General features: G+C 68.0%; 111 protein-coding genes and 8 pseudogenes (1 of these 119 cut by a window edge). 67 read left to right on the top strand and 52 right to left on the bottom strand.

Annotated elements, in window-relative coordinates:
- The 5 genes from ACYVF3_RS05275 to ACYVF3_RS05255 all read right to left on the bottom strand — a co-directional run.
- Positions 1-353, bottom strand: the 5' portion of a protein-coding gene (locus tag ACYVF3_RS05275) for a shikimate kinase (protein WP_461153055.1). 166 nt of this gene lie to the left of the window's left edge; 353 of the gene's 519 nt are visible here — the first part of the coding sequence; its start codon is at positions 351-353; its stop codon lies beyond the left edge, outside the window.
- Complete coding sequence (aroC, locus tag ACYVF3_RS05270; RefSeq protein ID WP_461153054.1) at positions 353-1,558, bottom strand: chorismate synthase; 1,206 nt, start codon at positions 1,556-1,558, stop codon at positions 353-355. The genes ACYVF3_RS05275 and aroC overlap by 1 nt, the downstream gene beginning before the upstream one ends.
- Positions 1,559-1,607: 49 nt before the next feature.
- Positions 1,608-2,195, bottom strand: a complete 588-nt coding sequence (locus tag ACYVF3_RS05265) for a prepilin peptidase (RefSeq protein WP_461153053.1) — start codon at positions 2,193-2,195, stop codon at positions 1,608-1,610.
- 161 nt (positions 2,196-2,356) lie between these two features.
- A complete protein-coding gene (locus ACYVF3_RS05260) occupies positions 2,357-2,812 on the bottom strand; it encodes a PTS sugar transporter subunit IIA (RefSeq protein WP_461153052.1) in 456 nt (151 codons plus the stop codon).
- Positions 2,809-3,168, bottom strand: coding sequence for a glucose PTS transporter subunit EIIB (locus tag ACYVF3_RS05255; protein WP_461153051.1), 360 nt, complete (start codon positions 3,166-3,168; stop codon positions 2,809-2,811). The genes ACYVF3_RS05260 and ACYVF3_RS05255 overlap by 4 nt, the downstream gene beginning before the upstream one ends.
- Positions 3,169-3,301: 133 nt before the next feature.
- On the opposite strand from ACYVF3_RS05255, the gene ACYVF3_RS05250 reads away from it, so the two are divergent.
- From ACYVF3_RS05250 to ACYVF3_RS05240, 3 genes are all read left to right on the top strand, one after another.
- Entirely contained in the window at positions 3,302-4,069 is a 768-nt protein-coding gene (locus ACYVF3_RS05250; protein WP_461153050.1) for a GntR family transcriptional regulator, read from the top strand.
- An 88-nt stretch (positions 4,070-4,157) separates the two neighbouring features.
- Positions 4,158-5,414, top strand: coding sequence for a PTS transporter subunit EIIC (locus ACYVF3_RS05245; RefSeq protein WP_461153049.1), 1,257 nt, complete (start codon positions 4,158-4,160; stop codon positions 5,412-5,414).
- A gap of 41 nt (positions 5,415-5,455) precedes the next feature.
- Positions 5,456-5,719: an HPr family phosphocarrier protein gene (locus ACYVF3_RS05240; protein WP_461153048.1), complete on the top strand. Its 264-nt coding sequence runs from the start codon at positions 5,456-5,458 to the stop codon at positions 5,717-5,719.
- 116 nt (positions 5,720-5,835) lie between these two features.
- Here ACYVF3_RS05240 and ACYVF3_RS05235 read toward each other — a convergent pair whose 3' ends face one another.
- The 14 genes from ACYVF3_RS05235 to aspS all read right to left on the bottom strand — a co-directional run bounded on the left by ACYVF3_RS05235 (position 5,836) and on the right by aspS (position 21,725).
- Positions 5,836-6,693: a shikimate dehydrogenase gene (locus ACYVF3_RS05235; RefSeq protein WP_461153047.1), complete on the bottom strand. Its 858-nt coding sequence runs from the start codon at positions 6,691-6,693 to the stop codon at positions 5,836-5,838.
- A complete protein-coding gene (locus ACYVF3_RS05230) occupies positions 6,680-7,882 on the bottom strand; it encodes an endolytic transglycosylase MltG (RefSeq protein WP_461153046.1) in 1,203 nt (400 codons plus the stop codon). The genes ACYVF3_RS05235 and ACYVF3_RS05230 overlap by 14 nt, the downstream gene beginning before the upstream one ends.
- Positions 7,879-8,352 (bottom strand): Holliday junction resolvase RuvX, encoded by a 474-nt coding sequence (gene ruvX, locus ACYVF3_RS05225; protein ID WP_461153045.1) that lies wholly within the window; start codon positions 8,350-8,352, stop codon positions 7,879-7,881. Before ruvX ends, ACYVF3_RS05230 begins: the two co-directional genes overlap by 4 nt.
- Positions 8,349-11,021 (bottom strand): alanine--tRNA ligase, encoded by a 2,673-nt coding sequence (gene alaS / locus ACYVF3_RS05220; RefSeq protein WP_461153044.1) that lies wholly within the window; start codon positions 11,019-11,021, stop codon positions 8,349-8,351. Before alaS ends, ruvX begins: the two co-directional genes overlap by 4 nt.
- A gap of 84 nt (positions 11,022-11,105) precedes the next feature.
- Complete coding sequence (locus tag ACYVF3_RS05215; RefSeq protein ID WP_461153043.1) at positions 11,106-11,390, bottom strand: hypothetical protein; 285 nt, start codon at positions 11,388-11,390, stop codon at positions 11,106-11,108.
- Complete coding sequence (locus tag ACYVF3_RS05210; RefSeq protein WP_461153042.1) at positions 11,387-11,794, bottom strand: DUF948 domain-containing protein; 408 nt, start codon at positions 11,792-11,794, stop codon at positions 11,387-11,389. The genes ACYVF3_RS05215 and ACYVF3_RS05210 overlap by 4 nt, the downstream gene beginning before the upstream one ends.
- A 194-nt stretch (positions 11,795-11,988) precedes the next feature.
- On the bottom strand, positions 11,989-12,981 hold the full coding sequence (locus ACYVF3_RS05205) for a 2-hydroxyacid dehydrogenase (protein WP_461153041.1): 993 nt from the start codon (positions 12,979-12,981) through the stop codon (positions 11,989-11,991).
- A 280-nt stretch (positions 12,982-13,261) separates the two neighbouring features.
- Positions 13,262-14,617 carry a replication-associated recombination protein A gene (locus ACYVF3_RS05200; protein WP_461153040.1) on the bottom strand — a complete coding sequence of 452 codons (1,356 nt, stop codon included), beginning with the start codon at positions 14,615-14,617 and terminating at the stop codon, positions 13,262-13,264.
- A 143-nt stretch (positions 14,618-14,760) separates the two neighbouring features.
- Complete coding sequence (locus tag ACYVF3_RS05195; RefSeq protein WP_461153039.1) at positions 14,761-16,299, bottom strand: SulP family inorganic anion transporter; 1,539 nt, start codon at positions 16,297-16,299, stop codon at positions 14,761-14,763.
- Between the two features lie 60 nt (positions 16,300-16,359).
- Entirely contained in the window at positions 16,360-16,956 is a 597-nt protein-coding gene (locus tag ACYVF3_RS05190) for a carbonic anhydrase (RefSeq protein WP_461153038.1), read from the bottom strand.
- Between the two features lie 50 nt (positions 16,957-17,006).
- Positions 17,007-17,387, bottom strand: coding sequence for a hypothetical protein (locus ACYVF3_RS05185; RefSeq protein WP_461153037.1), 381 nt, complete (start codon positions 17,385-17,387; stop codon positions 17,007-17,009).
- 336 nt (positions 17,388-17,723) lie between these two features.
- The gene (locus ACYVF3_RS05180; RefSeq protein WP_461153036.1) at positions 17,724-18,446 is read right to left on the bottom strand and encodes a GNAT family N-acetyltransferase; all 723 of its coding nucleotides are present in this window, start codon (positions 18,444-18,446) and stop codon (positions 17,724-17,726) included.
- Positions 18,443-19,651: a hypothetical protein gene (locus tag ACYVF3_RS05175; protein ID WP_461153090.1), complete on the bottom strand. Its 1,209-nt coding sequence runs from the start codon at positions 19,649-19,651 to the stop codon at positions 18,443-18,445. The genes ACYVF3_RS05180 and ACYVF3_RS05175 overlap by 4 nt, the downstream gene beginning before the upstream one ends.
- A gap of 256 nt (positions 19,652-19,907) precedes the next feature.
- Positions 19,908-21,725, bottom strand: coding sequence for an aspartate--tRNA ligase (aspS, locus tag ACYVF3_RS05170; protein WP_461153035.1), 1,818 nt, complete (start codon positions 21,723-21,725; stop codon positions 19,908-19,910).
- Between the two features lie 433 nt (positions 21,726-22,158).
- On the opposite strand from aspS, the gene ACYVF3_RS05165 reads away from it, so the two are divergent.
- Positions 22,159-23,253, top strand: a complete 1,095-nt coding sequence (locus ACYVF3_RS05165; protein WP_461153034.1) for a hypothetical protein — start codon at positions 22,159-22,161, stop codon at positions 23,251-23,253.
- A gap of 359 nt (positions 23,254-23,612) precedes the next feature.
- Positions 23,613-24,683: a zinc-binding dehydrogenase gene (locus ACYVF3_RS05160; protein ID WP_461153033.1), complete on the top strand. Its 1,071-nt coding sequence runs from the start codon at positions 23,613-23,615 to the stop codon at positions 24,681-24,683.
- A 1-nt stretch (position 24,684) separates the two neighbouring features.
- On the opposite strand, the gene ACYVF3_RS05155 is transcribed toward ACYVF3_RS05160, so the two are convergent.
- The gene (locus ACYVF3_RS05155) at positions 24,685-25,476 is read right to left on the bottom strand and encodes a GntR family transcriptional regulator (protein ID WP_461153032.1); all 792 of its coding nucleotides are present in this window, start codon (positions 25,474-25,476) and stop codon (positions 24,685-24,687) included.
- A 130-nt stretch (positions 25,477-25,606) separates the two neighbouring features.
- On the opposite strand from ACYVF3_RS05155, the gene ACYVF3_RS05150 reads away from it, so the two are divergent.
- The 8 genes from ACYVF3_RS05150 (at position 25,607) to ACYVF3_RS05115 (ending at position 33,414) form a co-directional block, all read left to right on the top strand.
- Positions 25,607-26,719 (top strand): TIGR03364 family FAD-dependent oxidoreductase, encoded by a 1,113-nt coding sequence (locus ACYVF3_RS05150; protein ID WP_461153089.1) that lies wholly within the window; start codon positions 25,607-25,609, stop codon positions 26,717-26,719.
- Between the two features lie 14 nt (positions 26,720-26,733).
- The gene (locus tag ACYVF3_RS05145) at positions 26,734-27,651 is read left to right on the top strand and encodes a phosphate/phosphite/phosphonate ABC transporter substrate-binding protein (protein ID WP_461153031.1); all 918 of its coding nucleotides are present in this window, start codon (positions 26,734-26,736) and stop codon (positions 27,649-27,651) included.
- Positions 27,651-28,361, top strand: coding sequence for a phosphonate ABC transporter ATP-binding protein (locus ACYVF3_RS05140; RefSeq protein ID WP_461153030.1), 711 nt, complete (start codon positions 27,651-27,653; stop codon positions 28,359-28,361). The genes ACYVF3_RS05145 and ACYVF3_RS05140 overlap by 1 nt, the downstream gene beginning before the upstream one ends.
- Complete coding sequence (gene phnE, locus ACYVF3_RS05135) at positions 28,358-29,185, top strand: phosphonate ABC transporter, permease protein PhnE (protein ID WP_461153029.1); 828 nt, start codon at positions 28,358-28,360, stop codon at positions 29,183-29,185. The genes ACYVF3_RS05140 and phnE overlap by 4 nt, the downstream gene beginning before the upstream one ends.
- Positions 29,182-29,841, top strand: coding sequence for a phosphonatase-like hydrolase (locus ACYVF3_RS05130; RefSeq protein WP_461153028.1), 660 nt, complete (start codon positions 29,182-29,184; stop codon positions 29,839-29,841). The genes phnE and ACYVF3_RS05130 overlap by 4 nt, the downstream gene beginning before the upstream one ends.
- Positions 29,842-30,075: 234 nt before the next feature.
- The gene (locus ACYVF3_RS05125; protein ID WP_461153027.1) at positions 30,076-31,392 is read left to right on the top strand and encodes a uracil-xanthine permease family protein; all 1,317 of its coding nucleotides are present in this window, start codon (positions 30,076-30,078) and stop codon (positions 31,390-31,392) included.
- Positions 31,382-32,707: an amidohydrolase family protein gene (locus ACYVF3_RS05120; RefSeq protein ID WP_461153026.1), complete on the top strand. Its 1,326-nt coding sequence runs from the start codon at positions 31,382-31,384 to the stop codon at positions 32,705-32,707. Before ACYVF3_RS05125 ends, ACYVF3_RS05120 begins: the two co-directional genes overlap by 11 nt.
- Entirely contained in the window at positions 32,704-33,414 is a 711-nt protein-coding gene (locus tag ACYVF3_RS05115) for a sulfite exporter TauE/SafE family protein (protein ID WP_461153025.1), read from the top strand. The genes ACYVF3_RS05120 and ACYVF3_RS05115 overlap by 4 nt, the downstream gene beginning before the upstream one ends.
- A gap of 214 nt (positions 33,415-33,628) precedes the next feature.
- Here the strand turns inward: ACYVF3_RS05115 and ACYVF3_RS05110 are convergent, their stop codons facing one another.
- The 3 genes from ACYVF3_RS05110 to ACYVF3_RS05100 all read right to left on the bottom strand — a co-directional run bounded on the left by ACYVF3_RS05110 (position 33,629) and on the right by ACYVF3_RS05100 (position 36,397).
- Positions 33,629-34,633: a LacI family DNA-binding transcriptional regulator gene (locus ACYVF3_RS05110; RefSeq protein WP_461153024.1), complete on the bottom strand. Its 1,005-nt coding sequence runs from the start codon at positions 34,631-34,633 to the stop codon at positions 33,629-33,631.
- A 76-nt stretch (positions 34,634-34,709) separates the two neighbouring features.
- A complete protein-coding gene (locus ACYVF3_RS05105; RefSeq protein ID WP_461153023.1) occupies positions 34,710-35,210 on the bottom strand; it encodes a hypothetical protein in 501 nt (166 codons plus the stop codon).
- Between the two features lie 350 nt (positions 35,211-35,560).
- A complete protein-coding gene (locus ACYVF3_RS05100; RefSeq protein WP_461153022.1) occupies positions 35,561-36,397 on the bottom strand; it encodes an MBL fold metallo-hydrolase in 837 nt (278 codons plus the stop codon).
- Positions 36,398-37,048: 651 nt separating this feature from the next.
- Here ACYVF3_RS05100 and ACYVF3_RS05095 point away from each other — a divergent pair.
- Complete coding sequence (locus tag ACYVF3_RS05095; protein ID WP_461153021.1) at positions 37,049-37,708, top strand: hypothetical protein; 660 nt, start codon at positions 37,049-37,051, stop codon at positions 37,706-37,708.
- Between the two features lie 100 nt (positions 37,709-37,808).
- Here the strand turns inward: ACYVF3_RS05095 and ACYVF3_RS05090 are convergent, their stop codons facing one another.
- Positions 37,809-38,738: a radical SAM protein gene (locus ACYVF3_RS05090; RefSeq protein WP_461153088.1), complete on the bottom strand. Its 930-nt coding sequence runs from the start codon at positions 38,736-38,738 to the stop codon at positions 37,809-37,811.
- On the opposite strand from ACYVF3_RS05090, the gene ACYVF3_RS05085 reads away from it, so the two are divergent.
- Positions 38,668-40,125, top strand: coding sequence for a recombinase family protein (locus ACYVF3_RS05085; RefSeq protein ID WP_363794808.1), 1,458 nt, complete (start codon positions 38,668-38,670; stop codon positions 40,123-40,125). The genes ACYVF3_RS05090 and ACYVF3_RS05085 overlap by 71 nt on opposite strands.
- 1,075 nt (positions 40,126-41,200) lie before the next feature.
- Here ACYVF3_RS05085 and ACYVF3_RS05080 read toward each other — a convergent pair.
- A pseudogene (locus ACYVF3_RS05080) lies at positions 41,201-41,320 on the bottom strand (transposase); the annotation flags it as partial.
- Positions 41,321-42,144: 824 nt separating this feature from the next.
- Between ACYVF3_RS05080 and ACYVF3_RS05075 the strand changes: the two are divergent.
- Positions 42,145-42,447, top strand: a pseudogene (locus ACYVF3_RS05075) (hypothetical protein); the annotation flags it as partial.
- 268 nt (positions 42,448-42,715) lie between these two features.
- Here the strand turns inward: ACYVF3_RS05075 and ACYVF3_RS05070 are convergent.
- The gene (locus tag ACYVF3_RS05070) at positions 42,716-43,312 is read right to left on the bottom strand and encodes a TetR/AcrR family transcriptional regulator (protein ID WP_363794806.1); all 597 of its coding nucleotides are present in this window, start codon (positions 43,310-43,312) and stop codon (positions 42,716-42,718) included.
- Between the two features lie 97 nt (positions 43,313-43,409).
- On the opposite strand from ACYVF3_RS05070, the gene ACYVF3_RS05065 reads away from it, so the two are divergent.
- From ACYVF3_RS05065 to ACYVF3_RS05055, 3 genes and pseudogenes are all read left to right on the top strand, one after another.
- Positions 43,410-44,654, top strand: a complete 1,245-nt coding sequence (locus ACYVF3_RS05065) for a cytochrome P450 (RefSeq protein ID WP_363794804.1) — start codon at positions 43,410-43,412, stop codon at positions 44,652-44,654.
- Between the two features lie 466 nt (positions 44,655-45,120).
- Positions 45,121-45,462 (top strand): annotated as a pseudogene (locus ACYVF3_RS05060) (IS110 family transposase); the annotation flags it as partial.
- Positions 45,463-45,697: 235 nt separating this feature from the next.
- Entirely contained in the window at positions 45,698-46,114 is a 417-nt protein-coding gene (locus ACYVF3_RS05055; protein WP_363794892.1) for a transposase, read from the top strand.
- A gap of 652 nt (positions 46,115-46,766) precedes the next feature.
- On the opposite strand, the gene ACYVF3_RS05050 is transcribed toward ACYVF3_RS05055, so the two are convergent.
- The 6 genes and pseudogenes from ACYVF3_RS05050 to ACYVF3_RS05025 form a co-directional block, all read right to left on the bottom strand.
- Positions 46,767-47,156, bottom strand: coding sequence for a DUF302 domain-containing protein (locus ACYVF3_RS05050; RefSeq protein ID WP_363794802.1), 390 nt, complete (start codon positions 47,154-47,156; stop codon positions 46,767-46,769).
- A 79-nt stretch (positions 47,157-47,235) separates the two neighbouring features.
- On the bottom strand, positions 47,236-47,511 hold the full coding sequence (locus tag ACYVF3_RS05045; protein WP_363794800.1) for a YeeE/YedE thiosulfate transporter family protein: 276 nt from the start codon (positions 47,509-47,511) through the stop codon (positions 47,236-47,238).
- Between the two features lie 288 nt (positions 47,512-47,799).
- Complete coding sequence (locus ACYVF3_RS05040; protein WP_363794798.1) at positions 47,800-48,612, bottom strand: cytochrome c oxidase assembly protein; 813 nt, start codon at positions 48,610-48,612, stop codon at positions 47,800-47,802.
- The gene (locus ACYVF3_RS05035; protein WP_363794890.1) at positions 48,612-49,160 is read right to left on the bottom strand and encodes a DUF2243 domain-containing protein; all 549 of its coding nucleotides are present in this window, start codon (positions 49,158-49,160) and stop codon (positions 48,612-48,614) included. The genes ACYVF3_RS05040 and ACYVF3_RS05035 overlap by 1 nt, the downstream gene beginning before the upstream one ends.
- A 630-nt stretch (positions 49,161-49,790) precedes the next feature.
- Positions 49,791-50,469: pseudogene (locus ACYVF3_RS05030) on the bottom strand (sulfite exporter TauE/SafE family protein).
- Positions 50,470-50,552: 83 nt separating this feature from the next.
- Positions 50,553-50,996, bottom strand: coding sequence for a rhodanese-like domain-containing protein (locus ACYVF3_RS05025; RefSeq protein WP_363794796.1), 444 nt, complete (start codon positions 50,994-50,996; stop codon positions 50,553-50,555).
- Between the two features lie 382 nt (positions 50,997-51,378).
- On the opposite strand from ACYVF3_RS05025, the pseudogene ACYVF3_RS05020 reads away from it, so the two are divergent.
- Positions 51,379-51,877 (top strand): annotated as a pseudogene (locus ACYVF3_RS05020) (transposase); the annotation flags it as partial.
- Positions 51,878-52,072: 195 nt separating this feature from the next.
- Here ACYVF3_RS05020 and ACYVF3_RS05015 read toward each other — a convergent pair.
- Together ACYVF3_RS05015 and ACYVF3_RS05010 are read right to left on the bottom strand one after the other, a co-directional pair.
- Entirely contained in the window at positions 52,073-53,161 is a 1,089-nt protein-coding gene (locus ACYVF3_RS05015; RefSeq protein ID WP_363794794.1) for a BtrH N-terminal domain-containing protein, read from the bottom strand.
- Positions 53,158-54,666: an MFS transporter gene (locus tag ACYVF3_RS05010; RefSeq protein ID WP_363794792.1), complete on the bottom strand. Its 1,509-nt coding sequence runs from the start codon at positions 54,664-54,666 to the stop codon at positions 53,158-53,160. The genes ACYVF3_RS05015 and ACYVF3_RS05010 overlap by 4 nt, the downstream gene beginning before the upstream one ends.
- Before the next feature lie 195 nt (positions 54,667-54,861).
- Here ACYVF3_RS05010 and ACYVF3_RS05005 point away from each other — a divergent pair, with 195 nt between their 5' ends.
- Positions 54,862-55,503 carry a TetR/AcrR family transcriptional regulator gene (locus ACYVF3_RS05005; protein WP_363794790.1) on the top strand — a complete coding sequence of 214 codons (642 nt, stop codon included), beginning with the start codon at positions 54,862-54,864 and terminating at the stop codon, positions 55,501-55,503.
- A 192-nt stretch (positions 55,504-55,695) separates the two neighbouring features.
- Here the strand turns inward: ACYVF3_RS05005 and ACYVF3_RS05000 are convergent, their stop codons facing one another.
- Positions 55,696-55,929, bottom strand: a complete 234-nt coding sequence (locus ACYVF3_RS05000; protein ID WP_363794788.1) for a hypothetical protein — start codon at positions 55,927-55,929, stop codon at positions 55,696-55,698.
- A 237-nt stretch (positions 55,930-56,166) separates the two neighbouring features.
- Between ACYVF3_RS05000 and ACYVF3_RS04995 the strand changes: the two genes are divergently transcribed.
- Both ACYVF3_RS04995 and ACYVF3_RS04990 read left to right on the top strand, forming a co-directional pair.
- The gene (locus tag ACYVF3_RS04995; protein ID WP_406692764.1) at positions 56,167-56,358 is read left to right on the top strand and encodes an IS3 family transposase; all 192 of its coding nucleotides are present in this window, start codon (positions 56,167-56,169) and stop codon (positions 56,356-56,358) included.
- 721 nt (positions 56,359-57,079) lie between these two features.
- The gene (locus ACYVF3_RS04990) at positions 57,080-58,723 is read left to right on the top strand and encodes a flavin-containing monooxygenase (RefSeq protein ID WP_363794784.1); all 1,644 of its coding nucleotides are present in this window, start codon (positions 57,080-57,082) and stop codon (positions 58,721-58,723) included.
- 151 nt (positions 58,724-58,874) lie between these two features.
- On the opposite strand, the gene ACYVF3_RS04985 is transcribed toward ACYVF3_RS04990, so the two are convergent.
- Positions 58,875-60,539 carry a sigma-54-dependent Fis family transcriptional regulator gene (locus ACYVF3_RS04985; protein ID WP_363794782.1) on the bottom strand — a complete coding sequence of 555 codons (1,665 nt, stop codon included), beginning with the start codon at positions 60,537-60,539 and terminating at the stop codon, positions 58,875-58,877.
- Between the two features lie 303 nt (positions 60,540-60,842).
- Here ACYVF3_RS04985 and ACYVF3_RS04980 point away from each other — a divergent pair, with 303 nt between their 5' ends.
- From ACYVF3_RS04980 to ACYVF3_RS04970, 3 genes are all read left to right on the top strand, one after another.
- Positions 60,843-61,904 (top strand): alpha/beta fold hydrolase, encoded by a 1,062-nt coding sequence (locus ACYVF3_RS04980; protein ID WP_363794780.1) that lies wholly within the window; start codon positions 60,843-60,845, stop codon positions 61,902-61,904.
- Between the two features lie 51 nt (positions 61,905-61,955).
- Complete coding sequence (locus ACYVF3_RS04975; protein ID WP_363794778.1) at positions 61,956-62,258, top strand: EthD family reductase; 303 nt, start codon at positions 61,956-61,958, stop codon at positions 62,256-62,258.
- A 330-nt stretch (positions 62,259-62,588) separates the two neighbouring features.
- Positions 62,589-64,196 carry a long-chain-fatty-acid--CoA ligase gene (locus ACYVF3_RS04970; RefSeq protein ID WP_363794776.1) on the top strand — a complete coding sequence of 536 codons (1,608 nt, stop codon included), beginning with the start codon at positions 62,589-62,591 and terminating at the stop codon, positions 64,194-64,196.
- Between the two features lie 155 nt (positions 64,197-64,351).
- On the opposite strand, the pseudogene ACYVF3_RS04965 reads toward ACYVF3_RS04970, so the two are convergent.
- Together ACYVF3_RS04965 and ACYVF3_RS04960 are read right to left on the bottom strand one after the other, a co-directional pair.
- Positions 64,352-65,860, bottom strand: a pseudogene (locus tag ACYVF3_RS04965) (ISL3 family transposase).
- Between the two features lie 137 nt (positions 65,861-65,997).
- Positions 65,998-66,591 (bottom strand): TetR family transcriptional regulator, encoded by a 594-nt coding sequence (locus tag ACYVF3_RS04960; protein ID WP_363794888.1) that lies wholly within the window; start codon positions 66,589-66,591, stop codon positions 65,998-66,000.
- A gap of 163 nt (positions 66,592-66,754) precedes the next feature.
- On the opposite strand from ACYVF3_RS04960, the gene ACYVF3_RS04955 reads away from it, so the two are divergent.
- The 3 genes from ACYVF3_RS04955 to fdxA all read left to right on the top strand — a co-directional run bounded on the left by ACYVF3_RS04955 (position 66,755) and on the right by fdxA (position 69,154).
- A complete protein-coding gene (locus ACYVF3_RS04955) occupies positions 66,755-67,714 on the top strand; it encodes a R2-like ligand-binding oxidase (RefSeq protein ID WP_363794774.1) in 960 nt (319 codons plus the stop codon).
- A gap of 80 nt (positions 67,715-67,794) precedes the next feature.
- Entirely contained in the window at positions 67,795-68,817 is a 1,023-nt protein-coding gene (locus ACYVF3_RS04950) for an NAD(P)/FAD-dependent oxidoreductase (protein ID WP_363794772.1), read from the top strand.
- 16 nt (positions 68,818-68,833) lie between these two features.
- On the top strand, positions 68,834-69,154 hold the full coding sequence (gene fdxA, locus ACYVF3_RS04945; protein ID WP_363794771.1) for a ferredoxin: 321 nt from the start codon (positions 68,834-68,836) through the stop codon (positions 69,152-69,154).
- Between the two features lie 73 nt (positions 69,155-69,227).
- On the opposite strand, the gene ACYVF3_RS04940 is transcribed toward fdxA, so the two are convergent.
- Positions 69,228-69,722: a transposase gene (locus ACYVF3_RS04940; protein ID WP_363794769.1), complete on the bottom strand. Its 495-nt coding sequence runs from the start codon at positions 69,720-69,722 to the stop codon at positions 69,228-69,230.
- Positions 69,723-70,272: 550 nt separating this feature from the next.
- Here ACYVF3_RS04940 and ACYVF3_RS04935 point away from each other — a divergent pair.
- Positions 70,273-70,494, top strand: a complete 222-nt coding sequence (locus ACYVF3_RS04935; RefSeq protein WP_363794767.1) for a hypothetical protein — start codon at positions 70,273-70,275, stop codon at positions 70,492-70,494.
- Here the strand turns inward: ACYVF3_RS04935 and ACYVF3_RS04930 are convergent.
- The 10 genes and pseudogenes from ACYVF3_RS04930 to ACYVF3_RS04885 all read right to left on the bottom strand — a co-directional run bounded on the left by ACYVF3_RS04930 (position 70,483) and on the right by ACYVF3_RS04885 (position 79,057).
- Entirely contained in the window at positions 70,483-70,791 is a 309-nt protein-coding gene (locus ACYVF3_RS04930; RefSeq protein ID WP_461153020.1) for a P-loop NTPase family protein, read from the bottom strand. The genes ACYVF3_RS04935 and ACYVF3_RS04930 overlap by 12 nt on opposite strands.
- Before the next feature lie 377 nt (positions 70,792-71,168).
- A complete protein-coding gene (locus ACYVF3_RS04925) occupies positions 71,169-72,392 on the bottom strand; it encodes an NAD(P)/FAD-dependent oxidoreductase (protein WP_363794765.1) in 1,224 nt (407 codons plus the stop codon).
- A gap of 3 nt (positions 72,393-72,395) precedes the next feature.
- Positions 72,396-72,587 (bottom strand): ferredoxin, encoded by a 192-nt coding sequence (locus ACYVF3_RS04920; RefSeq protein WP_075850121.1) that lies wholly within the window; start codon positions 72,585-72,587, stop codon positions 72,396-72,398.
- Between the two features lie 5 nt (positions 72,588-72,592).
- Positions 72,593-73,965 (bottom strand): annotated as a pseudogene (locus ACYVF3_RS04915) (fatty acid desaturase).
- A gap of 410 nt (positions 73,966-74,375) precedes the next feature.
- Positions 74,376-74,663 (bottom strand): recombinase family protein, encoded by a 288-nt coding sequence (locus ACYVF3_RS04910; protein WP_363794763.1) that lies wholly within the window; start codon positions 74,661-74,663, stop codon positions 74,376-74,378.
- A gap of 10 nt (positions 74,664-74,673) precedes the next feature.
- Positions 74,674-75,192, bottom strand: a complete 519-nt coding sequence (locus ACYVF3_RS04905) for a PaaI family thioesterase (RefSeq protein WP_363794761.1) — start codon at positions 75,190-75,192, stop codon at positions 74,674-74,676.
- Positions 75,193-75,249: 57 nt separating this feature from the next.
- Positions 75,250-75,885, bottom strand: coding sequence for a TetR family transcriptional regulator (locus ACYVF3_RS04900; RefSeq protein WP_461153019.1), 636 nt, complete (start codon positions 75,883-75,885; stop codon positions 75,250-75,252).
- 21 nt (positions 75,886-75,906) lie between these two features.
- Positions 75,907-76,752, bottom strand: coding sequence for a helix-turn-helix transcriptional regulator (locus ACYVF3_RS04895; protein WP_363794757.1), 846 nt, complete (start codon positions 76,750-76,752; stop codon positions 75,907-75,909).
- A gap of 87 nt (positions 76,753-76,839) precedes the next feature.
- Entirely contained in the window at positions 76,840-77,724 is an 885-nt protein-coding gene (locus tag ACYVF3_RS04890) for a phosphotransferase family protein (RefSeq protein WP_363794886.1), read from the bottom strand.
- A 16-nt stretch (positions 77,725-77,740) separates the two neighbouring features.
- A complete protein-coding gene (locus ACYVF3_RS04885) occupies positions 77,741-79,057 on the bottom strand; it encodes a helix-turn-helix domain-containing protein (protein WP_363794884.1) in 1,317 nt (438 codons plus the stop codon).
- 753 nt (positions 79,058-79,810) lie between these two features.
- Between ACYVF3_RS04885 and queC the strand changes: the two genes are divergently transcribed.
- The 26 genes from queC (at position 79,811) to ACYVF3_RS04755 (ending at position 98,731) form a co-directional block, all read left to right on the top strand.
- Positions 79,811-80,578 carry a 7-cyano-7-deazaguanine synthase QueC gene (gene queC / locus ACYVF3_RS04880; RefSeq protein WP_363794755.1) on the top strand — a complete coding sequence of 256 codons (768 nt, stop codon included), beginning with the start codon at positions 79,811-79,813 and terminating at the stop codon, positions 80,576-80,578.
- 200 nt (positions 80,579-80,778) lie between these two features.
- Positions 80,779-81,558, top strand: coding sequence for a reverse transcriptase domain-containing protein (locus ACYVF3_RS04875; protein ID WP_363794753.1), 780 nt, complete (start codon positions 80,779-80,781; stop codon positions 81,556-81,558).
- 4 nt (positions 81,559-81,562) lie between these two features.
- A complete protein-coding gene (locus tag ACYVF3_RS04870; protein WP_363794751.1) occupies positions 81,563-82,111 on the top strand; it encodes a formylglycine-generating enzyme family protein in 549 nt (182 codons plus the stop codon).
- Positions 82,112-82,194: 83 nt separating this feature from the next.
- Positions 82,195-82,563, top strand: a complete 369-nt coding sequence (locus ACYVF3_RS04865; RefSeq protein ID WP_363794749.1) for a YaaA family protein — start codon at positions 82,195-82,197, stop codon at positions 82,561-82,563.
- Positions 82,560-83,573, top strand: a complete 1,014-nt coding sequence (locus tag ACYVF3_RS04860) for a glycosyltransferase family 2 protein (protein ID WP_363794747.1) — start codon at positions 82,560-82,562, stop codon at positions 83,571-83,573. The genes ACYVF3_RS04865 and ACYVF3_RS04860 overlap by 4 nt, the downstream gene beginning before the upstream one ends.
- Positions 83,574-83,764: 191 nt before the next feature.
- The gene (locus tag ACYVF3_RS04855; RefSeq protein ID WP_363794745.1) at positions 83,765-84,550 is read left to right on the top strand and encodes a radical SAM protein; all 786 of its coding nucleotides are present in this window, start codon (positions 83,765-83,767) and stop codon (positions 84,548-84,550) included.
- Positions 84,547-85,128, top strand: a complete 582-nt coding sequence (locus ACYVF3_RS04850) for a phosphoribosyltransferase (RefSeq protein ID WP_363794743.1) — start codon at positions 84,547-84,549, stop codon at positions 85,126-85,128. The genes ACYVF3_RS04855 and ACYVF3_RS04850 overlap by 4 nt, the downstream gene beginning before the upstream one ends.
- Positions 85,121-86,245: a glycosyltransferase family 4 protein gene (locus ACYVF3_RS04845; RefSeq protein WP_461153018.1), complete on the top strand. Its 1,125-nt coding sequence runs from the start codon at positions 85,121-85,123 to the stop codon at positions 86,243-86,245. The genes ACYVF3_RS04850 and ACYVF3_RS04845 overlap by 8 nt, the downstream gene beginning before the upstream one ends.
- A complete protein-coding gene (locus ACYVF3_RS04840) occupies positions 86,245-86,424 on the top strand; it encodes a hypothetical protein (protein WP_363794739.1) in 180 nt (59 codons plus the stop codon). Before ACYVF3_RS04845 ends, ACYVF3_RS04840 begins: the two co-directional genes overlap by 1 nt.
- Entirely contained in the window at positions 86,424-86,774 is a 351-nt protein-coding gene (locus ACYVF3_RS04835) for a hypothetical protein (RefSeq protein ID WP_363794737.1), read from the top strand. The genes ACYVF3_RS04840 and ACYVF3_RS04835 overlap by 1 nt, the downstream gene beginning before the upstream one ends.
- On the top strand, positions 86,753-86,977 hold the full coding sequence (locus ACYVF3_RS04830; protein ID WP_363794736.1) for a 5'-3' exonuclease H3TH domain-containing protein: 225 nt from the start codon (positions 86,753-86,755) through the stop codon (positions 86,975-86,977). Before ACYVF3_RS04835 ends, ACYVF3_RS04830 begins: the two co-directional genes overlap by 22 nt.
- Before the next feature lie 154 nt (positions 86,978-87,131).
- Complete coding sequence (locus ACYVF3_RS04825; RefSeq protein ID WP_363794734.1) at positions 87,132-87,413, top strand: PIG-L family deacetylase; 282 nt, start codon at positions 87,132-87,134, stop codon at positions 87,411-87,413.
- 853 nt (positions 87,414-88,266) lie between these two features.
- Positions 88,267-88,431, top strand: coding sequence for a hypothetical protein (locus ACYVF3_RS04820; RefSeq protein ID WP_363794732.1), 165 nt, complete (start codon positions 88,267-88,269; stop codon positions 88,429-88,431).
- Between the two features lie 111 nt (positions 88,432-88,542).
- Positions 88,543-90,390 (top strand): ParB/RepB/Spo0J family partition protein, encoded by a 1,848-nt coding sequence (locus ACYVF3_RS04815; RefSeq protein ID WP_363794730.1) that lies wholly within the window; start codon positions 88,543-88,545, stop codon positions 90,388-90,390.
- Positions 90,391-90,622: 232 nt separating this feature from the next.
- Positions 90,623-91,042, top strand: a complete 420-nt coding sequence (locus ACYVF3_RS04810) for a hypothetical protein (protein ID WP_363794728.1) — start codon at positions 90,623-90,625, stop codon at positions 91,040-91,042.
- A gap of 155 nt (positions 91,043-91,197) precedes the next feature.
- The gene (locus tag ACYVF3_RS04805) at positions 91,198-91,788 is read left to right on the top strand and encodes a hypothetical protein (RefSeq protein WP_363794726.1); all 591 of its coding nucleotides are present in this window, start codon (positions 91,198-91,200) and stop codon (positions 91,786-91,788) included.
- A gap of 515 nt (positions 91,789-92,303) precedes the next feature.
- Positions 92,304-92,741 (top strand): hypothetical protein, encoded by a 438-nt coding sequence (locus ACYVF3_RS04800; protein WP_363794724.1) that lies wholly within the window; start codon positions 92,304-92,306, stop codon positions 92,739-92,741.
- Positions 92,742-92,821: 80 nt separating this feature from the next.
- Positions 92,822-93,733, top strand: coding sequence for a bifunctional DNA primase/polymerase (locus ACYVF3_RS04795; RefSeq protein WP_363794722.1), 912 nt, complete (start codon positions 92,822-92,824; stop codon positions 93,731-93,733).
- A 316-nt stretch (positions 93,734-94,049) separates the two neighbouring features.
- Complete coding sequence (locus ACYVF3_RS04790; RefSeq protein ID WP_363794720.1) at positions 94,050-94,496, top strand: single-stranded DNA-binding protein; 447 nt, start codon at positions 94,050-94,052, stop codon at positions 94,494-94,496.
- An 82-nt stretch (positions 94,497-94,578) separates the two neighbouring features.
- Complete coding sequence (locus ACYVF3_RS04785) at positions 94,579-94,752, top strand: hypothetical protein (RefSeq protein ID WP_363794718.1); 174 nt, start codon at positions 94,579-94,581, stop codon at positions 94,750-94,752.
- A gap of 301 nt (positions 94,753-95,053) precedes the next feature.
- On the top strand, positions 95,054-95,566 hold the full coding sequence (locus ACYVF3_RS04780) for a hypothetical protein (protein ID WP_363794716.1): 513 nt from the start codon (positions 95,054-95,056) through the stop codon (positions 95,564-95,566).
- Positions 95,563-95,856 carry a hypothetical protein gene (locus ACYVF3_RS04775; protein WP_363794714.1) on the top strand — a complete coding sequence of 98 codons (294 nt, stop codon included), beginning with the start codon at positions 95,563-95,565 and terminating at the stop codon, positions 95,854-95,856. The genes ACYVF3_RS04780 and ACYVF3_RS04775 overlap by 4 nt, the downstream gene beginning before the upstream one ends.
- Before the next feature lie 102 nt (positions 95,857-95,958).
- Entirely contained in the window at positions 95,959-96,333 is a 375-nt protein-coding gene (locus ACYVF3_RS04770; protein WP_363794712.1) for a hypothetical protein, read from the top strand.
- Positions 96,330-96,605, top strand: coding sequence for a hypothetical protein (locus ACYVF3_RS04765; RefSeq protein ID WP_363794710.1), 276 nt, complete (start codon positions 96,330-96,332; stop codon positions 96,603-96,605). Before ACYVF3_RS04770 ends, ACYVF3_RS04765 begins: the two co-directional genes overlap by 4 nt.
- Positions 96,606-97,004: 399 nt before the next feature.
- Positions 97,005-98,024 carry a DUF4192 domain-containing protein gene (locus ACYVF3_RS04760; protein ID WP_363794708.1) on the top strand — a complete coding sequence of 340 codons (1,020 nt, stop codon included), beginning with the start codon at positions 97,005-97,007 and terminating at the stop codon, positions 98,022-98,024.
- 152 nt (positions 98,025-98,176) lie between these two features.
- Complete coding sequence (locus ACYVF3_RS04755; RefSeq protein ID WP_363794706.1) at positions 98,177-98,731, top strand: hypothetical protein; 555 nt, start codon at positions 98,177-98,179, stop codon at positions 98,729-98,731.
- 370 nt (positions 98,732-99,101) lie between these two features.
- Here ACYVF3_RS04755 and ACYVF3_RS04750 read toward each other — a convergent pair whose 3' ends face one another.
- Positions 99,102-99,305: a DUF397 domain-containing protein gene (locus ACYVF3_RS04750; RefSeq protein WP_363794704.1), complete on the bottom strand. Its 204-nt coding sequence runs from the start codon at positions 99,303-99,305 to the stop codon at positions 99,102-99,104.
- A 6-nt stretch (positions 99,306-99,311) separates the two neighbouring features.
- Positions 99,312-100,145, bottom strand: a complete 834-nt coding sequence (locus tag ACYVF3_RS04745) for a helix-turn-helix domain-containing protein (RefSeq protein WP_461153017.1) — start codon at positions 100,143-100,145, stop codon at positions 99,312-99,314.
- A gap of 156 nt (positions 100,146-100,301) precedes the next feature.
- On the opposite strand from ACYVF3_RS04745, the gene ACYVF3_RS04740 reads away from it, so the two are divergent.
- From ACYVF3_RS04740 to ACYVF3_RS04715, 6 genes are all read left to right on the top strand, one after another.
- The gene (locus tag ACYVF3_RS04740; protein WP_210971765.1) at positions 100,302-100,553 is read left to right on the top strand and encodes a zinc finger protein; all 252 of its coding nucleotides are present in this window, start codon (positions 100,302-100,304) and stop codon (positions 100,551-100,553) included.
- Positions 100,550-100,750 (top strand): hypothetical protein, encoded by a 201-nt coding sequence (locus ACYVF3_RS04735; protein WP_363794700.1) that lies wholly within the window; start codon positions 100,550-100,552, stop codon positions 100,748-100,750. Before ACYVF3_RS04740 ends, ACYVF3_RS04735 begins: the two co-directional genes overlap by 4 nt.
- Positions 100,747-101,088, top strand: a complete 342-nt coding sequence (locus ACYVF3_RS04730; RefSeq protein ID WP_363794698.1) for a hypothetical protein — start codon at positions 100,747-100,749, stop codon at positions 101,086-101,088. The genes ACYVF3_RS04735 and ACYVF3_RS04730 overlap by 4 nt, the downstream gene beginning before the upstream one ends.
- 215 nt (positions 101,089-101,303) lie before the next feature.
- Positions 101,304-101,681 carry a hypothetical protein gene (locus ACYVF3_RS04725; RefSeq protein WP_363794696.1) on the top strand — a complete coding sequence of 126 codons (378 nt, stop codon included), beginning with the start codon at positions 101,304-101,306 and terminating at the stop codon, positions 101,679-101,681.
- A 69-nt stretch (positions 101,682-101,750) separates the two neighbouring features.
- Positions 101,751-102,185: a hypothetical protein gene (locus ACYVF3_RS04720; protein ID WP_363794694.1), complete on the top strand. Its 435-nt coding sequence runs from the start codon at positions 101,751-101,753 to the stop codon at positions 102,183-102,185.
- A complete protein-coding gene (locus ACYVF3_RS04715; RefSeq protein WP_363794692.1) occupies positions 102,182-102,823 on the top strand; it encodes a hypothetical protein in 642 nt (213 codons plus the stop codon). Before ACYVF3_RS04720 ends, ACYVF3_RS04715 begins: the two co-directional genes overlap by 4 nt.
- Here ACYVF3_RS04715 and ACYVF3_RS04710 read toward each other — a convergent pair.
- Positions 102,719-103,324 (bottom strand): hypothetical protein, encoded by a 606-nt coding sequence (locus tag ACYVF3_RS04710; protein WP_363794690.1) that lies wholly within the window; start codon positions 103,322-103,324, stop codon positions 102,719-102,721. The genes ACYVF3_RS04715 and ACYVF3_RS04710 overlap by 105 nt on opposite strands.
- Positions 103,325-103,883: 559 nt before the next feature.
- On the opposite strand from ACYVF3_RS04710, the pseudogene ACYVF3_RS04705 reads away from it, so the two are divergent.
- From ACYVF3_RS04705 to ACYVF3_RS04685, 5 genes and pseudogenes are all read left to right on the top strand, one after another.
- Positions 103,884-104,719 (top strand): annotated as a pseudogene (locus ACYVF3_RS04705) (transposase family protein).
- A 458-nt stretch (positions 104,720-105,177) separates the two neighbouring features.
- Positions 105,178-106,227 carry a hypothetical protein gene (locus ACYVF3_RS04700; RefSeq protein WP_363794688.1) on the top strand — a complete coding sequence of 350 codons (1,050 nt, stop codon included), beginning with the start codon at positions 105,178-105,180 and terminating at the stop codon, positions 106,225-106,227.
- 332 nt (positions 106,228-106,559) lie between these two features.
- Positions 106,560-111,653 carry a MobF family relaxase gene (gene mobF / locus ACYVF3_RS04695; protein ID WP_363794687.1) on the top strand — a complete coding sequence of 1,698 codons (5,094 nt, stop codon included), beginning with the start codon at positions 106,560-106,562 and terminating at the stop codon, positions 111,651-111,653.
- 288 nt (positions 111,654-111,941) lie between these two features.
- Positions 111,942-112,349, top strand: a complete 408-nt coding sequence (locus tag ACYVF3_RS04690; protein WP_363794685.1) for a TSCPD domain-containing protein — start codon at positions 111,942-111,944, stop codon at positions 112,347-112,349.
- Between the two features lie 624 nt (positions 112,350-112,973).
- On the top strand, positions 112,974-113,482 hold a 509-nt coding region (locus ACYVF3_RS04685; RefSeq protein WP_461153016.1), incomplete at its 3' end, for a hypothetical protein.

Raw genomic sequence — 113,482 nt, 5'->3', positions numbered from 1 at the left:
GGGCGGGCTGTGGACAGACCGGCGCGGCGGGCGCCTTCGGCGAGGCCCACCGTCAGGAAGACCACCGGGTGCCCGGCCAGCCGCTCGCGGGTCAGCTCGGAGAGCACCGCTCCGCCGCCCAGCGCGAGCACGCCGTCGTGCTCACGCAACGCGGTGTCGACGGCCTGCTCCTCCAGCTCCCGGAACGCGGGCTCGCCGTCGTTGGCGAAGATGTCGGAGATCTCGCGGCCGGTGCTCTGCACGACGTCGGCATCGGTGTCCCGGAACCGCGCGTCGAGGCGTTCGGCCAGCAGCCTGCCGATGGTGCTCTTGCCCGCTCCGGGCGGGCCGATCACGATCGCGCGCGGCGACATCACCGCACCTGCCGCTTCTCCGCGCGCTCGCGCAGCGAGGCGAGGTAGCCCTCGACGTTGCGGCGGGTCTCCGGCAGCGAGTCGCCGCCGAACTTCTCCAGCGCGGCCTCGGCCAGCACCAGCGCCACCATCGTCTCGGCGACCACGGCTGCGCGCGGCACGGCGGTGATGTCGGAGCGCTGGTGCATCGCCTGCGCGGGCTCACCGGTCACCATGTCCACAGTGGCCAGTGCGCGCGGCAGGCTGGAGATGGGCTTCTTCGCGGCGCGCACGATCAGCGGCTCGCCGTTGGTGATGCCGCCTTCCAGGCCACCGGCGCGGTTGCTGTCGCGGCGGACCCAGTTGACGCCCTGGTCGGGGTAGATCTCGTCGTGCGCGGCGCTGCCCCGGCGGTGGGCGTTGGCGAAGCCCTCGCCGATCTCCACGCCCTTGATCGCCTGGATGCTCATCAGCGCACCGGCCAGGCGCGCGTCGAGCTTGCGGTCCCAGTGCACGTGCGAGCCGATGCCCGGGGGGAGATTGTAGGCGATGACCTCGACGACGCCGCCGAGCGTGTCGCCGTCCTTCTTGGCCGCGTCGACCTCGGCCATCATCCGCTCGGTGGCGGTGTCGCCGAAGGCCCGCACCGGGTTCTCGTCGATCGCGGCGAGGTCGTCGGGGCCCGGCAGCACCTCACCCGAGGCGTCGACGCCACCGAGGCTGACGACGTGGCTGACGATCTCCACGCCGAACAGCTGGCGCAGGAACTGCCGCGCGACGGTTCCGGCGGCGACGCGGGCGGCGGTCTCACGGGCGCTCGCCCGCTCCAGGACCGGGCGGGCCTCGTCGAAGCCGTACTTCTGCATGCCGGCGATGTCGGCGTGACCGGGACGCGGGCGGGTCAGCGGCTCGTTGCGGGCCAGGTCGGCCAGCACGTCCTCGTCGACCGGGTCGGCGGCCATGACCTGTTCCCACTTGGGCCACTCGGTGTTGCCGATGCGCACCGCGATCGGGCCGCCCTGGGTGCGCCCGTGCCGGACGCCACCGATGATCTCCAGCTCGTCGGACTCGAAGTTCATCCGCGGGCTGCGCCCGAAACCGAGCTTGCGACGCTCCAGCTGGGTCGCTATCTCGGTCGAGGTGACCTCGACTCCGGCCACCATGCCTTCCAGCACCGCAACGAGGGCGGGGCCGTGCGATTCTCCAGCGGTCATCCAGCGCAACACACCTGTAGATCCTGCCACGCTCTACCCAGGAGGAACGCGCCCGGGTGGGTCAGGGCCAGGTCAGCGTCACCAGCCAGGACGGAACGATCATCGCCGGACCGTGCGCCACCGCCCCCACCCGCCGCGACAGGGTTGCGACCAGCGTGAACGCGGCCGCGGCGGCGATGATTCCGGCCACGGCCGGCACCGACACCGCTCCTCCGGCGGCACCCAGGACACCGGCGAGCTTGACGTCCCCACCGCCCATAGCCCTCGGTGCCACGAGCCTGACCAGCAGATACGTTCCGCCGAACAGCACCAGACCGGCCACCGAGCCGAGCGCGATCTCCGGCCGGTGCCACGCGGCGAGCCCCAGCAGCGCGGTCAGAACGGGGTAGGCGGGCAGCGTGAGAGCGTCGGGAATCCGGTGAACCCGCAGGTCACAGGCACTGAGGAGAACTCCGCCCCACGCCAGCAGGAGCGGCACCGCGATCCACCACCACGGCATCCCGCGCAGCCCGACCACGGCCCAGGCGACCGCGATCACGCCCTCGCACCACCCCGCGGGCACGACCGCTCCACGACGAAGCCGACCGAGCCACCTGCGCCCCGCCCAACCGGCGAGAACTCCAGCCACACCCAAGATCAACGCGCTCATCCCGGCAGCGTGCCCGGGACTCCGCCGGGCTTGGGGAGGCTCTGGGCGAAGGCCCGCGTGTCGGGAGTGCCTGGTGGGGCCCTGGGCGGTTTTGGTCCGAACCGTCCATGATCAAAGTCCCATTTGCCCGGTCAATTCGGACCAAAACCGCCCATCGGGCCTCAGGCGTCGATGCTGAAGAGGTGGTCGCCCGGGACGACCTGGGTGTCCTCGCGGAGGTCCGCCAGGGACTCGGCCTGGGCTTCCAGCGCCACCACCGGGCAGATCGAGGCGTAGCCCTGAGCCTCCACCTCCGTGGGGTTCCAGGTGACGATCTTCTGCCCCGCCTCCACCGAATCGCCCTTGGCGACGTGCAGCGTGAAGCCCTCGCCCTTGAGCTTGACCGTGTCGATGCCCAGGTGCACCAGCACCGCACCACCGGTCGAAGCGACGATGACGAACGCGTGCGGGTGCAGCGTCGCGACCTGACCCGCGACCGGAGCGACCGCGTCGGCCTCCCCGCCGGAGGGCTTGACCGCGAGACCGGGACCCACCATGGCCTGCGAGAACACCGGGTCCGGGACGTCGCTGAGCGCCGCCGTGAGACCCGCTACCGGGCTGCCGACCTCGGTGCTCACATCAGGTCCTCGATGTCGCCGGCCAGCGTGTCCGCCTCCGGCCCGACCACGACCTGCACGACCGTGCCCTGCAGCATCACGCCGTGCGCGCCGGCGGCCTTGAGACCCGCCTCGTCGATCTTCGAGCCGTCCTCGACCTCGCAGCGCAGCCGCGTGATGCACGGCTCGATCTCGACGATGTTGTCCCCGCCGCCCAGCGCGGAGAGGATCGCCTCGGCCTTGTTCTGAGCCACCACGTGCTCCCTTCGTGCTCCCGCCGCGGATCGAACACCGCAGCGCGACGATCTTGCGCCACGTGATGTCGATGCGGCAACGAAAACGGAGCCTGGTTGACACCTGATCGCATGACGGCGCATTCTTCGCAACCAACTGGTTTAGACCGGACAGTACCAACGAACGGTCACGTTTCTCATCCGAACCAGCGGCGAGTTCGAGACAGCGGATTCGCGACAGGGGCCCGAAGGCCAGGGTGGCACGGCAGGAGGAGGCATGGGCGAAGGACCAAGTTCCGTCCAGCGCGCTCGCTCCAGCGGCCTGCCCGACGGGCCGATGCCGAAACACGCGCAGCTGCGGGAAATCCTGCGCGAACTCGCCGCAGGCGAGCTCCCCCCGGGCGCCGCGGTCCCGTCGGAGCGCGAGCTGGCGCTGCGCTACGGGGTCTCCCGGCTGACGGTGCGCGAGGCGGTCGGCCAGCTGTGCGCCGAGGGCGTCCTGGAGCGGGTGCGCGGCAAGGGCACCTTCACCACGCGCCCGCGCATCGACTGGCAGGTCCACCTGGCCTCGTTCACCGAGGACATGCGCCGCCGGGGGATGCACCCTGAGACCTCGCTCCTCGACGCCCGCGAAGCGGTCCCGCCCCCGGCCACCGCGCAGGCGCTGGGACTGGCACCGCAGGAGACCGCGTTCTGGCTGTTCCGGCTGCGTAAGGCCGACGGGATGCCGATGGCCGTCGAGCGCGGCTGGTACCACCCGGAGGCCACCCCGGGGCTCCTCGACGAAGACCTCACGGCCTCGCTGTACACGCTGCTGTCGCAGCGGTACCGGCTGCCGCTGGAGTCGGGCACGCAGACGGTGCTGGCCGATGACGCCGACGCCGAGACCGCGGGCCTGCTCGGCATCCGCCCCGGCTGCTCGCTGCTGGTGTTCCGGCGGATCTCCACCGCTCGCGGACGGCCGGTGGAGGACATGACCTCCTGGTACCGCGGCGACCGATATCAGGTGACCATGCAGCTCGACCGCGATCCGGCCGAGCTGTGAGGCGAGAACCGGACAACTCGAACCAGCGCACCACCGACATCGTTTGCAATGATCACCCAACCCCGGTGAACCAAGCAGGAGGTATCCGATGAGTTCCACCGCCGCCAGGGCGAAGGGGAGCAACAGAGGGCTCGCGCAGCTGCAGCGCATCGGCCGCAGCCTGATGCTGCCGATCGCCGTGCTGCCGGCCGCGGCCCTGTTGCAGCGGCTCGGCCAGGACGACCTGCTCGGAGCGGAAGGGCTCGGCGCGTCGATGGCGTGGCTGCAGCCGGTCGCCGGGGTCATCGGCGCCGCCGGTGGCGCGCTGTTCGACTACCTCCCGCTGCTGTTCGCCATCGGTGTCGCGATCGGTTTCGCGAAGAAGGCCGACGGTTCGACGGCGCTGTCCGGTGCCGTCGGGTACCTGGTGCTGCACGGCGTGCTGACCCAGATCGCCGGCACCGAGGAGGGGACGTCGTTCAACAAGAGCCCCTACGGCGTGCTCGGCGGCATCGTCGCCGGTCTCGTGGCCGCCTGGCTGTGGCAGCGCTACCACCGCATCAAGCTGCCCGACTACCTGGGCTTCTTCGGCGGCAGGCGGTTCGTGCCGATCGTGACCGCGGTGTCGATGCTGGTCATCGGCGTGGTCATGGGTCTGCTGTTCCCGCTGTTCGACGCCGCGCTGACCGCGTTCTCCGACGCCGTGACCTCCCAGGCCGTCATCGGTGGCGGTCTCTACGGTCTGATCAACCGGTTGCTGCTGCCCTTCGGTCTGCACCACATCCCGAACAACGTCGTCTGGTTCCTCTTCGGCGACTACAACGGCGAGAAGGGCGACATCGCCCGCTTCTTCGCGGGTGACCAGACCGCGGGCACGTTCATGACCGGCTTCTTCCCGATCTTCATGTTCGCGCTGCCCGCGGCGGCGCTGGCGATCTGGCAGTCGGCCAAGCCGGAGCAGCGCAAGGTCGTCGGCGGCGTGATGATCTCGGTCGCGCTGACCTCGTTCCTGACCGGTGTGACCGAGCCGCTGGAGTTCTCGTTCATCTTCGTCGCGTGGCCGCTGCTGCTGATCCACGCGGTGCTGACCGGCACCTCGCTGGCGCTGGTCAACGCACTGGACATCCACTCCGGCTTCGGGTTCTCCGCCGGTGCGATCGACTACCTGCTCAACTTCGGCATCTCCCAGGGCTCGATCTGGCTGATCCCGATCGGCCTGGGCTACGCGGTCATCTACTACGTGGTGTTCCGGTTCGTCATCGCCAAGTGGAACCTGCGCACTCCGGGGCGCGAGGAGGACGACAGCGCCTCGGCCGTTGCGGATAATGCCGGTGGGGACGCCGCGCCGGCCTCCGAGAAGAAGTAGAGGCGGCGCGGGTCGGTTCCCGCCCCCGACGAAGGAGAGACATGTCTGAACGACGGGTCACCGTAGCGAGCAAGGTCGGGATCCACGCGCGGCCCGCGGCGCTGCTCGCCAAGACCGCCGCGGCCCAGCCCGTGGTGATCACCATCCGCAAGGAGGGCAACGAGCCCGTCGAGGCGGGGAGCATCCTCGGGCTGATGACGCTGGGCGCCTCGCACGGCGACGAGGTCATCCTGTCCGCCGAGGGCGACGGCGCGGAAGCGGCCCTCGACGAGGTAGCCAAGCTCGTGGCCACCGACATGGACTGAGACCCACGCGTAGAACGGCGCCCTCCTTCACCGGGGGGGCGCCGTTCTTCGTCTGCGGCTGCGGTGTCGAACGCGGCGGCAGGTCACCGCATTGCCGGATGCGGCTGGGAGCCAGGTCAGAAGGGTAGGGCGTGGCCGGTGGCACGGGCCAGGGCGTCTCGCATGGCTGTGCTGGGGGCCGGGCTCCCGGTGAAGTGCTCGACCTGGCCGAACGCCTGGTGCAGCAGCATGTCCAGCCCGGTCGCCAACCGGCCTCCGACCGCCTCGACCGCTTCCGCCAGCGGCGTCGGCCACGGGTGGTAGATCACGTCCAGCACGCAGGCCGACTTCGCGAGATCCGCCGCGTGCGGATCCACCGCTCCTGCGGGCAGCGTCGAGACGACCACGTCGTGGCTGGTGGCGGCGTCGGCGAGGCTGATCGCGCCGAGGCGCTCGACCCGCACGCGCAGGCCGATCCGCTCCGCCGCCTCCAGCGCCTCGGCCGCCCTGGCCGGTTCGCGCACCGCGAGCGTCGCCTCCGCCAGACCGAGGTCGGCGAACGCGGCGAGCGCCGCCACGGCGGTCCCGCCCGCACCGAGGATCAGCCCCGAACGACCGGCGGTGAACCCGCCCGCCGCGCGCAGGGCGCCGACGACACCGTCCACGTCCGTGCAGTCGGCCAACCAGCTCCCGTCCTCGCGGTGGACCAGCGTGTTCGCCGCTCCCACCGCGTCAGCCCGCTCGGTGACCTCATCGGCCACCCGCAACGCGGCCCGCTTGCCGGGCATGGTCACCGACAGCCCGGCCCACTCCGGGCCGAGACCGCCGACGAACTCGACCAGCCGCTCGGCGTCCGCCTCGACGCGCTCGTAGGTCCAGGGCAGACCCAGCGCGACGTAGGCGGCGCCGTGCAGGACCGGCGACAGCGAGTGCTCGACCGGTGAGCCGAGCACCGCCGCCCGCCGCTCCGCGGCCTGCTGATCAGAACGCGCCACGTGCCTGCGCTTCCTTGATGTAGGCGTCGTGCTGCTCCTGGTTCTCGGCGAAGCAGGAGGTGCCGTCCGGGTAGCACTTCACGAAGTAGCGCCACTCCCCCGGAGCGGGACGTTCGGCCGCCTGCAACGCCTCCTTGCTGAACGCCGAGATCGGCGTCGGCGGCAGCCCGTAGTTCATGTAGGTGTTGTACGGGCCGGGCCGCTGCCGGTCGGAGCTGTTGGTCAGCAACGTCGGCTTGTCCAGCGGGTAGTTGATCGTCGAGTCCAGCCCCAGCCTCATCGCGGGCTGGCCCAGCCGGTTCTCGATGACCCTGGCGACCCGCGGGAAGTCCTTGGCCAGGCCCTCGCTCTGCGTCAGCGAGGCGATGATCATCACCTCGTACGGCGAGTGACCGGTGCTCGCGGCGAGCTTGGGAAGGCCTGCGACCTCCAGCTGCGCCGCCGACTTGGTGACCACGTCGCGCAGCACGTTCTCCGCCGACTCACCGGGCTTGACGTCGTAGACGCCCGGCATGATCAGGCCTTCCAGCCGGCGCCGGGGCTCGGCCTTCGACGCGTCGGCGATCGCCCAGTCCGGCACGCCCATCGCCGCCAGGTCCGCCGTCTCGGCCGCCTTGTGCATCTGCTCGGAGGTGGTGCACGCCTCGTTCTTGTTCGCGCAGGTCGCCTCGGCGAGCCTGGTCAGGATTCCCGGCGTGGTGCCCCCGTTGGGCGCCGCCTGGTCCTCCAGCCGCATGCCACCGCGGATGTCGACCCGACCGACCTTCGCGTCCTCGGACAGGATGTGGCTGACCGCCGCCTTGCCCGACATCTGGTTGCGCATCAGGTAGTAGCCGGGCTGGATCGAGTTGATCTGCTTGTTCTCGGCGGCCGCGGCGGTGAACGCCTTGGTGCTGGCCACCACGTCCTTCTCGGAGAGCGCCTTGCCGATGTCGCCCACGGTGTCGCCGGAGGCGACCTCGACGACGACGCTGCCGTTGCCCTCGCCGTCGTAATCCTCGTAGGAGCCGATCCGCATGATCTGCAGCGCTCCGTAGCCCACGCCGCCACCGACCAGCACCAGGACGAACAGGCCCGCCAGCGCGGTCACCCAGCGACGCCTCTTGCGGCGGCGGAATCGTTCCGGATCGGGGCGTCGTCGGCGGTGTTCGCCGGGCTCATCGGCGAACAATCCGAGATCGTCGGTCACGGGAGTTCCTCTCGTGTTCTCTGCCCCCGGCCGTCCAAGTACGCCTGCAGGATCTCCACCGCTGCCGCTTGGTCGACGACGGCGCGCTGCTTCTTCCCCCGCACGCCGCGTTTCGACAGCTTCCGGCTGGCCGTCACAGTGGTCAACCGCTCGTCGTGGAACCGCACCGGGATCGGTGCGACCTTCTCGATCAGCGCGGCCCCGTAGGCCTGCGCGATCTCCGCAGCGGAACCGTGCCTGCCCGCCAACGTCTTGGGCAAGCCGATCACGATCTCCACCACGTCGTGCTCCGAGACGAGGTCGGCGATCTTCGCGAGATCGGTGCCGCCTTCCTCGTCCCGGCGCAACGTCTCCAGCGGGGTCGCCAGCATCGGAGCGGGATCGCTCAGAGCGACTCCGACCCGGACCGCCCCGACATCGACACCGAGCCGACGTCCCGGACCGGGATCCGCCTGCTGGTGCTCGTTCACCCGCCAGCCACCACCTGATCGACGCCGGTGCGCAGCGCGCTGATGGCGGCCGTGATGCCCGCGGGGTTCGAACCGCCGCCCTGGGCCATGTCCGGCTTGCCGCCACCGCGACCGCCGACCTCGGCGGCGAAGCTGGGAACCAGCTTGCCCGCGGCGATGCCCTGGTCGCGGGCCGCGTCGTTGACGCCGACCACGAAGCTGACCTTGCCCTCGTCGGCGGCGAACAGCGCGACGACCGACGGACGCGAACCCAGTCGGCCGCGGATCTCCCCCGCCAGCGCGCGCAGCGCGTTGCCGTCCACGCCGTCCGGGACCTGCTCGGCCACCAGCGTCACGCCGTGCACGTCGGTGCCCTTGTCGGCGAGCTCACCGGCGGAGTTGAGCACCTGGGAGATGCGCAGCTGCGCGAGCTCCTTCTCGGCGCTGCGCAGCTTGCTGACCACGCCCTGGATGCGCTCGGGCAGCTCCTCGGCGGGAACCTTGAACTGCTCGGCGAGCTGGGTGACCAGCAGGTGCTCCTTGCTGATGTGGCGCATCGCGTCCATGCCGACCAGCGCCTCGACGCGGTGCACGCCGGAACCGACCGAGGAGTCCGACACCAGCTTCACCACGCCCAGGTGGCCGATGCGCGGCACGTGCGTGCCACCGCAGAGCTCGCGGGAGTAGTCGCCCATGTCGACCACGCGGACCTGGTCGCCGTACTTCTCGCCGAACAGCGCCATCGCACCGAGCTCCATCGCCCGGTCCATGCTGGTCGTGTAGGAGTTCACCTCGACGTCGGTCTGCAGGTAGTCGTTGACCTCTTCCTCGACCCCGGCCAGCACGTCCGCCGACACCGCCGAGGGGGCGGTGAAGTCGAAGCGCATCCGGCCCGGCGAGTTCAGCGAACCGGCCTGCGCGGCGCGCTTGCCGTAGGCGCTGCGCACGGCCGCGTGCACCAGGTGGGTCGCGGAGTGCGAGCGCTCGATCGCCTGGCGGCGGCGGGCGTCGACGGAGGTCTCCAGCGTGGTGTCCACGCCCAGCTCGCCCTCCAGGACCTTCGCGCGGTGCACGAAGAGACCGGGGACGCTCCGCTGCACGTCGTAGACCTCGACCGCGACGCCCGGGCCGACCAGCTTGCCGGTGTCGGCGATCTGACCGCCGCCCTCGGCGTAGAACGGGGTGCGGTCCAGGACCAGCTCGACCTCGCTGCCCGCGGCGGCCCGGGACGCGGGCTGCCCGTCGACCAGCAGGCCCAGCACCCGGCTGTGCGACTCCAGATCCGTGTAGCCGATGAACTCGGTCGTGCCGTGCTGGTCGAGCAGAGTGCGGTAGGTCGACAGGTCGCCGTGGCCGGACTTGCGGGCCTTGGCGTCGGCCTTGGCGCGGTTGCGCTGCTCGGCCATCAGGTCCCGGAAGCCCTGCTCGTCAACCGAAAGACCTTGCTCCGACGCCATTTCCAGCGTCAGGTCGATCGGGAAGCCGTAGGTGTCGTGGAGCTGGAAGGCCTTGTCGCCCGCGAGGGTCGCGCCGCCGCTCTTGCGCAGGTCGGTGACGGCCATGTCGAAGATCTTCGACCCGGCGGTCAGCGTCGACAGGAAGGCGTCCTCCTCGTTGCGCATGACCGAGTCGATGCGGTCGAACTGGGTGACCAGCTCGGGGTAGCTCGGCGACATCGCGTCGCGCACGATCTGCGCGAACTCGCCCAGCACCGGCTCCTGCACGCCCAGCAGGCGGGTGGAGCGCACGATGCGGCGCAGCAGGCGGCGCAGCACGTAGCCGCGAGCCTCGTTGCCAGGGGTCACGCCGTCACCGATGAGCATCACGCCGGAGCGGGCGTGGTCGGCGATGACGCGGAACCGCACGTCGTCCTCTTCGGTGGCGCCGTAGCGGCGGCCGGAGAGCTCCTCGGCCTTGGCGATCACCGGCCGGACCAGGTCCGTCTCGTAGACGTTCTCCACGCCCTGCAGCAGGCAGGCCACGCGCTCGACGCCCATGCCGGTGTCGATGTTCTTGGTGGGCAGCTCACCGATCGGCGGGTGACCGTCCTTGGGCGGCAACTCGCCCCTGATGTCCTGCATGAACACCAGGTTCCAGATCTCGATGTAGCGGTCCTCGTCGACGACGGGACCGCCTTCCTTTCCGTAGGCCGGACCGCGATCGTAGTAGATCTCCGAGCAGGGCCCGCCCGGGCCCGGAACGCCCATGTCCCAGTAGTTGTCCTTGGCATCGCGGGTCTGGATCCGCTCGGCCGGGATGCCGCAGACCTTCTGCCAGAGCCCGGCGGCCTCCTCGTCCTTCTCGAAGACCGTCACCCACAGGCGGGCCGGGTCGATGCCGTAGCCGCCGTCCGCCACCGACTTGGTGAGCAGCTCCCAGGCGTTCTCCATGGCGCCTTCTTTGAAGTAATCGCCGAAGGAGAAGTTGCCCGCCATCTGGAAGAACGTGTTGTGCCGGGTGGTCTTGCCGACCTCGTCGATGTCACCGGTGCGCACGCACTTCTGGATGCTCGTCGCCCGCGGGTACGGAGCCGGCGCCTCGCCCAGGAAGTAGGGCTTGAACTGGACCATGCCCGCGTTGACGAACAGCAGCGTCGGGTCGTCGAGGATCAGCGACGCGCTGGGCACGACGGTGTGGCCGCGGCCCTTGAAGTGCTCGGTGAACCGGTGGTTGATGTCGTGGGTCTGCACTGGGAGTCCTTGGGAATTTTGGTCAGGTCACGGACACGGCTGCGGGTGTCGGCGAGCGGCCGGGCGGCGCGGGAAGCGCCGGTGTCAGCGGCCCGCCCGACGAGCTCGCCGCTCGGCGTCGTAATCGGCGGCCACCCGCCGGACCTGGTCGGTGTTCACGACCACATCCTGCAGCTGGTCTTCCCGTTCCTGCATCCCGGCCCGCACGTCGGCACCGAACGAGCCAACCGCTCCGGCGATTTCGCGCATGGCACCGCCGACCTGCTCGGCCATCCCCGTGGGGGTCGCCTTCCGAGCGGTCTCGTTGACCTTGCGGGTCAGCGCGACGCCTGCTGCGATGCCCGCGCCGAACCAGAAAAGGCGCCTCACTTGCGCACCCCTTTGTTCTTGCGGCGGTAGTGCCGTCCGGTCGGTTCCTGCTTCCGCTTGCGGCGGGCCTTCAGCGCCTTGCTCACGCCGTAGGAGAACGCCGCCGTCTTCACGAGCGGGCCACCCAGTGTAGCCGTGAACAGCGACGACAACGCCGAGACGTTGCCGCTGATGGTCTTGGCGTTGGAGGTGATGCCGTCGACTCGATCCAGCTGCGTGTTGACGTGCGTGAGCGTCGTGTTCGCGCCGGTGAAGATCGGGTCGCTGTTCTCCTGCGTCTTCTTGATCGCGGTGCTCGCCTCGTCCAAGGTCTTGCCGAGCTTGATCAGCGGCACCGCCAGCAGCAGGACCAGCAGCACGAACGCTCCGGCGACGATCAGCGCGGCGATCTGCGTGGGCGTCACGTGCCCTCCCGTTTGTCCACGTCATGTCCTTGTCGAACCGGCGACCTGCGCCGGTTCGTTGATCGTGCGCCAGGTTACCGGTGTATCCGCCAGCTACAAGCACCCGGGCCGTCGGGTCGAACCCCTGGTCCGCGCCGCTTCGGCACCCGCCTCACCGGGCCACGACTGGAGGTATCGATGCGGTGACCGGTTGATCACGCGGTGACGGGGGTGAGCGGCGGCTGCCCGGTCAGCACGGCGGCCACGTTGCGCGCGGCCAGCTCGACCATCGCGGTCCGGGTCTCGGTCGTGGCCGATCCCAGGTGCGGGGCGATCGCGACGTTGTCCAGCTCCAGCAAACCGGACTCCACCTCGGGCTCGTTCTCGAAGACGTCCAGCGCGGCCCCGGCGATGCGGCCTTCCTTCAGGGCCTCGGCCAGCGCCTTCTCGTCGATGACCGGGCCGCGGCTGGTGTTGACCACGATCGCGGTGGGCTTCATCAGCGCCAGAGCGGCACCGTCGATGAGGTGGTGGGTGTGCTCGTTGAGCGGGCAGTGCAGGGAGAGGACGTCGGCGGTGCGCAGCAGCTCGTCCTGCGAGAGGTGGCGCGCGTCGAGCTCGGCCTCGACCTCCTGCGCCGCGCGACGACGTCCGGAGTAGGCGATGTGCATGCCGAAGGCGCGGGCCCGGCGGGCCACCGCCCGGCCGATGCCGCCGAGCCCGATGATGCCCAGCGTCTTGCCCTGCAGACCGGTGCCGAGCATGAAGCCGAGGTGGAAGTTCCACGGCGTGCGCGAGCGCAGCAGCCGCTCGCCCTCCCCCAGCCGGCGGGTGACCGACAGCAGCAGCCCGAAGGCGAGGTCCGCGGTGGCGTCGGTGAGCACGCCGGGCGTGTTGGTGACCGCCACGCCGCGCTCGGTGACCGAGGGGACGTCGATGTTGTCGTACCCGACGGCGACGTTGGCCACGACCTTCAGCTGCGCACCGGCGGCGTCGACGAGCCCGGCGTCGACCCGGTCGTGCAGCATCGTCACGACTCCGTCGGCGCCCCGGACCTCGGAGCGGAGTTCGTCGGGGGTCAGCGGGCGGTCCTGGTCGCAGACGCGCACTTCGGCGACGTCGCGGAGCACGGCCAGCGCTGCCTCCGGCACCGTCCTGGTGACCACGACCTCGCCCACATCGACCTCCACGCTCGTTCCGTCCGGCACGCCCGCCACGCTACCGGGCCGGGCACCGCCCGGTTTTGGCCCGGAATGAACCGGCATGACGAACATGATCGTGGCCAGATCCAGGACCAGGAGAGATTCCGGACGGCGCTGCGGGTGCCGGGTACCACGGAGGCGCTGGGGCGCTGGGGCGCCGAGCGACTGGGGGCAGTTTTGGCCCGAACCGCCCCATGATCATATCCGTTTTGCCCGGTCAGTTCGGACCAAAACTGCCCGTCGGCCCACGTCCCCACTGCCCGCCAGGCCTCGTGCTTGGTGGATGTCAGTCCTCGTCGCGGATGATGTTGCGGAGTTTGGGGACTCGGTCGTGGAGGGCGCGTTCGGCACCGCGCGGGGTGGGCTCGTAGTAGTCGCGTCCCAGCAGCGACTCCGGGGCGTACTGCTGGGCGAGGACGCCCTCCGGCTTGTCGTGCGGATAGCGGTAGCCCTTGGCGTTGCCGAGCTTCTCCGCTCCCGAGTAATGCCCGTCGCGCAGGTGCGGCGGGACCGGCCCGCCCTTGCCCGCGCGGACGTCGCCCATCGCCGCGTTGATCGCCGCTATCACCGCGTTGGACTTCGGCGCCGTGGCGAGGTGGATGGTGGCCTGCGCCAACGCCAACCGCCCTTCCGGCATGCCGATGAACTGCACGGCCTGAGCGGCGGCGACGGCCGTCTGCAGCGCGGTCGGATCGGCCATGCCGATGTCCTCGCTGGCGTGCACGACCAGTCGTCGCGCGATGAACCTCGGGTCCTCCCCCGCCTCGACCATCCGCGCCAGGTAGTGCAGCGCGGCGTCGACGTCGGAGCCCCGGATCGACTTGATGAACGCGCTGGTGATGTCGTAGTGCTGGTCGCCGCCGCGGTCGTAGAGCACGGCCGCGCGATCCACCGTGGATTCGACGGTGGCCAGGTCGATCTCCGCGGCACCGTTGGACACCGCCGACTCCGCGGCCGCCTCCAAAGCCGTCAGCGCCCGCCGCGCGTCGCCCTCGGCGAGCGCCACCAGGTGCTCCTCGGCGTCCGCGGCGAGCCCGACGGAGTCACCCAGCCCCCGCTCCTCGGTGACCGCGCGGCGCAGCAGCGAACGGATGTCGTCGTCGTCGAGGCTGCGCAGCTGCAGCACCAGCGACCGCGACAGCAGCGGCGCGACGACGGAGAAGTACGGGTTCTCGGTGGTGGCGGCCACCAGCAGCACGGTCCGGTCCTCGACCGCGCCCAGCAGCGCGTCCTGCTGGGTCTTGGAGAAGCGGTGGACCTCGTCGATGAACAGCACGGTCGCCTCGCCGGAACGCCCGAGGCGGCGGCGCGCCTCCTCGATGACGGCGCGGACCTCCTTCACCCCCGACGACAGCGCCGACAGCGCGGCGAATCGGCGGCCGGTCGCCTTCGAGACGAGGTTGGCCAGCGTCGTCTTGCCCGTGCCCGGCGGGCCGTAGAGCAGCACGGATGCGGGCGCGGCCCCTTCGACGAGCCGCCGCAGCGGAGCCCCCGCGACGAGGAGATGCTGCTGCCCGACGACCTCCTCCAGGGACCGGGGCCGCATCCGCACCGCCAGCGGCGCGTTCTCGGCCAGCTTCTCCCCGGCCTTCTGCTCGGTCTCAGCCCCGAACAACCCCTCGTCGAACAACCCCTCGCTCACGCCCCGAACGCTACCCGTCACCCCCGACTCCACCACCAGCCGCTCCGCACCGGAGCCCGCGCACGGGAACTGCGGTCCCCGCATGCGCGAAGACCGCAGTTCCCGGTGCCTCGACGACCGTCGTCGCCCGTGCTCGACGCTGGTCAGCCGACCTTCGCCGGCATGGCGACCTCGACGCTGCCGTTGTTGCGCCGGTGCTCGGCGACCCAGTTCTCCACGGCCTGGTGGCAGGCGCGGTCCAGGTGCCGGACCGTGCTCAGGTCCAGGTGCACGTGCTTGTGCTGCGGCAGGTTCTCCAGGTGGTCGAGCAGCCGCGGCAGCCGGAGGAAGGTGGCGTTCCCGCCGAGCTCCACGTGCACGTGATCATCGGCGTGCTTGGCGTTCACCGACAACCGGGACACCTCGACGGCGGTCTTGATCACCGCGACGGCCAGACCCGTCACCGTGCCGATGAGCAGGTCGGTGGCCACGATGGTCACCGCCGTCAGCACCAGCACGAAGCCCTCGGACCGGTGCTCGCGCACCAGCTTCGCGACGGCCTTGAGCTCCAGGAGCTTCCACCCGGCCTGGATCAGCAGCGCGGCCAGCACGGCGGTCGGGATGAACGCCAGCAGGCCGGGCAGCAGCACCACGAACAGCAGCAGCCAGAAACCGTGTAGGACGCGCGACAGCTTCGTCTTGGCACCCGCCTGCACGTTGGCGGAGCTGCGCACGATCACCGCGGTCATCGGCAGCGCGCCGAAGGCACCGCAGACCGCGTTGCCCGCGCCCTGCGCGACGAGTTCCTTGTTGTACTGCGTCTTCGGGCCGTCGTGCATGCGGTCGACGGCGGCGGCGCTGAACAGGCTTTCCGCCGAGGCGATCAGCGCGAACGTGAGGATCGAGCCGAGCACGGCCGCGTTGAACGCACCGAAGTCGGTCAGCGCCGGCGGGTTCAGCGAATCCAGCAGCGAGCCGACCTCGATCTTCTGCACCGGCAGGGCCAGCAGCGCGGCGAGGGCGCTGGTGAGCACCACGGCGATCAGCGGACCCGGCACCAGGTTCAGCGGTGCGGGGGCGAACTTCTTCCAGCCGGTCATGACCAGCAGCGCCGCCACGCCGAGCCCGAGGCCGGCGAGGCCCTGCGGCGTGGTCACCATCGCGGTGGCCAGCTCCCCCAGACCGCCGAACTTCTCCCCGGTGGTGTCGGGCTGGGCGAGCCCGCCGACGGGGTAGATCTGGCCGAGGATCAGCACCAGGCCGATGCCGGCGAGCATGCCCTGCACGACCGAGGGCGAGATGGCGCGGAACCAGGTGCCCAGCCGGCTCACGCCGAGAAGGATCTGCACGACTCCGGCGCCGAGCACGATGACGCCGAGCATGCCGAGCCCGTGCTGGCTGACGGCCGAGGCCACCAGCACGGTCAGTCCGGCGGCGGGTCCGGAGACCTGAAGGCTGCTGCCGGGCAGCAGTCCGACGACCAGGCCACCGACGATGCCGGTGACGATGCCCAGTTCGATCGGGACGCCGGATGCCGCGGCCACGCCCACGCACAGCGGGACGGCGACCAGGAACACGACCAGCGAGGCCGCGAAGTCAGCGCCGAGGTGCGGCGGGCGAGGCAATCGCCCGGTTCGTCGTTGGGGCTTGTCTTCCAGTTGCGTGGTCACGATGCCCTCCAGGGCGAAAGCGGTGCGAGGCATCGGCCCCGGGCACCCTGCGCGGCGGGTGCCCGGCGGCGATGCCGTGAACGCGGGATTTCCTTACAGCGGGAGGAAGTCCTGCTCCTCCGCGGACTGCGGCGCGACGTAGACGAGTCCGGTGTCGATCTCGTAGAACCAGCCGTGCAGGCGCAGCCGCCCGGATTCGATCCGGTCCCGGATGAACGGGTATTCGCGCAGCGTGTCCAGCTGCGCGCGCAGGTGCCGCTTGCTCTCGGTGCGGACGGCGGTGTCCTCGGGCTCGGTGGCGACCTGGGCGTCGGTGCCCAGCCAGGTGCACAGCGCGGGCAGCTCGTCGAGCCCGCGGCCGGCGATGGTCAACGCGGTGACCGCACCGCAGTGCGAATGACCGCACACGATGATGTCGGGGATCCCCAGCTGCAGAACCGCGTACTCGATCGTGCCCATCTCACTGGAACCGGAATCCGGCGCGTATTTCGGCACGACGTTTCCGGCAGTTCGCAGTTCGAACAAGGTACCCGACTCCGCACCGGTGATATGGGACGGGGTCACGCGGGAATCTGAACATCCGATGAACAATGCGGAAGGGGACTGGCCTTGTGCCAGCTGCTTGCGCTGGTCAGCGGAAAGCAGGTCGGAGTGACGACGTGCGTGACGCACGAAGTTGTCGAAGCTCATTGTGAATCTCCGGGTCGAATCGGCTCGGAAGAAGTGGGTTTCCGACCCGATCAGTGCCGCATGACCTGCAGCGCCGCCGGAGAATGTCTCATCCTGCTGCGGTCGTCATTCGTCTCCGTCTCAACGTTCGGGACGTACCCGCTGCGGACGAGGACTTCGAAATCCGCCGCGACCCAGCGCGCTTCGCTGCGGAGCAGGTCGCGGTCGTGCTCGTGCCGCAGCTGGGTGCGCCGGTGCGTCGTCAGGCCCGGCAGGCGCTCGCGGAGCTTCTCGCCGTCGCGCTGCTCCTTCGTGTCCGGCTTGTGCTCGCTGGTCGCGGGGCAGCTGACCTGGTTGGCCAGCGCCGCGTCAGTCGGCCCCAGCGCGGCGAGCACGACCGCGAAGAGCAGGAAGAGTCCCGCTCTCGTGATCTGCCATGCTCTGCCGCGCAACGAACGCCTCCCGAAAAAGAGCTGCGGATCCCTTCCGGCGACGCCGACGGCTGCGGGATGAAGGAGCGGAAATGCTCCCGCCCACAATATCGGAAGACCCGGCTTCGCACGCAAGTCATGAGCGGTACGAACCAACCGCGAAACAAATGAAGATTCCTTAATGCGAAGAAGCGCTCGGGCGAGATTCACCCGGTCGCCGGGTGGACGCCACACTCGTGACCGCATTCCGCGACATCCGCGATCACGGTGCGCACTGGAAATGTGATCCGACTAACCGCATCGAGCGATGGGCGGACACCCTCCATTAACCCGAGAAACCTGAAAGAAACATGAGAACTAGCGAACGCGATAATGATATGCGTGCGCGTTGATGAATCCGAGCGTGGCATAACGACTCCGCGCGACCGCGTTGTCGGACTCGACTTGCAGGAAGACGTGCTCCGCGGACGACCACCCGGCTCCCGCGCGCATCAGCGCGGCGGCCACGCCCCGTCGCCGCCAGCGGTCGTCGGTGCGCATCCCGTAGACGCCGCACCAGCCGTCGGCGACGGCGAACATGCCCACCCCGACCGGCGTCCCGCCGCGCACCGCGGTGGCGAAGGCGACCGGCGCGGGCACCCGGTCCAGGCTCGGCTCCGGCGTGCCGCCGACGGCGGCAACCGCGCCCAGCCAGCGCGGTTTGGGCGAGTCGTCCAGCAGGACCTCGAAGTCCTGCGCCGGGCACGCTTGCAGCAGCGCGTCCCGCGAGGTCCGCATGACCGCGGTGGGCGCCTCAGCCCGGTAGCCGCGCGCGGCCAGCAGCTCGTCCAGCACCGAGCGCTCGTCGAGCGGGCTGACCTGCACGATCACCGGGCTGGAGCGCTCCGCGTAGAAGCGCTCGACGGTCTCGATCGCCGATTCCGGATCGTCCGGCGGACCGATCGGCAGCGCCGAGTTCGAACGGCGGCGCCGGAGCAGGTCGCAGTGCCGCAGCAACCACCCGTCGCGCCGCAGCGCCGTGGTGGTCGGCCAGGTCGCCACCGCGGCGCGTTCGATGTCGAGCGTGGCGGGATGGCTCATTCGGTGCGGAACGCGGGGTAGGGCTGCAGGTGCAGCGCGCCCGCCCCGAAGCGCTCCACCAGCGCGTCGATCATCGCGTCCGCGAACTCCGCCACGTCGGTCAGCTGCGCGTCCTGCGCGTCGGAGCGCAGGTGCCGCCAGCGGTCCACCAGCGCGGTGCTGCGGCGCGGCGAGGGCTGATGCAGGTCGATCGGCCGGTCGTTCTCACCGGTGCGCGGCAGGAACCACCACGTCGACACCCACACCCACAGCAGCTGGGCGTTGAACAGCCTGGGCAGCAGCACCTCGTCGGAGTCCAGCTCCGGCCACACCTCGGCGATCTCCGAGCGCCAGGTCGCGAGCATGTTCTGCGCCAGGTTCTCGGGTAAGGCGTAGGAGCACCACGAGGACGGGAACGGGTACTGCAGGTAGGCGGCGTCCATCGCGACGTCGCGCACGCAGCCCCACTCGAAGTCCAGGAACCGGACCCCGCTGGACCCGGTGACCAGGCTGTTCTCCGGGCAGATGTCGGACGGGCTGAACGCCTGGTAGCGGCTCGATCCCAGCTGTTCGGAGGCGGCGGTGAGCCGCTCGACCAGCTCCGGCGGTGTGTCCACGCCGAGGATCTGGCTGAGCAGCTCGGGCAGCTCGCCGACCGAGGTGACGATGTCGTCGGAGACCGGGTCGGTCCACGACTTGGCGCCGAGCCTGCGCATCAGCGCGTCGAAGTCGGCGGCGCAGCCGGCGGTGGTGCTGTGCAGCCTGCCCAGCGCGCGCGCCCACGCGAGCAGCGCCCGCTCGGCGGCGCGCGGGTCCTCGCCGAACAGCACGTCGGCGAGCGTGGAACCGCGGCCGAGGTCTTCGAGCACCAGCAGGCGCTCGTTGACGTCGTGCGCGATGAGCTCCGGGCTGACCCGCGCTTCCGGTGGCAGCGCGGTGGTCAGCTGGCAACTTGCCGCCTCGTGCGCGAACGGGTCCGAGCGCGCCTCGGGCGGGCACTCTCCGTAGTGCTTGACGACCACGGTCCGCGGCAGTTCGAACGGCGATTCGGCGATCCGCACCCGCAGCACGACCGAGCGGTCACTGCCGCCCAGGTCCTCCGCGTCGGCAAGCCGCACCGGAGCTCCGGTCCTCTTGCCCAGCACCGCTTCTGCGGTGGCCACCGTGTCGGTCGCCTCGGTGCTGGCCGGGACCCGGACCTCCGGGGGGCCGGTGGTGATCTCCACGCTCATCGTCTCCAGACACTACCCCCAGAACCTGCATCACCAGGGCCATGACCGGTCAAGTGACACCCGACCGGCCAGCCGTCGTGCGCTCTGCGTGTTCACCCTGGAACTCCAGCGCACACGACCCCCGTAGACGTTGACGGAACGGACCTCCGGCGACGTTGCACGGGTGCCGGACGAACTCCGCGAACCCCCGCGGACGAACGAGCCCGGCCGAGCGCGCGGCTCGGCCGGGCAGCGCTCGGCGGCAGCGACGTCAGCTCTGCGGCTCGGACTTGTCCGCCTCGGTCTTGGACGCCTCGGCCTTGGACGGCTTCAGCTTCGCGTCGATGCCGGCCTCCTTGCGCTGGGCGTCGGTGATCGGCGCCGGCGCGGCGGTCAGCGGGTCGAACCCGCCGCCGCTCTTCGGGAAGGCGATGACGTCGCGCAGCGACTCGGCACCGGCCAGCAGCATGCAGATCCGGTCCCAGCCGAAGGCGATGCCGCCGTGCGGCGGAGCGCCGTACTTGAAGGCCTCCAGCAGGAAGCCGAACTTCTCCTGCGCCTGGTCCTCGGTGATCCCCAGCAGCTCGAACACCCGCTCCTGCAGGTCCGGCCGGTGGATACGGATGGATCCGCCGCCGATCTCGTTGCCGTTGCAGACGATGTCGTAGGCCCAGGCCAGCGCGTTCTCCGGGTCCTTCTCGAAGGTGTCGATCCAGTCGGCGTTGGGCGAGGTGAACGGGTGGTGCACCGCGGTCCACTTGCCGCTGCCGACGGCGACGTCGCCGGACTCCATGTCCTCGACGGGCTCGAACATCGGGGCGTCGACGACCCACACGAACGACCACGCGTCGTGGTCGATGAGGCCGCAGCGCTCACCGATCTCCAGGCGGGCCGCGCCGAGCAGCGCGCGAGCCGACGCGCGGCCGCCCGCGCCGAAGAAGACGCAGTCGCCCGGGTTCGCGCCGACGGCCTTGGCCAGGCCCTCGCGCTCGGTGTCCGAGAGGTTCTTGGCGACCGGGCCGGACAGCTCACCGTCCTGGCCGACGAGCACGTAGGCCAGTCCCTTGGCGCCGCGCTGCTTGGCCCAGTCCTGCCAGGCGTCGAGCTGGCGGCGCGGCTGGTCGGCGCCACCGGGCATGACCACGGCACCCACGTAGGGCGCCTGGAACACGCGGAACGGCGTGTTCGCGAAGTACTCGGTCATCTCGGTGAGTTCGAGGCCGAAGCGCAGGTCGGGCTTGTCGGTGCCGTAGCGGGCCATCGCCTCGGCGTAGGTGATCCGCGGGATCGGGCGCGGGATCTCGTGGTCGACCAGCTTCCACAGGCCGGCCAGGATCTCCTCGCCGAGCTCGATGACGTCGTCCTGCTCGACGAAGCTCATCTCGACGTCGAGCTGGGTGAACTCCGGCTGCCGGTCGGCGCGGAAGTCCTCGTCCCGGTAGCAGCGGGCGATCTGGAAGTAGCGCTCCATGCCGCCGACCATCAGCAGCTGCTTGAACAGCTGCGGCGACTGCGGCAGCGCGTACCAGCTACCGGGCTGCAGGCGGGCGGGGATCAGGAAGTCGCGGGCGCCTTCCGGGGTGGAGCGCGTCATCGTCGGCGTCTCGATCTCGACGAAGTCGCGGCCGTGCAGCGTCTCGCGCGCGACGCGGTTGACGTCGCTGCGCATCCGCATGATCCGCGCGGGCTCGGTGCGGCGCAGGTCCAGGTAGCGGTGCTTGAGGCGGATCTCCTCGCCGACCTCGAGGTGCTCGTCGAGCGGGAACGGAAGCGGCGCCGCCTCGCTGAGCACCTCCAGGTCGGTGACGGTGACCTCGATGGAACCGGTGGGGATCTCCGGGTTTTCGTTGCCCTCGGGGCGAACGACGACCTCACCGGTGATCTTGATGCAGAACTCGGCGCGCAGCCGGTGCGCGCGCTCCGCCATCTCGCCCTCGCGGAAGACCACCTGGGAGACGCCCGAAGCGTCGCGCAGATCGATGAAGATGACCCCGCCGTGATCGCGACGGCGCGCCACCCACCCGGCGAGGGTGACGGTCTGCCCGGCATGACCGGCGCGGAGCGATCCGGCCTCGTGCGTGCGCATCACGGGTACTGATCTCCTTCTTCCGCTACTCGAGCGTTCGACATCGTTGGTCGGTTCCCACGCGCGTGAGCAGGCGGGACGCGAGCTTCCAGGCTAGCCAACCTGCCCCGACCGATCGCGAGCAGGGCAGCGGCCGCCCCGGGGCGCGCGAGCCGGGCGGATCGGAGGCTCGGCCGCACCTCATCAGGCTGCCAGGGCGGGGCAAGCCATTTTCGCTGATGGAGATCGACAATTCCCGGTTTTCTCCGACTCGGCGCCAGCCGAGTGAACAATGTGGGACGTTGCATACGTGTGGAAGAGAGGAACAACAAAACACAGGCATCGCCCGAGGTGGGCTACTCCTAAAGTGGGAGCCGCCTACCGGAACTCGGTCGTTGCGCAACAGTGACCCACTGATTAGCGTAAGTTCGGAATTCGCCGGACACGAGGAGTAACGATGACCGGCCCGAAAACCGAGGCCCGCCCGACCGCCCGACCAGCCGTTCGCGGCATGCAGCAGGGCGCCCCGCAGGCCCACCCGACCCAGCAGCCACCTCCCCAGGCCACGAAGCCGCAACCGACGCAGCAGGCCAACACGATCTCGGCCGAGCTGGCGGAACTGCTCCGAACGGGTCCGTTCGAAGCCGCTCTGCGCACCGCGATCCGATCAAGCCGCCTGAGCCTGGAGCGCATCCAGCACCGCCTGCGCGCCCGGGGCACGCCGGTCAGCATCACGGCGCTGAGCTACTGGCAGTCCGGGCGACGTCGTCCCGAGCGCCCCGATTCGCTGCTGGCGCTGGCCCAGTTGGAGCAGGTGCTGGGCGTTCCGGAGAGCTCCCTGTCCGCGCTGCTCGGCCCGCCGCGCCCGCGCGGCCGCACCCGCCAGGCGTCGACCGAGGCGCCGCCGCTGAGCGCGCTGTGGTCGGAGCACGAGTCGGCCGCCGAACTGCTCACCAAGATCGACACCAACCACGACAGCAAGCTCACCCGCCTGTCGCACCACGACGTGGTGCACATCGACCAGCGCGGTGACCTGCGAAAGATCCGCACCCGCAAGCTCGTTCGCGCCGAAGCCAACAACGCGGACCGCTGGGTGATCATGTTCGACGGCGCGTCCTCGGTGGCCACGCCGCCGATCATCCGCCCGATCCGCTCGTGCCGGCTGGGCCAGGTGCTCACCGACCACGCCCGCGATCTGGTGGTCGCCGAGCTGCTGTTCGACCACGCGCTGGCACGCGGCGAAACGCTGCTGCTGGAGTACGAGATCATCGACCCGCCGACCGGGCCGAACGAGGTGGACCACAGCTTCTGCCGGCTCTTCCGGCTGCCGGTGCGGCAGTACGTGGTGGAGATGCAGTTCGATCCGGCGCACCCGCCCGCGGGCTGCGAGAGCTACGTCGGCGACTCGGCGATGCAGGAGGCCGAGCAGCCCAAGTCGCTCCAGGTGGATCGATTCGGGCGCGCGCACGCGGTCGCGCTGGACTTCGGCATGGGAGTCTTCGGCGTTCGCTGGGAGCCCGAGGTGCAGGTCGAACCGGAGATCGCGGAGTAACCCTGTTCAGCGACCTGCCATCACCCACCCCTCTGCACGCACCGTAACGAAACTCGAATAATTCAAGAAAAGACGAAACCCCAGTTCGCACTCGTCTTCACATTCGGGAAACAATGGCCGAACGCGTGCGCGAACACCAAGCAATTCCGGATTGCAACCGCTCGAACCGAAAGCGCCGGCGGTTTCCGGAAATCGCCAAGAGGCCGAGCCGCAGCACCTCCGACGGAGGTCAGCGCAGGCTCGGCCTCGCTGCGTTCCAGACCCCTCGCCAGGCGAGACGCCGACGGGACATGACCTGTCGGTGAACACTCCCCGACTTGTCTATACAGGCGGTCGGCGGAGTGGGCAGGGTGGAGGTCATGAGCTCCGCGACCCGCCTCCTCGAATCCGCCCGATCGGCCAGGTGGGAGGGCGTCGGTGAGCCGTTCCGCGTCATCGAGACGTCCTTGCCCGGGGCCCTGGGCGACGGCGAGGTGCTCGTCGAGATCGAGCTGGCGACGGTGTGCGGCAGCGACCTGCACACCGTCACCGGCGACCGGCCCGGCCCGGCTCCCGGCGTGCTCGGGCACGAGCAGGTCGGTCGGGTCGTGGCCGTCGGCCCCGATGCGCCCCGATGCCTCGACTCCACTCCGGTGACGCCGGGGCTGCGCGTGGTCTGGTCGGTGGCCGCGTCCTGCCTGCGCTGCGCGCGGTGCCTGGCGGGGATGCCGCAGAAGTGCCTGCACCTGCGCAAGTACGGGCACGAGGCCTGGGACGAGGACAGCCCGCTGCGCGGTGGTTTCGCCACGCACTGCCTGCTGCTGCCGGGGACCGCGATCGCCGCGATCGACGAGTCGGTGCCCGCCGAGGTCGCGGCGCCGGTGTCCTGCGCGACGGCGACGGTCGCGGCCGTGGTGGACGCCGCGGGACCCATCGCGCCGGGAACCCGGGCGCTGGTCAACGGCGCCGGGATGCTCGGGCTGACGGCGGTGGCGATGCTCTCCGCCTCCGGTGCCCGGGTGGTGGCGGTCGATCCGCACCCCGAGCGCCGAGCGCAAGCCCTGCGGTTCGGGGCCGCCGAAGCGCAGCCGGTCGGCGCACCGATCGGTGACTGCGACGTCGCGCTGGAGCTCTCCGGTGCCCCCGAAGCCGTGCAGTCCTGCCTCGACTCGCTGTCGGTGGGCGGCGTCGCCGTGCTCGCCGGCTCGGTGTCGCCGGGCCCAGCCGTCCGCCTCGATCCGGAGAGCCTGGTGCGCGGGCTGCACCGGATCGTCGGCGTGCACAACTACCACCCGCGCGACCTGCAGGCGGCGGTCGACTTCATCACCGAGCACCACCGCACCCGCCCGTTCGCCGAGCTGGTCACCGGTCACCACCGGCTGGACGAGCTCGATGCGGCCTTCGCCGCCGCGCGACGAGGCGAAGCCCCCCGGCAGGCGGTCGCCCCCTGAATCAGGACCTGGCGACCTCGGCCGCGGCGGACGGCGTGAACTCGCCCGCCCAGGCGGGTCCGGAGCGGGTCACGTCAGCCCTCCGGCTGCGGGTGTTGGTCACCGTCACCGAGGCGACGTCCGGCCGGTAGCGGTCCTCGGAGCACTCCAGCGGGGTCCCCGCGGAATCCGTGGTGACCCGGCGCTCCCGGAGCAGCGGCGCGCCTTCGCCGACCTCCAGCAGGCGCGCGTCGGTCGGATCGGCGGCCACCGCGTCGAAGGTGTGCCGCGCGGCGTTGAGGTCGACCCCGCGCTCGGTGAGGTAGGCGTAGATCGACCCGGCGTCGAGATCGGCGTCGAGCAGCGGGCGACCGATCTGCTCGCGGTAGGTCATCCGCTCCAGCATCGCGGGCCTGCCGTCGAGCAACCGCAGCCGCAGCAGCTGGACCGCCAGGGCGCCGGGTTCGAGCTGCAGCGCGGCGGCGATCGCCGGTTCGGGCCTGCGCAGCGCGATCTCCTGCAGCTGCTGCCCGGGGACGTGCCCGGTGATCTCGGCGCGCCGGGTGAACGACAGGAACGATTCGAACGGCTGGCTCGGCACGGCGTCGAGGACCACCGGCCGCTTGCCCTTGCCGCCGCCGATCAGCCCCTCGTCGCGCAGCGCGGCCAAGGCCTGGCGGATGGGTCCGCGCGAGACCGAGAACTCCTGGCAAAGCTGGGATTCCGAGGGCAGGGACTCGCCCACCGCGATGTCCCCCGACCGGATGCGCTGCCGCAGTTCTCCCGCCAGTGCGCGGTGCAGTGGAGTCGTCACGAACTGGACTATACAAGCTCAGGCCGCGCGGAGATGGACGACCGGAAATGCCTGGTTGAACAGCGGATTACTTGTACATACAAGTCATTGACCTGCTCCGACGTCCGCTGACACCGTGAGCGCCGTGAGCATGTCGAGCAGTTCTCCCGACCTGGTGGTCGTCGGTGCCGGGATCGTCGGTCTCGCGCACGCCGTGGACGCCGTCGAACGCGGCATGTCGGTCACGGTCGTCGAACGCGACGAGCGCGCCGTCGGAGCCTCCGTCCGCAACTTCGGGCACGCCTGCATCACCGCCCAGGAGGGCGAGGCCCTGCGCTTCGCCGAGCGGGCCCGGACGACCTGGCTGCGGCTCGGCCGTGAGGCGGGTTTCGAGGTCTCCGAGTGCGGCACGGTGGTGGTCGCCCGGTCGGCCGAGGAGTCCGCCGCGCTGGACGAGCTCGCCGCCAGCCGAGGGCCGGACCAGGTCCGGTTGCTCACCGCCACCGAAACCGCTTCCGCCGGACCGGTTTCGGCCGACGGACTGGAAGGCGGCGCGCTGCTCGCCCGCGACCTGCGCGTCGACCAGCGTCGCGCCGCCGCGGCGATCGCCGACTGGCTCGCCGCGCAGCCCGGGGTCCGGTTCCTGTGGTCCACCCCGGTGCTCGGCGTCGAAGACGGCCTCGTGCGCACCGGCAGGGGCCCGGTGCGCGGTGATCGCGTCGTGGTGTGCGCCGGTCACGACCTCGACCGGATCTTCCCGGAGGCCGCGAAATCCGCAGGGATGCGCCGGTGCGTCCTGCAGATGCTGCAGGTGCGGGCACCCGGCCTGCGCCTGGACCCGGCGCTGCTGACCGGCACCTCGATGCTGCGCTACCCGGCGCTGGCCGGGACCGGGGGTGCCCGAGCGCTGCGCGACCGGTTGAGCCTCCAGCGCCCGGAACTGCTGGAGGCGTCGGTCAACCACATGCTCACCCAGCTGCCGGACGGCGACCTCGTCGTCGGCGACACCCACGCCTACGCCCGCACACCCGAACCGTGGTCGTCGGAGGAGTTCGACCGGCTCCTGCTCGCCGAGACCCGCGCGCTGCTCGGCCGCGACGACCTCGCCGTGGTGCGCCGCTGGCAGGGCGTCTACGCCTCGGCCGAGGGCGAATTCCTCCGCGCCCGCCTCTCCCCCGGCGTCACCGCCGTCGCCGTGACCTCCGGAATCGGTATGACCACCGCTTTCGGGCTCGCTCCCTCCGTCATCGACTCCCTCCTCTAGAACCTGGAGCCCTGATGTCCCTGCGCCGCTCGTTGCCCCGTCAGATCGCGCTCGCCCTCGTGACCGGCACGGTCCTGGCACTGACCGCCTGCGGTGGCGGCGACACCGCCGCCGAGTCGCCGACCTGCCCGGACGGCAAGATCCGCTTCGGCGTCGAACCCTTCGAGGACCCCGCCAGGCTCACCCCCGCGGCCCAGAAGCTCGGGGGCGCCCTGTCGAAGTCGCTGCGCTGCCCGGTGGAAGTCCAGGTGACCCAGCAGTACTCGGCCGAGGTCCTGGCCATGCAGAACGGCAAGCTCGACATCGCGATCTTCGGCCCGCTGGGCTACGTGTTCGCCAGCCAGCGCGCCGAAGCCGAAGCGGTGGCGTCCTTCGCCGACGCCAACGGCACGCTGTCCACCTACACCGCGGGGATCTGGGTTCCCGCGCACTCCGACATCACCTCGGTCGAGCAGCTGCGCGACCGGTCCCTCGCGCTGGGCGCCACCGGTTCCACTTCGGGAGACGCCTTGCCGCGCAAGGCGTTGGCCGATGCGCGGATCCCGGAGAAGGACGTGAAGATCGACTACGCCGGTGGTCACCCCGAGGCGCTGCTGGCGCTGACCAACGGGGCCGTGGACGCCGCCGAGATCAACTCGCAGCAGCTGGCCAGCGCCACCGCGACCGGCACCTTCGATCCCGCGGCGCACCGCCGGATCTGGAGCTCGCCGCCGATCCCGAACGACCCGATCACCGTGCGCGGCGACATGGACCCGGCGTTCAAGCAGGCCGTGCGGGACGCGCTGCTGAACCTGGACCCGGCCACCGTCGGCGAGATCGGTGCGCTGCTGGACGTCTCCCCGCCCGGGCCGCTGGTGCCCGTCGACCGCTCCACCTACCAACCGCTGTTCGACCTGGCCGCGGCCCTCCACCTCACCGAAGGCGACGCCTGATGCTCTCCGCCACCGGACTGACCGTCCACTACGGATCCCGCGAGGTCCTGCACCAGGTCGACGTGACCGTCGCATCGGGCGAGCTGCTGGCCGTGCTCGGTGCCAACGGGTCCGGCAAGTCCACGATGCTGCGCGCGGCGGCCGGGCTCGTCGCCTCCGACGGCACCGTCACCGTCGACGGGCGACGCCGGGGACCGCTGGACATCGCCTTGGTGTTCCAGCGGATTCACCTCGTGGGCAGGCGCACCGCGCTGGACAACGTCTGCGCCGGCGCGCTGGGCAGGCTCCCGCTGCACCGCTCGCTGGCACCCGGCCTGTTCCCGCGCGCGGTGCGCGAGGAGGCGATGGCCTGCCTGGACCGGGTCGGGCTCGCCGATCGCGCGCACGACCGCGCCGCGGGCCTGTCCGGCGGGCAGCAGCAGCGCGTCGCCATCGCCCGCGCGCTGTGCCAGCGAGCACCGGTGGTGCTGGCCGACGAACCGGTGTCCGCGCTGGACCCGGCCGCCGCCGAGCAGGTGCTGGAACTGCTGGCCGAACTCGCCCACACCGAGCGGTTGGCCGTGCTCGCCGTCCTGCACCAGCCGGACCTCGCCCGCTGCTACGCCGACCGCGTCGTCGGATTGCGCGACGGCTCGGTCGTCCTCGACGGCGATCCCGCCCAGCCCGTCGATTCCCTGTACCCGCACGCCCTGCTGGAGACCTCCTCGTGACCACCGCCGTGCAAGGACCCGCACGTCGAGCCGTGCCGCCGAAACCACCGCGCACCCGGCTCCGGATCGTCGGCTGGATCGTCGCGGCGCTGGTGCTCGCCGCCCACGTGATGGCCTGGAACGCCACCGAGATCTCGGTGTCCGCGCTCGTCGAGGGCGCCACCGGCATGGGCGAGTTCCTGTCGGAGGCCATCCCGCCCGAGCTGGGTTCCGACGTCCTAGCCGAGAGCGCGTCGGCCGCCGTGGTCACCCTCTGGATCGGTCTGCTGGGCACCACGCTGTCCATCCCCGGTTCGCTGGTGCTGGCGCTGCTGGCGACGCGCGGGACCGCACCCGGCTGGATCTACCAGGCGGCCCGGGGACTGCTGTCGTTCCTGCGCGCGGTGCCGGACGTGGTGTTCGCGCTGATCTTCGTCACGGCCGTCGGGCTCGGCCCGTTCCCCGGCGTGCTGGCGCTGGTGTTCCACAACGTCGGCGTCATGGGCAAGTTGTGGGCGGAGACGCTGGAGGAGGCCGATCCCGGTCCTGCGCAGGCGCTCCGCTCGGCCGGTGCGGGTCGCGTCCAGGTCGCCCTGCACGCGCTGCTGCCGGTGGTGACACCGCAGATGGTCGGGTTGCTGCTGTACCGGTTCGACGTCAACGTGCGGTCCTCGCTGGTGCTGGGACTGGTCGGCGCGGGTGGCATCGGCTTCCTGATCAACCAGGCGATCCAGCTGTTCCAGTTCGACGAGATGCTCACCCACATCCTGGTGGTGCTGGTGCTGATCGTCGTGGTGGACCAGCTCTCCGCCCTCATCCGCCGTCTTCTCGGGAGCACATCGTGATCGCGCTGGTCGCACTGGACATCGCAGGTACCACCATCGACGAGGGAGGTGCGGTCTACCGGGTGCTCGCCGAGGTCGTCGCCGAGCACGGCACTCCTGCCCCGGACGCCGACGTGCGCCGCTGGATGGGGGCGGACAAGCGAGCGGCTCTGGCCGCCCTCACCGGTGACCCCGACGCGGTGGAGCAGCTGCACGACCGCTTCGTGACCCGCCTGAGCGAGTCCTACGCCGGCACCCCACCGAAGCCGTTCCCGGGAGTGCCGGAAACCCTTGCGGCTCTGCGAGAATCGGGCATCCGAGTCGCGCTGACCACCGGGTTCGACCGGCGCATCACCGGCATCATCCTGTCCGAAGTGGACTGGAAGCTCGGCGAGCAGCTGGACGCGGTGGTCTGCGCGAGCGAGGTCCGCGCCGGTCGCCCGGCCCCGGACATGATCCACCGCGCGATGGAGCTGACCGGAATCGCCGACCCCGCCCAGGTCCTCACCGCAGGTGACACGGTCCTCGACGTCCAGGCGGGCCACGCCGCCGGCGCGGGCCACGTGATCGGCGTCCTCACCGGAGGCCAGACCCGGGCCGAACTGGAGCAGCACACCCCCACCCGGATCCTGCCCGGAGCAGCGGACCTCCGCGAACTCCTGGACAACGCGCACTAGAGCATCTCTCGACGCTGAAACCACCGCAGACGTCGTGATGACACGTCCGCACGCGGAGCGAGATCTGCGGGGTTGACACGGATCGGGGTGGGCTGAATACTTCCGGCCAAATCGATTTGGCCCTGGTGATTCGGCGAGACGCGCACGCGTCGGCAGGGCGTCATCCGGCACCCCGCGGGGCCGGCAGCACCGCCCCATCCCGTTCGCCCGACCTCCCGGGAACGGAGGATCGAAGTGCCCAGACATCCGGTCGACGAATTCCGCCCGCTGTCCCGTCTCGTCCCCTTCGGTCTGCAGCACGTGCTGGTCATGGCCGCCGCACCGATCTCCAGCGTCTTCCTGGTCGCCAAGACCCTCGATCTGTCTCCCGACCTCACCCTCCGATTGCTCTCGGCGACGTTCGTGCTGGCCGGGATCGGCACGCTGCTGCAATCGTTCGGCCCGTGGCGCATCGGCGCGCGGCTGCCTTTCGTGATGCTGCCCGGCGGCGCCCCGGTGATCCTGTTCCTGGCGATCGCACAGGAGCACGGCGTCCGGACCGCCGTCGGCGCTGTGATCCTCACCGGCGCCTTCTACTTCCTGGCGCTGCCGCTGTTCAGCCGCCTGCTGCGGTTCTTCCCCGGCATCGTGATCGGGACGATGATCGTCCTGGTCGGCGTCACGCTGATCAAGTCCGGGGCCGAGCTCATCACCGGAAAGCCCAGCAGCCCCGGTTTCGGCGATCCCCGGCACCTGCTGATCGGGTTGGCGACCATCGCCTTCACGGTGCTGCTGCACCGGTTCCTGCGCGGCATGGCGCGGCAGCTCGCCGTCGTGCTCGGCCTCGTCGCGGGCACCGCGCTGGCCGCCGCGCTCGGGGAGCTGCGCTTCGACGGGTTCGGCTCCGAACTCGTGACGCTGCCGGAACCATTCCCGTTCGGGCCACCCGAGTTCGACGTCCTCGCCGCGCTCCCGCTGCTCATCTTCGCGCTCGCGTCGATGGCCGAAGCCGCCGGGCAGACCGTGCTCAACGCCGAGGCCGTGGGCAAGGACATCGACGTGCGGCGCGACGCTCCGCGCACCATCCGCGGCGACGGCCTGATCTCGCTCATCGGCGGGCTCTTCGGCACCTCGCTCATGGTCACCAGCGGCGAGAACATCGGCATCGTCCGGATGACCGGTGTGCGCAGCAGGTTCGTCACGGTCATCGCCGGACTGGTGCTCATCGTGATCGGGCTGTTCTCACCGTTCGTGCGCCTGATCGACGCCATCCCGCCCTCGGTGGTCGGCGGCACGGCGGTCGTCGTGTTCGGCGTGATCGCCGTGATGGGCGTGCAGATGCTGCGTGACTACGACCTGTCCGACCACCGGAACCTGCTGGTCGTCGCGGTGCCGCTCGGGCTCGGGCTGATCCCCGTCCTGGTACCGGGAATCTACGACAGGCTGCCGTCCACCGCGAGCATCCTGCTGGAGAGCGGAGTCGCCGTCGGCGCGGCGAGCGCCGCGGTGCTCCACGCGCTGTTCCACCACCTCAGCAAGACCGAACGAAGTGAGGACACCGTTGCGGCCTGACGACTTCGACGACGACGAGTTCCTGCTGCTCCCCGAGATCCTGCTGCTGCCAGGCGGACCGGTGCGCGGGTGGGCCGCCGTCGTCTCCCACGGCGAGTTCGGGATGGTCGGGCAGGCCGACGCCGTGGCCGACGCCCACCCCGGACTGCGTCCCGTCCACCTGGACGGGCACCTGCTCATGCCCGGTTTCGTGGACGCGCACCACCACCTCACCCAGACCTTCGGCAAGGCGCTCGCCTTCGGTGAGCCCTCGGAGATCTTCCGTCGGATCTGGGTGCCGCTCGAACGGCAACTCACCTCCGAATCCGCTCACGTGGCGGCGAAGCTGGCCGCGTTCGAATCGCTCCGCGGCGGGTTCACCACGGTCGCGGAGGCGGGAACCCGGGCGCCCGTCGACCTCGCGAGCGTCGCGCAGGGGATCGACGAGGCCGGACTGCGCTGCGTCCTCGGCGCCGTGTGCGAGGATCCGGAGTCGGCTGACCGGCACCTGAACCGCTGGGACTCGCCGCTGCTGCACCCGTCGCTGGCGATCCCGACCCCGGGCCACGTGCCGGATGACGTGCTGCGAGAACTCGCACAGCTGTGCCGTGATTCGGCCGCGGTCCTCCAGATCCACGTCAACGAACACCTCGCTTCCGTGGAGAGATCGTTGGAACAGCACGGGCTCCGGCCGTTGGAGCACCTGGAGGCGATCGGCGCGCTGGGACCGCAGACCCTCGGCGCGCACGCGACCCTGCTGACCCCGGGCGAGATCCGGCTGCTGGCCGAGACCGGAACGGCCGTCAGCTACAACCCGGTGGCCAGCGCGTGGAAGGGCAACGCGGTGGCCCCCGCGACGACGTTCTCCGCGCTCGGCGTGCGCTTCGGGCTCGGCACCGACGGCACGCGCGGCGACGGGTTCCGGCTGGTGGACGCCGCCGAGTTCGCGCAGCGGATCACCTCGGGACTGGTCACCGGGGATTCCTCGTGCGGCGGGGGCTGGACCTGGTTGCAGCACGCCATCTCCGGTGACGCCGTCGGGCTCGACCGGCTCGGCCGGATCGAAACCGGTTGCCTGGCCGACTTCCTGCTCGTGGACCTGGACGTCCCCGAACTGCGCCCGTCGTGGGACCTGCCGTGGGAGCTGGTCCGGTTGGCCAACCGCGACCAGATCACGGCGGTCTTCGTCGGTGGCCGGCTCCGGCTCTGGCGCGGCTGGCCGGTCGACTGGGACGGGCGGGAGCTCCTGGAGCGCGGCGAGGAGCTGGCCCGCGAGGTGGTGGCGGCCGCACCGCTGCACCGCGTGCACCCGCGGTCGACGGAGGTGCGCGCGTGAGCCCCGCGCTGCTGGCCGTCACTGCCCTGGTCGTGGCCGTCGCCGCGTTCGTGCAGGGCAGCACGGGGGTCGGGTTCGCGCTGATCGTCGCCCCGGTGGTGGGACTCGTGGAACCCGCGCTGCTGCCCGTCTTCCTGCTGGCGCTGATGATCCCGCTCAACCTCTACGTCGCCGGCCGCGAGCGCGGTGAGCTCGACTGGCGCGGCGCCAAGTGGATCACCGCGGGCCGGTTCGCAGGCACCTTCGGCGGGCTTTGGGTGCTCGTCGCCGTGCCGCTGGCGCAGCTCAACCTCGTCGTCGGCGCGTCGACGGTGCTGGCCGCGGTGGTCACCCTGCTCGCACCATCGCTCAAGCCGGGGCGCGGCGCGTTCGTCGCCGCGGGGGCGATCACGGGAGTGACGGAGACGGCGACCGGGGTCGGCGGGCCGCCGCTCGCGCTGGTCTACCAGCACCACCCGGCCGCGGTCCTGCGCTCGACGGTCGCGGTCTGCTTCATCGCCGGTGAGGTGATCTCGCTGGTGGTCCTCCTGGTCACGGGCAAGATCACCCCGCACGCACTGGGAATGGCGGCGGTCCTGCTCCCGGCCGTGGCGGTGGGAGCCGTGCTGAGCCGCTTCGTCCACCACCGCCTCAACGACCGCGTGATGCGCCTGCTCGTGCAGATCTTCGCGATCGTCTCCGGCGTGGTCCTGCTCATCGCGGGCTGAGGAGTCCTTGCAGAATTCGCCGCGAAGCCGTTGCCTCAGGTGTGGGACTCAGCCCGCACCGCCGCGGGTTCTCACACGTCGTCTGGGTGAGTACGCCGCGACGCCGTGTATTGGCATACAAAAGGAGTGGCGCACAGAGTCCAGACGGCGTGTGAGGTTCCGCTACCCGCACCGCCAAGCAAGGTGATACTGCAAGGCCCCCCCAAAAAACCGATCACCGCAGCGACGACCTGCGCGGGACGAGAACCGGTGCCGGGACCGAGGCTTCGGTCTTCTCTGTGTCGCGGCGGAGCCTGGCGATGAGCAGCTCGACGGCCTGGGCGGCGGCGTCGCCGAGGTGGAGGTCAACCGCGGTGAGCGGTGGCTCGCAGGTGCGGGCCCGCAGGCCGTCGTAGCGGGTGGCGACGAGCACGTCGTCGGGGACGCGGCGTCCGCGGTCGGTCAGCGCGCGCACCGCTCCGACCGCGAACGCGTCCACCATCGCGCAGACGGCGTCGACATCCGGATCCTGTTCCAGGACTTTCAGGCAGGACTGGTAGCCGGCGTCCTCACCGCCGCCTTCGTCCGCCGTGACGACCAGCGGCCGAAGGCCCTGTTCCGCCGCGAATTCCCGGTAGGTCCGCTCCACGTCCACGTAGGAGTGACGGCGGCCGGTGCCGATCATCAGCGCGATCCGCTGCGCACCCTGCTCCCGCAGGTGCTCCAGGAGCAGGCGACCGACCGCTGCGGCGTGCAGGTCGACGTGCGGCACGTCGGCCCCGGGGTGGCGTCCCAGCGCCACGATCGGAAGCCCGCGCGCTCGAAGCTGATTCGTCGTCACGTCGGCCTCGCCCGGCTCGACGACGATCGCACCGTCGACGTCGAGCGTGTTCAGCGGTGGGTCCGCTTCCACCGGCGGGACCAGCACGAGCGCGAAGCCGTGCAGCAGCGCGGTTTCGGCCGCCGCCGCGGCGGCCTCCATGAAGAAGCCGAGCCGGGAGGGCCCACCGGCGACCGCGACGGGCATCGAGGACACCAGCCCGATCGTCCGCGACTCACCGCGACGGAGCCGCTGCGCTCGCAGGCTGGGCCGGTAGCCGAGCTCGGCGGCGGCCTGCGCGACCCGTTCCCGCGTGCGGGGATCGACCTTGCCCACGCCGTTGAGCGCGTGCGACACCGTCGTCCGGGACACCCCGGCGGCGCGCGCCACGTCCGCGATGGTGGGACGCGTCCCCTCCATGGCCACCTCCTCGCACCCACCCTATGCGCACACGGGAGGCGAGCACCGAGCCCACGCGGAGGGGACGCCGCGCGAATCAGCTCACCCCGGGCCCGATGTTGCCGAGGCGCACCGGGCCGTCGATCGCGCTCGGCCAGTCGGCGCTGATCCCGCCACCGGTGGGCAGGGTGAACGTGACCGACGAGACGGGGAGCGGCTGGGGCGACGCGGCCGGTGCCGCGACGTAGGCGACGCCGGGGTGCTGCTCGTCGATCGTGTGGGGCTGCGCCGAACCCGGGTCTGGGGCGATCACCGGCACGTCCTGCACCGCGTCGCGGTTGAAGAACGTCAGGCCCGACGGCGCACCCTCGACCTGGCACGACACGCCAGGCTTCGCCGCGAGTTCGATGGCGAAGAGCCGCTCGCCGTTCGGCGACGGGATCTCGGCCACCGAGGCGTTCAGATCGCCGGGAACGCAGAAGGGGTACTCGTCGGGCGCAGCGTTCGCCGCGCCCGCCGCGAGCAGCGCACCCGCACCGAGCAGACCGCTGAGCGCGGTGGCGGTGACGACGCGCGGGAACTTCGACGTGATGGCCATGAATGCCTCCTGATCGATGGGGTGTCCTCGACCATGAAGACGCGAGTCGGCGGTCGAGGATGCCTGCGGCCCAGCACGAGTGACATCACCAACAAGCGGGCAACCTGGGCCCTCGCGAGACGTCCCCCCGCAGCGCCCACCCCTCACAGCAGCGCGAGCCGACGTTCCCGATCCGCTTCCGCCTCGGACCGCGGCGGGTCGCGCTGCCGCTCGCGGAAGTTCTCCGGTCACTGCGGACGCACCAGTTGCCGATGACGGTGACCGGGAAGGTCCGCAAGAGGCGGATCCGTGAGGAGACAGCCGTCGAGCTTGACGGTGGGGACTGATGCTCGATCAGCTGATCGGTGGGATCACCGCCGGAGTGTCTCGCGTTGCCACAGCTCCGGTAGGGCCAGGTCGACGTCCGCTCCGGCGAGCCGGGTGAACTCCCGCATCGTCACGTCGAGTCGGTCGACCCGCTTCGGCAGCGGTCGCAGGGGCCTCGACAACGGCCGCCAGAAAGCGTCCCAATGCACCGGGCGGACCACCGAGGGCGAAAGCGCTCCGATGGTCTCGCGCCAGTAGTCCTCGATCCAAGACACGGGCTTCACGCCTGCGGTGCCGCCGCCGACGTACGCGACGTCGGCCGAGTACTCCGCAAGTGCGCCTGGGATGAAGTTCGCCGTCGGGTGAACGAAGACCGTGCCATCCGGGTGCGCGATGTGGAAGGACGTACAGCCACCCGTCCGGAAGTCCTTCAATTTCGCCGGAAGCGTGACAGGCTCGTTGATCTCACCCGGGAAGCGGTCGCCTTCGCTGTGCAGCGCGTGCACGGGCGTTACCGTGAAGGCGCCGGCCGTGAAGGGCTCGCCGTCGCGCAGCTCGCGGAACGGGACCCGCTCGAGGCCGTAGCCACGCGCGATCATCCGCGTGGAGGGTGTGCCGACGAGTTCCGCCCCGGTCAGTTCTGCGACGACTGGGGCGTCCAGCGCGTGGTCGAAGTGCGAGTGCGAGACGAGTACGGCGTCGAGCCGGTCGACCTCGAGCCGGGCCAGCGCCTCGTCGATCCGCGAACGGGACGGTCGGACTCGTCCGGCGAGCATTCGCGGCAACGACGGCCGCGAGAAGAACCCGTCGACGAGAACCGACGACGAGCCGTCGGTGACGAGGACGTTCGCAACGCCGGCGAACACGGTGGTAATGGTCATGCCGTCCCTCCCGGGAGAAGTCTATTGACGAGCACGCGGCGCCCGCGTTCGCCGCGCCGTGAACGGGTCTGCTCCGGCGCATCACTGAGCCCCGGCAGGATCGGCGCCATCAACACCGAACAACCGATACCCACCTCCGCAAACCGCCGCACCGCGTCCAACCGCCGCAGCGGCGACGGTGTATTGCCGGACGCTTTCGCAGGGAGGGCAAGTAGGAGATGGTGCGAAGAGACTCCGTCGACCGCGCCCTGTGGTGTCTTCGCGCACTTACCTTGTTGAAGCGTGAAAAATGGTAATGGAAATTCGCGGAATAGGGACCACTCATGAACTCCCCCTGAGAGCCTATCTTTGCAGGGGGCGCTGAAAATCGAGATACCTGGTTGGCGTGGACCTCTGTCTCTCTTTTGGGGTAGTCGACGAAAGTCCGGAGTCAAGAATGAGAGTCGACGCAAACATGACCGCACGAAAAGCGCTGAGCGTCGTCGTGGACGATTCGAACGTCCTCATTACCCACGAGAGGCCGCTACCATGCCATCCATGACGACATCGAAGACGCTTGGCAACTACCCGGCTTTCATCACCGGTTTGCACGGGCGTCTGAAATTGCGTCCGTCGGTGGTGAGGTAGTGGGAGCTTGGCGAATTCGAGGACGTGTACGGTCTGTTGGTCCAGCGCAGTGTCGCGCTGGGGCTGGCGGAGTTCGGGGTGCGGGCAGATGCCGGAGTCCGTTGGCACCAACACGAAGCGGGGGGCGACTGGACTCAGGACGGCGAGGTGCGTGAAGCGGCCTGGATGCAGGCCGGGCTCCTGGACGAACGCGGGCGAGTGCCCGTCTGGCAAGCGATGACGTGCTTGGGTGACGTCTTGAGCAGGATCGGTCGGTTTGAGCTGCGCGGTGTCCACGCAGTGCTCCCGCTGGGCGCAGACATCCTCGACAACGAGCACTTCGCCACCTCACACCAGTGGTTCACCATGGTCGAGCACGGGCAGCCGGAGGCAGTCGGCATCTCCGTGCGCACGCCGGCGAACGGAGAAATCGACCCGGCCGGTCTTGCTTCCGAGATGGAAGCCCGGTCGCTGTCCACGGTCGCTGTCGAGGCCCCGGATGCACCGGCCTCGGGGCTCCCCGATTCCGAGATGTTTCACGGGCGGTGGCTATTGGGCGAGGACGTCACGGAGGTGCACCTCAGTTGCCGCGTGCCGGAATGGTCACTGGACATGGCCGGGTTCACGACTGACCTCGTGTCGGACGCGGCGCGAGCCTGCGGTGTCCGAGCCCCTGCGGCGATTTCCCTCTTCCGCACCGGGTGATCGCGTGACCGGGACGCCGCGCTGAAGACTTCTGGCCAATCGACAACAAATCGCCTTCGGTGCGGGTCAAAACCTGCCATCGTGGCCTCACCACCCGGCATCACAGCAGGGCAAGCTGGCGCGCTCTCTCCCGATCGGCATCGGACTGCAAGGGATTCTCCTGCTGCGTTCGGAAGTTCTCCGGTCTTTGCTGGTGGCGCGTCATTCCGTGACGCTCCTTGGCCCGCTCCACCAGGTCGACGACCTGCCGCTGGTAGGACTTCGGCGTGTAGGCGCCATTTCGGTAGAGACGTTCGTAGAGAGGCAGCAGGTCCGGCCGCCGGGCGCTCAACCACTCGTGAAACCACTCGCGCGCCCCAGAGCGCAGGTGCAGGACGATGGGCGTCACGCTCACCGCGCCCGCCTCGGCGATCGCCCCCACCGTCGCATCGATCTGCTCCGGCGCATCGCTGAGCCCCGGCAGGATCGGCGCCATCAACACCGAACAACCGACGCCCGCCCCGGCGAGCCGACGCACCACGTCCAGCCGCCGCAGCGGCGACGGTGTTCCTGGCTCCACCTCCCGCCACAACGCCTCATCCACCGACCCGATCGACGTCGCCACCGACACCCTGGTCCGCTGCGCGGCCTGCACGATCAGGTCGAGGTCACGCAGGATCAACGTGCCCTTGGTCAGGATCGAGAACGGATTCGCCCGATCCCGCAGCGCGGCGATGATCTCCGGCATCAACCGGTAGCGCCCCTCCGCCCGCTGGTACGGATCGGTGTTGGTGCCCATCGCGATCGACTCACCCGCCCACCGCGGACTCGCCAACTCCCTGCGCAACAACGCCGGCGCATTCACCTTCACCACGATCTTGCTGTCGAAATCGCGCCCGGAATCCAGGTCCAGGTAGGTGTGCGTGCGCCGCGCGAAGCAGTAGACGCATCCGTACTGTCGCCAAGTACCATGTTTAGCTATGGATGTCAGCGAGATCCGGACAGCACGCGAGTACCTGCGCGTTTCGCAGGACCGCTCTGGCCGCGGCAAGTCCAACCAGGAACAGCACTCCGACAACGTGGCCGCCGCTGACCGCAACGGATGGACGCTCGGCGAAGCGTACGAAGACCGGTCCATCTCAGCTTCCCGGTACACGAAGAAGGCGCGCGAGGGGTACGACCAGCTCATCGCCGATCTTGAATCGGGCACTTTCAGCGCCGACGCTCTGATCATCTGGGAGTCCTCGCGCGGCTCCCGCCGCGTCGGAGAGTGGGTTCTGCTGTGCGACCTGTTGGAGGAACGCGGCAAGTTCGTCCACGTCACCACTCACGGCCGCACCTACAACCCCCGGAATCCTCGCGACCGGCGTTCACTGCTTGAGGACGCGGTCGACTCCGAGTACGAGTCGGGGAAGCAGTCCAGCCGGATCGCACGCGACGCGGCCGCGGCGGCGACGGCCGGCAGACCGCCGACGCGGGGTGCGTTCGGCCACCCGCGCCGACACTGGATCGACACCCCACTCGGCCGCGAACGCATCACCGTGCCCGAGGACGAGATCGAGCGGGAGCGGGCGGCAGTGCTCGCCACGTATGACGGGCTGTTCGCGGGGAAGACGCTCGTGTCGCTGGCCCGCGAACTCGACAATCAAGGATTCCGCACGACCCGCGGGGGGAAGTTCACCCGCACCGAGGTCCGCGCCATGCTGCTCAATCCCCGCAACGCGGGCATCCGTTTCTACAAGGGCGAACGACTCAATGTCGAGACGGCCTGGGAGCCGATCGTTTCCGAAGAGACATGGCAGGCGGCCGTTCATTTCTTGAGCGATCCGAAGCGCCGTCAGAACCACGGCACGGCACGGCGGTGGATGGGCGGCGGGCTTTACCGGTGCGGTGTGTGCAACGAGTCCGATATGCGAGTGAACTACCGGGATGACGGCCGGGTCTACCGGTGCCGCGCAACAGGCCACAACTCGCGACACGCCGACAAGGTAGATGCATTCGTATTGACCACCGTAGCCGAGCGGCTGCGGCGCGATGACGTCGCAGAACTATTGGCGGAAACTGGGCAGAAATCACGGGCAGCCGAGTTGCGCACTGAGGCTCACGGGTTGCGGAAACGCCTTGATTCGCTCGGCGTGGAATATGCCACTGGGGCGCTGACCGCAGGTCAAGTCAGGACAGCAACTGACCATTTGGAAAGCCGGATGGCGGAAGTCAACTCCGAACTGGCATCGCTAGGACGTACTGATCAGCTGACATACTTGTTCGACGCCGACGACGCTGGACAGCGCTTTCTTGATCAAACGCTCGATGTGCAGCGAGCAACTGTGGCCGCGCTCTGCACAGTCACACTGCAAGCCAATCGGCGGGGTCGATGGGCTCTGATGAGCGACACCGTTGACATCGATTTCAACCAACCGTCTCGGCTCGTGAGTTAATTAGGGCACGCAGAGTCGCCGACATATCCGAACCACACCCGGCCAGTCCACCATCGACAATGCCACAGGCACGGTTGACGACGGCCCGTAGATACATGGGAAGCCGTCATCCATCTTCTGACCTGCAACTTTTCAGAACGACCAACCCGCTGATCGAAGCCGTTCGCGCTCTTCGCTATAATCGAGAGCGGGCAGAACGCGGGCCCCTTCCGAGTCACCTGGCTCCCACGCAGCTGGTGACGATGAGGACAAGTCGTCGCTGACGGCAGCGCCGGTTACCCGACCTCGTGCGGGTGGCGTGGGCTCCCGTGGAGGCGATCATGGGTGACTCCTCCCCGAAGCGGAAGGTAAACCAAGCGCGGAAGCGCGCAGCGAGGGCGTATCAGGCACAATACGGCTGTTCGTACCGGCAAGCCCTTCAGGCAGCTCAATCAGTTCCGCGACGAACAGCAAAACGTCCGTTTCCAACAGCAAGCAAGTGCGCAAATCCTGAGTGCACGGAGCCCACTTACAGGTACATTGACGCAAGCACCACGATCATCAATTTCCGCTACGCTCACATCTATTCAGCATCACCCTCTGGCCCTCGCCACGACCCAACAATCCCGAATGCGTTTTCGGACACAGACGACAACATTCTTCTTTTGTGTCCAGCCTGCCACAAAAACGTTGACTCGAATCCGGAAGAATTCCCCGACAGCCTGCTCACACTCTGGAAGAAAGAACAGATGAGCGGAGGTGCCTCAACAGGGAGAGCAGGCAACCTGAGGCACAACGAGGATTCGCAATGACCCCCGTTTCCATCACCGCCATGCCGGGAATATCGGGAATTGCGGGAGCGATCTATTTAACATTGATCGCACTAGCGGCAACGGTAGCCATATTCACCAAGAAACCCGCACGTCGCAAGGCAGCACTTGAGGTGCTTTTCGTGTTGATGTGGCGCAGACGGACAAACGATCGTAGGACCGCAAGAAAATAGCCCCGCGGTAAACAACTTGCGGGAACTTCCCCTTCCCGAGTCGGCCGTGAAGGGCACCCCGTCACCTCGGCGACCTCGGCAGCACGCATCCAGTTGGCCCAGGCAACCGGTCGAGATCCCGAAATCGCTGGCGACCTGCTTCAACGGAGCCTCGCCACGACGCGCCACAGCGACCAGGTCATCACGAAACTCCTGCGGATAAGGCTTGGGCACGACAGACATCCTTCCAAGCGAGGCCGAAGCCTCACACATCAGGTATCAACCAAACCCTGGGCAGACCCACCGGACCGACGGCGATGTGCCCGACAAGCTGCCGACCGCTTGGGACTGCCAAGGAGAGCAACCAGCACAGCAGCCGCCTCACTGGTCAACGCAGGAGCGGAATCGGCAATCTTCTCCGCAGCAGCGAGGTCACGCGGATCCAACCGGCAGGCATACGGAGTTGACACCTCCCGAACTCGGTTGCGCCGCAACTGCTCCACCCCCGACCATCGTGGACGACCTCGGCTCAGAGGTACTCACTCCAAGTGGCCCGCAGGGCCTGCGAATCAGCTTAAACCGAACCACCGCTACATCCGTCGCAGCTAGCGACCCGGAAACCAGGCACTGGGCGAGAGGTTGCTAGCACCGGCTCTGTCCACGTCATAAACCCACCTAGGGGCCGCTGCGGCTAGCTCGTTGGATCGTCGAGGACGGTGTGACCACCGCTCACGCGGCGAAGATGTTCATGGTGGCGCCGAAACTGCCAGTCAAGTGGGAACTCACCGGCATGCTCAAGCCCATTTTCCCAGGTCGATGTGAAGTCTAACCAGCGCAGTAAAGGAGTTTACCAGGACTGATCTGACGTCCCCGTGTTATCGCAGGCCATGACCCTTTCGTCCAACTGTGCTCCCTATCCGCCGGGAAAGCTGATTAGGTCCGAGTGGTCTCGGAAACCTCGCACGAGGCACCTTGACTCCCCTCCAGCAGCCTCCTTCTCGCCAAAACGGCCCCGCCGTCGCCAATCGGGCCTGAACCAGGTTGCATGCCTCGCCAGGCTGGAGGCTGGGGGAGCTTACTCGAACACAAAGGACCAGGTCAGCGCCCTGGAAACACTGCAAATGAAGCTGCCGGACCTGGCTACACCGTCCTAACCGACACCGAAGCGGGCAAAGCCCGGCCGCACCCGGCGACTCCCCGACGACCAGGTGCAGCAACTGATCGAAGGCTACAAGTCCGGCGCCACCGTCTACGAGCTGGGTGATCAGTACGGCATCGAGCGCCGCACCGTCAGCACGATCCTGCACCTCCACGGCGTCCCGATGCGGCGACGCAGTCTGTCCGAGGAACAGATCGACGACCGATGACCAGCACACCATCCACATCAAGCCCCTCCCCGATCGATCGCTGCACCTGCAGTGCGCGTGCACGCTGCTGGTGGCCGTGGGCGCGGCCTACGTCTCCTACCGGCATGGCCGCGACTTCGCGCTACGGTTCGGCGCCGACGAGACCACCGCCACCGCGGAGTCGATCGTGGAGACCGCCATGCTGGTCGATAAAAGCGTATGGGGCGGCGTGGCGAGGGCGCGAACAGGACATCTGCGCCGCGGACAGGTGTCCGTAACGAACTCAGATCGCTTGGTCTGCTGAAGAGCGGAGCCCTTCTAGGACCACGGCGAGGATCGAGGGGCTCAAGCTCTCGGGGCTGAGCGGTCGGTCGGTGGCCAGATATGAGAGGGCACTGATGGTGACTGCGCCGAAGAGGACCATCGCTGTGGTCGTTGGGTCCTCGGTAGGGCGGAGTGATCCGTCGCGTACGCCCTCGTCGAGAAGTTGTTGCACCGGCGTGTAGTAGGCATCGGTGATGGCGGTTGCGATCTCGGGGATGCGGCCGGCCCGGCCGAGGTTTCCCACGAGGGCTTGGCAGACGGCGGGCTGATCGGCCATCACTCGCAGCTGGGCGTCCACGACCGCGGTCAATCGGGTCGCCGCGGAATCCGGAGCCTGCACGGCCATGGCGACCTCGTCGGCCATGTGTTGCAAAGTGTCTTGGAAGAGGAACGCCAGGATCTCTTCCTTGCCCGCGAAGTAGTAGTAGAGCGTCGCCTTTGGCACCCCGGTCGCGGCGGCGATGTCCTCGACTTTGGTGTCCTCGAGCCCGCGGTCTGCGAAGAGTTCGGCAGCCGCTGGCAGGCGGGCGGCGATCTGGGCGGGAACGCGGCGCACAGTGACTCCCTTTCGCAGTTTGAGCTGAGGTTTTAGACTAGCAGTCTAACCTTGCGGTGCAATGCCGTCCCGGCGCCCAGGAAGGTGAGGCCCAGCCATGGTGGAGCTCTACGACCCGTTTGACCCAGCCGTGCACGACGATCCGTATCCGATCTACCGCCGCCTGAGAGACGAGCATCCAACCTACTGGTGTGAGACCCGTGGATGCTGGGTTCTGAGCCGCTATGACGACGTCGAGGACGCCTTGAACCACCCTGAGGTGTTCTCTTCGATCAACGGCGTGTTCCCTACGAGGGATGCAGCGGGCCAGGGTCCGGACATTATGGATGCGCTGTTGCCGATGATGATCATGATGGACCCTCCACGTCACACACAGTTGCGGAAGCTAGTGAGCCGGGCGTTCACCCCGCGCAGGATTGCGGCGCTCGAGCCAACGATTCGCAGCCTTGCCGTCGAGCTGCTGGATGAGCTTTCTCCGGCTGGCTCGGGTGACGTGGTGCGTGACTTCGCCGGGCCGCTGCCGGCGATGGTGATCGCCGACATGCTGGGGGTGCCCCGCGAGGACCGCGACCAGTTTCGCACCTGGTCATCCTCGATGGTGCAGGGAGATCCAATGGTGGCCGAGGAGCGCGATGCCTCCTTGGCGGCTGCCGCTGCGCTGTATGAGTACTTCTCCGAGGTGATCCAGAAGCGCCGCGACGACCCGAGGGAAGACCTGGTGTCGGCGTTGGTCCAGGCAGAGGTCGACGGCGACCGGCTGGGCGATGACGAACTTTTGGGCTTTTGTCTTCTGTTGCTGGTGGCTGGTCATGAGACCACTACGAACCTGCTCGGCAACTCCGCCGTGCACCTTGCCGAACACCCAGACCAGCGCCGTCGGCTAGCCAGCGAAACCGCCTTGCTCCCGGACGCGGTCGAGGAACTATTGCGTTATGACTCGCCAGCCCAGGGCTTGTCGCGCACCCTCACTCGTGACCTGACACGACATGGTCACCGCATGCGAGCCGGGGAGACAGTCTTGCTGTTGTTCGGCTCGGCCAATCGCGACGACCGCGTGTTCGCCGACCCCGATCGGCTCGACATCACCCGCAAGCCTGAACGACAGGTCGCCTTCGGCCACGGCATCCACTTTTGCTTGGGTGCGGCACTGGCGCGGCTCGAGTCACGAGTCGCCCTGGCAGAGATGCTCGACCGGCTCCCCGACTGGCAACTCGACCCCGCCAAAGGGCCGGAGCGGCTTCACTCCGGCCCTATCCGCGGCTACGCAACACTCCCGGCGACCTGGGCAACCAGCGTGCGGGACGAGCGAGCTCACCCCTTGCCGCGGCCGGTCCAGACGTGACCGGTGTTGGCCGCGCGCAGAGCTCCGTGAGTCCGCGCGAGTTGGCCGCGGAGCCGTTGGTTCTCCTCATCTTCTACAACCGGCAGCGACGACATTCCCAGCTGGGTCTGCCCAGGTTTCGGTTGACACTCTGACTCTGGGGCAGGTCAAGGTGTTCAACCAAACAATGATGATGGCGGAAGGCGTCGGTTCGGGACCTGACCTGCAACTAAACTGACCCTCCGGGTGTCCTTCTAGGGACGCGTCGGTCCCGCGCCGGTACCGTACCGGATAAGTCGTTTCAGGCGACCGGTCCGGACGGATGTGACCTGATAGGAACCTGCGCCACCCGCTGCCTCGTCATTGTTGTGTCCGCCCGTCCCGGCACCCGGGTCGCCGCTTGAAAAGGAAGGCGACACCGCAGCATGACGGACACGAGCGATGTCATCGGTGGCGTGGACTGCCACGCCGACACCACCACGCGGCCGTGATCGACCACCGTGGCCGACTGCTCGCAGCCAGCGAGTTCCCGACGACCGCGGAGGGCTATCGGCAGCTGACCACGTGGTTACACCAGCACGGACGGCTCGAAAAGGTCGGGGTCGAATGCTCAGGATCCTATGGAGCCGGGCTTACCCGGTACTTGCAGGCCTGCGGCATCACCGTCGTCGAAGTCAATCGGCCCCACATCCATACCCAATCCCGGCGAGGTAAGACCGACGCCATCGACGCCGAAGCGGCCGCCCGCAAGGTCCTGGCCGGCGAGTGCACCACGGCTCCCAAAGACACCACCGGCGTCGTGGAATCGATCCGGCAGCTGCTCATAGTCCGCAGCAGTGCCGTGAAAGCGCGCACGGCCGCACTCAACCAGCTCAGCGAAATCCTCCTGACCGCACCCGAGGCTGTTCGCGCGAGCCTCACTGCCCGCGGTCTGGAAGGCAAAGCGCGCCAATGCCTGACTTGGCGTCCCGACCCTGCCCGGTTGCACGACCCGGTCCATGCCGCCAAATACGCTCTGCGCAGTCTCGCACGACGCATCCAGGAGCTGACCAACCAGGCCGAGGATCTCGAGAACAAGCTCGCCTCCCTCGTCCAGCGCAGCGCTCCCCGCACACTGGCCCTACTCGGCGTCGGCACACTCCACACGGCCCAGCTGCTCACCACCGCGGGCCAGAACATCGAGACTGCACTGCGAAACCGCTTTCGCCGACCTCTGCGGGTCCGACCCCATTCCCGCCTCGTCAGGCAAGACACTGCGGCACCGGCTCAACCCCTTCGGAGACCGCGATGCAAACCGAGCCCTGCACATGATCGCTGTCGTGAGGATGCGCTACTGCGACCGCACCCGCGCCTACACGGCCCGCCGCACCGCCGAAGGACTCTCCAAAAAGGACATCATGCGCTGCCTCAAACGCTACATCGCACGCGAGATCTACTACACACTCCGTGCCGACCTCAAGAACCTCGCACTGGCTACTTGACCTTTATAGGAACGTCCCTGGGCAGACCCGACGTCGCAACCGGGCTGGCTGCGCAACTCTGCTCTGTCCTCCAACGGGACGGCACTGGCATTCGGAGTTGCGCTCGTTGTCTCGCCCTAAACAACACCTCTGGGCCGCATGCCCGTCATCGAGGCTTACTCAGCGTCCGCAAATGATCTTCGGCGTGGTGGACCGCGGTGTTGATGTCCTGGTTCTGGCCTGCGGACATCGTTCGTTGACCGAGGCCTGAGACGGTGAGTACGGCGGCGAGTTGGTGTCTTTGTTCAGTGGTGAGGTAGGCACAGAGCGTCTGGTTACTCAGTGCTTCGCGTGCGGCGTAAGCGTCGGAGAGCGCAGCGGAGACGACCGTCTGTCTCAACTGCGTGATGGCGCTTTAGTGGATCGCTCGCCGACCAGGTCCAATGTGGTCAGCCCCAGACGGACTCGGAACGCTGTGGTGCTGGGTTCTGTGTCGCTCATGAGCGCAGCAAACCGGGCGTAGGAGTTGGCCGACGGCTGTTTCCCAGGTTTCGGCGGGGATGGCGGAGTCGATCAGGGCTGTCGCCTGCGAGCGGAGATCTTGTTCGAGCAGTGACATGCTCTTGATTTGACAGCCGTCGAGTAAGCGTTTCCCGATGCCGCGATGGGCGGGCTACCCGAGGCTGTCGAGGGCCTCCCGGATGCGGCGCCCTGCTTCGTCGGCCACCGGACGCAGCTCTTCCCGTTCGGGAACGGTCACCATGACCTGCGGATCAAGTGCTTGGACCAGGGTGCGACCGTTATCCTGGGCGCGGACCACGACGTTGCAGGGCAGTAGAAGCCCGATCTCGCGTTCCGCGTCCAGCGCGCGGTGCGCCAGCTGTGGATTGCACGTGCCCAGGATGACGTAGGGCTCGATGTCCTCGTCCAGCTTGTCCTTCAGCGTAGTCTGCACATCGATCTCGGTGAGCGTGCCGAAACCATGGGCTTGGAATGCTTCTTTCACCTTGGGCACGGCCTCCGCATACGGGGCGTCGAGCGTCCGAGACAGCGCGTAGTCCACGATTCGGCCCTCCTCGGGTGATCGGTTCGTTCCCTAGAATGACTACCCGGCGGCCCCAGCATGCACGCACAGCAGTCCCTCAGCAGACCGAGTCGGTCCGCTTGGGGACACCGAGGCCAAGGAGTCTCCGCGTCTGGAGCCCGAGCCAGGTTACCGCGAGCACGGCGAATGCCCAGATCCACCCGTGCAGGGAGAACAAAGCAATTCCACCGAAGTAGGAGCCGACGTTGCCGTAGACGAGCCGGGCTCCGTAGCCCGCGAGCAGCCCGCCCGCTGCTGTGGCGAGCACGGTGCGCAGGGGCAGGTTCGTGGCGAGGGCGAAAGATCCGGACGCCGCCGCGGTGGCCCACGACACCAGGGAGAAAACTGAGGTCGAGCACCCTGGTCGAGTTGGTCAGCAGCCGGGCGTGCAGGGTCCCGGAGTGGGAGCCCTGCCAGTAGGGCCAGGCCCCACTCCGCACCGAACCCTTGGAGTCAGCTTGTACGAGCGCCTTTCCCGTGTCAGTTCACATGCGGTGGTGTAGTTGGCTTTCTGTTCGGGGTCTGACCAATGTTCTACTGGCCGCCCCGCCGATCGACTTTCTTTTCTCGCCTTCGAATTCGCTGCGCTGCAACCACTGCGCGCACAGGAGCGACCCAGTGACTATGCCTTGGCCCCGACCCCACTGTGCGGGGCGGTTCTCTGAGAGCGCTCGGGGCGCCAGGTAGCCACGAGCGCGGCGGCTAGGAGGAGTTCGGCGATGTCGCCGAAGTAGTACATGATTTCTGCACCGTTCTGGATCTCGTTGATCGGGGCGCGGATGTCGACCCAGAAGCCGCCGTACATCAGCTGTGCGATAACGGCGTGAATCGTGATGGCGCAGCCGAGGTACACCAGGCGCGTGCGCACAGCAGGCCGGGCCGGTGCCGGGTCGGGACCGGCGATGGCGTAAGCGAACAGACAGCCGGAGATCAGGAAGTGGACGTGTAGCAGCCAGTGCCCGGCCGAATGTGCCGTGGTGGCGTTGTAGAGCGGAGTGAAGTAGAGGACGGCGAGACTGGCGGTGGACAGCAACATTGCGGTCGCCGGGTGGGTCAGTACCCGGGCAGGGCCGCTGTGCAGTACGGATGTCAGTTGCCTGCCGCGTGCGGTGGGCACCGTCCGCAGCAGGAGGGTGACTGGGGCGGCGAGTACGAGGCCGAGCGGGGCGTACATGCCGATGAGCATGTGCTGGGTCATATGGCCTCGGAAGTCGGAGTAGGCCCACGGCGCCACGGGCGGCAGGAACGCGACGGCCAGCACGGCGAGCCCGGTGAGGAAGCTGGCCGTGCGCCAGCGGCTCCATCCCTGCACAGGGTTGCTGCGGCGGGCCTGGCGGGCCAGGGATAGATAGACGGCACCGATCACGAGCAGAGCAAGTACGGGTAGCAAGACCTCCACAATGCCGCCGCCCGCTCCGTGGTCGTGGTGGTTCATCAGGTGCGCCCTTCGGTCGGCTGAGCACTCCCAACGTCGGAATCAAGCGGCTGTCCGCCGCGCTGGAGCAGGTAGCCACCGGCGACCAGCAGCGCGCCGAAGACGAGGAACCCGATGTCCCACCACAGCTGATAAGGCCCGCCATGGACGTGGTGGATACCCAGGATGTGGTGGTCCAAGATGCCTTCGACGAGGTTGAACACCCCCCAACCAACCAAAACCCAGCCCCACAACACACGCGAGGTCCACACTTGGCGGCGGCGGTGTGTGACGCGGGAGTAGAGAAGCGCCAGGCCAACCAAGACGAACAGCCAGCACACAGTATGGAACAGCCCATCCCACACGGTGTTCATTTCGAGACCCGAAACAGTCTCGGGATCGTAGTACCGCACTCCGACGTTGTCGGTGTTCGTGCTGGTCAGCATGTGATGCCACTGCAAGACCTGGTGCAGCAGGATGCCATCCACGAAACCACCGAGCCCCACGCCCAGGAGAATGCCCGGCCCTCGTAGGCTCGCCGCTGCCGTACTCGCCCCATCCGTACTCATGCGGTCCGCTGGCATCCCGCCTCCTTCCTCCGGGCACATGGCGGGCCTACCCGGTTAAGCGGACCTGTAATCCAGGCCCTGCACGGGAATGCCACACGGCATTGACCGAGAAACGTGAAGGAGCCAACGTGCCCGGCTACGTGTACTGGGCTTCGCAATCAAGCTGTTCTCGCGCCTGGTCAAGGGCTGTCGTGTCTTCGACCTGACAGCCCGTCTCCGACGGGAAGCCGACATGGTGAAGCAGGAAGAACGGGCGCAATTCACTTCTGCTGCGCGGAGACGTGCTGTCAGTCGAGAGACGCGGTGTCGGGCGCAACCTTCGATCAATAGCGAACACGTCAGAAGAACCGCGAAAGGCGTTCCTTCAAGTGCATCGTTCCATTACGTTCTTGGCATTTCGGTCAATCGCGGCCGATGAGCTTCCGCAGGAACCCACTGATGCCTCCGTGTTGGGCGCTCGGGGCGCAGTCGCATCGTTGGGATTTCGGTACTCCCGCGAGCACCTGTTCCACGTGCTGGCCGCAGCCTGCATATGTCGGTTTGCCGCACGTGCGGCACTCAACGCGACGACACATGTTCCACCTTCCCTTTCTCTTCCTGAGAGAGTTGTCGATTCGGCCTGGGCGGTCCTCATCCGAGAGCCGAGGGGTTGACGACGGCGGCCACGGCGACGAAGACCGCGACGGCCAGCACCACGAAAGCGAACCAGCGGCGCACGGTTGACGAGTCCAGCCGTGCCGACAGCCGAGCGGCCACGATAGAAACCACCAGAGACGTGCCTGCGAACAACAACAGGACCCGGTAATCGATGGTCGCGATCGAGCCGGCGTGCGCGGCGAGTCCAGCTCCCGAGTTGATTAAGACGACCACCAACGAGGTCGCCACCGCTTGCTGCGCTCCCAAGCCCAGCAGCAATGACAGCGCGGGGACGATAATGAATCCGCCGCCGACGCCGAACAGTCCGGTAAGCACACCAACCGACGCGCCGGCGAGCACAGAGCGCGGCGAAGGCCAGCAACAGCCAGCGCTGCGGGAAGAGCTTGCCGAGCGCGGCGCCACCAAAGGCGGCCGGGATGCCGGCCGCGCCGAAGACCAGCGCCACCGGCCACCGCACCGCACTGCGCCGCTCGCGGGGCATCAGCGCGCCCAGCGAGGACAGCGCGACCACGGCCAACGAGGTGGGGATCGCCATCTGCAAGGGTTGCCCGACGCCATAGACCAGCGCCGGCACGGCGAGGATCGAACCACCCGCACCCAGCAGTCCCAGCGCCAACCCGATCACGGCGCCGAACACCACTGCCAACAACAACGAAACCACCTATCCCGGTGGCGGACTCATCGCCCGCCACCGCCGCCGCCAACGCCGTGCACGCACTTGCCAGAGAGCAGCCCTCAGCCGCGCGGCCCGCCCCCGCCGGTGAGGGCCTCGAGCAGGGCGCGACCGTCCGTGCGGGGAGTGCGGTTGTGGGGCAGCAGTCCGAGCACGCGGGACATGGCGCAGGTGTTGCTCACCGCGGCGAATGTCAAACCGGCGCCGACGAAGCCGGCGACCCACTTCAGCGGTTCGTAGGCGGTGCTGGCCACGACGCCGGTGAGCACGAGCAGTCCAGCGACCAGCCGCACCTGCCGCTCCATGGCCCAGGTGCCCCGGCCGTGGTTAAGCTCGCCTCCCTGCTGCTCCCAGCCGGTGATGCCGCCGCGCAGCACGCTGAGCCGATCGAGCCCGGCGCTCTCCAGCAGCGTGCGGGCCTGCTCGGCACGACCACCCGAGGCGCACACCAGCACGCCAGGGTCGCCGTGCTGGGCGGTGAGTTCCTCGCGGTGTTCCCGCAGCAAAACTGTGATCAGTTCCGCCGCGCGACGACCGTTCGGCGGGTCTGGTCGGCTAGAGTCATCGACGCCATGATCCCCCTCCATGGCTTGCGGTACCCGGCTTGGCCGCCCCCCTCGAGCCGGGCACCGAACAGAAGATCGCCCCCGCATCGCGGTCGACGGACCCGTGAGATGCGGGGGCGGTCTCTCATCCGCCCGGCGCGTACCGTGGTCTCCGGTGCGCCCCTGTCGAAGCTGACCTCGGGAGCAGCTAGATGGCGCCGCTGAGCACGATGCGCGGCACAACACGAGGCGGGTACGGTTCCGCGTGCGCAGCGCGCCATCGGTGGCGTCGAGGCTGAGCGGCACAACGAGCGACTGCCCGGGCGTCTCCGAGCCCTACAGTGCTGCGTATTTTGATCTTGTGAAGCAGGCGTACAGCAGCAAAGAGGCGTGCCGGATCGTGGGGATCAACCCGCGGACCGGCAAGCGCTGGCGCAACGGAAGGCAGCCGACCGGAAACACGAAGGGTGCCCCACCGGTTCGTCCGGCGGGGCACCCCGATGTGTGTTCTCGGTACCTTGGCCAGCAGGAACGTCTCTACATCGCGGATCGGTGGCGGGACAGGCGAGGATCCGCACAATCGCCCGGGAGCTGGGGCGATCACCGTCGACGATCAGCCGGGAGATCCGCCGCAACGGGATGCCGCCGCGGGGAGACATCCGCAAGTGGGCATACCGGCCCTACTCCGCGCAGGACCGGGCACTGGCCCGGCGACCCCGCCCCAAGCCACGCAAGATCACCACGAACCTGCAGCTGCACCCGGTCATCCAGGCCCACCTGGACCGCAAGCTCAGCCCGAGCAGATCGCCGACCAACTACGCCGGGACTTCCCTCCGTGTCCGCGAGCGGACGGGGGTGAGGGTGGTCCAGCCGTGCTCGGCGAGTCGGGCGGTTGTGTGGTGCCAGGAGTGGCGGGTTTGTCCGGCGCCGTGGAGGAGGATGGCGGTGCCGCGTGGTGGGGTGGCTGGTGGCGTGCTCCAGTGGTTAGCGGCCAGGGTGAGTCCCGCGCGGCGGTAGTTGCGGAGTATGGGGGGCGGTCACAGATTCTCCGGGGCGTCAGGGCTGAGTTCGCGGGCGAGGAGGTCGAGCAGATCGGCGCCTTGCTGTTCGAGTTCAGGGAGATGTTCCGCGGTGTCGGCGAGCGCGGTGACGCGGGTGGTAGTGGAGGTGTCGGTAGTAGCGATGCGGGCGAGGTCGTGCCAGAGCTGGGTGAGCTGGTCGTAGAGGTCGGCGGCTTGTCCTGCGATGGGCAGGCCGGTGCGGTGGGCGAGGTAGTGCAGGTAGTCGGCTTGCAGTCGGCGGAACAGGCTGCCGCCCGTGCCGGCCTTGTCGATGAAGGCGGCCAGCGCGGTGAGCACCGTGTCCAGTTGCGTGGGGGTGAACACGTCGGGCCAGCGCCGCAGGTCGTCAACGAAGACGCTGAGGCCGTCCAGGCCGGCGCCATACGGGCAGTCGGTCACTCCATCGAGTTGACTGGCAGGAACCAGTGACTGGGGGTTTCGCAGGCCTCGGGCGGCGGCGTGGCAGGCGTCGGCGGCGGTGTTGGCCAGGGGTGGGAGGTGGGTGGGGTAGCGCAGGCGGTAGCCGGTGTGCCGGGTTGGTGCGGGGAATCCGGTGGAGCTGCGGGCGCGGGCGAGCGCGTCGTAGGGGACGGGTTGGGGGTCGGCGCGGTCGTTGTCGATGACTGTGGCGGTTCGGGTGTGATCGTCGTATCCGGTGATCACGATGTCGTGGCGGCTCATGCTCAGCCGCACCCGCAGGTACGGGAGGTGAGCGATGTCGGCCCAGCACAGCACCGGATAGCCGTGGTCGAGTTCCTCGCGGACCCAGGCCCAGCCTTCGTCGGGATCGTCGGTGGCGTGTTGGGTAGCGGTGATCCCGAGACGGCGGGTGAACCCGCCGGTGAGGTCGGGGCCTCGGCCCACGAGGTAGATCGGTGGCCTCATGGCGGGGTGGCGCAGGTAGGTGAACCCGAGTTCGCCGCCGAGGCCGAACACGGTGCCTTCGTCGAGTGGCGTCTCGTCGTAGGACAGCTGGGCCCAGTGCATCAGGTCGCGCAGCGCTCCCGACCCGCAGTGCCCGGCCACCTGGTGTGGGTAATCGCTGATGATGTGTCGTCCGGTCACGAGGTACTCCTGTCCTGTTCGGCGACAAGCGCAGGGTCGGTAGCGTCGCAGCCGTGGGTTTCCACTGTGTGCCCGCGGTTGCGTCCGGGCGCCCACACCGTGAGCGCGACGGCCGTGACCGCGGTAATCACGGCAAGGGCGCTGAGGGTGTCGTGGACCCCGTCGACGAAGGCGCGCCGCGCCGCGACAGCAAGACCAGGCCCTGCGGGAGTGTCGCTGGCGATCCGAAGAGCCACGGCCAGCGAATCACTGGCGTGGGCGCGGGCTTCTTCCGGAAGGTGAGTGATCGTCGGGGCGAGATGGGTGCTGTAGCTGCTGGCGAGTAGACTGCCGGCCAGCGCGATCCCCACTGCAGCGCCGAATTCCCGGGTGACGTCGTTGACGGCGGAGGCCACCCCCTGTTTGGCGCGAGGAACGCCGCGCACGATGGCGGCGGTGGCCGGAGTCGCGCAGATGCCCAGACCGAGCCCGAACACCCCGAGGAACACCACCAGCCGCGGATAGTTCTCGTCCACCCCCAGCCCGCCGATCCCGACCAGCGCGCCAGCCACCAGCGCCAGCCCGGCACCGGTCATCACCCGCAGCCCCACCCGCTCGCTCACCCAGGGCGCGAGTACCGCTGCCACTACCAGCGGAGCGGCCACCGGCGCCAACGCCAACCCCGCCTGCAGTGGTGAGTAGCCCCAGACCAGCTGCAGATGCTGCATCAGCAGGAAGAACACCCCGAACGCCGCCAGGAACTGCACCACCAGCGATACCGCGCCAGCGCCGAATCCGCGATCACCGAAAAACTCGACCTGCAGCAACGGTGCCACCCGTCGCCGTTCGACCAGCACGAATCCCGCCCCCGCCAGCATCCCACCGCCGAGCGATGCGACAACCAGCGCACTGTCCCAGCCGTGATCGGGTGCCTCGATCATCCCGAACACCACCAGCCCCACCGCCACCGCCGACAGCACCGCCCCCGGGACATCCAGCTCGGGCGCCGCAGGCTCACGTGACGACGGCACGAACAAGGCACTCACCACCAGCAGCAGTGCCAACGCGGCGGTGGCCACGAAGAGCGCACGCCACGGCCAGACCGCCAACACCACCCCGGCCCCGAGAATGCCCAGCACCGCACCCGCCCCAGCGAACCCCGCCCACACTCCCACTGCACGCGCAGCCTGCCGGGCAGGGAACTCCGCGGTCAGAAGTGACAGTGTTGCCGGCATCACCAGGGCCGCCCCCAACCCCGCAGCCGCCCGGCACACAATCACCCCGGTCGGAGTATCCACCACCACCGGCAGCGCCGAACCCACGGCGAACACGGCTAGCCCAGCCAGCAGTACACCGCGCCGCCCGAGACGATCTCCCACTGCACCCGCCGGCAACAAGACGCTCGCCAGCACCAAGGTGTAAGCATCCACAATCCACGTCGCTTGCGTCTGGCTTGCCCCAATATCCGCTGCCAACTCCGGCAATGCCGTCATCAGCGACGCCACCCCGGCCATCACCAACGCCACGGCTAGACACGACACCGCCAGCGTCCAGCCACGGCGTACTCCTCCGGGTTCCCCGGTCGGCTCCGCCACACGATCACCTACCAGACTCGACATTTGTGAACCGACAGTATTGGACCTAGACTAGTAGTTCCACAAGTCCGGTTCTCGATTAAGCTTGCTCATGTTCGCGCCGTCCTCCGGGTTCGCAGGAGATCGATGTCCACCGCCGCCCCCACACCCAGCACTCCCGACGAAGACCCGCGGCTGGCGCGCTCCCGCGCACGGCTGCTCGACGCCGCCACCCAGCTACTGGCGGAAGGCGGCATCGACGCGGTCACCATCGACGCGGTCACCCGAACCGCTGGCATCGCCCGCGCCACCCTCTACCGCCACTTCGGCACCGGCACCGAACTGCTCGCCGCCGCCTTCGAACGCCTGCTGCCCCCCGTCGCACCCGCACCCGCCCACGGCCCCCTACGCGAACGACTGCTCACGCTGCTGACCAACCAAGCCCACCTCATCGACCACGCCCCCCTGCAGCTGACCGTGCTGTCCTGGCTCGGCATGAGCATCGCACCAGCACCCTCGACCCCCACGCAGAGCGACCGCCCCCGCCTACACACCCTGCGCCGCCGCATCATCGAGCAATACCGCCAACCCTTCGACGCCGTCCTCACCAGCGACACCGCCCAGAACACACTCCACACTCGCATCGACACCACCAGCGCCCTCGCCCAGCTCATCGGGCCCCTCATCTTCAACCGCCTCGTCACCGGCACCCCCAACGACGAACAGTTCTGCATCCACCTCGTCGACGAGTTCCTTACTAGCCACACTCGACAACCGCCTCCGAGGTAACCCTGGGTGGCGCCGTCAAGGCCTTTCCGGTACGGACAGGCGGGTCTCATAGACAGCAGGGCGCTTATCGTCAATTGCTGCTGGCCCACTCGCCTGCGCCGCGCAGGATCTGCCTTGTCCCACCGCGGCCACCACACCGAGTGACGCGCCCCGGATTAGGTGGAGACTCCTCGTTTGAGCGAGGGATGTGGATCAGGCCCCGGAGGACGAGTTACTCGCGTGGCGTGCGCGATCGATGGTGGCGATGGCGTTGGTGCTGGCGCGCCAGGCGGAGTACGACTCGCAGTGGGAGGCGATCCGCTCGATCGCGGCGAAAGTGAACGTCTCGACCGAGACGCTGTGCAAGTGGGTCAGGCGGCGGAGGTTGATGCGGGCCAGACGTCCGGCACCTCGAGCGAGGATTCGGCCGAGTTGACGCGGCTGCACCGGAGAATGCGTAATTGCGGCGCGCAGACGAAATACTTAAGGCGGCGTCGGCCTTCTTTGCGCGCGATCTCGACCCGCGGTCGCCACGCCCGTTCGATTTTCACGGAACACAAGGGCTGACTCGGGGTTGAGCCGATCTGTTCCGTGCCGACCGATTTTGGCATCACGATCGCCCGTCCACATATTATGCCGCCCGGTTGTGCTGAAGTCGGAGCGTGACGAGCAAGACAGGAATTGATGGAAGAGATCCAACAAGTGCATGACGCCAATTGTCAGATGTGCGGCGCTCGGAAAATATGGCGACAGCTGAATCGGGAAGGTGTCCAAGTGAGTCGCGGCCGATTGAATCGGCCTGGCTGGGGCGGCGCGCGGCAAGACAGTGTGCAACAATCCTGGTCCGGGACGGCGTCCGTGCTGCTGACCTCGTGAAACGGCAGTTCGCGGCGGGGTGCGTCGAACTGGCTCTGGGGTACGGTCTTCAGCCACGTGGCGACTGGTCCGGCACCGTCTATGTGGTGTTCGCCGCGGATGTGTTCTCCCGTAGAATCGTCGGGTCGGGTGGACAGAGTATGCATGAGGACGATCTCATTATGGATACTCTCGAAACGGGGTTTGCGCGATCGAGGCTACCGTGTATTCGACGGTGTTTTTAAAGCGTGTGCACCGTTCCGACTCCGGGAGGATAGTACATCTCGTTGCGGTTCACCCAGTGTCTGATTGACGCGGGCATCGATGCGTCGATCGGAACGGTTGGCAGTGCTCTTGATAACACGCTCCCTGGAACCATGATCGGCCTGTACGCACGGAGCTGATTAAGCCGTAGTGGGCATGGCGCCTAAACGAGAAGTCGAAATCGCCACCGCCGCGCATGGGTGGAGTGGTATAGCAACCGACAACTTCACGAGGCCTGTGGCCATCGGCTGCCGACCGAGTTCGAGACCCTGTGCGAGTTAGCCAGCCTGGTCGCCTGACACCAACAACGAGCCTCCCCGAAGACTTGGGACGCTTCAAAGACCCTGCTGCCACCGATTGGTCTGGCTACATCCAGAAGTGCGGCTGCTCTAGGTGTTCGATTTTGGGACAGCGTGGTTGGTGGGGACAGGGTCGACGATGCCTGTGGTTATGACGCGCATCACTAGGAGGTGGACCCATGACGGCCGCGACTGACACCGCCCCACGGGTTAGGCAGGGCCAGGCGGACATCGTGCTCGACGCGGTGGTGCTCGGCGCCGGGGTGGCCGGCTTGTATCAGCTGCACCAGTTGCGCGAGCAGGGGCTGCGTGTGCGGGCCTACGAGGCGGGCTCCAACGTGGGCGGAACCTGGTATTGGAACCGTTACCCGGGCGCCCGGTTCGACAGTGAGGCCTACATCTATCAGTACTTCTTCGACGAGGTCCTCTATAAGGAGTGGAGCTGGAGTCAGCGGTTCCCGGACCAGCACGAGGTGGAGCGGTGGATGGACTACGTCGCCGACCGGCTCGACCTGCGCCGGGACATTCAGTTTTCCACGACGATCACTAGCGCGCACTTCGACGAGGACCGTGGGCGCTGGCTCGTGGGCACCGACCGCGGCGAGACGATCGACACGCAGTTCTTCGTCGCCTGCGGAGGTATGCTGTCCGCGCCGCTGGAGAACGTTTTCGAGGGACAGGACGGCTTCCGCGGATCGGTGTACCACACGTCCCGCTGGCCGAAGGACGGTGTCGAGCTGGCGGGTAAGCGGGTCGGTGTGGTCGGTATCGGTGCGACCGGCATCCAGGTGATCCAGACCATCGCCGCCGAGGTCGAGCACCTCACCGTGTTCGCACGGACGCCGCAGTACGTGCTGCCGATGAAGAATCCGGACTACGGGCCGTCTGAGCAGGCTTGGTACAAGAACCGGTTCGAGGAGTTGCGGGCCACACTGCCGCACACGTTCAGCGGGTTCGAGTACGATTTCGAGCACGAGTGGGCCGCATACACGCCTCAGCGGCGTCGGGAGATCCTCGAGGAGATCTATCAGGACGGGTCGCTGAAACTGTGGCTGGCCAGCTTCGGGGAGATGTTCTTTGATGAACAGGTCAGCGAGGAGGTCTCCGAGTTCGTCCGGGAGAAGATGCGCGAACGCCTCAAGGACCAGCGGCTGATCGACATTCTGGTGCCCACCGACTATGGGTTCGGCACCCACCGCGTCCCGCTGGAGCAGGGCTATCTCGAGGTCTATCACCGCGACAACGTCACGCTGGTCGGGGTCCGGGATAACCCGATTGCTCGAATCACCCCTGATGGCATCCAGCTCACCGACGGCACTGTCCACCAGCTCGACGTGATCATTCTGGCGACCGGTTTCGACGCGGGTACCGGGGCTCTGACTCGAGTCGATATCCGCGGCCGGGACGGCCGGTCGCTGGCCGAGGACTGGAGCCGGGACATCCGCACCACGATGGGCCTGATGGTGCACGGCTACCCCAACATGCTCACCACCGCCGTCCCGCTGGCTCCGTCGGCGGCCCTGTGCAACATGACGACCTGCCTGCAGCAGCAGACGGAGTGGATCACCGACGTCATCCGACACGTGAAGGCGCAAGGCAAGTCGGTGATCGAGCCGACCCAGGAAGGCGAGGATGCCTGGGTGGCCCACCATGAGGAGATCGCGAGCGCGACGCTGGTGCCGAAGACCCACTCCTGGTACATGGGCTCGAACGTGGCGGGCAAGCCGCGACGTCTGCTGTCCTACATCGGCGGGGTGGGCACCTACCGCGAGAAGTGTGACGAGGAGGCTGTCGGGGGCTACCCGTCCTTCCGGATGACCTGACATGAACTGACGCAGTCAGGCAGAGCGTTCACGCTGGTCTACGGTCGTGAGTGTTGCGCATGGTGAGCACCACTCGCAACACTCACGACCAGACGTCCGTCGGTCCCGGCGGCACAATCGAGTGCCGGACAGCGCGGTGCGGCGAGGGGTCTCAGATCGTGATGCCGTACTGGCGGATCTTGCGGTAGAGCGTGGAACGGGCGATGCCGAGTGCCCTGGTTGCTGCCACCCGGTTGCCGCCGGCCTCGCGCAACGCGGTGACGATGGCGTCGCGTTCGGTCTCGTCCACGGGGCGCAGCGAGCTGCGCGGCACGCTCTGACAGAACGTGGGAAGGTCGGCGGCCTCGATGACACCCACCGGCCGCCGTGCGAGCGCGGCCGACAGGGCTCGTTTGAGCTGCCGGACGTTGCCCGGCCAGTCGTAGCCGCCGAGTACGCGCATGGCATCGCGGGACAGGCAGGTATCGCGATGCGGCGCGAGATCGGTTAGCAACGCCTCTACCAGGCCGGGCAGATCGGACCGGCGATGGCGCAGCGCGGGAACGATCGCCGAGGCGCCGAAGGTGGCCAGCAGCCGTTGGTAGGAGGCCCGCTCGACGATAGCCTCCGAGGCCGTCGCGGCGACCGTCCCCGAGACCCTGCCGGGGGTACCGTCGGGCGCGGGGCCCAACGCCTCGGCGAGCCTGCTGAGGGACTTGGCGTGCAGCCGGTCGATGTCTCTGAGTACGTACAGCGTCGGCTCTGAGGCCGGCTCCCGGAGGCGAGCGCAGATCTGCGACGGTGCCGCCGCGACCTCGTCGGCGTTCAGCGCGATGACCTGTCCTGATCCGGAGGCGAGCCGGTGCAGCTCGGCCAGCAGGGTGCAGCGGCCGGTCCCGGGTTCGCCGAGGACCAGGACCGGGGTTCCGGCACGGATCGCGGTCTCGACGGTGGCCGCCGCCGCACGCCATGCCGGCGACCGGCTCTCCAGCATCCCGTGGCGCGGGGTGTCGACTGTGGTGGAACGCGGCCGGCCGTTCTCGATCATCAACGGGGTGGGGCGCGGGAGGTCGGGCTGGGTCGAGACGACGGCGACCATGCCCGCGATGTCACCGCCCACCTCGACCCTGGCGCCGCGCAGGCGGACGCAGGTGCCGGAGGGCAGTTCGACCTCGTCGTCCACGGTCGCGTGTCGCGACATGACGAACCGGACGTGGTCCTGCAGCACCTCCTGGTCACGCGCGTCGAGAAGGTCCCGCAGCGGTGAGTTGCCCAGCACGGTCCGCCGGCCGACGGCCAGCACGGCCTGCCTGCTGCGCGTCTCCACCCGCGAGTAGGCGTCGAACAGCGCCTGCTGTGCCTGGTCGCGGTCTGCCAGCAGGTTGTGCTCGATCTGTCGTGCTGCGGAGCGGACCAGCGAGTGCATCAGCGGCGTGGAGTGCTCGCTCATGCAGCTCAGGTCGAGCACGCCCTCGATCCGTCCGGTGAACGGGTCACGCACCGGCGCGCCCGCGCACGCGAAGTCCTGCAGCGACTCCACGAAGTGCTCGGCGCCCACCACGTGCATCGACTCACCGAACTCCAGCACCGTGCCGACGCCGTTGGTGCCGACCGCTCCTTCGGCGTAGTCGAAGCCTTGCGCGAAGTACACCCGATCGAGCATGCGCGCGATCCAGGAGTTGCTGTCCCGGCGGCTGACCAGGCGGGCGCGTTCGTCGGTGAGCGCCACGCTGATCGGGAGGTCGGCGATCTGTTTGGAGAGTTGATCCAGTACGGGCTGTGCGCAGCGGACGAGACGAGCGTCGAAGTCGAGCTCTGGAGAGTAGGGGGGAGCCACCTCGTGTGGGGGAACTCCTCGGTCAACGCTGCGCCGCCAGGATGCGGCCACGTGGCCTGGGACTCCGCGCAGTTGGAGGTCTGCGTTCTCGATCAAGTCTGCGCGGGCTGCGGCAAGCAGGAGCCGCTGATCCGCGAGTTCGCCCATCGGTCCACCACCTCCTTGTGGCATCACACACAGAGCGAGATGTTGCCATGATGCCCCAGAAGTCAAGGCCGTGACGTGTCCCAATTTCGGACACTTCGCGGGCCCGCGACACATGCACAGTGGGCGCACGCCAGGGACCGAAACGGGAGGCCAACGATGATCGACAACCCGTACTACACCCAGGAATTCCACGGCGACTACGAGCTGATCAGCATCGGCAGGCTCGACCTCGAGGAGGGCGGCTCGATTCCCGACTGTCAGCTCGCGGTCGCGACCTTCGGCACGCTGAACGAGGCCAAGGACAACGCCATTCTGGTCACCACCTGGTACTCCGGCACCCACCAGGTGTGGCGGGAGAACTACATCGGAGCAGATCACGCGCTGAATCCGGACGAGTACTTCATCGTCGTCATCAACCAGATCGGCAGTGGGCTCTCCACCAGCCCGCACAACGCCGCGGGCGCCAACGCGGAGCTCGCGATGTCGAAGTTCCCCCGCGTGCGAACCGGGGACGATGTCGTCGCCCAGGAGCGCCTGCTGCGCGAGCACTTCGGCATCGAGAGGCTGCAACTGGTCGTCGGCGGCTCGATGGGTGCTCAGCAGACTTACGAGTGGGCCGTCCGGTTCCCGGACAAGGTCAGGCGGGCGGCGCCGATCGCGGGCACCGCGCAGAACACGCCGCACGACTTCCTGTTCGCCCAGGTGCTGTGCGAGGCGATCACCTCGGACCCCGGGTTCAACGGGGGCGAGTACGGGTCGAACGCCGACGTGGTCGAGGGACTGAAACGGCACGCCCGCATCTGGGCGGTGATGGGCTTCTCCACCGAGTTCTGGAAACAGGAGGTGTGGCGCGCTCTGGAGTTCCACACCAAGGAGGAGTTCCTCGAGGGCTTCCTGGAGCCGTACTTCACCGCCATGGACCCCAACGACCTGCTGTGCATGGCCTGGAAATGGCAACACGGCGACGTCGCCCGCAACACCGAAGGCGACCTGGCCGCCGCACTCGGCCGGATTACCGTGCCCATGTTCGTGATGCCGATCAACGAGGACATGTTCTTCCCCGTGCGCGACTGCCGCGCCGAGCAAAAAATGGTCAAAGGCAGCGAACTACGGGTGATCGACGACGTACTCGGGCACCTCGCACTGTTCGCCGTCGCCCCCACCTACATGCCCCAGGTCGACCAACACCTCGGTGAACTACTCGCCCGCCCAGCCTAAACCTCCTGAGTTAGGTGCAGAACAGCCGAAGAATCGGAAGCAGGACCGCTGATGTATCGCTTGATCGTGTGTTACGGGCACCCCGATAACCGGGCCGCCTTCGACCAGTATTACAACTCCACCCACCGCCCGCTGGCCGACAAAATCCCTGGAGTGCGGCAGTGGCATGCTGGCAAGTGTACGACCCCGGACGGATCCAAGCCGCCGTACTACCTGGTCGCCGAGCTCGTCTTCGACTCGAAACAAGCCCTCGAGGCCGGACTCGCTTCCCCAGAGGGCCAAGCCGCCGCTGCGGACATCGATAATTTCGCCACAGGTGGCGTGACCATGCTCATCACCGACGACTGGATCTAGCCGCGATCTTTCATGGTGATCCTCGGACGGGTGTCCCACGCAGCGCTGCTGAAGATTTCCTACACCGACATCTCCTTCGCGTTCAGGGCACAACACAGGTCTTGACAATTCCTCGCTGGCACCCCGAAGCGGTGGTTAACGCGTGTCCAAGTGAATAGGCTTGCCGTTTGTCCTCCGGAGATATCCGACCGAGACGCCGGGTGCTTCGCATGGGGTTGCCGCCGCGTCTCCGGCTCGGCAAGTATGACAGCGGCGCGACCACATTGACCTTGACGAGGAATGCCGTGTTGTACAGCCTTATTGCACGATCACGAAGATCGGAGCCCAACGATGAAAGTTCCACTGAGCCCTCTGCAGTTCGCACGCCGCACCCGCAGGCTCCACCCGTGGCGCGAGGCGGTGGTGGACGGCGAGCTTCGGCTGACCTACGAGGAATTCTTCACCAGGTGCGACCGGTGGTCGGCGGCGTTGCAGCGGATGGGAGTGTCCAAGGGCGACCGCGTGGCCTACATCGCGCCGAACACGCATGCACAGCTGGAATCGTTCTACGCGGTGCCGCAGCTCGGCGCGGTCCTGGTACCGGTCAACTATCGGCTGGCGTCCGACGATTTCGCCTACATCCTCAACCACTCCGGCTCCAAGGTGGTGTGCGCACACGGGGACCAGCTGGACAAGCTGGACAAGATTCGCGATCAGCTGCCCCACGTGGAGCACTTCGTCGCCCTGGAGGAAGCCCGCGACGGCTGGGAGGACTACGAGGCGCTCCTCGCGGCATCCGAGCCACACTTCACACGACCGGACATCGACGAGAACGACCTGCTGACGATCAACTACACCAGCGGCACCACGGCCCGCCCCAAGGGCGTCATGATCACCCACCGCAACGCCTACATGAACTCGGTGGGCACACTGATCCACCTACGTCTGGACACCGGGCAGGGCTACCTCTGGACGCTACCGATGTTCCACGCCAACGGGTGGACCTACACGTGGACAGTCACCGCGGCCGCCGCCAAGCACGTCTGCCTGCGTGCCGTCGAACCCACACGCGTATTCGAACTGATCCGCGCTGAGGACGTGCAGTGGCTGTGCGCGGCGCCGACCGTGCTGATCTCGCTAGTGAGCGCACCCGAGGACGTCCGAGGAAACCTCCCTCCGGGCGTCCGGGTGGTCACTGCTGGCGCCCCGCCGGCGGCAGCCACCATCCAGCAACTGGAGCAGGAGTTCGGCTGGACCATCACGCAGGTGTACGGGCTCACTGAAACCGCCCCGTTCATCACGGTCTGCGAACCGCTGCCGGAGCACGACGGTCTGTCTCCGGACGAGCTCAGCGCTGTCAAAGCGCGGCAGGGCGTCGCGCTGATCACCTCTGGCGAGCTCAAGGTCGTCGAGGAGAACGGCGATGAAGTCCCGTGGGACGGTCAGACCATCGGCGAGATCGTGATCCGGGGCAACGTGGTCATGGATGGCTACTTCCGCTCCCCAGAGGCAACGGCCGAAGTCCTGCGCGACGGCTGGTTCCACACCGGCGACGCGGCGGTCACCCACGCCGACGGCTACGTCGAGATCCGGGACCGCATCAAGGACGTCATCATCTCAGGCGGCGAGAACATCTCCTCTGTCGAGTTGGAAGGTGTGCTGCTGCGGCACGAGGGCGTTCAAGAGGTCGCGGTCGTGGGCGCGCCAGACGAGAAATGGGGCGAGACACCCCACGCCTTCGTCGTTCCCGTCGGCGAGACGCCGGTTACCGGTGACGAGCTGATCGCGTTCGTGCGCGCGAACCTCGCGCACTTTAAGGCACCGCGCCAGATCACGTTCGTATCCGAACTCCCCAAGACCGCCACCGGCAAGATCCAAAAGTACGTGTTGCGTGGGAGAGATTCCGCGATCTCGCAACAGGGGCCAACGCCCGGTCAACGACCATCGAAGGCAGGGTGAGTAAACCGACGAACGCGGCGATGATGAGCCTACGTACCCGTGCTCGCCCGCCCGTTGCGTCCGATCCCGCCCGCACCGTCAGTCCAGCAGCCTTCGGCCCGGGGGAGTGTCGGGTTTTCGGCTCAGGCTGACTTTCGGTGGTGACGGTGTGTGTCTCATCCGAGTAGGATGCGGTGGTGGAGCAGAGTGTAGCCTACGCGGCCGCACATTTGTCGCTTGAGTAGCTTTGTTTTGGTGTTCACACCTTCTGTTCGTCCATTGTGGAATTTTAGAGTGAGTGCGGCGTTCACGGCGGGCCGATCGAGGTCGAGGCCGCGGGTGAACGCGTGGAGGTGGGGCAGGTCCTCGGCTCGGGCCTGCGCGATCCAGCTGGACAGGCGCTCGTCGTTGTTGGGGGTCGGGTGTGAGTAGTGCGGCGAAGTCGCGGACAAGGGCGGTGAGTGCGGTCATTTCGGGGCAGGCGCTGGTCGCGGCGTAAATCCGTTCTCGCTGATGGTCGTGGAGCGTGTCCGGGTGAGTGAGCATGTAGCGGGCGAGTCGTCTGGGTGAGGTCGCGGGCCGGTCGGATTCGACGCGTCCTTGTGTGATGTAGCGATACAGCAGGTTCTGGCTTCCGGTACAGCCGAGCTCGGTGATCTCCTGAAGCAACCGGGGTACCGACACCGCTGGATCTTCCGCAGGGCGGCGACGTAGGTGGTCGCGGAACGGGTCGACCAGGGTTGGCCGATACTGCGGAGCGCGCACCAGTCGTTCGGGCGCTTCGATGCGGGCGTAGCGCTTGACCGTGTTCAACCCCAGGTTCAACCGGCGGGAGATCTCCAGCAGTCCGGCGCCGCGATCAAGCAGATCATGCACTTGCCGCCAGCGCTCCCGAGTCGTGGTGGCGCGCTTGCCCTCCTGTAGTGGTGGGCCTGTCTTGCCCCAGCACGCACTGCGGGCGGCGACTTCCTTGAGGACGGCCTCGGCGAGGTTGTGCCAGAGATGCCACCGGTCGGTGACCTGCACTGCGTTGGGTAGTGCGCGGCGGATCGCTTCGGTGTAGGCCCGGAGCCATCCCAGCACACCACCGGCACCCCCGGGAGGCCGCGTAACCAGGCTACCAGCTTGTCCGCCGTGCGGTCAGCCAGGACGTCGACGCGTTCACCGGTGACCGCGTCGATGATCACGGTGGCGTAGCGCTGCCGCTTACGCAGGGCGAAATCGTCCACCCCGATCACCGGCGGCACCGGCCGGTCGGGCATCGGCAGCCGCAATAGCGTCCGCAGCGCGATGTGTCATGATAATCCGATACCGAGCCTCGCCCGGACCCGAGTGCCGGCGCGCCCAGCCGACTCCCGCACGACATGGCCCACCTGCGTGGCCAGCAGGGCGGTACGGCGCTGATACCGCTCCGCCACACTGGTTAGGGGCTCGCGGAACGTCTGCCGCGAACAGTCCACAGTGCAACACCGCATCCGCCGTGCCCGCACGCGCACCACGACGCGTCTTCCGTCCACCGGCACGTCGGCCAGCGACCGCTCGACATAGCCATGTACCCGCCCCGTCTCCACAGCGCATCCCGGGCAGGCCACCGGCCATGACCGCGTCGATGCCCGGACAGCAATCGTCCCAGCCTCATCCTCGATACCCAGGATGACCAGGGAAGACAATCCCGAGAACTCCAACGCAAGAAGTTGATCAACGTCGCACCAGCGTTACCCTGGCACAACGCTCTGTGGTCAGTCGGCCGACCCTACGTCAGCACCGAAAGTGAGCCAGAGCCGATCGACGGACAGTCCCGCCTGCGGCAGTCCCCCACCGGTCAGTGCGGTGCAGTGAGGGCCCGGAGTGCGAGGGTGGAGAGTTTGCGGGCGGTGCGTTCGGGGGTGTCTGTAGGCAGGACGATGTGGCTGACGGTCAAACGGACGAGGGAATCGGTGACGATCTCGACGGTGTCGGTGTCGAGGTCGGGCCGGGTGCGGGTCAGGAAGTCGATCACTACGGTGCTGGCGGCGGTGAGGACTGGTTCGGAGCGGGTGGTTAGCAGGGGCAGCAGGCCGGCGGTGTCGGTGCGGGCACTGGTGAGCACGGCATGGACCAGCGGGTTGGTGGCGGCTTGTTCGAGGGCGTAGCCGACTGCGGCGGTGACGGCTTTTTCGAGGTCGTCGGCATGGCGGGCGAGCTGTTCGGCGACGCCGGTGACGAACTGGTCGGTTTCGCGCTGCACGAGCGCGGTGCCGAGTTCGTCTTTGGAACCGAACTCGTTGTATAGCGTCTGCCGGCTGACTCCGACCGCTGCTGCCACTTGGCCCATGCGCACGCTGGCCCAACCGCGCTCGCTGACCAACCTGTGGGCGGCGTCGAGCGCGGTGGTGCGTAGCTGCTGGCGCACGATCTGGCGAAACGAGCTTCCCATCGGTGGCACACAGCCAACGCTACGGCCTCGCCCGGGCTCCCCGGGTGGCCGGTATCGCCTCCAAGGTAGGGCCCTTGCCGTCGGCATCTTCACCCGCCTTGACAAGTTTGCAGTTTGAGTCCACAGTTTTGACACCTAGTCCGCCATTGTCAAAGGAGATGTGATGTTGGGGACGAGTCGTGAGGGCTTCGCGAGTCTGGGTGAGGGCGGGCTGAACTGGCAGTCCTTCCCGATGCGGTTGTTCGTCAAGGGCAACGCGGGGTTTTGGAATCCCGCCGAGATTGACATGCGCCAGGACGCGCACGACTGGGCCAGTCTGACGGAGTTAGAGCAGCGCTTGGCGGCTACGCTGTGTGCGCAGTTCATCGCCGGTGAGGAGTCAGTCACACAGGACTTGCAGCCGTTCATGGCCGCCATGGCCGCCGAAGGCCGATTTCACGACGAGCTGTACCTGACCCAGTTCTGCTTTGAAGAAGCCAAGCACACCGAGGTGTTCCGGCGCTGGCTGGACACGGTGGGTCTGACAGGCGATCTGCATGAGCATGTGGCCGACAACCCGGGTTATCGGGCGGTGTTCTACGAGGCGCTCCCGCAGAACCTGCGAGCACTGAGCGCTGATCCTAGTCCCGCGGCCCAGGTGCGGGCGTCGGTGACCTACAACCACGTCGTCGAAGGGGTGCTGGCGCTGACCGGCTACTACGCCTGGGACAAGGTGTGCCGCAGTCGCGGCATCTTCCCCGGCATGCAGAAGATCATCAAAATGATTGGCGATGACGAACGGCGCCACATGGCCTGGGGAACCTTCACGTGCCGACGGCACGTAGCTGCAGACGAGGAGAACTGGACCGTGGTGGAGCAGACGATGCAGGAGCTGCTGCCGCACGCCGTGGCGCAGATCGAGCACGTCTTCGCGGCTGTGGACGAGGTACCGTTCGATTTAAGCAAAGACGAGTTGGTCTCCTACGCCATGGACAAAGGCACCCGGCGACTGGAATCGATCCAATCCGCCATGGGGGCCGATCTGTCCACGATCGACACCGACGCCAGCCCCGAGCACCTCGAAGAACGCTTTCACCGCGAGGACGAAGCCGCCAAGGCCACTCGTACGCGGGCTGAGGCTTAAGTAACGGGCATCCCGTGCCGCGGTGCGGTGTGTACTGCGGCACACTGCCCAACGCCCATGAGCGCGTGAGAGACGAGACAATGAGCGACACCCCTACCCGCGTTGATGTGCTGTTGATCGGCGCCGGTCCAGTCGGGCTCTACGGAGCCTACTACGCTGGTTTCCGCGGCCTGCGCGTCGCGGTAATGGACTCCCTGCCCCATCCGGGCGGCCAGGTTGGAGCCCTGTACCCGGAAAAGAACCTGTACGATATCGCCGGGTTACCCTGCGTCAAAGGCCAGGAATTGGTGGACAACCTGGTCGCGCAGGCCGCCCCCTTCGCACCGACCTATTTGCTTGGACAACAAGCCCAGCGGCTGGAGCGCACCGGTGAGACGGTGATCGTGGTCAGCAACACCGGAGCGACCGTGGAGGCCGGTGCGGTGATCATTACAGCCGGCGTGGGGGCGGCGACGCCACGCCCCCTGCCCTGCGGCGAGGAGTACCTCGGGCGTGGGCTGCACTACTTCGTAAGTGACTTGGACCTGTTCACGGGCCGCGATGTCGTCATCGTCGGCGGCGGGGACTCTGCGGTGGACTGGGCTTTGGCCGCCGTGCAGCGCGCCCACAGCGTCCACCTTGTCCACCGTCGGCAACGGTTCCGCGCCCACGAGCACTCCATGGACCAACTGCGGGCCTCAGCGTGCACACTGCACCTCGACGCCCAGGTGCAGGCGCTGCACGGCAACGGCCACATCGAGGCCGCCGAACTCACCGGCGCCGGCCCACCTTACCGGATCCCGGCTCAAGTGGTGGTGGCCGCGCTGGGCTTCAAGATCAACCTCGGGCCGATCGCCACTTGGGGGCTGGAACTGCACGAGCGGTCGATCGCCGTCGACTCCGCGATGCGCACTAGCCTGCCACGGGTATACGCCGCAGGAGACATCACCACCTACGACGGCAAGGTCAAACTCATCTCCGTGGGCTTCGGCGAAGTCGCCACCGCCGTCAACAACGCCGCCGCCGCGCTGCACCCCGAGGCTGGCCTGGCCCCCGAACATTCCTCACACGCCACGCCTCTGAGCAACCCCGAGCATCTACGGGAAAACCCTCACCACGCTTGAAAGGAACACCCGTCCCATGGCCTTCGTCATCGGTGAACCCTGTATCGACGTCAAAGACCGCTCCTGCATCGAAGAATGCCCCGTCGACTGCATCTACGAGGGCGAGCGCATGCTCTACATCCACCCCACCGAATGCATCGACTGCGCCGCCTGCGAACCCGTCTGCCCCGTTGAGGCCATCCGGCCCGCCCAACGCGTCGACGAACACTGGCAACCCTTCCAACAAGCCAGTCGGGACATCTTCGCCGACCTCGGCTCCCCTGGAGGCTCCCCCAACCTTGACCACACCCTGGCCGACCCCGACTTCGTCGCCACCTACGTCAAAGCCACGCCCTAATAGCGAACCCGCACCATTTAGGGAATTGTCAGGAGAACGGCTCTGGCGCTGATTTAGTGATCAAGCACGAGGATCACTGGTCGAGCAGGATCCTCTTGCGTAACAGGGCGAAGCTGGCTTTGCCGTAAGTCTGGCGCTTGAGGAACTTGATCTTGGTGTTGACGCCTTCGATGGGGCCGTTGCTGTAGGGCAGGGTGAGGCCGGCGATCGCGGCATCGTGGTCTTGGTTGAGGCCACGGAGGAACGGATCGAGCTCGGGCAGTCCGACCGCACGCACTCGTTCGATCCAGATGTCGAGATCGTGACCGCGGCGTTTGGCAATGAGCTGCGCGAACTCGCCGACTAACGAGGCAAGGGCAGTCATATCAGAGCACGCAGCCACAAGGTCAGCCAGGTGGGCGCGGCGCTGCTCGGGCAGATCGGCTGGCCTGCTCATGATCCACGAGGCCAGGCGCCGCGGGGACGGGATGATCCGGTCCCCTTGCTCTCGGCCCTGGTTGAGGTACTTGTGCAGCAGGTTCAGGCTGCCGGTGTAGCCAAGGGCTGTGATCTCGTCGAAAAGGCGCATCACCGATACGCCAGGCTCGGCCGTACGTCGTGCCGGAGGTGATCGCGGTAGGGGTCGACCAGGCTGGCTCGGTATTGCGATGGGCGGCGCAACCGGTCGGGCTCCGGGGCGCGGAGCGTTTCACCATATTCAGCGCAAGTCCGAGCCTGCGAGAACAGTCGAGCCGTCCGACACCGTGGTCCACCAGGTTGTGAACGGCCCGCCAGCGTTCGAGCGTGGTGTTCTCGCGGGTCAGAGCTTGCCGTTTCGGTCCTGCCGCCACCCAGCATCGACTGTGAGCGGCCACGGCCTTCTCCATCGCACATGCCAGGCCATGCCAAAGATGCCATCGGTCCGAGGCCTGAACCGCCTCCGGTAAGGCGCGGCGCACGTCCTCGGCGTAGGCAGTTGAGCCGTCCCCGAAAAGCGACGCGCTGCCGAGGTCGCGTTCCAGCGTTCAAAACCGAACCGGGCGTCACAGCAAAGACCACGCCAGTGCAACCACCACTGACAGCCGACCAGCTAGCGCGCGTACTCGATCTAATGCGCAAGAACATGTAAGGAGACTGCCGTGCAGCACTTCAAGAAACCCACATCAGCAAGCCATTGCACACCGGAAACGACGCTGCGATTCATCCTTAACCTGCTGATAGTCGTCGCGCTGCTCGCCGCTACATCCATCGCTCTCGATTCCTACGCGGAAGGCGCACCATCGGCTGGTCACCACGGCACAGAACCCCCGGTGTCGGCCAGTCAAATGATTCAACACCCTGAAACGGAATCAGGGCGCTGAGGAATCGACGCTCTCACTAAGCGCTCCACCCAGGATACGGCGCACGGTACCGTCCAGCGAGTATTCTCCAGGAATGATGTGCTCTTCGTCGAAGCCAAGTTGATCTGCCGCTCGATACCCCTCTTGCATCTCGTCATGGCTAAACTCGTTGGCCTGCGGTCGTGTCCTGTGTCGTCGTAGGGCCTCGCGCCACGAAACGTCAAAGTAGTAGAACGTCGTCCTGCCGACATGATCACGGCGTAGCCCATCGAGCATGTCGCAGTAGCGCGCCGCGTGCATGATGCCTTCGCTGACCAAATGCCACCCGCGATCAAGTGCAAACCGCACAGCCGTGGAGATCAGCTCGATGTTCCCACCACCTGGAACATCGCACTCCTTGAGTGCAGTCCTACGAAGTAGTCTCGCTCGACTTTTCCGGCCGCGTTCAGACTCTTTGGTATGTTGACATGCACTTTTGCTTGGCGTACGTGTGTACGACATTGTAGGGGACGCATCATCGCTGGGCTTGCGTGGCCGTGCGAAGTTCACGGAGGAAGCGCGGTCTGACGTCGTTTTGTCAGGGTGACAAGACCATCCAGTTTCGCTGGTGACGGCAGCGGCGACCTGCACGATGCGCGTGTGCAGGCGTGCCTGGTTGTCCTGCGTTGCCGTCTGGGGCTGCCATCGGAGTCATGCTAGCCACGTGGGGTGGTGTCTTTCTGCTCGGCGAACGCGAGGGCTTCGGTCCAGTCTCCTCGGGCTGCGATGCGGCGGCGGAACTTCATGATGTCACCGGGGCGGTCGACCGTGAGTGCCCCGGCCAGCCGGTCACCGCGGCGGTAGAGGACGAGTAATCCCTCGCTGGCTGGCCTGGTCACGTGCACCTCGTCGGCGTGTGCTGTCCCAGTGAATTGGATGCGGTGTTCGTACCAGTCAGACCAGAAGTAGGGCACTGGCGCGTGGGCCACGGCGGCGGCTGGGTCGAGCGCGTTCCGGGCGGCAACGGCTCCTTGCTCGGCGGCGGTGGTCCAGTGCTCGAGCCGCATGAGGTCGTCGTCGAAGAGGGGATTGACCGCGTGTGCGACGTCACCGGCCGCGTACACCCCCTCGGCGCCGGTCCAAAGCGTGGCGTCGCACAGCAGACCGCCGTCGTGCTCGTGCAGCGGTAGGCTGCTGTCGCTCAGCCATGTCGTGGCGGGTGTAACCCCGATGCCGATCACGACCAGATCGGCCGGCAGCACGGTTGCGTCATCGAGCCGCACCCCGGTGACCTGTCCGTACTGCGACTCGAGGCCGCTGACCGTGCGGGCAAGCTTGAGGTGGGTGCCGTGTGCGCCATGCAGCCCCGCGCACACGGCACCCACCTCCAGGCCTAGCGAGCGGGACAGCGGCAGGTCAGAGGCTTCCACCACGGTGACAGGCAGATTGCGCTTGCGCGCCGCCGAGGCGACCTCGGACCCGATGAACCCGGCTCCCACGACCACGGTGCGGGCACCGGCATCCAGTGCGTTCCGGATCGCCACGGCGTCATCGAGCGTGCGCAACTGATGCACGCCGGCGATCCCGTCGGCTCCCGGCAGGGTGCGCGGTGTGGCGCCGGTGGCAATGACCAGCCCATCGTAGGGCACCGCGCGGCCTGGCAGGTGGACTTCCCGTGCCGCCGTATCCAACGCCTCTGCCGAAACACCGAGGCTCAGCTCGACCCCGAACTGCTCGCGCAGCTCGTCGGCACTGTGAAAGGACGGAGGCTCGCCATCGTGGCCGGCGGCGAGGAATGCCTTGGACAGCGGCGGCCGGTCGTAGGGCACGTGCTCCTCGGCACCGATCAGGGTGATCGAGCCGGTGAATCCGGCGCGGCGGGCGGACTGCACCGCGCGCAATCCCGCCAATGAGGCGCCGACGACGACGAGACGCTCCATGCCTCAGCCCTTCAGGGTGAGTGCCAGCACGGGGCAGGCGTCTACGGCGGCGGCGACTGTCTGGCGGTGTTCATCGGCCGGGTGCTCGTCCAAGACGACCATGGTGCCGTCGTCTTGGACCTCGAAGAACTCGTGCGCCATGGCCTCGCACATGCCCAGGCCCTCGCACTTGGCTCGATCGACGGTGATCTCCACGTGGCTCACTTTCCTTCTCCGGGCTCGAAATCGACCTTCTCGCGCACGCCGCAATCGGGACAGCACCAGTCGTCGGGCACGTCCGCCCAGGCGGTCCCGGCGGGAAATCCCTCGCGGGGGTCGCCGGCTGCTTCGTCGTAGGTGTAGTAGCAGCCGGGGCAGCGGTACTGGCTCATGCGGCCTCCTCGGACGCCGCGGGCACCGGGTACTGCGCCAAGACCTTTGCCCGTTTCCGTGGGGAAATGTTCGCCTGGCTCATGTCGCCACCGAAGTGTGCGAGCACCCGCGGGTCCATGATCCGCCGCCAGATCGCAGGTACGATGGCCAGCAGGATCATCCCGGCGTACCCGGTCGGCAGGACGGGGGATTCCTCGTAGTCGCGCAGGGTTTGGTACCGGCGGGTGGGGTTGGCGTGGTGGTCGCTGTGCCGCTGCAGGTGGTACAGCAGCACGTTGGTGGCGATGTTGTTGGAGTTCCAGCTGTGGCTGGGCATGACCCGCTCGTAGCGGCCGGTGCCATCAGGTCCGGTCCGCTGGCGCAGCATTCCGTAGTGCTCCATGTAGTTGACGACCTCGAGCAACGAAAAACCGACCACGGCTTGGATCAGCAGATAAGGCAGGATCCCGATGCCCAGCCAGGCCACCATGCCGGCCCACAGCACCGCCGACATCAGCCAAGCGTTGAGCACATCGTTGCCGAGGCGGAACGGGTGCTGGCCACGCCGCGCGTAGCGCCTCTTCTCCAGGTTCCAGGCGCTGGTCAGCGAGCCCCACACGGTGCGCGGCCAGAACTGGTAGAAGTTCTCGCCCACTCGGGCGCTGGCGGGATCTTCCGGCGTCGCCACGCGCACGTGGTGGCCGCGGTTGTGCTCGATGTAGAAATGCCCGTAGAAGCTCTGCGCGAGGGCGATCTTGGACAACCACCGCTCGTGGCTCTCCTTCTTATGCCCGAGCTCGTGGGCTGTGTTGATGCCGATGCCGCCGATGGTGCCCACCGTGATCGCCAAACCGACCTTGTCCACCACCGACAGATCGCCCCGGGTGATCAGCCACATCGCGGCGACGAACCCGGCGTACTGAATCGGCAAGTACAGGAAGGTGATCCACCGGTAGTACTTGTCGTTCTCTAGCGCCTCGATCACATCATCCGGCGGGTTCGAACGGTCGAGCCCAGCCAACAGGTCCACCGCGGGAACCAGCACCAAGATCACCACGGGGCCAATCCAGAACCACACTCCCTGCCCAGTGGCCGCATACGCCCCCATCGCTACGAAAGCCAGGGACGGCATCACCAGCCCCATCAGCCACAGGTAGCGCTTCTTGTCCTTCCACCGCTGGGTCGATCCCGCCGGGACCGTCCCGCTGACGTTCGCTGCCACGGTAGCCACTGCAGGCCTCCTCACCTCGAGATCGGTTGACAGAACCGTAGATCTGTAAACCGAATTTGACAATAGCGAGATTTTGTAAAACACAGCGTGCGCGAACGTGCGACGAGCATGAAGGCGCCAACAGCGTGGCGGTTTCCTACTGGTCAGAGGGTCTAACTTCCACTTCTTGACCAGCATCGACAACAGCGTGCGCTGCGAACCCGGCGTACTCAGGCCGTCCTTGCCAGTGGACCGTGGACGTTGCATCAGTTTCGGCGGCGCCGACTACTCAGGCCCCCGAAGACGCAGACACCGCCGTCGTGTTGGCTTGCTCAGGCACAGGGTCGGCGACGTCGCTGGCCCGCTCTCTCCCCGTGTCGTCGGCCTGGGCGAAGTCGGTCGAGTAGCCGGGTAGGCAGTTCTCAGGTCGCTACGGCCGCCGTGTCGGCCGCGGACGCGGGCGCGGCCAGGCATTCGTGGATGTTGGCGATGATGAGGTCGCGTTGGAATTCGACGACGGCGGCCAGCATCCGGTAGACCATGCGGCCCTCAGGAGTGGTGGTGGCGATGCGGTGCTCCAGGAACCGGAACTCGATCCCGCGCTGGCGGAAGTCGTCCAGAGGGACACGAGGTGGGCGGTGAAGCTGCCGACCCGGCGGGTGGCCACGAGCACGTCGCTGACACGTAGGACCTTGGTCACGACGTCCCATCGCGGGCGGGCTATTGCGGTGGTTGGTCTGCGCTGGTGGCGCGGGCGAAGTGTTCGGGGTCGACGTGGAGAAAGACGCCGTCGCCGGCGAAGGTCAACTGGCCGTGGGGGGCGTGACCTTCGGCGCGAAGGAAGAGTTTGCGTCCGTCTCGGCGCACCAGCCATGCGGACAGCTCATAAGGCGCGTTGAGCCTGGTGGGTGCATGGTAGTTCACGGCGAGGTGGCGGGTGACGGCGAGGACGCCGATGAGGGTGAGGACATGGCCGCAGAGATCGTCGAGGACGGTGGCCACCGCTCCGCCGTGGACAAGTCCGGGGGCGCCGACGTGCCGCTGGTCGAAGACGTGTCGGCTGTGGACGCGGGCACCGTCGCGGTGCACCTGAAGCTGGTGACCGTGGGCGTTGTCCGGCCCGCAGCCGAGGCAGTCGGCGCTGTGGGCCGGCAGCACGCCGTCGGCGGCCGCATGGTGAATCGCCGCAGTGGGCGGGGTGCGGGGCCAGCCGTGTGGTGTCGACTCGAAGGGGCGCACCGGTTCTCCTCTCGGATTCCATCCACAGGGGTTATATCCAGGGACCGCACCGGACGCTTAATGCGTGTGGTGGGGGTCTCCGAGAAAGCCGATGAGCACTCGGGAGACGTCGTCGGCGACCTGGTCGGCGGGGTGCAGCGGCAGCATCACGTGGCTCAGCGTCAGTCGGGCGGCGGATTCGGCGGCGACCGTCACATCGGCCTGGTTCAGGCCCGGCCACCGGCGGTGCAGCACCGCCACGATGCGGTCGCGGGCGGCTTGCACGATGGGGGCGCCTTCGGTGGTCAGCAACGGCAGGAAATCGTCGCTGCCGTCGGTGGTGAGTACCACCTTGAGCAATGGCTCGTCGGCGGCGGTCTCCAGGGTGTAGCGCACGGCCGCGGTCCAGGCGTGATGGGGTTCGTCGGCGCTGTCCAGGGCGTGTTCGATGCCGTCGAGGAACCGCTCGGTCAGCCGCATCAGAAGCGCTTGGGCCAGCCCGTGTTTGTGGGTGAATTCGTTGTACAGCGTCTGGCGGCTCACTCCGACCTGACGGGCGACTTCCCGCATCTGCAGGCCCTGCCAGCCGCGGGCGACCACGAGTCGTGAGGCCGCGTCGAGGGCCTCGTCGCGGAGTTGGTTACGGGCGCGTGCACGGAACTGGCCAGCCACGCTCGCCATACTGGGCACATCTCTCCGGTAAGTCAATTCCATTGACACATGTTTGGCACGTGTCTAACGTCCTGTGTTGTCGGCCACTGCCCCGTCCATCAGTGGTCGGCCCTCGCAGCGGGTGACCGGCCCGCGTGCGGTGTTGCTGCGTTGTTCGGATCCATACCGGAGGTTGGCCGAGCGCGCGACCTCGGCGGACTGTTCGGTCAGCCGTAGCCCTTCGATGGGATCGCGCTCCCCGTAGAGCGCGAGATAGCTTGTGCGCAGCAGCGCATGCCCTTCGGCAGTCGGGCTATCGATCTCGCGGGCCGCAGCAGTCGCTTGCTCGAAGTACTGCCGAGCGGTCCGGTGATCCCGACGCTGGGAGGCATCCCACACCAGCTGGCCCATCAACGTTGCAGCCGTGGCCTCGGCCGCGAAGAGGTCGCGCTGCAAGGCGCCGTCTCCACCGTTGCGGGCAAGAAAGCCAATTTTGGCCGAGGGCCTGGCCGGTATCAGCCAACAGGGAGGTCGAGGGTATCCGGTCATACTGCTCGTCCAGGCCACGGACTTCCTGGAGTCGCCGCCGACCGCCAGAGCGCGCTTGCCCGCGAGGTGGCCCGCTCCGCAAGCTCTCCACGGTGACCGGGTCAGTTCTGCTCGGGAAGCGGAGCGCACGCCCAACCCGCCCCCTGCTGGAAGGCAAATTCGGTTCGACTCTGGCGTGAGGAGGTCGATCAGCTCGGTGGGCGAAACGCCGAGCGCGCGGGCGAGCCGCGGTTGCTTGCGCGCGGGCGGGGTGATCTCTCCAGACTCCCACCGATAGATCGTCGACCGATCGGTTCCCAAGCCAACGGCAGCGGCAAGCTCCTCTTGGGTCATTCCCATCGCGCGGCGCTGCCGCGCAAGACGCAGCCGTTTGCCGGACATGCAACCCCCGATCGACCTGTGCAACTCCATGATCCTCGTCGAATTTTCGCAGGTCAAGGACATTCAGGCGGTTCGACTGTCCAAGGTTTAGAAAGCGGTCCAGGTCCACGGCCGCGAAATCTCGCCCCGTAGGCACGCGATGCGGTGCTGTGCTTCGCGTGCGGCCTGGGCGCTGTCGGCGGCTTTGCCGAGGACGAACACCACCCAGCGCAGCTCTTGGATATCGGCAAAGACGCGGAATGCTGAGCTGGTCGTGACATCATGCCCGCCGTAGGCCGCGACGAAATCGCGGTAGTCGGTGCTGCTCAACCGGGCGAAGTCGACATGGTCGACCGCGATGGGGATCAGATCCCATTCGGGACGACCGCAAGAGACGTGTTCGAGGTCGAGCAGAACCGGTGTGCCGTTCTCAGGGACGGCGACGTTGCCTTGCCAGGCGTCTCCGTGTACGACACGGTCGGCCTGGTCGAGCTCCACCCTGCCCAGTTGTTGGCGCAGTTCCTGGAGACGCCGGACCAACCACTCTCGGTCTTCCCCGGGCAGGTGCTGGGCTGCGGCGACGCGCTCATCAACTCCAGCGAAGGGATCGAAGCGAGGTAGCTTCAGCTGCTTAGGCAGGCTGAGCGCGTGCAACGATCGCAAGACGGCGCCGAGCTCTGCCGTCGTGGCCGGGCGGTGCTCTGGTAGCTGTTCCCACCAGGTCACGGGTCGACTGCCCACCAGGGTCGGCTGCGGAACGCCGTCGAGCGCGCTGACCACCGCAAGGTCGGAGTCCGTGAGCCATCGAGCGATCTCGACCTGTCGTGCAGCGTTGTCGCCGGTGTGCTCCGGCCCGATCCGTGCAACGACACGACCGGGCAGCTGGTACATCACGTTGGAGCCATCGCGGATCAAGACCGCGTTCGTGGCATCGAGGCCAGCCCGTTGCGCCGCGGTGGCGAGTACGTCGTCTGCTGTCTCGCGAGGTGCCATCACCCTGCTGATGGTGTCAGGTCGACGGCCGCCCCAACGTGGCAATGTCGTGCCTCAGCTCGGCGACACCGCTCAGCTGCACGTGAGGAGCAGCACTCCGAGCAAGGCCGCGGAGTTCGGTCGTGAGCCGTTTCGACCGTAGTGCGGCCGTGTCGATCACGGCCTGACGGCCGATCGGCACAGCTTCCCGTGGATACCCGGTGGCCATCATCAAGGAGGCCAGCCGAACTCGGGAGAACGTCCGCGAACGCGGGTAGTCAGCGGCCTGTAACTCGACCGCAGCGGTGAGCCGACCGGCAGCCAGCTCCGGGTTCCCGCATGCTTGCGCGATGGGGATCAACGCCTTACCGGTGCTGCCCTGGTGTTCGGCGGCGTCGTAGTAGCACAGCCAGGGCGGGTCGGCGTCGGGATCGTGGTCGGCAAAGTGAGCGTCCGCGCGATCGACATCCGCTTGGGCTTCGGCATACCGTCCGGTTAGCGCCAACAGCCGGGCTCGGATCGTGGTCAGCATCGCCCGAGCCGTGGCGGTGAGCCGATCGGAACGTACCTGGGCGAACTCGATCAGTTCCAGGGCGTCGTCGAGGTTGCCCAGATACGCGGCCTTGCGCGTCATCTCCGCCAGCGTGTTCGCCCGCAGCGCCCAGGAACCCGACTCGTTGGCACACCAGAGCGCGAACTCGAAGCACCGATTGGCGGCGGAGTAGTTGGCGATGTCGAACGCGGAGAATGCAACGACGCTGGCGAGGTTGCCGACTGCTTCAGTGACGCAGCGGTGAACGTCCCTGGGAGCCTGAACCTCCAGCAGTTGTCCGGCCCAGCGCAGTTGCGCTGCTGCCGCCTCGCACGAGAGTCCGCCGCCGAACAAGTTCTCCGACATCGCTACCGCACGCGTGGTCGCCCGGACATGCTCAACCTCCGTCCAGCCGAGCCGTGTAGGTAGCGGGGTTTCGACGACGGTGCCGGCCAGGAAGTCGAGTGGGCTTCCACCGAGGTCGATACCGCCCGAGTAGTCGTGGGCACGCCTGGAAATCCTGAACTCGGTCAACGTCTGCGGAGGTCGAGAGGCGTCGCGTGGTCCCGTCGTCGCTGGCGCCAAACTGAGGCCAGCCTCGATCATGAGAAGGTTCGCTAGCTCATCAGGGCTCACGCTCAGCGCGCGTGCCAGCTTGGGCTGCACGTCGGGCCGCGGTGCCACCTTCCCGGACTCCCACCGATAGATCGTCGAGCGCTCAACACCGAGCGCGGCGGCGAGTTGTTCCTGGGTCATCCCCACTGCGTGGCGCTGACGCGCGAGCCGGTCTCGTTTACCTGGCACGTGACCACCCCTCGCCATCGACTGCATCCATTTAATCTCGCCAGCATATGCGCAGGTCACAGGTCTTCGCGCAGCAACCGTGCAGCATCTGTGCAGCGATTTTGCTCTGGTTCATCGTGCATCCCACCGGTTGACTACCAGCTGAGCACCCACCGAGGCGGACACCGACCGTTCGGCCAAGAGCGGTGCTCGGACCTGAATAAGGGGCTCGCTGCTTACGAGGAGACATTGTGACGCTCCCCCAGCGATTCGTGGGCGAATGCGCGCCACGATCCCGTTGCGTAGACCGTCGGCTCGCACCGCGTGCCATCCCGCATCGCCCGACTAGAGCGAGCGTGCCGCCCTCCGGGTATCGAGCGATCTGGAGGAACCGGTGCTGATGAGACGACTGCTGACGACCCGCCGTCGCTGGCTCGTTCGTAGCGACAAGGCGCATGTGCACGAACGAATCCCCTGCCGGGATGGGCGTGGACGACGCGCACACATCACCGTCCATGAGCTGCCATGCGGCGATGTACGGGTCGAGTTTCCAGCGCACGGTCGCGTCGTCGTGCAACCCCTCGACGTTGGGCGTTTGCGTCGGGCACTGCGGTCGGCCGCCACGTCGCGTGAACAGCCATGAGTGCTCCGCGAGGCCGCTTTAGCGCATAGGTCTTCCCGAGCTTCCGTACCGCCGCCGGCTTCGCAGCCGCAGCGCGCAGGCCGCGGTGGAGGTGAAGCGCGCCCCGACCTTCACCTCCACCGCGCACCACCGATCAAGGAATCCAGAGTATGAGCGCCAGCATCAACACTGCTTCCTCGCAGTCACACCAGATCGACACGTTTGCAGCTCCGGGAAAGCCCGGCATTGACCGCCATCCTCGCCATGCGGTCGTGATCGCCTCGGGCGGGCTCGATTCGACAGTGCTGGCCTATTGGCTCCATGCCCGCGGAACCGAGCTGAGCCTCGTGTCCTTCGACTACGGCCAGCGTCATCGAGTCGAACTGCGCTACGCGGCGGCAACTGCGTCGGCCCTGGCTACGCCTCACGAGGTGGTCGACCTCTCCGCGCTGGGTCGCGTGCTCCACGGATCGGCGTTGACCGACTCAGGCGTAGAGGTTCCGGACGGCCACTACACCGACGCGTCGATGCGGGCCACCGTAGTTCCCAACCGCAACGCCATCATGCTCGACATCGCGGTGGCTCTGGCGGTCGTCACGCAGGCCGATGCGGTCGCCTTCGGCGCTCACGCCGGCGATCACCCGATCTACCCAGACTGCCGGGAGCCCTTTGCCACGAGCTTCGCCCAAACGGCGAGCATCGCGAACGAAGGTCATCTCCCCAGTGACTTCCAGGTGGTCGCCCCGTTTCTGGCCAGTACCAAGACCGACATCGTGCGACTCGGCGCCACCCTCGGCGTTCCCTTCGAGCAGACGTGGTCGTGCTACCGCGGCGGCGCCCAACAGTGCGGCACGTGCGGAACCTGCACGGAGCGACGAGAAGCGTTCCACGACGCAGACGTGACCGATCCGACGACCTACGCCGTGGGGTGCGCATGATGACGATCGACGCTCAGCCAAGCCCTGCGGAAGGACCTGAGTGGGGCCGTCGTTCCCGTCCCGACACGCGTGTGCTGGGATGCGCGTTCGCCTCAGGGGATGGTGGGATCGTGCCCGCCACTCAGGCGAAGCCGACTCTAGCGCATTCGGAGATCGCAACACCAGCGACTGATCCTGCGACTCCCCAATCGCACTCGTTGATGCCGCTGTTGAGCGAGAAGCATCTTCGCCAGGCACTACGCCAGTGCGGGCGGCGGTCGTCCAGCGCCGGGGCCGACGGGATGACCTGGGCTGACCTTCGCAGGCAGGCACGAGAAGCACTTCCGGATCTCGCAGCGCAGCTCGCTGCAGGAACATGGCGCCCCGGCCCGCTTCGCGAACTGGTGATTCCCACCTATACCGGGAAATTCATGCCGACTGTGATCCCCACGGTGGTCGATGGACTCGTGCACCGAGCGGTGCGGAACGCGGTCGAGCCGATCCTGGAGACCCGGGCATTCGCCGGCTGGGTCTCCGGCTACCGGCCACGGCGGAACCGCAACACAGCACTGCGCCAAGCCGCGGAATTCCTCACCTGCGGACACCGATGCGTGGCCGACCTCGACACCGCCAAGGTCTCCGAGGGAGTCGCTGTCGATGAAGCGGTGGATTGGTTCGCCGAGTACGTCTACGACGGCACGTTCCTCCGTCTTCTCCGCACCATGCTCGCCGGGTTGCCTAGTCCCGTGGTGCCAGGGTCCGGTCTGGCACCACTCCTGATCAACCTCCGTCTATCGCAAGTAGATAGACGACTCACGGGGCTTCGGGTCGTGCGATTCGCCGACAACTACTGCGCATTCACCGAAACGGTGTCCGCCGCCGAGGAAACAGCCTGGTGCATCAGCGATGCCATGGCCGCAGTGCGTCTGGAACCGAACGCGGCCAAGAGCCGCATTCGGCGCGAGGCCAATGCCGAAGATCTCTTCTTGATCGATGGATAGCGCGATGAGTCTCGATTGGATCGAAATCCCGGGCGGCACCTGCTTGTTCGGAGACCAAGCACGCCCCGTCACGGTGCCCACGCTGCTGTGGACACGCACGCCGATCACCCAAGAACAGCTGGGCGACAACCCGCACCAGCAACGCCCAGTCACCGATATCGACCAGGCCACGGCTGCTCACATCGCGTCCCAGCTCGGAGGAAGGCTACCCCGATCGGTGGAGTGGGAGTGGATGGCCTCCGGCGCCAAGCGACGAGTGTGGCCATGGGGTGACGCCCGATGGGGTCCCGAAATGGCCAACCTCCAGGACTCAGGACATGGAGATACAACCGATGTGACCGCCCATCCCGACGGGGCAACACCCGACGGGCTGCTCGACGTGGCAGGCAACGTCTGGGAGTGGACCGCCAGCTCCACCATGGGCGACGGATTCGTGATCCGCGGTGGCTCCTACGCCTCGCCGCCCCTGTACGCGCAGTGCACGTTCCTCAACTCCGCCCCGGCCGAACTCCGTTCGCCCGGCATCGGGTTCAGGGTGGTCCGCGAACCATGACCCCACCCGTTCCCGTCGAACGCGGCTTGATCATCGCGGGCTGCTCACGGCGAAAGAAGCCGACAGAGAAACCCATACCCGCCTTGGATCTCTACGAGGGCGGGTGCATACCCGGACTCCGGGATCGCCTCGGAGACGACGCCCGATTTCGCCAGCGGATTCGGATCATCTCGGCGCTCTACGGCTTGCTCCACGCCGACTCGCCCGTCGTCCACTACGACCGCCGCCTGACCAACCTGGCCGACGCTGACGCCCTGCGTCAGCACGTAGCTCCGCATCTCAATGATCAGTTGGCTGCCGTGACCCACGTGTTGGCACTGGTCGAACCCCTTTACCTCTTCGCCCTGGGGCCCGTGGTGCACCGCCTCGACGCCATCCGCCTGTACTGGATCGCTGCCCCACGGGATTGGCATCGGGCCGCAGCTGTCCTCGACACCTGGGGGTGGACATGACCTCTTCGCTCAATAACACCTTGCTCCACCGCGGAAACGACCACACGAGTCACACCCGGGAGTTCGAGCGCGCCACAGGAGTCGCATGGCATCGCCCCGTTCCTGCCAATTGGGTCGGCGGTCGGCGCCTATCGGTGGTCCTTCCCGCACGCAACGTTGACTACTGCCTGCCGAAGGTCCTCGACGCGCTGCAGACGCAAACCTACGGTCGGCGCTTCGAGGTGATCGTCGTTGACGACGCCTCCACCGACACAACCGCGAAGGTCATCGCCACGCATCCGGCCGTGACCACAGGGCTACGGCTTCCCACCCGTTGCGGTGCGGCTACCGCCCGCAATCTGGGCACCTACCTTGCCCAAGGCGAAACCGTGGTCTACGTCGATGCCGACATGCTCCTGCCGGCCGGGACCGTGGCTGACCTTGGGGCGCGGGCCACCGACCACGCCGTTCTCACCGGGTTCCGCCACAACCTGCGGTACGGCGTTGCTCCGGACGCCAGCCCCGAGCTTGCCGCGGACCACCGGGTCACCTGGCGACCACTAGTGAACACCCCTTTGCTCTACAGCGGCATCACCCTGCGAGAACCGATCGACGGCCAGCCGCTAGAGCACACCCGCGACTTTCGCGATCTGGGGCACGGCCGGACGTATTACGACTGGGACCTGCCCCGCATGGTCGTCACTGCGCTGCTGGCCGTGCCCCGCACCGCAGTCCTGGACGTCGGCGGCTTCGACCCAGAGTTCGGGCGCATCGGCTGGGGCATGGAGGACACTCATCTTGGGGCCAGCCTCATCGCCGCCGGGCTCCTGGTGATTCCGCTGCGCCAAGCGGTCGGATTCCATCTCGATCCACCCGACGCCGCCGAGCAATGGCAGCACAAGCTCAGCACCTGGCACGCCACCTTGGCCCGCTATCGCGCCCTGCTTGCGGAGCCAGCCCGCGCTGGCCAGAGCGCTGCGTTCACCGCCTCGATGAACTCCCTGTTGCACTCCTGCGAGGTTTTGCGATGACAACGCTTCAGCACACCACGACCACCTTCACGATGCATCGAGTCTTCGCCACCGATGCGTGCGGTCACACCCGCTATGTCCATGACCCGTTGACGGGGCTGACACACCGCACCGAGGACTTGATCGCTCTCGGGCGAGCCCACCTGCCCAGCGATTCGGTGGCGAGCCTGCCCACTATCCACCCTGGCGAGTTGGACCGTGATGTTCCAGTCAGCGTGTGCTGGTCCCCGCTGGTTCGCTGCAACCTCGCCTGCCCCCACTGCCTGGACGACAAGACGGTCCGCGAACTCGCCCGAGCCGATCGTCTGCGGATCGCAGCCGTGCTCGGCGAGTCTGGCGTCTTGGCTGTGGACCTCTCCGGAGGCGAGCCGCTGCTGCTACGTGACCTCGGTGACCTCGCGGCCACGCTGACCAGCGCCGGGTGCGTGGTGAGCGTGACCACCAACGGCTGGCATCTGCAGCGGCGTGCTGAAGCACTTGCCGGGCAGGTCGACGCCGTCCGGGTCAGCCTGGACGGTTCCGAGGCAGATTCCCATGACCGCTGGCGCGGAGCGGACAGTTTTCACCGTGCTGTCGCCGGCGTCCGAGCCGCTGTCGCCTACGGCATCCCCACGCAGCTGCAAATGGTCCTGATGGCCTCCACTCGCGGCAGTGCGCAACGCATGGTCGACCTCGCTGCGAACCTGGGGGTCGAGGGGGTGACCTTCCTGCAGATGCTTCCGATCGGCGAGGGCACCACGCTGGCAGGAGCCGAACAACTCACCGATGAGGAAGCCGCCGTCACCGTCGCCGACCTCGACATCCCCGACACCGTCACTGTCCGGCTGCGGACCCGCGACGACGCAGGGGGCTTCACCGTCGTCCGAGCCGACGGGCGCGTGTGGCGCAACGATCCGACTGCCGACCGCATCACCACCCTGCGCGCCTTGACCAGCCCCTCCGACTTGGCGCTGACCGGGAGGGATGGTTCGGCATGAGCACGGCCACCTCGACCTCGCCAGATCGCATTTTCGAGCGCCACCGCCTGTGGCGGCTGCACAACTCCGTGATGATGCAGGCGTGCGACCTGCTGGCCACCGCCGCCGGTCAGTTCACCACCAGCGCCGGCTTGGACAAGGTCAGCGCGGTGATCGGTATTGCGCACGGCGGGACTATTCCTGCCCACCGCATCGCCGCGCGCCTGGACGTGCAAACGCACATCGTCCGCGCCAGCCACAACGCCACCGACGCGCCGTACAGCCCGGCAACCGGAACCGTGACCTGTGACCTCGACTCCTGGCAGCTCGATCGGCTCACAGGAACCGTGCTGGTGGTCGACGACATCTGCGGCACCGGCGCCACCTTCACCGCCGTCCTCGATGCCCTCCGGCCCTGGGCCGAGCCCAACACCCGGTTCCTCACCTGTGCCCTGTGCCGCAACCGCGGCGCATCGACTCCGCCCGACCTCTACTGCTGGGACGTCGCCGACTGGGTCGTATTCCCGTGGGAGGACGTTCCCGCAGGTCACTCGACCACGCCGCTCACATTTCCGAAACGGGTGATCACGCGTGGCTGAGGCACACGACCCACCTCCGTTGACCGTGGCGTTCCTGCTCGCGTCCTACACGCCCAACGCACCGGCAGGCATGGAACGCGCCACCGCGGCCTTGGCGCAGGGTCTGCGGCAGCTCGGCCACCGCGCGATCATCCTCACCGCCGCCGAGCAGCCGGAACTCGACCCCGACGTCATCCAGCTCAACGCCCTCGCGGCCTCGTTCCCCTGCGACGACGACACGCTGCGCCGAGCCATTCACGAGGCAGGCGACCGGCTGCACCGAGAGATCACCGCCACGTTCGATGCGCACGGCGTCGACATCGCGGTGTACGTGGACGCCCTGTGGGGCCTGGGACGGGTGGCTGTCCAGCATCGAGCGCGCTCGGTCCTCGCCACACACGTCATCGGGCACGACGAGGACCTAGCCGTCGCGTTAGCCAGCGTCGAGCACGTGATCGCCCCATCGAGCACGGTGCTCGACCAAGCCCGCGAGCGGGGCTATGACACCGATGGCTGGTGGGTGATCCCCAACGGCCTGCTGCACGAGCATCCATGCCCGGACGAGACTGCTCGGGAGACGCTGCGCAGGCGAGGCCCGATCCGAGTACTGGGCCGTCTCGGGGCAGAGAAAAACATCGCAGCTCTGGTCAATGAGGCGCGGTCGCTCGAACGTCCGGCCGAGGTTGTAGTCGCCGATGCCGGATTCGAGACCGCACCCGGCGCCCAAGGCGACGAGTGGTCCCGGTGCAAGCACGCCGCAGCGCACAGCCCCTGGGTATACCTGCGATCAGGCGGTATCAGCTGGGCGCAGGTGCCCGCCTGGCTTGCCGAGGCGGCCGTAGTGATCGTGCCCTCCCGGCGAGAGTCCTTCGGGCTCGTCGCACTGGAGGCCATGTCGGTGGGCACCCCCGTGGTCTGCTTCAACATCGACCACCTGCCCTCCCTGGTCGGTACAGGCCCCGAAGCGGGCGGCCTGGTCGTCCCGCGGGCAGGTGGTGAACACGCGCTGTGGAAGGCTGCCGAGGACCTGCTGGGTGATCCGGTACGCTACCGGCACCTGTCCAGGGCTGCGTACTACCGGACGAGGGACTTCCAGCCCACCACAGTCGCCGAGTTGTTTGTAAAGGCGGTGCGGTGATGCCTGCTCAAGTCCCATTGTTGCTGGTCGACGGCCACAACCTGCTCTGGAGAGCAGCCTTCGGGTTTCCCGCGGAGATCCGCTCGCGGGACAAAACCCGTGAGCTCACCGCCCCCTTCGGCTTCTTCGCCCTGCTACGGGTCGCGATCCGTGACGAGCTGTCGGCGGCCCCGAGGTGATGGTGGTCTTCGATGGTGAGCACGGCTCGGTCGAACGCCAGGACTCCGATGCCGACTACAAGGCAAACAGGGAGCTCGACGACGGTGCGCGCAAGGCCCTGGAAGCGATCCCGGTAGTCCAGCGTGGACTCGACCTCTACGGCATCCCGTGGATCGAGATCGAGACCGCCGAAGCCGACGACGTCATCGCCACCCTCATCAGACACACGCGTGACCGACCCGCGTGGATCTTTTCCACCGATCGCGACTACTACCAGCTGCTCGATGAGCAGGTCCGAGTGCTCAACACGGCGATGCACCCCGGCAAGAGGCACATCGCCCTGACGAGGTGGCCGCCCGCTACGGCGTAGGTCCAGCGCAATGGCCCTCCTTCTGCGCGCTGAAAGGCGATCCCGCCGACAACATTCCCGGCGTCCGCGGCATCGGCGCGGCCACCGCTGCCCGTCTTCTCGACGGAGGGCTCAGCCTTGATTACCTGCCGGCCTCCGGTCGGCTCACCGGCGCCAAGGGGAAGCTCGTCGCAGCAGTGGCAGCAGGTCTTGGCCTGGCGTGACCTCATCCGCATGCGCACCGACCTGCCGTTGCCGCTGGCACCCACCGGTGACGCCAGCGCTAAGTTGGCCAAGCCAGCCGAAGTGATCGAAAAGCTGGAGCTGTGGTGAGCGACTCAAACCCCACAACCAGGCCTGGCGACGGTGCTCACGGTCATGGCCCACCCTGACGACGCCGAGCTGTGGGCCGGCGGAACGCTCGCTCATCTCACTCAGGCAGGCGCCATCGTGACCATCGCGGTTCCCGAACACACCGACACCACGCGCAACGCGGAAGCTGCTGCAGCCGCACACGTGCTGGGGACCACCTACCAGCCGCACCCGACCGTCAATGCGAACACGCTGCACGACTTGCTCGACGCGACTCGTCCCGAGATCGCATCACACATCCGCTGGAGGACGTACCTCCCGATCACAGGCACCTGTCGGCCACGCTGACCGCGGAGATCGTGATCGCGACCGGGTTCTCACTCAGGGTCTACACCGGCGATTCCTACAACGGGATACCTGGCGATACCGCCTGCGGCGGAGCCCCCCTCGTCACCGATCGGATTCCGGCATCCCGTTGTCGTCGAGGTAGCCGCACACCGCCTTCTCAATGGCGGAGCCGACCACGGCGGGATTCTCATCCATACCTTCACGGCGGCTTTAGCGCCTTCTTCGATGGCGGACTCGGTGGTGATCGGCTTGTCCGCGCACCAGGCGTACTGGGGCCGCGGAGGGTGCCCATTTGATTCCATCGCCACCCGAATAGAGCACCCCACCCACAGCCTGGCCCCGGCAACTGGTGTTCGGTCGAGGCGCCCGCCTTGCGAACAGGAGCCGGGCTTCAGCTCGTCGCCCCCTTCCACGCGAGGCCACCGATCGGTTCCTGATCGCCGCGGTAGCCGCCCCGCACCACGGACACCGCGTTCCCGCCGACCACGGCGAGCGGCTGACCTGCGCCAACGCGCCGCAGACCCTCCTGCTCGATCCCGTTACCGCAGTCCGCCTGTCGCGTAGAGCGCGTGACCGGCGGACGCCATCCACCTGCTGATCGCACCCGCCAACGCACCGCACCGCAAGTAGAGGACGCGCGGCACGCCCCCGCGCCCGGTGGGGCGTGCGCACTCTGCCCCGGCAGCGGCCCGGCGTCCAGCCGCGAAAAGCGTGCGGCTGGACCCCGACCCGCTCCCGGGGCCTGGCGAGTGCGCCCCACCGGCCACGGCGGGGCGCACCACAGCGGTGTGAGGAGGCGGGACCGACCACTCGCCCTTCACACCCGGCCAATTCCGAGTGAAGGAGCCGCGCGATGACGCCGGAAGAGGAGCAGCAGTACATCGCCCAGATCACCAGCCCGGAGCACACGCGCATCGCCGACGAAGACCACCGGCGGCGCGAGGAACGATGTCCTGAGCTGCTGCGGCAGGGGCTGATCCCCGAAGGACTCAAGACCCCCAGCGAGAAGAAGAAGTAGGGCACAAGCGGCGCGAGCGGATCACTCCGCTCGCGCCGCTTTTTGCCTCCCCCCGCCACACGTTTTTCCGAGTTCCCACAGGGCACAGCCATGCCCGGAAACGGAGCCACGATGAGCACCTACAGCACCGACCAGACCACTCCCGAGACCGCGCCCGCCATCACGGAGCAGTCCACCGCCGAGCCGGACACCTACCCGTACGTCCTGCGCGGAGTCGATCCCCGCGAGCTGCGCGCCGACGGCAACAGCCGAGAAGTCGGTGACGTCCGCAAGCGTCGCCCCGAGCTGGTGGCCTCGGTCGCCGAGCACGGGGTGAACCCGATGGTCTCGATCATCAACGTCGCCCCGGCCCCCGAAGACGGAGTCCTCGATGTGCTGGTCGGGTTTCACCGCCACGCGGCCGCCGTTGAAGTCAAAGGCCTTGAGAACCCCGATCTGACCATCGACGTCCTGGTCCACGCGCCGGGCACTACCCGCCAGGACATCCTCGTAGCCCAGGGCATCGAGAACTTCCACCGTGAGGGCTTCAGCCCGACCGAGGAGGCGGGGCTCTACGAGCAACTGGCCCTGGCCGGGCTAGGAGACGACGCGATCGCCCAGAAGCTCACGCGCCCGGTCGAGCGGGTCCGCGCGGGCCGCGCGGTTGCCGCCACACCGCGCACCCGTGAGGCCGTGGACACGCTGCCCAACGCCGACCTACTGATCTTGGCCCAACTCTCGGAGTTCGCCGACGACGAAAAGGCGCACGACGAGCTGGTCGCCGTCCTCGAGCGTGCTCCCCACGACTTCGAATGGAAGCTGGGCCAGCTGCGGCGTCGTCGCGACCAGGACGCCAAGAAGGCCGAGGAGGAGCAGCGCCTTGTCGAGCAGGGCTACGTCCTCCTCGACAACGCCTATGACCTGCCCGAGGGCATCGCGCGGTTGGACAAGCTGTGCACCGGCGACGACGAGACTCCACTGGATCCCGCCGAGCACCGCGCCTGCCCCGGACGCGCCGCGGTCGTCGACGTCGACCCCGGTGTCGCGGTGAGGATTACCGAGCTGTGCACTGGCTTCGCCGCGCACGGTCACCGCACCATCGACTCAGTGCGAGTCGCGGCCGCGGAGGACCAGCTGCGGGCCGACGGCGTGCCGGTCGCCGACCCGGATACCGAGGGCGTGGTCCAGCTGCGGGAGCTCTTCGCCGACGAGACGGCCGAACGTCCCCTAACCGTCGACGAGCACGCCGGCTGCCCCGGGCATGCTGCCTACGCCGAGATCCGCTGGTCCAGCGTGGACATCCACTACGTGTGCACCGACTACTCCGCGCACGGCCACATCCTGCGCACCTCCCCGACCGCGCAGCCAAAGCCCGACCCGGCATTCAAGTCCGCCGAGATCAAGCGCGCGGCGGCGAACAACAAGCTGTGGCGCGAAGCCAAGGCCGACCGCCGGGAATGGCTTGCCAAGTACTTCCACGGGTGGCGCAAGCGCAAGCCCGCGGACCTGCCCGCTCGCGTGCACCACTGGCTCGCGCTGGCACCGGTGCTGGCCAGCGACTACCTCGAAGAAGCCGCGCCAGCCAACCGCTACGCCTGCGCTCTACTCAAACTCGGCGAGCCCGAGGGCTACCGGCGCGACGCCAACCCGCTCGTCGTGCACCTGCGCAAGAAGTCCACGACCGAGCCCCAGGCCGTGCTCATCCGCCTCGCCCAGGTCATCGGCGCCTGCGAGCAGCACTGGGACCGCGCCTACACCGAATCCGCCGATGCCAGCTGGCGCCAGCCGACCGACAGCGCCCGCTACTACTTCGAGCTGCTGGACGCGCTCGGCTACCCGCTGTCCCACGTCGAGCAGCTGGTCAACAACCCCGAGCTCGACAACGAGCACTGGGCGCACCTCGCAGCTGGCGACCAGGACGAGGACGACGCGGCCGACGGAGACGACGAAGCCGCCGAGGGCGACCCGCAGATGGCATGACGAGCGCCGCACGTCCCAGGGCGGCGCGGGGAGAGCGACCAACCCGCCCGCGCCGCCGACGACTGGCGAGACGTCAGCCCCACGTCGAGATCGTCACGAGTGAACTCAGCGACCTCGTCACGACCGCCGACCAACTCCCGCTGGCGTCAACCTGCCGCTGCAATCCCAGGCCCTGGGGACGGGACCGACCAACTCGCCCCAGGTCCGGAAATCCCGAGTGAAAGGAACCGGTATGAGAACCGTGGAGATGGTCATCGGCTACGACACCGACGGACGTCCACACACCATCGTGCTCGTCGACGGTCATGAAACCGAAGTCACCGTCTACGAGATCGACCCGCGCGCGAAACTCCTCCAACGAGGACGGGCAGGCAACTGGATCCACCAGCATGAGAGGCGTGCATCACAGGCCTCACCCCAGGCCGCGTCCCGGATCCGCAGCTGGGCCTACCAGACGGTCCACGACGGCTACATCACGCCGGACACCGAGGACACAGCTTCGCCCGATCCCGACACCGTGAACCAGGCCGACGCCTCGGTGCACCGCTTCCACGGCCTAGACGTAACAACCGGCGTCAACACCAACACCGCTCCCGTCGAGGACGACCTCACCGACCGCGTCGTCGACGAACACGGCGGCCCGACGTTCTGAACCAGGCTGGATTTCGTCACCGCCCGACGGCGGCAGGCCGGGGTCAACCCGCGACAAGCGTGCGGCTTGACCCCTTTCCCCGGCACCGGGGCCTATCGAGTGCGCCCCACCGAGCCGGGGAGCACACCAACTCCGACCGAGGAGGGAGACAGACGATGACCGCGGAAATCCCCCCGCCGCCCCATTACCGCGAGACCCGAATCCGCGGGTTGTGGGCACTGTCCGGGTGCGCCGACTGCGGCGGCACTGGCGAATTCCTCGTCACCGATGACGAGGACCCCGACCTGCGCTACCCGCAGCCCTGCGACTGCCTGTGGTGCCCCGAGGCCGAGCTCCACGGCCGATTGGAGGAAGAGGACGACCCTGCACGGCAGGCCGAGCTCAGGGCCGAACTGGACCGCCGCGACGCCGAGCAGGCCCGGCAGCACATCGCCGAGGAGATCGGTCCTCGCCACGTCGGCGGCCGCTACCGGTCCGGCTACTCGCGCAGGGCCTACACGGTTGAGGACATCTCCATCTCCGCCCCTGATGACGTCGTGGGTCCACGCTGGTCGATCACGGTGCGCTGGGACAACGGTCATGTGGCCACGCACTACACGGCGTGGAACCCCGACCGCGATGAGGTGCTTTCCCCGCCACCTCAGCCTTCGGCACCAGTACCGCCTCGTCCGCGTGGCGAGGACTGCCCGCGCTGCCGATCCCGGTTCGCGGTGATCCGCGCAGCCCATCGGGTCGGCCTGCTCTAGCCAGCACCGGCTGCCACTGCGCGAGCCTCCCGCCAGCACGAGGTCCGACCCCGAGCGGCCGATGACCAGTGAGCGACTCACCGGACTGCTTTCGTCACCAGATCTCCGGTGGTTGTGCCCGGTCCCGGCGGGGCGTGCGCACTCTGCCCCGGCGAGACGTGCGCAACCACCTGCTGTGTGCGGAGTGGACCGACCCCCCGCGCGCACCGGGTGCTGACCAGCCCCACCGTGGCCAACCGCAAGCGGCGCGCCTTCGACCTGCTGGCCGTGTGAAACGCCGTGGCCCACCCGGCGCGTGCCGGGTGGGCCACGAGCAGACCGGCGCATCGCCCCGTACGGAGCCCGCGGCCGAAGCCACGGCCGACCAAAGAATCCACCGATCTTTTCCGAGTGAAGAAGGACCGGCAGAGCCGGCTACCGCTTCACACCGCCAGGGTAACGCAGCTCCCATACCACGGACCTCCGTCTTCCGGTCTCACGACCGCCGGGCACCCAGCACAGCCAGGGAAACCGCCATGACGCTCTTGCTCGCGGCACCGACGGAATCGCCACGCATCTTCGGTCTGCACGACTACCGCCGCAGCTACGTGCTGACCTCCGAGGTCAACACCAACATCCCGAGAGCAGGAGGCGCGGGCGAGTTCGGCTCGTGGAACTACGCCCGCAGCGTGCTGGTCGAGGTCAGCCGTCGACTGCGCGCGGCGCCGCTGTCGCTGCACTACCGCGAGCTAGAAGCTCCGAATCGCCTGCCGATGGGCGTCGAAGTCACCGCCGTTGTTGACGACACCCGGCGGCGGATCAGCGTGGTCTCGCGCCTCGAGACGGTCCCGTGCGGCCCGCGTGGTGACTACTGGGAGCTCTCCGTCGACGATGCCGTGCCTGACGACGGTCGCCACAGCCATGCGCAGTCGCTGCCGTGGCTGGTCCACCGCGCGCTGCTCTCGACGAGCTGATCGACAGCGTGCGCAGCGGGTTTGGTGCGACGGATTCCGGGTGGTCGGCCCTTACGCTCCCATCCAGGAAGGACGGCACTATGAGTAGTCCAGCCACGATGCGCCCCTGCCCGTCCAGACCGCCGCGGCTGATGCGAGCCGCGCTGGAGGCCGCCGAGGCCGGTCTGGCGGTGTTCCCGCTACGACCACTGAGCAAGAAGCCGGTGCCGAAGGACTGGGAATCCGTCGCCACCTGCGATCCCGAGCAGATTCGGGCCTGGTGGCAGGCGGTGCCCTACAACGTCGGCATCGCCTGCGGTCCGTCAGGCCTGCTCGTCGTTGATCTTGATGATGCCAAGGACCAGCGGGCGCCGGACCGGTGGTCCGGCGCCCACCACGGGCGCGACGTGCTCGCCCAACGGGCCGCCGAGGACGGCCAGCGGTACCCCGACGGCACCTACACGGTGAGGACTCCGTCCGGCGGTGAGCACCTGTACTTCCGGGCCCCTGCCGAGCCAGAGCTGCGGTCCCGGGTCGGTTGCTGGTGGCGGGTCGACACTCGCGGTGCCGGCGGGTACGTCGTCGCCGCCGGGTCGATCACTCGTCGCGGCCGCTACTGGGCGAGGAACCAGGCCGCGATCGCTCCCTTGCCGGAATGGCTGGTCACCGCTCTGACTCCCCCGCCTCCGCCGGATCCGGTCGGCCTGGAGCTTCCTGCCGGGCGGGCCGGCGCCTACGTCGCCGCCGCGCTCGAGGGCGAGACGCGGGCAGTCGCCAGCGCGCCCACCGGCCAGCGACACAACACCCTGCTCCGGGCTGCCGCGAGGCTCGGCTTCCTGATCGGGGGCGGCGCGCTCGACCAGCGCACCGCCGAAGCCGCGCTGTTCGACGCAGCCCGAGGCCACATCGGACAGGACGGATTCACCGAGCACGAGGTGACCCGGACGATCCAGGACGGCCTGGCCTGGGGCCGCGAGCGGCCGCGCTACATCGCTGCCGACCGCACCAGCTAGATCCAGCGACTTCGGCGATTCCGGCACCCAGGCAGTGCGCCGGGAGTAGTTCGGGGTAGCGGGCGGCCGGGTGCCGTGCCGGAGCTGTCGATCTACGCGGATCAGATCAGGACGAGGCAGGCGGCACAAGGGCGCCTTCGGCGTCGGCTTCGCCGAGGCGCTCACGCGCCCCCTTGCACCACCCACCACGCCCTGATCCGGGAGTCGCAGATCGACAGCCCCTCGGGCACGGACCCGGTCACCAGCCGGGTTTGGTGCAGGTGGCGAGCAGGTTGTCGGTGATTCCGAAATGCACCGACTTCGCAGGAGGTACATCATGGCTGGCGAGATCGAGATGACCGTTGTCGGCAACCTGACCGCGGACCCCGAGCTGCGGTTCACCCAGTCCGGCGCCGCCGTCGTCAACTTCACCGTGGCCAACAACCCGCGCTACTTCGACAGGCAGAGCGGCGAGTGGAAGGACGGTGACCCGACCTTCCTACGCTGCAACATCTGGCGGCAGATGGCCGAGAACGTATCCGAGTCCCTGACCAAGGGGATGCGGGTGCTCGTCCAGGGCCGCCTGCGGCAGCGCTCGTTCGAGACCAAGGAGGGCGAGAAGCGCACCGTCATGGAGCTCGAGGTCGACGCGATCGGCCCCGACCTGCGCTACGCGACCGCGGCGGTCAACAAGGCCACCCGCTCCCAGAGCAGCCAGGCCGCCGACAACGGCCCCTGGGACGCCGCCCCCGCCGGTGCCGCCGCCGGTGAGCCGCCCTTCTAATCCGCAGTAGCCCCCAACGGGGCACGGCACTTCGGTGCCGTGCCCCGTTTTTCATGACCAGACCTGCCGAAAGGCCTTGCTCATGCAGCACATCGCCCTGCACCTCATCCGCACGGCCCGCTACTGGCGAGAACACCGCCTGCTGTGCTGGCTCGCCCTCGCCTACCCGCCCCGTCGCCTGCGGCGAACCGCCGCGATCGAGCCAGGCGACATCGACGCCAGCCAACGCCGAGGCCACCACCGCCACACCCACTAACCTTCGCCGCTTGCGACCGCTGGGGCTGTGCGCCCGTCCGCTGCTCCCACGCACCCCGTGGCACGAACGCCACCGCTGCTGCAGGGTCGTCATCTGTCTAGACGGCGCCGGTTGTAGCCGGTGGCAGTGGTTTTCTGCCCGCCGTGAGTCTGCTGGAGCGTAGGCCGCTCCACGCAACACGGCACCCCGGAGGGGACCCCGCCGTGTTGCGTTCCGGCCCCACCCTCCAGCTCACGCGGCCGCAGGCAGAACGACCACCGTGCCACCCGCTCGTCCACGAGCTCTGCTGAAACCCCCTGCGGTGGCGGTCGTCTGCCCATTTTTCTGTTGTCTGAGGAAAAGGACGCACACGATGTTGCCTGATGTCGTTGCTCAACGCCGCGACCCCTTCCACACTGTCATCCTCTATGGCGGCCACCTCATCGGGGTGCTCACCGAACACCCCGAACACAACCGCGTGGGCGTGCTCTTCTCCGGTCCCACCGGCCGTCGATTCCGGCTGCCGGACGCCGACACCACTTCCAGCGCCACCGCGTCGTTGATCGTCGCCGCGTTGAGCTACCACTACCAGCCCCACGAGATCGCCGTGCGCGACACCGGCAACGGATTCGTGCTCTGGTGTCCCACCTGCCGAGGCGCCGGTGTCCCGGCAGGCATGGGCTACACCGATGAACGCACCGCGCTCGAGCGCGCCGCGGTCGACCATGCCGCCGTTTCCGGTCACCCAGCCACGCTCGTGAACCACCCGCAGGCGCTGCCGCCGGATTTGGCGCCGGACAACGCGGTGGCCACCGACGAGAGGAACATCCGATGAACGACGACCTCCGCACCCAGCTGCGGCGCGACCCCCTGGTCCTCGACTTCGCCGACCGAGTTCGCCGCTGCGGCCAGCCCCGCTCGTTCTTCGAAACCATCGACGGAAGCCCGTGCCCGATCTTCATCAACTCGATCCGGCAGGGCTACCCGCAGCGCGGCGGAACACTCCAGGCGCCTCCCACACTCATCGCCGAAGTCGTCATCGAGCTCGCGTTCAACCCCACTCCCCCACCATCACGGCCCGCGCGGCTGCTCGCGTCGGTTCGATCACGGCTACTTCGCCGCTAACCACCACTCCACGGCCAGCCCGGATTCCCTCCGCACTCGGGGATCCGGGCTTTCCCGTGCGCGAAACGAATTCCATGCGATCAGGACAGGAAGTGAGGACCCATGACTTTCCCCGAGCACCCGTGCGCGCGAATTGAGGCGCTCGAGCGTGCGCTCGAGCAATCCCGCACAGAGCTCCAGACGTTCCGCACGCACGTGCGCGACCGGATCATCCAGGCACACAAGGACGGCGACATCTGCCGTGACGGGATGAACGGCGGGCTCCGCGACCTCGGACTCCCCGAGTACGTCGCCGGATGGAAAGGAACCGTCACCCTCAGCGCCGAGGTCTACGTCACCGGAACCGACAACGAAAACACCGCCCGGCAATGGGTCGAAGACGCTCTCACCGTGTCCTCACAGGACCACGACGTTCGCGTCGACGACATCGACCGCCAAACCCACGGATTCGACGAAGCCGACGAGGAAGACCTGTGAAGACCACACACGAACTACGCGCCCTCGCGCGGCAGGCGCTCGCCGGAGCCCGCGCCGGGGAGATCGGCATGCGCGACCACGCGCGCAACCTGCTCGACGAAGCCCGGCGTCGCGAACTCACCGAACTCTCCCAGACCGTAGGCCGCCGCAACGTCACAACCGCCACCTACCGGGCCTTCCTCTACCAACAGCTCCAGAACCGAACACCCGCTGGCAGTCCCCAATGGACCACGAGCCCGAAAGGGATTGCCGAGGCGGGGATGTCGATCTGATCCGGGGGACTACTCAGCACTCCCGGATTCGTTCCGGCCATCCACGACACGGCCACCTCACCACCGGCTCCCGCTGCCCGCTCCCCGGCCGGGCCCCGACTTGCCCTGCGCGAGGCCGTCGAGTCACACATCGGACGCGACGGATTCACGCCGCCACGGAGGCCAGCACCACCGTCCGTGCCGGTCTCGCGTGGGGCATCCAACGCCCGCGCCACATCACCGACACCAACCCCAGGACGCGCGACTCCCGGTAGCGGGTTCGCCCTCCTCCGGCCACGCGCCACCTCACGGAAGTCCCGCCGCACTCCACAGATCGACAGCCCCTGGCCCACCGCCCGCTGGTGGGCCAGGGGCTGTTTGCCGTCACCGCACACCACCTTTGGCAAGGAGACACCCTCGATGGACAACACCGCCGCCCTCCCGCTCAACACCATCGGCGAGCTCCTCACCGCCGTACCCCACATGCTGGGCTACTACCCGACCGACTCGCTGGTGCTGGTCAGCCTCCACGACAACGCCAGCGGGCAGGCCCGGCTCGGGGCCACCATGCGCATCGGCCTGCCCACCCCGCAGGAGTACACCGACCTCGTCACCTACCTCCTCGCAGGCCCGCTGCACACGGTGTGCCCGGACGCCCTGGCCCTAGTCCTGCTCTCGCACGACAACGCCCCCGGCGAGGAGCTTCCGCACCATCGGCTGGTCAGCACGCTGCGGCTCGCGCTCGCGGCAGCGGGCATGCCGGTGATCCAGGCCGTGTGGGCACCGGAAATCCGGCACGGCGCCGAGTGGGTCTCCTACCTCGACCCCGAGCTTCGTGGCCGCCTCGGCGATCCCCGAGCCTCGCTGGTGGGAGCCGAGCTCACCGCCCGCGGCCAGATCGTGTTCGACAGCCGTGAGCAGATGTGCGCACTGATCGCCCCCGCAGACAGCGGCGCCACCGCCGCGCGGTGGGCCACCCAACTCGACGGGCTCGCCCTCGAGGCCCCCGACCCGGGCGATGCGCTGGACCAGCACGTGCAGGACATCAACGAGGTCATCGACGGCATCGCCGCCGGCCAGGACCCGGATGAGCACACCCTGGTGCGCATCCTGCACTGGCTCCAGACCACCCTGATCCGTGACGCGATGCTGCCCACCCTGCTCAGCAGCGACAAGGCCCACGCGGCCGAACACCTCTGGCTCGCACTCGTGCGCAACGCCCCCGCGCCCGAACTCGCCGAACCCGCCGCGCTGCTGGCGCTATCGACCTACCTGCGAGGCGAAGGAGCACTCGCCCGCATCGCCGTAACCCGCGCGAAGGAAGCCAACCCCGACCACATCCTCGCCAGCCTCCTCGAGCGCGCACTCGACCACGGCATCCCGCCCGGCGACCTCGCGTCCCTGCTCGCCGACACCGTCGACACCACCACCCAGCACTAACCCCCCGTATGCGCCCGCCACACGCCCAGGCCCGGTTCCCGACGGTCACACCCCGACCGCCCGGAACCGGGCCCCCTTTTTCTCTGCCCACCCGCCGCCGTCACCGCGCCCACGGTGCCGCACGGCACGGGCACCCACCCGAAGGGAGACCCATGATTCGCGACATTCTCGACGCGGTCGACCGGGAATGGTCACCGGTGGCCGACATGATCCAGTGGGGCGAAGACGAAATCCACCGCGCACAGCAACACCATCCCGGTATCGCCGACCTGCTGCACCACAGCTTCTCGCTGCTGCGCCCGACCCACGACCGGATGTCAACGGAATTCGTCTACCGCGGCCACGCCCGCGAACTCCTCCGCCGCCTCGCCCACGGCGAGGACACCCGGCCGGCCACCGCCGCCGAAATCGTGCTCGCTCTCGGCCAGGCCTCCCACACCGCCCCCCTCAACGACACCGGAGTCGGACTGCTGTTTCGGATGTGGCACGAAGCCTTCCCCGAACACGACGACATCGATCCACACCACGAACACCGCGAGACCCTCCACGGCCACCGCATCGACGACGCCGAAGCCGAGACACGCGCGAAACTCGCCGTCCCCGACCGCCAACTCGGCACCATCGACTGCGCCGGACTGCACCACGGCGAACGCGTCACCTGCCACTACGCCCCGGCCACCCACCCGCACTCCGGCCGATGTTCGTGACCACACCGCCCCTCGCACTACGAACCGCGGACAACAGCCAACACCTCATCGGTCACCCCGCAATCCCGGACAGCGACGCGGACGCCCGGCCGCTGGCCCTCTCCTGCGTAGCCGTGCCAGTCGACTCTGGAGGCGCCTGCGCGACCTCGGTCACGAGTTGAGATCGGCCCTCTACCCTCGTCTGATCCCGCCGAAGCGTGACCCTTGCCGGTGCCGAATCCACGCTGCGCCAGTTCCGAGAGACCGGTGCGCCGGACGACATGCCGTTGCGGGTTGCCCTGAAGGGCAAGAGGCGCGTCGAATAGCGACTGAATGCTGATACGACGAGGCCCCCGCGCCTGGTATCCAGTGCGGGGGCCTCGTTGTCTGCTCATTCAGGGCGGTCGAACTGGCCACCCTTGGCGGCGTCAATGAACGCCGTCCACTGTGCTCGGGTCGCGGTGAAGAACCCTTGGTCTCGGTTCTTGGTGTCACGGACGGCGGCGCCGTCACCGACGCGCCCAACCTCAACGCAGTTTTTCTCTGCGCTGTAGCTCGATTTCCGCCATGCACCGGGGCGGGGGACGGTTGTCATGGGAATTTACTCCATTTCCTTAACAAGATCAGCGAGGAGCTCGGCGGATGCGGCCGGGCTCATCGCTTTTTCGTGCAGCGCGTCTACTGCGGCTTCGCACCGGGTCACCGTGCGACGGTCGGTGATCGCCGCCGTCGACCCGAACGGTTCGATATAGACCACGGGGCGTGTGTCTTCGAACGTCATGAGCGTCCACGATCCACGGATCACTTCCGCCGGTGGCTGCGCCATCGGCACGACACGAATCGTGATGTTGGGTCGTTGGCCGCGGTCGAGGAGCCGGTGCAGTTGATCGCGCATGACCTCGGGCGCGCACATCGAGTTGCGAAGCGCGAAATCGCCGATGAACGCGTCGAGGGTGGTTGGTGGCTCATCGGTGAGAACATGCTGCCGTCCGAGGCGCGTCATCGCCGACTGCTCGGCCTCGGCTCCGCTGGACCCGAATGCGGCCACGGTCTCCCGTGCGTAGTCGAAGGTCTGCAGCAGGCCAGGAACCAACAGCGGCTCGACCGCGATGATGCGCTTCGCGGTGCGCTCATACTCGGTCAACGCGGCGAGCTGGCGGTCGACGCCGGGCGCCAGCCAGTCCGGATCGCTGGCGGCCTTCCCGAGTTCGAGCAGTTGCTCGCGCTCGTCTCCGTTTACCCTGAGCACAAAAAGCAGGCTCGCAAGGTCGGCCTCGGTCGGCACCTGCTTGCCATTTTCGACGCGGCTCACGTAGTTATGAGCCTTGCCAATACCCTCGCCGACCTGCGTTGTTGTCATGTCGGCTGCGCGACGGTGCCGCCGGAGCTCGGCGCCAAGCGCCCGCGCTCGTGGGCTGTCCGCTGTGTTGGCCATGCACAAAATCCTATCCCGCGATCACCGGCAAACGACATGTCACCCGGTGGGAGTATTGATCCAAATTGTGCTCGCACAACATGCTAGAACGCACACAGAGCCCATGTCGCACATCATGGCTCTTTGCTACGCACAAGCATCGATAGGAGGGGGCCTATGTGGAGCCCTCACCCGTTCCACTGGGTACCGGCCGGCGGCCAGCGGCACGCGAGCACAGACGCGCATCCCAACGGCGGCCACCTCTACCCCGACGGAACCGCGGTCACCACGCTGTGCGGCGACTCCACGCTGCAGGCCGACAACGGCGATCACGCCTGGCTGTGGTCGGAGTGCGAAACCTGCCGAGCCCACACCTACGACCTCGCGGGCACCCCACCGCCGCCCGCGCTACTGGCGGTGGCCTCATGAACCAGACCGCGAGCCTCATGCGCGCCGCGATCATGTCCATCGGCGCAGCCGTCGACAACGTCGAAGCAGGTAAGGCATCCCCGGACGACCGGGAGGAACTTGCGCGGGTCTGCGACCGCCTCGCCGACGCACTGCGGGCCGACGAACTCCCGGTCGCCATCGACGGCGACGTGATCTCGGTGGTGATCGACCGATGATCACCGTTGCCCTATGGAGCGCCGCAACCCTCGCGCTGATCACGGTATGCGGCTTGCTCGCTGCCTTCTACTACCGCAACAGCGGCAAGCACAGCGGCGCGAGCGAGGGCGCACTGCTGGTCAAGCAACTCATGGACGAAATGGCAGCCGAGCAGCGCGAGACACGCCGCACCACCTGGTCTGGTGATCTCGCCGACGACGTCGCCCAGCTGGAGCACACCGTGCAGTTCCAGCGCCCCGTGCTCGACCACAATGATCATCCGCTGATCGGCGCAGGCACGTACTCGACCGAACCCCGAGTGCTGCAGCAGGTCTTGGCGGCGCTGCGCACTCTCTGAACCTTACCTCTCCGGTGCCTCACCCCGAGGTGATCGCCGCCGCGGCACCGGAGCGGCCACGCGAGCCGCGGACCCCCCAACCGCGCCGCGTGGCCACCCGCCCTACGTGGCGGGTTTCGCCCGGGCCGAGGAGGCACGAGCACGGACCCCCTCGGCCCGGGCCACGTCGACACCCGCCCAGAGCATCGCCTCGGCGTCCACCGTTGGAGATCACCATGCACCTGCTCACGCTCCCGTTCACCACCGACAAGCTCCGCGAGCTGGACGGCGACGAGGCGATCCTCGCGGTCGTCGGGCAGCTCGCCGACTGCATCCTCGGCCGACCGGCCTTCGGTGACAACGACCGTGTCGCGTGGCTGCGGGCGCAGGCCGACCTCTCCGAAACCGTGCAGCACCAAGCCCTTCGCGAATGGCACCTGGTCAAGATTCGGATCTGCTGCGCAGCGGACTTAGACGCGACCGGCGATGTGCTCAACGGCTACCGATACGCTGCAGCTTGGGACCAGATCGCCGAGGCCGCCGACCTCACCGTTGAGCAGGTCAAGGACTGCTGGGGTGCCAACTGGCTTCGTAGGCACCAACAACTCGCGTAGCCCCTGAACGCCACCTGCGCAGCTCGCGTAGGCCGACCATGTCACCGTCGTGCTCTACCCTCGATCGACATGAGGTTTCGTCCTATCGTCGTGTTCGCCCGGCTCTGCGGTGCGGCCGGTCTGGGCGTGTTCCTGGGGGCCGCCGTCGCGGGCCTGATCAGCATCGTCACCGGCGCCGCGTTCGCCCGTGGTGCCGCCTGGGTGGCCGGCGTGCCCGTGCTCGCGGTGCTGGGCGCCCTGGTCGGGCTCGCCGTCGCCTGGATCACGCGCCGGTGGTTTGCCCCGCAGGCCCCGCGCCGGCGGTTGCTGTTCACCGGCGCCGGGCTGGCGGCCCTGCCCCTGGCCGTCGCGGTCGCCCAGGGCGAGCCCAACACCGTCATCGCGTTCACGCTCATCGCCGCCGCGGTCGTGCTGACCGTGACGCTGTGGGCGCGCGGGTATCGCCGGGAAACCGCCCAGGTGCGGGCGATGATGTACGGCTACGGCCGCCCCGCCGGCCGGTGACGCCCGACGGCGGGCCGGAGACGCGACCGCTGTTCGAGGAGCCGGTCGAGCCGGGCCTGCTCCCCGAGCAGGTAGTCCCGCCCGCCCACCCGGACCGGAAACCGGCGGCGCCGCTGACCGACGCGCTGGTCGTCGACCCGATTGCCCACGCCGCCGAGATCGAGCGGTTCTACCGCCGGGTGGTGTTCGGACCCGACGAGCACTGCGCGATCTGGACCGGCGCGATCTCCGACGACGGGTACGGAACCTTCTCGGCCACGCGCGGCGGTCGGGAGCGGACGGTCAAGGCCCACCGGTTCGCCGTCGCCTACCAGCTGGGCATTCCCGTCCAGTTCGGGCAGGTGATCGAGCACGCCGTCTGCGACAACCCGATCTGCGTGCGCGCCCATCCCGACCCGGTGATCGGGCACCTCTGGCCGTCGACCCAGGCCGACAACCTGCGCCGCATGGCCGCCAAGGGTCGAGGCGGCGGGCGGCCACGCTGGTGGATCCGCCGGTGGTCCGGCCTGCTGCGCCACGAGCGCGCCGAGCACTCACGCGTTCTGGCGGCCGCCGTCCGCGACCGCGGCTGGGACGAAACCCGAGTCCGGGCGGTGCTGCTGACCATCGACCCCGCGCAGCTGTCGCTGTTCCCCTGACACCGCTCCGGTGGTCTCCTCGCCCGCCGCTGCCCCCGTCGGCCTGTGCCCGGACGATTTCGCCGGGACCGTATCCCGTTCCTGAGCCGGGCCACTGCCCGCCTCGGCGGCCGTGCGGCCCGCCGTGATCAGCCGTCTTGCTTCCTTTTCACTGCGCAGCTCAAGCAGCTCGCCCACCTGCTCGACCGTTCGGCCCGCCTCGTGGATCGCCAACGCCGCCTGAGCCTGCCGGGTGTGCTCACCGGTGACCCGCTCCCGCGATTCGGCACGCAGCGCGTCGATCTTGCGCTGGAGGGCAGCCACCTTCTCCTCGCAGGCGGCATCTTCAGCGGCGATGGCCTCTCCGGCCTCGATGAACTCGCGCAACGCATCCTCAACGCGCTGCTCCCGCCATCTCTGCTCGGCGAGCTGATCGGCGTTGCGCTGCCGGGCCCGCTCCAGACGCTGGCTGATCCTGGTCGACCGGCGCGGCCGCCGGCCCCGGGTAGATGACTCGGCCATGTCCGCTTCCCTCCCCTGACGGTTGTGCCGTACGAGCTCGACGCTAAGACCGCCCGAACCCGCAGCGTCCCGACGCGCCGGGAACCCGCGGCTTCGGAGGGGAAGGAAGAAGGCAGATGAAGAGGGCGCGCCCGGCCGAAGCCGGGCGCGCCCGCCGTGCCGTGCGCGGAAGCCCCGAAGGGCTTACCACCGCGAGGTGGCTCGGCCAAGACCGCGCCGACACACTCGCCTGGCGTGCGCAGGGCCCGCTGAGGCCCGTGTCGCCAAGCACCGATCAGTGTAGCCGCCACCCGTGACGCATGGTGCCAACAAGCGGCAGGCCGACCCTGCCCGGCGCCTTGCCCGGCCGGGCGCCTGCCCATATCCGGTGTCCCGCTCGCCACGGTCACGCGAGCCTGCCGCAGTGCCGGGCGAGCGAGGCAGGGATTGTTCTCCGCTGCGCTCCGAACAATGAGGTGATCTCAGTGGATTAGGGGTGGGGTGGCTGGGAGATGTGGGCGTGGGGTCCTGGTAGAAGAAGGTCTCACCACAAGATCATCTTCACGAACCAGGACCCCACGTGATCACCTATCGTGCCAGGCTCGATGTCGCTGACGAACTCGCCCTCTACCTCGCCGGACTCCTCAACGCCGAGCGACGGCGTCGTGGCACCGGGCGTGGACGCCGCGCGTTATCGACGTTTAAACAGGCCGTGCTGGGACTGCGGTGGTTCCGAGATCGCACCGCCATCCCCGCACTCGCCCGGGACAACGACATCTCCCGGGCCACCGGCTACCGCTACATCGACGAGGTCATCGAGGTGCTGGCCGCCCAAGCCCCGGACCTGCACCACGCACTGCGGCAAGCCAAATCCGACGGTGCCACCTACCTCATCCTGGACGGCAAACTCTTCCCCTGCGACCGACTCACCGAGAAAACCACCAGCGTGAAAGGAACCCCGATCGACCGGTGGTACTCCGGCAAACACCACCGCCAAGGCGGCAACATCCAGGCCCTGACCACACCGGATGGCTTCCCGATCTGGGTCTCACCCGTGGAACCCGGCTCGGTTCACGACATCACCGCCGCGGATCACCACGCCCTCGGCGCGCTGTACTGGGCCGCATCCCAACTCGACCTGCCCACCCTCGCCGACGGCGGCTACCAAGGCACCGGTGCCGGAGTGCACACCCTCATCAAACGCTCCAAAACCGGCAAAGGCCGCCCACTCTCCACCGACAACCACGCCTACAACCAAGCCCTCCGCAGCCTCGCGGCCCCGGCGAACGCGGATTCGCCGTCCTCACCGGACGCTGGCGCACCCTCCACCACATCACAGCCAGCCCCCGCAAAATCGGCAACATCCTCCAAGCTGCACTCGTCCTCACCCACCACGAACACCGCAAAACCCACTGAGATCACCTCAATGAAGACATTCCCCTTCTTTCCCCCGGCCCTTCGCGGCCGGATTGTCTCAACGTGTGGGGCTGTCGCGTCAAGGCCACCCCAAAATTCCCGAAATTCTTCTCCGCAAGCTCCGAACAATTTCGGGAATTTGCGGGGCCCCGACCTTGACCCGACAGCCCCACACGGGAGGGATTGGCCTATGTCGAAGGGGCGGGGAAAGAAAGGGAATGCGCGACTAATGAACGGGCCCATTTAGCGAGGGCAACCCGCCCTTTTTCGTGCAAACACGCAGGTCAGAGGGTGGTTCACTTGATCCGGCGAATTGCAGAAAATAGGAATAAAAGCCCTGATTGAACTTGCCGCGAGTCGGCAATTCGGGATAGAATAAGAGTCGCAAGCCGCCGGGAAGGCCAAGCCTGGCGATTGCGCAAAAACCGCTGACTTTGGGGTTCTCTATGTCGCATTCTGTGACGATTTCTGACTCGGTTCTGTCTGTCGCCGCACTGCTGCGCACCGGCGACCTCCGCGCCGCCCGCGCTCAATGGCGCGAGACGCTGACCAGCGCGGACGCCCGCGAAATCTCCGTGCTGGCCGAGTGCGGCCGGATCCTTGCCGAGCACCCGCGTACCGGGGTGAAGCGGCTCCGCGAGTACTGGAAGCGCGCCGACGAGCGCGACCGCGCCGTTATCGCGGCGTGCGCACCGCGCCCCGGAGAACAGCGCGAGCGGCCCGAGCCGCAGGCCGACCGCGCCTCGCGCTGGGACCGGCAAGCGATCGAGAACGCCCGCCGCCGCGCCGGGGGCGCGGTCCGCACCGAGGTGCGGCCGGAACTCCGCCGCGCCCAGCGCAAGGCCCGCGCCGAGGCCCGCGCGGTCACCGAGTACGCCGCCACCCGTGCGGGAGTCGACGACGCCCCGCAGCGCGGCGAACGGCCCGATGGCTACGCCGTCGATTACGAGCGCATGACCATCAACCTGGTGGCGCGCGACCGCGAGCGGCCCGACCCCCGCACCACCGCCGTTCGCGACGGCGGCCGCCCGTGCGTGGCCCTGGGCTGCAACATCGAACCCAGCCGCGCCGACCGCGCCCACCGCGACGGGTTGTGCCAGGAGTGCCGCGAGCTGGGCCGCCCCGGCATCCAGGTGCCGGACAACGCCACCCGCGCCCAGGCGATCGAGGCCCTGTGCGCCTACATCCACCAGCACTACCCCCGCGCGCTGAAACACCTCCGCACCGAGTGGAGCCGCTACAGCCACCAGACCGATCGCGACACCGTCGCCGCCTGGGTGGCCGCGAACGCCAGCGAGCCCGCCGAGCAGCCCGCCGCGCCGGAGCTGGCCGCCTGCCAGACCTGCGGCGAGGACCGCAGCCCGCGCGACGTCCGCCACCTGCCAGCCGACGACGGGCAGTGCGCCGGGTGCCGCGCGCTGGAGTCCGCGCCCGCGCTGTCAGTCGTGCCCAGCGCCGCCGACGACGTGCCCGCCGCCGCAGCCGAACCCGCCGCGCTTGCCGCCTAGCGGCCACCCGCCCCCGAAGACCCCCGGTCATGCGACCGGGGGTCTTTTTCGTGCGCGCTTCCCACGGTTCCCGCCTGGTCGCCGCCCACATCCCGCCGCGCGCCCGGCCCGCTTCCGCGCTGTAACCCACCGGTCGCCTTTCGGCCGGCATCTCACCCGCCGACCGTGCCGCCGGTCCCCCCTGGTCTGCCCCCTCACCGACACACAGGACGTCTTGCATTCTGCATGCTCCCCGGTTCTGTATCGATTGAGTCTGCGACGGGCAGCCGCCCTGGCCTGCTTAGCGTGAGTACGTCGGCCTGACTGAAATCGCTGATGACAGAGGTGCTGGGGTGATCGGTGTTCGCAAGCTTTCACCCGGCGGGTACGAGTACCTGACCGGGTCGGTTGCGTGCGGCGATCGGGAGCTCGAACCCGGCGAATCCCTGTCCGACTACTACACCGCGCACGGCTACCCACCCGGGCAGTGGTTCGGGCGCGGCGCGGCCGCGCTCGGTGTGGACGGTGAGGTCACCGCGGCGCAGATGAACGCGCTGTTCGGCGAGGGCAGACACCCGGAGGCCGACCGCATCGAAGCCGAGATGATCGCTGATGGCGCGTCGCAGGCCGAGGCCCTGGCCGCGACCAAGCTCGGCTACCGGTTCCGGCAGCACAGCGGCGCCGACGAACTCCGCAGCAAGGTCATCGACGCCTACAAGACCTACAACCTCGAAAACGATCGGCCGATCGGCGCGCCGATCGATGAGGCCACCCGCGCGAGCATCCGGCGCGGCGTGCAGGTGCAGGCGTACGCCGACGAGCACGAGGGCCAGCACCCCAGCAACGCCGAACTCAAGCGGTGGCTGGCCGAACAGAAGCGGGAACTGAAATCCGCCACATCGGGCTACGAGCTCGTCTTCGCGCCGCCGAAGTCGGTTTCGGTGGCGTGGGCGCTGTCCGATGACGCCACCCGCGAGCGGATCGTCGAGCTGCACCGCCAGGCCGTGCGCGACACCTTGCAGTACTTCGAGAACAACGCCGCCTACACCCGCAAGGGAGACGGCGGCTACGCCCAGGTCGACGTCAAAGGCATCACCGCCGCGCTGTTCGAGCACTGGGACTCGCGCGCGGGCGATCCGCACTTGCACACCCATGTGCCCATCAGTACCAAGGTCCAAGGGGCCGACGGGCGGTGGACGAGCCTGGACGGGCGCACTGTGCTGGCCGCGTCGGTGACCACCAGCGAGTACTACGACAGCCGCCTGCGGGACCTGTTCCGCGAGGCCGGTGCGAGCTGGAGCGAGCGTGCCAAAGGCGGGTTCGATCTCAAGCGGGTGGGCTGGGAACTCGACGGGGTCTCCGACGCGCTGCTGGAAGGGTTTTCACAACGCTCATCGCAGGTGGAGACCGACCGCGCCCGCCGCATCGTCGACTTCCGGCGCGAGCACGACCGCGAACCGAGCCCGAGCGAACTGCGTGAGATCAGCCGCTGCGCCAAGTACGACACCCGCGACCCCAAACAGGAACCGCGTTCTCTGGCGCAGCATCTGCGCCGGTGGCGTGATCAGGCGATCGAGACGGTCCGGCCGAACGAGCTCGCCACGCTCGGCACCCGGCTGTTTTCCGGCCACGGTGAGGCGGTCGCTGACGTCGACGTCGGCGAACTCGCCGCGGGCACGCTGACGACGGTCTCGGATCACTTCAGCCACTTCAACAAGTGGAACATCGCAGCCGAAGCGCACCGCCAGACTGCGCATCTGAGGGTGCCGGAGGGCACCCGTGACCAGGTGATTGACCAGGTCGTCAATGCGGTTCTCCGCGATGCCGACACCGTTTCGCTCCAAGCCCCACCTGCGGTCGAAGAGCCCTCCGCGTTGCGGCGCTCCGACGGCGAATCGGTGTTCGTTGAGCACAACGCCCAGCGGTTCACCACCCACCACACACTGCGCGAAGAGGCAGCTCTGGCCGCGTGGGGACGGCGCCACGACGGGGTGCGCATCAGCGAGGCCACGGTCCGGCGAGCCGTCGGCGGCGCGAAACTCAACGCTGGTCAGAAGCGTGCGGTGGCCGGTTTCGCGACGTCCGGGCGGCGGGTGCAGCTGCTCTATGCACCAGCCGGGGCAGGCAAGACCACCGCGATGCGGGTCTTCGCCGACGCCTGGCGCGCCGACGCCGGCGAGGTCTACGCATTCGGCCCGAGCGCTCGGGCCGCCCAGGAACTCGGATCCTCGATCGACGCGCGGCCGCACACGTTGCACCAGGTCACCACGGCGATGCAGATGGGCAGCGCCGAGCGAGCGTTCCCGTTCACGCGCGGGGATGTGCTCATCATCGACGAAGCCGCGATGGCCGGGACGCACACGCTGCACGATGTCGTGCGCTACGCCCTGAATCGGGGTGCAGACGTGCGGCTGGTCGGTGACGACAAGCAGCTCGCTTCAGTGGAGGCCGGCGGCGCGGTGCGCTGGTTCGAGCACAACAACGGTGCGCTGCGGTTGCGGGAGGTCGTGCGGTTCGCCGACCAGGACCAGGCCGCGGCCTCGCTCAAGCTGCACAGGGGCGATGCGAGCGGCCTGGACTACTACTTCGAGCAGGGCTGGGTCCACGAAGGTTCGCGGGAAACGATGCGCGAGGCCGCGCACCACGCCTGGCGTTCTGACCTCGACGCCGGACGGCCGTCCCTGCTGATCGTGCCCGCCAACGACGACGTCGTCGCCCTCAACCACCAAGCCCGCCAGCTGCGGCTGGACCGCGGCGACGTCGACGACGGACGCGCCGTGCGGCTGCACGACGGCACCGCAGCCAGCAAGGGCGATCTCGTCGTCACCCGCCGCAACGACCGGCTGAAAACGCTGTTCGGAGGCCGGGACTTCGTGAAAAACGGCGACACCTGGGAGGTCCAGAACGTCCGCGCCAGCGGCGCGATCAAGCTGCACCACCAGGTCAGCGGCGGCAGCATCATCCTGCCGCCCAACTACGTCGCCGAGCACGTCGAGCTGGCCTACGCCGCGACCGTGAACCGCTCGCAGGGCATGTCGGTCAAGGGCGGCTCGTCCCACAGCCTCGTGCCCCAAGGGCTGTCCCGTGAACAGCTCTACACCCAGATGACCCGCGCCGAGTACGACAACCAGGTTTTCGTCGAAACCGTCCAGCACACGATCGACAGCCACCAGGAAACCCCGCTGGAACGCACCGGGCGGGGCGTCCTGGAAGCCGCACTCGAACGGTCCTCGGCCGAGACCTCGGCGACCGAGGAACTGCGCGCGTCCCTGGACAAGGCCGAGTCGCTGCGCACCCTGGTCGGCCACCACGACTTCGTCGCGCACCTCGGCTCGCAGGAGCGCATCGAGGCGGTGCTGACCGAGCACGTGCCCCACCTGCTGGAACAGCCCGCCACCGGGGCGCTGCGCCAGACCGTGCGCAACGCCGAAGACCTCGGCTGGCAGGCCGAGCACCTGGTACCCGCGGCCCTCGCCCAGGGCGAGCTGGCCGACGCCGACGATCCCGCGGCGGTGCTGCAATGGCGCATCGAGCAGCACCTACTGCACGAACAACCACCACCGCGCACCGCCGCGCCCACGATGAACCAGATCAACCACTGGCGCGGGATCGTCGAACGCCACGACGCCACCGCCGACGTCGAAGAACCGGCCTGGACGCAGGTCTGGAGGTTGGCGGCAGCAGCTCATGCTGAGGGCCTCGACGCCGATGGCGCCGTCACCACCGCCGCCACCCGGCTCGCCAACCGGCCCGCCGCCGACCCAATGGACGCCCACCGCTACACCGCCGGAGCGGTCTCAGACGCACTGTCCGAGCAGCGCGCACGCGGCGCCGGCTGGTCGCCCGCACTGCCGTGGATGGCACGCCCCGACCACACCAGCCTCAGCGACGAGCTGCGCGACTACCTCCAGCGCCTCAACGGCGCCATCCACGATCGCCACACCGAACTGCGCACCCAGGTCACCGCCGAACAGCCACACTGGACGGCCGGACTGGGGCCACGCCCCGAGGATCCCGGACTGGCCGAACGCTGGGACACCGTGGCCGGTCTGGCCGCCGCCTACCGCGACACCTACGGCGTCACTAGCAACGACCCGGCGCACCCGCTGGGTGAACAGCCCGACAGCCAGGGCCTGCGTGCCCGCGCCTGGCACGACCTCATCGACCAGTGGGGCCCTTCCACCGAGACCGCCAGCACCGACCAGGCCACGGGCACGAGCCACGACGAGCTGGAGCGGCTACGCGACGGCATCGACGTCGACGACCTGCTGGACACCTTCACCGAGGCGCTGCGCGAGCGGACCGAGGAACCGCTGTCGGTGCTGGCTGAGCGCCACTACAACACCAGCCGCGAACTGCTCAACCACGTCGCGCGCCAGGCCCTGGCCGAGCACGCCCCCCACGCACTCGGCCGGCCCGCCGAGCCCAAGCTGCTGGACACGCTGCGCCGCGCCGAAACACAAGGTTGGCAGTCCGACCAGCTCGTCGCGCGCGCCGCTGCCAGCAGCGGCCGCGAGCACAGCAGCGACCCAGCCGCGGTGTTGCGATGGCGCATCGAGTCCCACATCGCCGACCACGAGCCACCCGCCCGCGTCGCCGAACCCAGCGCAGAGCAGATCGACCGGTGGCACACGATCACCACCGCAGTCGTACCGGACGAAGACGTCACCGACGACTGGGCGCTGGTGTGGCGGCACGCCGCCGCCGGCGCCGCCGAGGGACTGGACGCCGAAGCGGCGGTGGCCGACGCCGCACGGCAGCTCGCAGAGTGGCCCGCCGACCCGACAGAAGCCCACCGCTACGCCGCCCAGATCGTCGTCGACCACCTCACCGACCAGCGCGACCAGGGCACCGGCGAGCAGCCCGTGGTGCCCTGGCTGACCGCCCCGCACCGCACGGTGCGAGACGCCTCCCCCGAGCTCGCCGACCACCTCGACCAGATCACCACCGCCGTGTCGACCCGAGTCGACGAACTCCGTGACCACGTCGCCCACGACCGCCCGGACTGGGCCGCGCAGCTCGGCCCGCGGCCGCAGGAGGCGACCGCCGCCGAACGCTGGGACGACGTCGCCGGGCTCGCGGCCGCCTACCGCGAGACCTACGGCATCCGCACGAACGACCCGGACGTGCCGCTGGGGCCCGAACCCGGCGGCCAGAACGCCAAGGCCGATGCCTGGCGGACGATCACCGACAAGTGGAGGAACACGATGACCAGCCCGAACGAGAACTTCCAACGCGACGACACCACCGAACGCATCGAAGCCCTGCGCGACCAGGTCCTGGAAACCCGCGAGGACTACCGCGACGACTACGTCGAGCGCCAACTCGACTACCACGACGAGGACGAATCCCGCCGCGAGAGCGAGGGCTCCTACGAGCGCTACGGCTATGACGACGACGAAGAACTCGACCAGGGCAGCGGGTTCCACTCCGGCATGGGCCTCTGACCTCGTATCACCCTGAAAGCCAGAGAACCCCGGAAACCCAGGTGTTTCCGGGGTTCTCTCTTAGATGGACGTGGTTGATGGGCTGGACGGCTATTTGGCGGGTCAGTGCGGGCCGGCTGCCGTCGGATCGGTTGGTGACCCCCGGCTTCTGACCGAACGGGTGACGCGCCGCTGTCCGAAATTGTCGGTACCCGTCGATACGATCACCACATCTAGTGGTCCATTAGTCGGTGTGCATCTATTGATTGTGTTTGAGGAGCTTGTTGTGGTCGTCGCCGAGCCCGCCCGATGAGCGTCACCCCGGCTGTCGTCCGGCAGCATCTCCCCCGGGCGCGGCCGGGCATGACCACGGACGTCTCGATCGGCGGTACGGACTTCACGGTGTTCGTCTCCGCCGATGCCGATGGCCGGCCTGCGGATGTCCACATCGCGCACGCAAAGCATGGGAGCTTCGGACGCGGGATGGTGGAGGCGTTTGGTGAGTTGCTCACCGAGGCGCTGCATTACGGGATGCCGCTCGAGGAAGTCGTGGCCCGGTTTCTGAACACCCGGTTCGAGCCGCAGGGCTGGACCGACGACGGCGACATCCCGTTCGTGACCAGCCCGATCGACTACCTGGCGAGGTTCCTGGCCCTGGAGTTCCTGCCCCGTCACCGGTGTGTGGCGCTCGGCGTGATCGCCACCGACGCGGCGTGAGCACTACATCGAGTCCTCGATTGGTGCTCCGGGTTCACCGACCACACCACCCCGCTACGCAGTCGATCGAGAACGGATTACCGCCAGGTATTACGAGGGATAGCTGGCGTAGTGCACTTATTCGGAAGGTGCCGTATTCGTCGGGTGCTTCCATGTCTGCACCGCCCCACCAGACGACCTGATCAATTACCCATCCGCTGGCCAGCGCCTACCGCACCGGCCAGCGCTTCAAGGTGCTCGGTTGGACCACGAGCCGGACCGTCGCCGCAGCACAGCGCTGATCAACAGCTGTGCACGACTAGCTACGTCTGCCTGACCCCGTTGCACCCGACAGGGGGTGGGCGCCGCGTGGAGTGGACTGCGGTTCACCGCGTCAACACTGTCCGGCTGAGGGTTGGGTCTTCGGTGTCGGTCCTGCATAGGCGGGTTGTGTTGCTCCATACGGTCGATCTTTTCCGCTTGCACAGTGCAGGTTCGGGCGGTGTTGTGAGTGGGTTTCGGCTGTCCAGGAGCGAGCTGGGTCGTGTGTGGACTGATCATCTTGCCCTGGCTAGGGGCGTTGACGTGTCCGCGAGGAGGACTACGGTCGGTCATGGGTTCGATGAGTCGCGTGACCGTTCCTCGTTGACGGTGCTGGCGCGGTTCGTGCTGGTCGGAAGCAGGTTCCTGGGGTATCCGGCCGGGTTTGACGGTCGCGCTGATCGAGCCGCTTATCACCGTGTGTTTCCGCGTTGCGCCTTTATGGGGGACACGTGTGTCTTCTATGCGACGACCTCGCGGCTTGTGACGACTGGAGGTCTGATGAACACGACAACCTGTCCGACGGGTGATCGCAGCTCGCAGCGGGCGAGCGCGTTGGAGCGAGACATCGCTGAGCTGCGCGGCGAGTGGGAGGCCTGGCGGGCCCAGCTCGGTGTGTGGCAGAGCTACACCCCGCCGCTGGATGTCTACAGCAACAACCAGCGGATCCCGGTCAACATGGGCACGGGCGGGGTTCGGCAGGGTTTCTACATCCGCGTGGGAAGCCGGCTGCATCTGCGGATGGTCTTCTACTGGGGTCAGCCGCCCTACGATGCGGGCCTGTCAATGAGTTTGTGTATGTCGGGGTTAGTTGAGGTGGGGGTTGAGCCGGT

This window comes from Saccharopolyspora tripterygii (genome assembly GCF_054778355.1).
The sequence above is the reverse complement of the archived record's forward strand: the minus strand, read 5'-3'. Positions and strand labels throughout refer to the sequence as shown.

Coding starts and splice junctions, on each gene's coding strand:
- ACYVF3_RS05165 (WP_461153034.1), top strand. CDS start 22,159: ATGACCGGCCCGAAAACCGAGGCCCGCCCGACCGCCCGACCAGCCGTT.
- ACYVF3_RS05040 (WP_363794798.1), bottom strand. CDS start 48,612: ATGAACCACCACGACCACGGAGCGGGCGGCGGCATTGTGGAGGTCTTG.
- ACYVF3_RS05085 (WP_363794808.1), top strand. CDS start 38,668: ATGGATGTCAGCGAGATCCGGACAGCACGCGAGTACCTGCGCGTTTCG.
- ACYVF3_RS04820 (WP_363794732.1), top strand. CDS start 88,267: ATGACGCCGGAAGAGGAGCAGCAGTACATCGCCCAGATCACCAGCCCG.
- ACYVF3_RS04710 (WP_363794690.1), bottom strand. CDS start 103,324: ATGGCCGAGTCATCTACCCGGGGCCGGCGGCCGCGCCGGTCGACCAGG.
- ACYVF3_RS04895 (WP_363794757.1), bottom strand. CDS start 76,752: ATGTCCGGCAAACGGCTGCGTCTTGCGCGGCAGCGCCGCGCGATGGGA.
- ACYVF3_RS05145 (WP_461153031.1), top strand. CDS start 26,734: ATGTCCCTGCGCCGCTCGTTGCCCCGTCAGATCGCGCTCGCCCTCGTG.
- ACYVF3_RS04775 (WP_363794714.1), top strand. CDS start 95,563: ATGAACGACGACCTCCGCACCCAGCTGCGGCGCGACCCCCTGGTCCTC.
- ACYVF3_RS05180 (WP_461153036.1), bottom strand. CDS start 18,446: ATGAGCCATCCCGCCACGCTCGACATCGAACGCGCCGCGGTGGCGACC.
- ACYVF3_RS04785 (WP_363794718.1), top strand. CDS start 94,579: ATGCAGCACATCGCCCTGCACCTCATCCGCACGGCCCGCTACTGGCGA.
- ACYVF3_RS04815 (WP_363794730.1), top strand. CDS start 88,543: ATGAGCACCTACAGCACCGACCAGACCACTCCCGAGACCGCGCCCGCC.
- ACYVF3_RS05265 (WP_461153053.1), bottom strand. CDS start 2,195: ATGAGCGCGTTGATCTTGGGTGTGGCTGGAGTTCTCGCCGGTTGGGCG.
- ACYVF3_RS04975 (WP_363794778.1), top strand. CDS start 61,956: ATGTATCGCTTGATCGTGTGTTACGGGCACCCCGATAACCGGGCCGCC.
- ACYVF3_RS05005 (WP_363794790.1), top strand. CDS start 54,862: ATGTCCACCGCCGCCCCCACACCCAGCACTCCCGACGAAGACCCGCGG.
- ACYVF3_RS04810 (WP_363794728.1), top strand. CDS start 90,623: ATGAGAACCGTGGAGATGGTCATCGGCTACGACACCGACGGACGTCCA.
- ACYVF3_RS04990 (WP_363794784.1), top strand. CDS start 57,080: ATGACGGCCGCGACTGACACCGCCCCACGGGTTAGGCAGGGCCAGGCG.
- fdxA (WP_363794771.1), top strand. CDS start 68,834: ATGGCCTTCGTCATCGGTGAACCCTGTATCGACGTCAAAGACCGCTCC.
- ACYVF3_RS04790 (WP_363794720.1), top strand. CDS start 94,050: ATGGCTGGCGAGATCGAGATGACCGTTGTCGGCAACCTGACCGCGGAC.
- ACYVF3_RS04850 (WP_363794743.1), top strand. CDS start 84,547: ATGAGCACGGCCACCTCGACCTCGCCAGATCGCATTTTCGAGCGCCAC.
- ACYVF3_RS04795 (WP_363794722.1), top strand. CDS start 92,822: ATGAGTAGTCCAGCCACGATGCGCCCCTGCCCGTCCAGACCGCCGCGG.
- ACYVF3_RS04970 (WP_363794776.1), top strand. CDS start 62,589: ATGAAAGTTCCACTGAGCCCTCTGCAGTTCGCACGCCGCACCCGCAGG.
- ACYVF3_RS05160 (WP_461153033.1), top strand. CDS start 23,613: ATGAGCTCCGCGACCCGCCTCCTCGAATCCGCCCGATCGGCCAGGTGG.
- ACYVF3_RS05065 (WP_363794804.1), top strand. CDS start 43,410: ATGGTGGAGCTCTACGACCCGTTTGACCCAGCCGTGCACGACGATCCG.
- ACYVF3_RS04835 (WP_363794737.1), top strand. CDS start 86,424: ATGGTGGTCTTCGATGGTGAGCACGGCTCGGTCGAACGCCAGGACTCC.
- ACYVF3_RS04750 (WP_363794704.1), bottom strand. CDS start 99,305: ATGACAACCGTCCCCCGCCCCGGTGCATGGCGGAAATCGAGCTACAGC.
- ACYVF3_RS05140 (WP_461153030.1), top strand. CDS start 27,651: ATGCTCTCCGCCACCGGACTGACCGTCCACTACGGATCCCGCGAGGTC.
- ACYVF3_RS04735 (WP_363794700.1), top strand. CDS start 100,550: ATGAACCAGACCGCGAGCCTCATGCGCGCCGCGATCATGTCCATCGGC.
- ACYVF3_RS05035 (WP_363794890.1), bottom strand. CDS start 49,160: ATGAGTACGGATGGGGCGAGTACGGCAGCGGCGAGCCTACGAGGGCCG.
- ACYVF3_RS05150 (WP_461153089.1), top strand. CDS start 25,607: ATGTCGAGCAGTTCTCCCGACCTGGTGGTCGTCGGTGCCGGGATCGTC.
- ACYVF3_RS04730 (WP_363794698.1), top strand. CDS start 100,747: ATGATCACCGTTGCCCTATGGAGCGCCGCAACCCTCGCGCTGATCACG.
- ACYVF3_RS04725 (WP_363794696.1), top strand. CDS start 101,304: ATGCACCTGCTCACGCTCCCGTTCACCACCGACAAGCTCCGCGAGCTG.
- ACYVF3_RS04940 (WP_363794769.1), bottom strand. CDS start 69,722: ATGCGCCTTTTCGACGAGATCACAGCCCTTGGCTACACCGGCAGCCTG.
- ACYVF3_RS04995 (WP_406692764.1), top strand. CDS start 56,167: ATGGAAGAGATCCAACAAGTGCATGACGCCAATTGTCAGATGTGCGGC.
- ACYVF3_RS04875 (WP_363794753.1), top strand. CDS start 80,779: ATGCCGCTGTTGAGCGAGAAGCATCTTCGCCAGGCACTACGCCAGTGC.
- ACYVF3_RS05250 (WP_461153050.1), top strand. CDS start 3,302: ATGGGCGAAGGACCAAGTTCCGTCCAGCGCGCTCGCTCCAGCGGCCTG.
- ACYVF3_RS04980 (WP_363794780.1), top strand. CDS start 60,843: ATGATCGACAACCCGTACTACACCCAGGAATTCCACGGCGACTACGAG.
- ACYVF3_RS04900 (WP_461153019.1), bottom strand. CDS start 75,885: ATGGAATTGACTTACCGGAGAGATGTGCCCAGTATGGCGAGCGTGGCT.
- ACYVF3_RS04770 (WP_363794712.1), top strand. CDS start 95,959: ATGACTTTCCCCGAGCACCCGTGCGCGCGAATTGAGGCGCTCGAGCGT.
- ACYVF3_RS04745 (WP_461153017.1), bottom strand. CDS start 100,145: ATGGCCAACACAGCGGACAGCCCACGAGCGCGGGCGCTTGGCGCCGAG.
- ACYVF3_RS05105 (WP_461153023.1), bottom strand. CDS start 35,210: ATGGCCATCACGTCGAAGTTCCCGCGCGTCGTCACCGCCACCGCGCTC.
- ACYVF3_RS04910 (WP_363794763.1), bottom strand. CDS start 74,663: ATGGGACGTCGTGACCAAGGTCCTACGTGTCAGCGACGTGCTCGTGGC.
- ACYVF3_RS04805 (WP_363794726.1), top strand. CDS start 91,198: ATGACCGCGGAAATCCCCCCGCCGCCCCATTACCGCGAGACCCGAATC.
- ACYVF3_RS04840 (WP_363794739.1), top strand. CDS start 86,245: ATGCCTGCTCAAGTCCCATTGTTGCTGGTCGACGGCCACAACCTGCTC.
- ACYVF3_RS04740 (WP_210971765.1), top strand. CDS start 100,302: ATGTGGAGCCCTCACCCGTTCCACTGGGTACCGGCCGGCGGCCAGCGG.
- queC (WP_363794755.1), top strand. CDS start 79,811: ATGAGCGCCAGCATCAACACTGCTTCCTCGCAGTCACACCAGATCGAC.
- ACYVF3_RS04800 (WP_363794724.1), top strand. CDS start 92,304: ATGACGCTCTTGCTCGCGGCACCGACGGAATCGCCACGCATCTTCGGT.
- ACYVF3_RS04860 (WP_363794747.1), top strand. CDS start 82,560: ATGACCTCTTCGCTCAATAACACCTTGCTCCACCGCGGAAACGACCAC.
- ACYVF3_RS04760 (WP_363794708.1), top strand. CDS start 97,005: ATGGACAACACCGCCGCCCTCCCGCTCAACACCATCGGCGAGCTCCTC.
- ACYVF3_RS04955 (WP_363794774.1), top strand. CDS start 66,755: ATGTTGGGGACGAGTCGTGAGGGCTTCGCGAGTCTGGGTGAGGGCGGG.
- ACYVF3_RS04825 (WP_363794734.1), top strand. CDS start 87,132: ATGGCCCACCCTGACGACGCCGAGCTGTGGGCCGGCGGAACGCTCGCT.
- ACYVF3_RS04690 (WP_363794685.1), top strand. CDS start 111,942: ATGAGCGTCACCCCGGCTGTCGTCCGGCAGCATCTCCCCCGGGCGCGG.
- ACYVF3_RS05110 (WP_461153024.1), bottom strand. CDS start 34,633: ATGGAGGGGACGCGTCCCACCATCGCGGACGTGGCGCGCGCCGCCGGG.
- ACYVF3_RS05255 (WP_461153051.1), bottom strand. CDS start 3,168: ATGCGCCGTCATGCGATCAGGTGTCAACCAGGCTCCGTTTTCGTTGCC.
- ACYVF3_RS04960 (WP_363794888.1), bottom strand. CDS start 66,591: ATGGGAAGCTCGTTTCGCCAGATCGTGCGCCAGCAGCTACGCACCACC.
- ACYVF3_RS04720 (WP_363794694.1), top strand. CDS start 101,751: ATGAGGTTTCGTCCTATCGTCGTGTTCGCCCGGCTCTGCGGTGCGGCC.
- ACYVF3_RS04755 (WP_363794706.1), top strand. CDS start 98,177: ATGATTCGCGACATTCTCGACGCGGTCGACCGGGAATGGTCACCGGTG.
- ACYVF3_RS04890 (WP_363794886.1), bottom strand. CDS start 77,724: ATGGCACCTCGCGAGACAGCAGACGACGTACTCGCCACCGCGGCGCAA.
- ACYVF3_RS04870 (WP_363794751.1), top strand. CDS start 81,563: ATGAGTCTCGATTGGATCGAAATCCCGGGCGGCACCTGCTTGTTCGGA.
- ACYVF3_RS05100 (WP_461153022.1), bottom strand. CDS start 36,397: ATGACCATTACCACCGTGTTCGCCGGCGTTGCGAACGTCCTCGTCACC.
- ACYVF3_RS05190 (WP_461153038.1), bottom strand. CDS start 16,956: ATGAGCTTCGACAACTTCGTGCGTCACGCACGTCGTCACTCCGACCTG.
- ACYVF3_RS04925 (WP_363794765.1), bottom strand. CDS start 72,392: ATGGAGCGTCTCGTCGTCGTCGGCGCCTCATTGGCGGGATTGCGCGCG.
- ACYVF3_RS05195 (WP_461153039.1), bottom strand. CDS start 16,299: ATGCCTCGCACCGCTTTCGCCCTGGAGGGCATCGTGACCACGCAACTG.
- ACYVF3_RS04885 (WP_363794884.1), bottom strand. CDS start 79,057: ATGGCGAGGGGTGGTCACGTGCCAGGTAAACGAGACCGGCTCGCGCGT.
- ACYVF3_RS04950 (WP_363794772.1), top strand. CDS start 67,795: ATGAGCGACACCCCTACCCGCGTTGATGTGCTGTTGATCGGCGCCGGT.
- ACYVF3_RS05245 (WP_461153049.1), top strand. CDS start 4,158: ATGAGTTCCACCGCCGCCAGGGCGAAGGGGAGCAACAGAGGGCTCGCG.
- ACYVF3_RS05240 (WP_461153048.1), top strand. CDS start 5,456: ATGTCTGAACGACGGGTCACCGTAGCGAGCAAGGTCGGGATCCACGCG.